We start from the raw sequence: 112,758 nt of genomic DNA, 5'->3' as shown, positions 1-112,758 counted from the left end.
GAGCCAGTTCTTCTCGTCTCCGTCGCGACCCCCGGTGCGGATGAGCGCGAACCGGCGCGGTGCGCCGCCGAGGCCGCCGTCGGACTGCCCGTGCAGTGTCACGATCACCTCGTCGTCGCGCCACTTCTCGAGCTCGTACTCGCCGTGGTCCCAGATGTCGACGTGCCCGGCGCCGTACTCGCCGTGCGGGATGTCGCCCTCGAATGTGCCGTACTCGAGCGGGTGGTCCTCGACGTGGACCGCCAGGTGGTTCTGCTTCGGATCGACCGGCGGCCCTTTCGGCAGCGCCCAGCTGACCAGCACCCCGTCGTGCTGGAGCCGGAAGTCCCAGTGCAGTCGCCGCGCGTGGTGCTCCTGGATGACGAACGAGCGACCGTCGACCGCGTCCGGGCTCACCTGCGGGACCGGCTCGGGGGTCTTGGCGGCATCGCGCTTCGCGCGGTAGGTGGTGAGCCGGTCCCCGGCGGTCTCGGCGAGCTGCTCGGCGTCGGCGTGCCCGGCCGCGGCCGTGCCGCCGGTGGACAGGGCCGCGAGCGGGTCGCCGTGCTTCCGCACGCGTGCGAGCACCTCCTCGTACTCCAGCTGGCGCAGCTCCTTCGCGGCGAGTTCGCGCCAGGTGCGCGGTGCCGCGACCGTCGGACGCAGGCGTCCGCGCAGCGAGTAGGGGGCGATCGTGGTCTTGGCGCCGTTGTTCTGGCTCCAGTCCACGAGCACCTTGCCCGCCCGCAGCGCCTTCTTCATGTCGCTGACGACGAGGTCGGGGTGGTCGGCCTCCAGCGCGCGCGCCAGCTCGTGCGCCACCGCGGAGATCTGATCGCTCGTCTGCGACCCGTCCAGCGGGGTGTAGAGGTGGATGCCCTTCGAGCCGCTGGTCACCGGCAGCGGCTCCAACCCCATCCCGTTCAGGATGTCCCGTGCCAGCCGGGCGACCTCCGCGCAATCGTGCAGGGTGACGCCGTCGCCGGGGTCGAGGTCGAGCACCATCCGGTCCGGGTTGCGCCGGGCGTCGCCGCGACCGACGCGCCACTGCGGCACGTGGATCTCGAGGGCGGCGATCTGCGCGAGCCAGACCAGTGTGGCCCGGTCGTTCACCAGCGGATACGTGTTCTCGCTGGTCTTGTGCGTGATGGTGCGCTGCGCGATCCAGCTCGGGGTGGAGGCGGGATCCAGGTTCTTCTGGAAGAACACCTCGCCGGGATGCTCCGCCGTGCCGACGCCGTGCACCCAGCGTTTGCGGGTGGCGATGCGGTCGCGGGTGTGCGGGACCATCGCCTCGGCGATCGCATGGTAGTAGCCGATCACGTCCGCCTTGGTCGTCCCGGTCTCCGGATACATCACCTTGTCGAGGTTCGTGAGCTTCAGCCGGTGACCGTCGATCGAGACGGTCTCGGTGTCGTCCGCTGCCATGCGCCCACCGTACGCCGTCGCCCATCCTTCGATCACTGGTTGATATCGGGGCGACTCGCGGACACGATAGAGGCCATGAGGGCCATATGGACGGGCGCGATCACCTTCGGGCTGGTCAACGTGCCGGTGAAGGTCTACAGCGCGACGGAGGACCACGACGTCGCGCTGCACCAGGTGCACGACGCCGACGGCGGCCGCATCCGGTACCAGCGCCGCTGCGAGATCGACGGCAAGGTCATCCCCTACGAGCACATCGCCAAGGCATACGACGACGGGGAGCGGACGGTGATCCTCACGCCCGACGACCTCGCGTCGCTGCCGGCCGAGCGCAGCCGCGAGATCGACGTCGTCGAGTTCGTGCCCAACGAGCAGATCGACCCGATGATGCTCGACCGCAGCTACTACCTGGAGCCCGACTCCAAATCCCTCAAGGCGTACGCGCTGCTGCGGAAGACGCTGGAGGACGAGGACCGCACCGCCATCGTCAACTTCGCCCTGCGCCAGAAGACACGCCTCGGCGCTCTGCGCGTGCGTGGCAACGTGCTGGTGCTGCAGACGATGCTCTGGCACGACGAGATCCGCGAGGCCGACTTCCCGGCGCTCGACTCCTCGCCGCGCATCACCGAGCGGGAGCTGAAGCTGTCGGCCGCGCTGATGGAGAGTTTCGCCGGCGACTTCGAGCCGGAGAAGTTCACCGACGAGTACCAGGAGGAGCTGCGCCGGCTCATCGACGCCAAGCTCGAGCAGGGCGAGAGCATGGACACCGCCGAGACCTTCGGTGAGGAGCCGGAGAAGGCGAAGGGCGGCGGCGAGGTCATCGACCTCATGGAGGCGCTGCAGCGCAGCGTCGAACGCAGCCGGTCCGGCAAGGACGCGGACACCGCGACAGCGAAGAAGTCGTCCGGCGGCACGACCACGAAGGCCCCCGCGAAGAAGACCAAGAAGCCCGCGTGACGCGCCTGCGCCGTTCCGACCCGTCGGGCCCCGGCTATCACCGCCGTGCGAGCAGGAACGGCCCCGTCTACGAGGACGAGGCGGGAAACCCCGTCGTCGATGAGCGCGAGCTGGAGCGCATCCGCTCGCTCGTCATTCCCCCGGCGTGGGAGGACGTGTGGATCTCGCCCGACGCACGCGGGCACATCCAGGCCGTCGGCACCGACCAGGCCGGCCGACGTCAGTACCGGTACCACGACTCCTGGCGCCTCCATCAGGACCGGGTGAAGTTCGAGCGCGCCGCCCAGCTGGCGGAGACGTTGCCGTCGGCGCGCCGCAAGGTGACGATGGACCTCCGCGAGGAGGGATTCGGCCGGGACCGGGTGCTCGCGGCCGCCTTCCGCATCATCGATCTCGGGAGCGTGCGGATCGGCAGCGAGGAGTACCTGCACGCCAACGGCAGCCGCGGGTTGACCACCCTGCTCTGCCGGCACGCCCGCATCGACGGCGACGAGATCACCCTGACCTTCCCGGCGAAGTCGGCTCAGAAGTGGACCAGCACGATCGTCGACGCCGACCTCGCCGAGCTCCTGACGCAGATCCAGGCGCTGCGGGGGCAGCGGTCGCGGCTGCTCTCGTGGAAGGAGGGCACCTGGCACACCCTCCGGCCCGCCTCCCTCAACGAGTACATCCGGCGTCAGACCGGCGGAGAGTTCACCGCCAAGGACTTCCGCACCCTGCACGGCACCATCGTCGCCGCGGAGGCGCTCGCCGCACTCGGGACCAGCCGGACGGAGTCGCGCCGGAAGAAGCGCGTGACCGCTGCCGTCAACGAGGCCGCCGCAGCGCTCGGCAACACGCCGACGATCGCGCGCAACAGCTACATCGACCCTCGCGTCTTCGACCGCTATCGCCAGGGCGAGGTCATCGACACCTCGGGCGGCCGGGTCCCCGAGCCCGCCCTGCTGGAGCTACTCGCGGGCTGACTGCGCCGGCGTCTGCGCCGACAGCGGCTGGGCGATGTCCTCCAGCGACCGCCCCTCCGCGTTCACACCGAGGAACAGCTCGACCAGACCGGCGGCGATCATCAGTCCGGCGCCGATGTAGTAGCCGATGACCACCGAGTGGATGCCGCCCTCGATCAGCTGACCGAACAGGATCGGGCCGATGATGCCGCCGAGCCCGGTGCCGACGGCGTAGAAGAACGCGATCGACATCGCGCGCGTCTCCATCGGGAAGATCTCGCTGACCGTGAGGTAGGCGCTGCTCGCGCCGGCCGAGGCCAGGAAGAACACGATCATCCAGCACGCCGTCAGCCAGAACGCGTCCAGCGCGCCGGCGTCGAAAAGCAGCGCGGTGCCGACGAGCAGGATGCCGCTTCCGACGTAGGAGAGGGTGATCATGAACCGGCGTCCGATGCTGTCGAAGAGATGCCCGAGCAGCATCGGACCGAGGAAGTTGCCGATCGCGATCGGCACGAGCGCCCAGGGCGCGACATCGTCCGGGACGTGCAGGAGCTTGGTGAGCACGAGCGAGTACGTGAAGAAGACCGCGTTGTAGAGGAAGGCCTGACCGATGAAGAGCGAGAGCCCGAGCACGAACCGCTTCGGGTAGCGGGTGACGGCGGTGCGCACGATCTCGCCGAACCCGGTGGACCGGCGCTGCTTGATCTCGATGCCCTTGTCGTCGTCCACCGTCGGAAGGGCCTCCCCGCTCTCCTTCTCGATGTCGTGCTCGATCCCGTCGACCAGCTTCTCGGCCTCCTCGTCGCGGCCGTGGATGAAGAGCCAGCGCGGCGACTCCGGGACGTTGCGGCGCACCAGGAGGATCACGAGCCCGAGCACGGCGCCCAGGCCGAACGCGATGCGCCAGCCGATGTCGGCGGCGAACAGCTGCTCGTTCAGCAGGAAGACGGTGAGCACCGCCCCGAACGCCGTGCCGAGCCAGTACGAGCCGTTGATCGCCAGGTCCACCATGCCGCGCCGCCGCGCGGGGATCAGCTCGTCGATCGCCGAGTTGATGGCCGCGTACTCGCCGCCGATGCCCGCGCCGGTGAAGAACCGGAAGACGAAGAACATCCACGGGGCGAACGAGAAGGCCGTGAGCACGGTCGCGACCAGGTACAGGCCGAGGGTCAGGATGAACAGCTTCTTGCGTCCGAACCGGTCGGTCAGGTAGCCGAAGACCAGCGAGCCGACGCACGCGCCGGCCACGTAGATGGCGGCGGCCAGGCCGACCTCGGCGGTGGTGAGCCCGAGACCGCTGTCCGGCTCGGTCAGCCGGCTGCCGATCGCGCCGACGATCGTGACCTCCAGCCCGTCGAGGATCCACACGGTGCCGAGCCCCAGCACGACCAGCCAGTGGAAGCGCGACCAGGGCAACCGGTCCATCCGCGCCGGGATCAGCGTGCGGATGGTGGAGAGGGTCGGCGGCTGGGAATCGCGTGTACGTGTGCTCACGATGGCCACGGTAGAAGCTGCGCGAATCCCTCGTCAGCCCTTGACAGGACGGGCTGGGAGGGGGAGAGGTCCGTTCGGCTAGCGCAGCGGAGAGGGCGGTGTCAACCCCTTGTTGGGGGCCATACCCGCCTGCCTACCCTGAATCTGCGCCGACCGGACGAACCCCGGCCGCGCACGCCGAGACACCGAGGCGACGCACGACAGTACGAGCTGATGGGATGACACGATGACTGTGCTCGAAGTGACCAGCGACCCGGTACGCGATTACCTGAACTCGATCGGACGGACGCGCCTGCTGACCGCCGACGAGGAAGTGACGCTCGCCAAGCGCATCGAGGTGGGGGTCCTCGCCGGAGAGCGCCTGGCGACCCGAGCGGGGCTGACCCCCCGCGAGAAGCGCGAACTGCACTACCTCGCCGACGACGGGAAGCGCGCGTTCGAGCGCTTCATCGAGGCGAACCTCCGCCTGGTGGTGAGCATCGCCAAGCGGTACTCCGGCCGCGGACTGCCCGTCATGGACCTGATCCAGGAGGGCAACCTCGGCCTCGTCCGCGCGGTCGAGAAGTTCGACTACCGGACCGGCAACAAGTTCTCCACCTACGCCACCTGGTGGATCCGCCAGTCGATCCTGCGCGGCATCGCCGACACCGCGCGGATGATCCGCATCCCGGTGCACACTGTGGAGAAGATCGACAAGCTCGACCGCATCCGCCGCGACCTGGGCGGCGAGCTCGGACGCACGCCCACGCTGGAGGAGATGGCGGAGGCGGCCAATCTGACCGAGGCCGAGGTGCACAAGCTGCAGATGAGCGACTCCGAGACGGTCTCGCTGGCCGTGCCGGTCGGCGAGAACGAGGGCGCGGAGCTGGGCGACCTGATCGAGGACGACGACTTCCCGGGCCCGCCGGAGGCGGTGGAGGTCGTCTTCCGCCACCGCGACCTGGAGGAGCGCCTGCGCGACCTGCCGCCGCGCGACGCCAAGGTTGTCCGCATGCGTTTCGGCCTGGACGGTCACAAGCCGATGACCCTCGACGAGGTCGGCGAGGTCTACGGGATCACCCGGGAGCGCGTCCGCCAGCTGGAGACGCGCAGCCTCAAGCGCCTGCGCTGCCCCGAACTGCTCGAGTACCTGCGCTGAGCGCGCCGCCCACGTGGACGGGGACCCCGCGCTCAGCCGAGCGCGGGGTTCTCGTGTTCCGCGGCGGCCTGCTCGAAGGGGATGTCGCCGGGCTGCTCACCGGTTCCGCTGCTCTCGGTGGCCTGGTCCGCCTCGGCCGGCGCCGCGGCGGGCTGCCCGGCCGCGCCCGGCGCGCTGCTCACACTGTCGGACGCCCCGGGGTCCTGGCCCGCGGTGGGATCCTCGTCGGTCATGGCGTCGCCTCCTCTCGGTGGCTGGATACGACGTATCCGTTGCTGGATGCGACGGACCTCACGATAGGCGCGGCTCCGTCCGCGATCAAGGCTTCGGGCCGGTCAGCGTCCGGGGCGCGAGTCGGCGTCGACCTCGTCGGCACCGAGCGCGCCGATCTCCTCCGTCAGCTGGAGGCCGGCCGCGCTGTTCGACGAGATCGTCAGCTGTTCGAGCCAGGTCTTGTTGATCTTCGGCGGACGCCCTCCGCTGTAGCGGAAGAGCAGCGGGATGGCGGGGTCGACCCAGATCGCGCTGCGGCCGTCTCCCACCGCCTGCTCGTCGCGCCAGGAGAAGAAGAACCCCTCCTTGCGTCGCAGCTTCAGACCGATCACGATCTGCAGGTGTGCGAGGACCCGGTCCTCGAAGCCGATCTCCGTCGTCCCGGCGTATACGAGCTTGCCCATGCGAGAACCGTACAGGACGAAGCCGACGCAGCGGTGGCGGTTGCGGGCCGCGTGCCGCGGCGTATGGTCGGCGCATGACTCGGCAGCGCGTGCTCGTGACCGGAGCGACCGGGTACGTCGGGGGCCGCCTCGTGCCGCGACTGCTCGCCCGCGGCCACACCGTGCGGGTGCTGGCGCGCTCGCCGCAGAAGCTGGCCGACGTCCCGTGGGCGGACGAGGTGGAGGTCGTCCGCGGCGACCTCGGCGACCCGGATTCGGTGGCGCGGTCGATGGAGGACATCGACGTCGTCTACTACCTGGTGCACTCCATGCGTGCCCGGGGCGACTTCGAGGACGAGGAATCCGCCGCCGCGCGCACGGTCGCGACTGCGGCCCGGGAGGCCGGGGTCCGCCGGATCGTCTACCTCGGCGCCCTGCACCCCGACGGCCCGCTCTCGCGGCACCTGCGCTCTCGGGTCGCCGTGGGGCGCATCCTGCTCGAGTCCGGTGTCCCGACGGTCGTGCTCCAGGCGGGGGTCGTGATCGGGTCGGGGTCGGCGTCGTTCGAGATGATCCGGCACCTCACCGAGGTGCTGCCGTACATGCCCGCGCCGCGCTGGGTCCGCAACCGCATCCAGCCGATCGCCGTCCGCGACGTGCTGCACTATCTCGTCGAGGCCGCCGAGCTCCCCCCGGAGGTGTCGCGCGCGTTCGATGTGGGCGGCCCCGACATCCTGCGCTACGGCCAGATGATGAACGGCTTCGCGGTCGAGGCCGGGCTGCCGCAGCGGCCGATCGCGGCGCTTCCGGTGTTCACGCCGTGGCTCGCCTCGCAGTGGGTCAACCTGGTCACCCCGATCCCGCGCAGCCTCGCGGTGCCGATCATCGAATCGCTGCAGTACGACTGCGTGATGCGGGAGCACGACATCGACGGCGTCATCGCGCCGCCGCCCGGCGGCCTCACCGGCTACCGGACGGCCGTGCGGCTCGCCCTGGCCCGCATGCGCGACGGGGATGTCGAGACCAGCTGGCGCAACTCCTCGGTCGCGGGCGCGCCCAGCGACCCGCTGCCGAGCGATCCGGAGTGGGCGGGTCACACGGTCTACACCGACGTGCGCGAACGCACGTCCGATGCCGAGCCCGCCGAGCTCTGGCGGGTCGTGGAGGGCATCGGCGGCGAACGGGGGTGGTACTCCTTCCCGCTGGCGTGGGCCCTGCGCGGCTGGGCGGACAAGCTGGTCGGCGGCGTCGGGCTGCGGCGGGGCCGCCGGGACGCGGACCGGCTGTCGACCGGCGACGTGCTCGACTGGTGGCGGGTCGAGCGGATCTCCCGCAGCGCGGACGGCGGTGATCTGCGCCTGCGCGCCGAGATGCGGGTGCCCGGCCGGGCCTGGCTGGAGCTGGAGGTGACCCCGGGGGACGGGGGAGGCTCGCGATACCGGCAGCGCGCCGTGTTCTTCCCGCGCGGGCTGGCGGGCCGGCTCTACTGGTATTCGATCCTGCCGTTCCACGGCATCATCTTCAACGGGATGGCGAACCGTATCGTCACCGAGCCGGACCGGCTCCGCTCGGTGGTCAGTCCGCGACCGGCGGAGCGATGACCAGGGTGGTCGCGCTGAGGTCCGTCAGGAACCGCGTGACCACGGCGCGCTCGTCGGAGGTGAGGGCCCGGGCGACCTGGAAACGCCGGGCGTGCTGCAGCCCCATGGTGCGGCGCACCTCGCGGTGCGTCTCCGGGGTGATCTCGACGGTCACGGCGCGGCGGTCGGTGGGGTGCGGCCGGCGAACGACGTGGCCGGACGCCTCCAGCCGATCGAGCAGCTTGGTCGTGGAGGCGGTGGAGATGTGGAGGTGCTCCGCGAGCGCTCCGGCCGTGACGGCGACGCCGGCGTTCATGGAGGCGATGATGTACCGCAGAGCCTTCATGTCGGTCTCGTTGAGGCGGAGCTGGGACCGCGACTCGAAGCTCAGCCGCTGCTCGGCCTCCCGCCAGTCGCGGATCGACGTCAGCAGGCCGACGATCTCGGCGAGCTCACGCTCGGATAGGTCGTCGTGCCGCACCAGTTCCTGTCCGGGGTCGATGACGCGCGGGTCGACCATCGACCCGGAGATGCGGCGCGCATCGTCCCTGGAGCTCATGCGGACATCCTATGCGACGAGTAAGAAGCGTGCTAAGTTATTTTCTATCTTGGCTAGGTATTCTGGTCGTTCGCACACGAGGAGGTTCGGATGACCCGCTTCGATTCCCGCACCGACCGCCCCGAGACGGCACCCGTCCGAACTGCGGACGTGGCGGAGGGGCTCGCGGCCGTCGACGGCAGGCTGGCTGCGTTCTTCGCCGAACGGATCGCGGCATCGGCCGGCTACGGCGAGGACTATCAGCAGCTCTGGGCCGGCGCCCGTGCGGCCGCCGACGGGGGCAAGCGGATGCGGCCCCGATTCGTGCTCTCCACCACGGCATCGCTCGGCGCCGGGATCGACGCGGCGGCGATCGATACCGCGACCGCCTTCGAGCTGCTGCACACGGCCTTCCTCCTCCACGACGACGTCATCGACGGCGACACCGTGCGCCGCGGGAGGCCGAACCTCTCCGGCGAGTTCGCCGGGGACGCCGCGGCCGCGGGCGCCACACCCGCCCAGGCCCGGCTCTGGGGGGAGGCGGCGTCCATCCTCGCCGGCGACCTGCTGCTGCACGCCGCGACCGCACTCGTCGGCCGGCTCGACGTTCCGGCGCCGGCGCGGGAGCGGCTGCTCGACGTGCTGGACCACTCGCTGGTGGTGACCGCGGCGGGCGAACTGGCCGACGTCGCCCTCGCGGTCGGCCTGACACCGCCTTCGCTGCCGGCCGTGCTCGGCATGACCGAGCGCAAGACCGCGGAGTACTCGGTCGCAGGCCCGATCATGGCGGGGGCCATCCTCGCCGGAGCCGACGACGGCCTGCTGTCCGTGCTCGCGGAGTACGGACGGCTCGTCGGGGTGGCGTTCCAGCTCGGCGACGACCTCCTCGGCGTCTACGGAGACCAACGGGCGACGGGCAAGAGCGTGCTGAGCGATCTGCGCGAAGGCAAGAAGACCACGCTGATCGCCTTCGCGCGCACCACCGAGGCGTGGCCGGAGATCGCCGACGGCCTCGGCCGCGACGATCTCACCCCCGCCGGTGCCGCACGGCTTGCGGCGCTGCTGGAGGCCTGCGGGGCCCGGCGGTTCGCCGAGCGGCTCCTCGCCGAGCACGTCGAGCAGGCGATCGCCGCCCTCGACGTGCCGCAGGTCCCGTCGGTCCTCGCGGCCGAGCTCACGGCGATCGCGCGCGGCTGCATCGGGAGGGCCGGATGACCCGGGCGCCGGTCGCCGGCACCGCCCCCGCCGGAGCGCATCCCACCGACCTCGCCCTCTACACCCGTGCGGCGCACGCCGGGGCCGCGACGATCATCCGGGAGTACTCGACCTCCTTCGGGATGGCGACCCGCCTTCTCGGCGCCGAGGTCCGCCCCCGGGTGGAGGACGTGTACTCGCTGGTGCGGGTGGCCGACGAGATCGTCGACGGAGCGGCTGCCGAGGCGGGGCTGACCGTGGCAGACCAGCGCGAGCTGCTCGATGCGCTGGAGGCGGACACCGAACGTGCGATGCGCACCGGGTACAGCGCGAACGTCGTCGTCCACTCGTTCGCGGCGACCGCCCGCAGCGCCGGTTTCGGCACCGAGCTCACCCGCCCGTTCTTCGCGTCGATGCGCCGCGACCTGAGCCCGGTCGATTTCAGCGCGGACGAGCTGCGCGAGTACATCTACGGCTCCGCCGAAGTGATCGGCCTGATGTGCCTCGCCGCGTTCCTCAGCGGCCGCTCGGTGCCCGTGGAGACCCGCCGTCGCCTGGAGGACGGCGCACGCCGGCTCGGCGCGGCCTTCCAGAAGATCAACTTCCTGCGCGACCTCGCCGTCGACTACACCGAGCTCGGCCGCAGCTATTTCCCGGGCATCGACCCGGCCCGGCTCACCGAACGGCAGAAGCTCGCGCTGGTCGTCGACATCGACTGCGACCTCGGTGCGGCCGCCGACGTCATCCCCGAGCTGCCGGACGGCTGCCGACGGGCCGTGCTCGCCGCGCACGGGCTGTTCGCCGAGCTGAGCGACCGCATCCGCTCCACTCCGGCGACCGACCTGCTGCAGCGCCGGGTGAGCGTGCCGACCCGCACCAAGCTCGCCATCCTCGTCCGGGTCGGCGCCGGGTCGCGCCGATGACCGGGCGGCGCCGGGTCGTCGTCGTGGGCGGCGGCATCGCCGGGCTGGCCTCCGCGGCGCTCCTCGCACGCGACGGCCACGAGGTCACCCTGCTGGAGCAGTCCCCGGTGGTCGGCGGCCGGGCCGGCAGCTGGTCGCACGACGGGTTCCGCTTCGACACCGGGCCCTCCTGGTACCTGATGCCGGAGGTGTTCGACCACTTCTTCGGACTGCTGGGCACCAGCACCGCCGAGCAGCTGGACCTCGTCACCCTCGACCCCGGCTACCGGGTGTTCTCGGAGGACGGCCGCGAGCCGCTCGAGGTGCGCGCCGACGGCGCCGCCAACCGCGCCCTGTTCGAGAGTGTCGAGCCCGGGGCCGGCGCCGCGCTCGACCGCTACCTCGCCCGCGCCGGCGAGACGTACCGGATGGCCGTCTCGACCTTCCTCTACGGCACGTTCGCGTCCCTGCGTCCGTTGCTCTCCCGAGCGGTCCTGCGGCGGACGGGCCGACTCCTCCGGCTGCTGCTGGAGCCCCTGGACCGCTATGCCGCCGGGTTCGTGCGCGACGTGCGGCTGCGGCAGATCCTGGGCTATCCCGCAGTCTTCCTCGGCACCTCGCCCGACCGCGCCCCGAGCATGTACAGCCTGATGAGCCACCTCGATCTCGACGACGGCGTGCGCTACCCGCTGGGCGGTTTCGCCGCGCTGATCGACCGGGTCGCGGCGCTCGCCGCCGACGCCGGGGTGCGGATCGTCACCGGCGCCCGGGTCACGGCGATCCGCACCGCGGGAGGACGCTCCCGCGCCCGCGCCACCGGCGTCTCGTACGTCGGCGCCACCGGTGACCTGCAGGAGCTCGGCGCGGACGTGGTCGTCTCGGCCGCCGACCTGCACCACACCGAGACGCGGCTCCTGCCGCCCGAGCTGCGCACCCATCCCGAGCGCGTCTGGGAGAAGCGCGACCCCGGGCCCGGCGCGGTGCTCGTCCTGCTGGGCGTGCGCGGGAGGCTGCCGCAGCTCACCCACCACAACCTGTTCTTCACCACCGACTGGGCCGCCAACTTCGAGCGCATCTACGGTGCGGAGCCCGGCATCCCGGACCCCGCGTCCCTCTACGTGTGCAAACCGAGCGAGACCGATCCGGCGGTCGCGCCGGACGGCTACGAGAACCTGTTCGTGCTCGTCCCTGTTCCGGCGGACGTGTCCATCGGCTCCGGCGGTGTCGACGGCGACGGGGACCGGCTCGTCGAGCGCACCGCCGATGCCGCCATCGCGCAGGTGGCGGCCTGGGCGGGCATCGACGACCTCGCCGACCGCGTCGTGCTGCGCCGGACGATCGGGCCGGAGGACTTCGCGCGCGACGTCAACGCCTGGAGCGGGGGAGCCCTGGGGCCGGCGCACACGCTCCGGCAGAGCGCCTTCTTCCGGCCCGGCAACGCGTCCGAGCGGGTCGACGGCCTCTACTACGCGGGCTGCTCGACCATCCCCGGCATCGGTCTGCCGATGTGCCTGATCAGTGCCGAACTCGTCGTCAAGCGTCTGCGCGGCGACACCACGGCGACGCCGATGCCCGAACCGCTCATGCCGGAGCCGAGCGCCCGTGCGCCGCAGCGGGAGCGTGTGCGGTGAACCTGGTCTACCTGCTCGCCCTGCTGGTCTCGCTGGGCGCGATGGTGCTCCTCGACCGCCGGTTCGGCCTGGTCTTCTGGCGGGATGCGCGGCGCGCCGCCGTCACGCTGGCGGTCGGCCTCGTGTTCTTCCTCGCCTGGGACGCCTTCGGCATCGCGCTGGGCATCTTCGCGCGCGGCGGATCGCGCTTCATGACCGGCATCGAGGTCGCGCCCGAGCTGCCGCTGGAGGAGCTGTTCTTCCTGCTCTTCCTCTGCTACCTGACCCTGGTGCTGATCTTCGGCGCCCGGGCGGTCCTCGACCGGTGGAAGGCGGGCCGCCCATGACCTACCTGTGGCTCAGCCTCGTCTTCCTCGTCGTCGCGGCCGCCGTCCTGGCCGTCGCACTGGTGCGTGCTCCCGATCGCCGGCCGCTGCTGCGCCGCTGGGCCCTCCCGGTGCTCGCGGCCGGAGTGCTGATCGGCGTGCTCACCGCGGTCTTCGACAACCTGATGATCGGCGCCGGGCTGATGACCTACGGCGACGCGCATCTCACCGGCCTCCGTCTCGGCCTGGTGCCGGTGGAGGACTTCGCGTATCCGATCGCCGGGCTCCTGCTGCTCCCGGCCGTGTGGCTGCTGCTGCGCCGGCGGCCGCGCCGCGCCGCGCCGGCGCGCGGACGGGAGGGACGGTGACCACGACGACCGCCCCCGCTCCCTGGCGCCAGCTGCTGATCGCCTCCCGGCCGCTCAGCTGGATCAACACGGCCTTCCCGTTCGCGGCGGCCTTCCTGCTCGTCACCGGACGCGTCGACGTCACGTTCGTCGTGGGCACGCTGTACTTCCTCGTCCCGTACAACCTCACCATGTACGGCGTGAACGACGTCTTCGACTACGAGTCGGATCTGCGCAACCCCCGCAAGGGCGGCGCGGAGGGGGCCCTGCTCGACCGGGGGATGCACCGGCGCACGCTGATCGCCTCGGCGGCGACGAGCCTCCCGTTCCTGATCTACCTGGTCGTCGTCGGCTCTCCGCTGTCGTGGCTCGTGCTCGCCGCCAGCGTGTTCGCCGTGCTCGCGTACTCGGTGCGCGGGCTGCGGTTCAAGGAGATCCCGTTCCTGGACTCTGCGACCTCCAGCTTCCACTTCGTCAGCCCGGGGCTGTACGGCCTCGTGCTCGCCGGAGCCGTCTTCACCCCGCAGCTGTGGCTGCTGCTGCTGGCCTTCTTCCTCTGGGGGATCGGCAGCCACGCCTTCGGGGCCGTGCAGGACGTCGTCCCCGACCGTGAGGGCGGCATCGCCTCCATCGCCACCGTGCTCGGCGCGGCACGGACCACCCGCGTCGCGATCGGGTCCTGGGCACTGGCCGGACTCTGCATGCTCGGCACCGCATGGCCGGGACCGCTGGCGGCGCTCCTCGCGGTGCCGTACATCCTGGCGGCCGCCCCCTACTGGTCGATCCCCGACGCGCAGGCGAGCGCCGCCAACCGGGGCTGGCGGCGCTTCCTCTGGATCAACTACGCCTGCGGCTTCGTCGTCACGATGCTGCTGATCGGCTACGCTCTCGGCTGAGCCGGGCGGCAGGGATCGGCCGGGATCGGCGTGGTCCGGCTACGACCGCTGCGGGAGCTCCTGCAGCGACCACGCGTTGCCGTCCGGGTCGGTGAACGTCACGAAGCGGCCCCAGGCGAGGTCGGCGACGCCCTGCGCCTCGACGCCGTTCTCCTGCAGGTGGGCGAGCGCCGCATCGGCGTCCGGAATCACGATCTGCAGTCCCTGCATGGTGCCCGGCTCCATCTCGGTGAGGCTCTCGCCGAAGGCGATCGAGCAGGCGGATCCGGGCGGCGTCACCTGCACGAAACGCAGCGTGGGGGAGACGCGCTGGTCGTGGTCGGCGTTCCAGCCGAGCTTCTTCACGTAGAACTCCTTCGCCCGGTCGACGTCGGTGACGGGGAGGATGATGAGCTCGATGCGCCAGTCGCTGATGGCCATGGTCGGTGCCTTTCTGTCCGTGTCTTCCGTTGTCCTCCCAGCGTAGGGAGGCAAGCGGTCAGTTATCGTCCGCAATCCGAATTTCGCCCTCGTCGAAATCGAGCAAACGCCCGGACGGGCGCGCTATCGTCGGAATCCGACCCTCCCGCCGACCGAAGGATCACCCGACGCATGAGCGACAGCCCCGCCGCACCCACCCCGTACGAGGTGCTCGGCGTCCGCTCCACGGCGACCCAGGAGGAGCTGCGCCGCGCCTACCGTCGCCTCGCCCGGCAGACCCATCCCGACACCGGCGGCACGGCCGCGGCGTTCCAGGCGGTGCAGGAGGCGTGGGAGCTGATCGGCGAACCGGACGACCGTGCCCGCTACGACCGCGGCGAGACCGTCGTGGTCGACGCCGTGGCCGGCGGGTACGACGGCGACGGCGGAGGCTTCAGCGCGACCTTCCACTCCACCCGGTCGGGCCGCGGCGCCACGGTCAAGGCGCGCAGCTACGGCCACCCGGGGGGACGGGCCCGGGAGCGCTACCTCATCCTGCTGCGCGAGTGGGTCGGCCGCGGCACCGAGCTCGACGACCCTTACGACCCGGCGCTGGTGCGCTCCGCGCCCCGAGAGATCCGCGGGCTCCTCGCGGAGGCGCTCGCCGAGGAGGCGACCGCGCGCGCCGTCTCCGGCCTCGGGATCGGCTTCACCATCTGGAACGACGTCGCCGTCCACCCCTCCTCCGACGCCAAGCTCGACCACATCGTGCTCGGCCCTGCCGGGCTCTTCGCCCTGCGCTCGGCCGATTGGGGAGCCGAGGTCAAGCTGGCCAAGGGCGAGCTGGTCGGCCCCGGCATCGCACCGGGCGAGGAGCCGTTCCACGACCTGCACCGCGCGGCGAAGAGCTTCGGCCGGCAGGCGGGCGTGCGGTTCACGACCCTGATCGTCGTGGTGCCCGACGACGCCCTCGCCGTGCCGGTCGACGTGGTGCAGCGCGGCCGGCTCGCCGGTTCGCTGGTCGTGCGCCGCTCGCTGCTGCCGACCATCCTCCGCGACGGCGCGAACGCCGCCGCCCGCGAGAGCGTCGACCGCGCCTTCGAGCTGCGCACCCGGCTGCAGGAGGCCGTCCGCTTCGTCTAGACGCGGAAGGCCGGGAGGGGCAGAGTGGGCCGCATGGTCACACCACTCGACATCTTCAGCGGTTTCAGCGTCGACGACATCGACGCGGCACGCACGTTCTACCGCGACACCCTTGGACTCGACGTCACCGACGGCCCGATGGGCAACCTCGACATCGCCCTCCCGACCGGCTCCCACGTCTTCGTCTACCCGAAGCCCGACCACCAGCCGGCGACCTTCACCATCCTCAATCTGGTCGTGGCGGACATCGACGCCGCCGTCGACGACCTCAACGCCCGCGGCGTGGCCACGGCGATCTACGACGACGAGAACCTCCCGACCGACGAGAAGGGCGTCCTGCGCGGGCGCAGCCAGAATCGCGGGCCCGACATCGCCTGGTTCCGCGACCCCGCGGGAAACGTGCTCTCGGTCCTCCAGGACTGACCGCCCGCTCCCGGCCCGCGCCGCTCTCGCTTCGCCCGGCCGGCGACCGCTGCGGTTCGGGACGAGCGCGCCGCCGCGCCGCGCCGCGTTCGTCCCGAACCGCAGCGGTCGCGGCCGCTACGCCGGGCGGGAGAGCCGCTCGCGCAGGGCCATCGCGTCGTACGGCGCCCGCACCTTCACGTCGTTGTCGAAGTAGGCGTAGACGTCGAGGCCGTCGCCGAGCCAGGCGTGCACATCGGCGGCCCAGCGGTCGAGCGCCTCGTCCGTGTAGCCGCTCGTGTAGAGCTCCTCGTCGCCGTGCAGCCGCACGTAGACGAAGTCGGCCGTGACCTCGCGCAGCAACGGATAGCGTCCGGCGGTGTCGGCCACCACCACGGCCGCGCCGTGCTCACGGGCGATCCGGGCGAACGCCGGGTCGGCGAAGGACGGGTGCCGGGCCTCCACCGCGTGCCGCAGCGGAAAGTCGGCCGGCACCGTCGCGTCCCTTCTGTCCTCGTCGAGGGTGCTCTCGCCCGCCAGCTCCGCGGCGGCGCGCGCGGTCGTCGGCAGCGAACCGAGGAAGGCATCGAGCGCGTCGGGGTCGAAGGGCAGGTTCGGCGGCAGCTGCCACAGCAGCGGGCCGAGCTTCGGGCCGAGCGTGAGCATGCCGGAGGCGAAGAAGTTCGCCAGCGCCTCCCGCGTGTTCTTCAGGCGCAGGATGTGGGTGATGTACCGGCCGCCCTTCACCGAGAAAACGAAGTCCTCCGGGGTCGCCGCCGCCCAGGTCCGCCAGCTGCTGGGGCGTTGCAGCGCGTAGAAGCTGCCGTTGAGCTCGATCGAGTCGAGCCGCTCGGCCGCGTAGGCCAATTCGGCGCGGTGGGGGAGCCCCGTCGGGTAGAACGCCCCGCGCCAGGGCGCATACGTCCACCCGGCGATCCCGACCCGGGAGGTGCCGACCGCCGGCGACGCCATCAATGCCCCCGCAGCTGCTCGATCAAGCGGCGGTCGCGCTTCGTCGGCCGGCCGGCGCCGCGCTCGCGCGTCACATCGGTCGGCCGCTCGGTCTTCGGAGGCGGGGGAGGGGTGCGGTCCTCGATGCACTCCTCCGCGACCGCGGCGCCCACGCGCTTCACGATGAGGCGCCGGGCGATGTAGATCTTCTCCGAACCGGCCACGAACGCGCGGACTTCGTCGCCGACCTTCACCGGCTGCGAGGGCTTGGCGCGCTCGCCGTTGACCTTCAGGTGCCCGGCCTTGGCCGCGTCGGATGCGGCCGAGCGCGTCTTGAACAGCCGCACGGCCCAGGCCCACGAATCGACGCGGACGCTCGACGGATCGGGCACGGTCAGACCGAGACGGGAGCAGCCTCGGCGGCGGCCTCTTCGGCCAGCTGCGCCTTCCACTTCACCAGGCTGCGGACCGTGCGGCTGCGATCGCCGGCGAGTTTCTCCATCACGTCGGCCGGCACGAAGTAGTTCACGGCCACCCAGCCGCGCACCGTCTCGGAGCGGTCGTCGGCCAGCTCCCGCAGGATGTCGCACGGGGTCGCCTCGTTCTTGGCGACGCAGCCGCGGACGCCCTCGTCGGGATCGGTCGCGAGCGCCTGGAACAGGTCGACGGGGGTGTTGTAGCTGCTCGCGACGGCCTCCCGGATCTTCGGATTGGCGTCGCGGGCGAGCAGGCGCAGCCGGCGGATCTTGCTCTCCGTCACCTCGGGCGCGGGATGCAGTGCCGCCGCCTCCTCCGCCGTGAGCATCGCCGGGCTGTGCTCACGCATCGCCTGACGCTGAGCGGGGGTGTTGAACCGGATGCAGGACATGCCTCCACGGTACGCGCTCCGGCCCTCGAGCGCCCGGATCACCCGCCGGGATCCATGCGGGAGGTACCGTGTTGGCATGGAACATCTGCTGACGCGGCTCGACCGCCTCGCGGGAGGCCGCCACGCCGGATACACGATCTCGGCCGAGGGACGGGACCACCCGCGCACCCGCCGGGCGTTCGTCGTCATCTACTGGCTGCTCCTCGCCGAGCTGGTCATCGGGCTCGCCGCGGTCGTGGTCGCCGTCGTGCTGACGGTCGGCGGGACGACGCTGCCGTTCGCCGTGTGGATGCGGGCGCTCATCGTGCTGGCGATGACCGTCACGCTCTTCTACTTCGCCTGGCGCGCGCAGAAGGGCTACTACTGGGCGTACTCCCGCCTGCGGCTGTTCTCGAAGATCTTCCCCGTGGTGACGCTGGTCCTGGCCGCCGTCCCCGGGCTGTACCCGCTCTGGATGGTGAGCGAGCAGATCCTGTTCAGCCTGCTGCTGATCGGCGTGGCCGACTACCTCGACTCCGACCACATGCGCGCGGTGTTCCCGAAGCCTGGACGACCCGCGCCCGTCGCCCCCTGACTCAGCGCGTCGCCGCGGCGGTCTGGTCGCTACGCCGCCGCGGGAACCACGGCACGATCGGGGAGGTGCGGCGCTGGTACTCGGCGTACTCCGGGTAACGCGACCGCGAGATGCTCTCGGTGAAGACGGTCGACCCGATGAAGAGGCCCGTGAGGAGCACGGGCCCGATCACGGTCCACTGCAGGATCGACCCCGCCGCCGCGCAGCCGAGGAAGAAGAACACCCACCACTGGGCCTGCTCGAAGAAGAAGTTCGGGTGCCGGGAGACCCGGAACAGCCCGGTCTGCAGGAATCGCGGCGACGGGGTGCGCCCGGCGGCCGTCTCCGCCTTCTTCCAGCGGTGGAAGTCCCACTGCTGCTGGTCGGCGACGGTCTCCCCGACCAGGAAGGCCAGGAAGACGACCGCCAGCACGATGTCCAGCGGTCCGAGCGGTGTCCGGTTCTCGAACGCCGTCCAGACGGGCAGCGAGATCAGCAGCAGGAGCACGTTCTGGTAGATCACGATGAAGAACAGGTTGAACAGGGCGAACGCGCCGGCGCCCATCCGGCCGCGCAGCACCTCCCAGCGGTAATCCTCGCCGCCGGGCGCGTAGCCGCCCTTGCGGGCGAAGTTGAACGTGAGCCGCGCGCCCCACAGGCTCACCAGCGCCGCCATCAGGTTCAGCCGCGGGTCCTGGAGGCCCGCGAACCCGGCGAACGTCCACACATAGGCCAACGGCACCAGCGACCAGATGCGGTCGACCCACGAATGCTCGCCGGTGATGAGCGAGAGCACCCAGGTCACGACGCACACACCGGCCAGGATCCAGAGACAGACGATGAAGGGCTCCACGTCGTCATCCTAGGCCGTGGGCCATCGGTCAGTAGAGTGGAGTGGTGGATGGAGTCGGCGCACGCGAGGTGAGTTCCCGTGTCTGGACGATCCCGAACATCCTGAGCTTCGTCCGGCTTGCGCTGGTGCCGGTGTTCCTGGCGTTCGTGATCGCCGGACTCGACGCGCTCGCGCTGCTCGTCCTGGTGGTCTCGAGCATCACCGACTTCCTCGACGGCTATCTCGCGCGACGGCTGAACCAGGTGTCCCGGCTCGGCCAGCTGCTCGACCCCGCCGCCGACCGGCTCTACATCTTCGCGGCCCTGATCGGGCTCGCCTGGCGCGAGGTCATCCCCTGGTGGCTGGTCGCCGTCATCGTCGCCCGCGACGTCATGCTCGCGGTGCTGGGCGTCATCCTCGCGAACCACGGCTTCGGCCCACTGCCGGTGCACCACCTCGGCAAAGTCGCCACGTTCTGCCTGTTCTGGGCGCTCCCGCTGCTCATGCTGGGGGAGGCCTTCACGGCCCTCGCGCCCTTCTCCCTGCCGCTCGGCTGGGCCTTCGCCCTGTGGGGCGCCTTCCTCTACTGGTGGGCCGGAATCGTCTACATCAGCGAAACCGCCCGGGTAATACGACTTCCGGCCGATGACGTGAGCGCGCGATCGGATACGCTGGATCACGAGGAGGTTGACGGTGCCTGACGAGAACGACCTGAACAGACCGGCCGACGACGCCGCGAACAACCCCCTGCGTGATGCCGCGGCAGGGAATGAGGACACCACGGCTCGCTTCGGCGAGGACTTCGTGTCGAAGATGTACCCGCTCGACGGGGAGATCTCCCCGGAGGAGCAGGAGGCGATCAGCGCCCTGCCCTCGGGCTCCGCGCTGCTCGTGGTGCGACGCGGACCGAACGCCGGTGCGCGGTTCCTGCTCGACGCGGATGTGACCACGGCCGGGCGGCATCCGAACGCGGAGATCTTCCTCGACGACGTCACCGTCTCGCGCCGCCACGCGGAGTTCACCCGGCGCGGCACGGCGTTCGAGGTGCGCGATCTGGGATCGCTCAACGGCACCTACTACGACGGTGTCCGCATCGAGAGCGCGCTGCTCTCCGACTCCGCCGAGGTCCAGATCGGCAAGTTCCGCCTGACGTTCTACGCTTCGCGCCAAGACCTCGCCGCCGCGGCGAACGGCTAGTGGCCCGGCAAGCGGCGCGGGCGCCGGACGCCTCCCGCGCCCTGCTGAGCATCGGTCAGGTGCTCGACCGGCTCACGCCCGAGTTCCCCGACCTGTCCTCGTCGAAGCTGCGCTTCCTCGAGGAGCGGGGGCTGGTGTCGCCGGCCCGCACCGCGTCCGGCTACCGCAAGTTCTCCCCGGCCGACGTGGAGCGTCTGCGCATCGTGCTCGGGATGCAGCGCGACCACTACCTGCCGCTGAAGGTCATCAAGGCCTATCTCGCCGATCTGGATGCGGGCCTCGAGCCCGTGCTGCCCGGCGGAGCGCCGGTGCCGTCGATCCTCGTCGACGAGCCGCGGTACCAGCGCGATGAGCTGCTGAGGCGCACGGGCGCGGGCCCGGAGCTGCTGCAGCAAGCGATCAGCGCCTCCCTCATCGCTCCGGCCGACGTCTACGGCGACGACGCGCTGGCCGTGCTCGGCGCGCTCGTCGAGCTGGAGCGCACCGGGATCGAGCCCCGCCACCTGCGCGGCTTCCGGGCGGCGGCGGAGCGCGAGATCGGGCTGATCGAGACGGCTCTGGTGCCGATCGCGCGCCGCAACGACGTCTCCAGCAAGGCCCGCACGGCCGAACTCGCCCGCGAGATCGCCGGTCAGCTCGATGTGGTCCGCGGCAGCATCATCCGTTCGTCGCTGTCCCGGATCCGTCCGTGACTGACGGATCCGCTCGACACGCCGACAGTGAATGGCCGGATGTCGTTGCCCGGGACCTCCGGCATGGGTACCGTGGATGAAGCGCCCCCACCGTCGGCGCACGATCCGAGAACGGGCGAGAGGCGAACATCATGAGCGAAGCGAGTCGTGACGACGGCGCCGCCCGGTACGACCTGGGTCTGCTGTTCACCGACGGCCTCCCCGACATGGACGACGCCAACGGCTACCGCGGTGCGGTCGCCGCACGCGCGGCCGGCATCTCCTACCGGCAGCTCGACTACTGGGCCCGCACGGGCCTGGTCGAGCCGACCGTGCGCGGCGCGGCGGGCTCCGGCTCGCAGCGGCTCTACGGCTTCCGCGACATCCTCGTCCTGAAGCTCGTCAAGCGCCTCCTCGACACCGGCATCTCGTTGCAGCAGATCCGGACGGCGGTCAACCAGCTCCGGGAGTCGGGCGTGAGCGATCTCGCCCAGACCACGCTGATGAGCGACGGCGCCAGTGTCTACCTGTGCACCTCGAACGACGAGGTCATCGACCTCGTGAGCCGGGGACAGGGCGTCTTCGGCATCGCAGTCGGCAAGGTGCTGCGCGAGGTGGAGTCCAGCCTGGTCGAGCTCGACACCCAGGCCGACGCACTCGACGAGCTCGCTCAGCGTCGCGCCTCGAAGTCCCGGGCGTCCTGACGCCCGTCACCGACTGATCGGACGGTCCGCCGACGCGGGCCGTCCTTTTTCGTGCGGGCGAGGCGATGCTTTCGTGCGGGCGAGGCGATGCCGGTCAGGAACCGGCGGTCGCGTACTCGCCGATGCGCGCGGTGCGCAGCACCCGCTCCAGGAGCAGGTCGAAGTTGTGCGCCATCTCCTGTGCGCTCTCGCCCGGCCAGACGTGCAACGGTTTGGCCGCGCCCTGCGCCTGCTGCAGCGAGGTGCGCTCGGGCAGCTGCGGCGCGAGCACGAGCGGGCCGAACATGTCACGCAGCTCCTTGATCCGGAACTGGTGCTCCAGCGACTGCACGCGGGCACGATTGACGATGATGCCCAGCGGCTGGAGTCGCGGCGAGAGCCCGCGGCGGATCTCCTCGATCGCGCGCAGTGCACGATCGGCCGCGGCGACGGAGAACAGGCCGGGCTCGGTCACGACCGCGACGCGGTCGCTCGCCGCCCACGCGGTGCGGGTGAGTGCGTTGAGGGACGGCGCGCAGTCGATCAGCACGAGCTCGTAGTCGTGCTCGACGTTCGCCAGCGCTTCCTCGAGCTTCCAGATGTCGCGGATGCTCGGGTGCGGCCCGTCGAAGTTGATGGCGGACGGGCTGCCGATCATGACGTCGATCTTGCCCGCGCGGCCCTTTGTCCAGCCGGAGGGCGCGATCGCGGCGCGCACGATCTTCTCCTTCGGGGAGGCGAGCACGTCGGCCACGTTGAGGTGACCCGCGACCTGGATGTCCATGCCGGTCGAGACGTCGGACTGCGGATCGAGGTCGACGACCAGCGTCCGCAGACCTTTCGCGAACGCTGCCGAGGCCAACCCGAGCGTCACCGTGGTCTTTCCGACACCGCCCTTGAGGGAACTAACGCTGAGTACGTGCACGAGAGCCACGTTACCTTCACTAGTCTTAGAGAACCTAACCGTTTGCTGTGTGGTGTCGACCCCTGCTCGAAAGGTTCCCATGTTCAGAAAGATCCTCGTCGCCAATCGCGGAGAAATCGCCATCCGTGCGTTCCGCGCCGCCTATGAGCTGGGGGCCGAGACCGTCGCCGTCTTCCCGTACGAAGACCGCAACTCGATGCACCGTCTCAAGGCCGACGAGGCGTACCAGATCGGGGAGCCTGGGCACCCGGTGCGCGCCTACCTCGACGTGAGCGAGATCATCCGCGTCGCCAAGGAGTCCGGCGCCGATGCGATCTATCCGGGATACGGCTTCCTCTCCGAGAACCCCGAGCTCGCCGACGCCGCCCGTGCGGCGGGCATCACCTTCATCGGCCCGCGCGCCGAAGTGCTCGAGATGGCGGGCAACAAGGTCACGGCGAAGGAGCACGCCCTCGCGGCGGGTGTCCCGGTGCTGAAGTCCACCCCGCCGTCGCGCGACATCGACGAGCTGCTGGCGGGCGCGGACGCGATCGGCTTCCCGATCTTCGCCAAGGCGGTCGCGGGAGGCGGCGGACGCGGGATGCGCCGCGTCAACACCAAGGGCGAGCTGCGCGGCGCGCTCGAGGAGGCCATGCGCGAGGCCGACAGCGCCTTCGGCGACCCCACAATGTTCCTGGAGCAGGCCGTGCTGCGCCCGCGCCACATCGAGGTGCAGATCCTGGCCGACGGGTCCGGAGACACCATGCACCTGTTCGAGCGCGACTGCTCGGTGCAGCGCCGCCACCAGAAGGTCGTCGAGATCGCGCCGGCCCCCAACCTCTCCGACGACATCCGCCAGGCGCTCTACCGCGACGCCGTGGCCTTCGCGAAGTCGATCGGCTACGAGAACGCCGGAACGGTCGAGTTCCTGCTCGACACCGCGGGCGAGCGCGCCGGCGAGCACGTCTTCATCGAGATGAACCCGCGCATCCAGGTCGAGCACACGGTCACCGAGGAGATCACCGACGTCGACCTCGTGCAGGCGCAGATGCGCATCGCGGCGGGGGAGACCCTCGCCGAGCTCGGCCTGAGCCAGGACACGGTCCACATCCGTGGCGCAGCCCTGCAGTGCCGCATCACCACAGAGGACCCGACGGCCGGCTTCCGCCCGGACACCGGCAAGATCACCACCTACCGTTCGCCGGGCGGCGGCGGCATCCGCCTCGACGGCGGGACGATCAGCCCCGGCTCGCAGATCAGCCCGCACTTCGACTCGATGCTGGCCAAGCTCATCTGCCGCGGCCGCGACTTCCCGGCGGCCGTGTCGCGCGCCCGCCGCGCCCTGGCGGAGTTCCGCGTGCGCGGCGTCGCCACGAACATCCCGTTCCTCCAGGCCGTCCTCGAAGACCCCGACTTCATGGCCGGCGACGTCTCCACCGCCTTCATCGAGGAGCGTCCCGAGCTGTTCAAGGGCCGGGTGTCGAAGGACCGCGGCACGAAGGTGCTCAACTGGCTCGCCGACGTCACCGTCAACCAGCCGAACGGCCCGCGTCCGGAGACGGCCGAGCCCACGGACAAGCTGCCCCGCATCGACCTGAGCGCCCCGGCTCCCGCCGGATCGCGCCAGCGTCTGCTGGAGCTCGGCCCGAAGGGGTTCGCCGAGGCCCTGCGCGCACAGACGGCGCTGGCCGTCACCGAGACGACCTTCCGCGACGCCCACCAGTCCCTGTTGGCGACCCGCGTCCGCACCAAGGACCTCGTGGCCGTCGCGCCCTACGTCGCCCGGATGACGCCGGAGCTGCTCTCGGTCGAGGCCTGGGGCGGCGCGACCTACGACGTCGCACTCCGGTTCCTCGCCGAGGACCCGTGGGAGCGGCTGGCGACCCTCCGCGAAGCACTGCCGAACATCAACATCCAGATGCTGCTGCGCGGCCGCAACACGGTCGGCTACACGCCGTACCCGACCCAGGTCACCGACGCGTTCGTGCGCGAGGCCGCCGCGACCGGCGTCGACATCTTCCGCATCTTCGACGCCCTGAACGACGTCTCGCAGATGCGTCCCGCGATCGAGTCGGTGCTCGCCACCGGCACCTCCGTCGCCGAGGTAGCCGTCTGCTACACCGGAGACCTGCTCGACCCGGCCGAGGACCTGTACACCCTCGACTACTACCTGAAGCTCGCCGAGCAGATCGTGGAGTCGGGCGCGCACATCCTCGCCATCAAGGACATGGCCGGACTGCTGCGCCCGTCCGCGGCCGAGAAGCTGGTCGCCGCGTTCCGCGAGCGGTTCGACCTCCCGGTGCACGTCCACACGCACGACACCCCGGGCGGCCAGCTCGCGACGCTGCTCGCCGCTGCGCGCGCCGGAGCGGACGCGGTCGACGTGGCCAGCGCGCCGATGGCCGGCACCACCAGCCAGCCGAGCGCCTCCGCCCTCGTCGCCGCACTCGCCCACACCGAGCGCGACACCGGCATCTCGTTGACCGCCGTCGAGGACCTCGAGCCGTACTGGGAGGCCGTGCGTCACGTGTACGCGCCGTTCGAGTCCGGTCTGCCCGGCCCGACCGGACGCGTCTACAAGCACGAGATCCCCGGCGGCCAGCTCTCCAACCTGCGCCAGCAGGCGAAGGCGCTCGGCCTCGCGGAGGACTTCGAGCTCGTCGAGGACATGTACGCCGCCGCAAACAAGATCCTCGGCCGCATCCCCAAGGTGACCCCGTCCTCCAAGGTCGTCGGCGACCTGGCGCTGCACCTCGCGGCCGTCAACGCCGATCCGGCCGACTTCGCCGAGAACCCGCAGAACTACGACATCCCGGACTCGGTCGTCGGCTTCATGGCGGGCGAGCTGGGCGAGCTGCCCGGCGGCTGGCCGGAGCCCTTCCGCACGAAGGTGCTCGCCGGCAAGACCGTGAAGGTCGGCGTGGAGGACGTCCCCGCGGAGGACGCGGCCGCGCTCGAGGGATCGAGCGACGAGCGTCGTGCGGCTCTGAACCGTCTCCTCTTCCCCGCACCCACCCGCATTTACGAGCAGATGCGCGAGCTTTTCGGCGACCTGTCGGTCGTCGACTCGCTCGACTACCTCTACGGCCTCAAGCAGGGCTCGGAGCACGTCATCGAGTTCAGCAAGGGCGTGCGCCTGTACCTCGGGCTGGAGGCCATCGGCGAGGCCGACGAGAAGGGCATGCGCACCGTCATGACCACGCTCAACGGCCAGCTGCGCCCGGTCTTCGTGCGCGACCGCAGCATCGAGGTCGAGACCAAGGCGGCCGAGAAGGCCGACACGGCCAAGCCGGGACAGGTCGCGGCGCCGTTCTCGGGCGTCGTCACACTGCACGCGGCCGTGGGCGACCGGGTCGAGGCGGGTCAGGCCGTCGCATCGATCGAGGCCATGAAGATGGAGGCGGCCATCACCGCGCCCATCGCCGGCACGATCGAGCGCCTCGCCATCCCGAAGACCCAGCAGGTGGACGCCGGCGACCTGCTCGTCGTGATCACCCCCGCCTAGCGCCGTACAATGACGCAGTCGCCTCCGTGAGGAGGCAGAAGGAGACCGAAGAACCGTGGCACAGAAGCCGGAGGAGCCGGAACGCCGCGATCTCATCCCCGTCGACGACGAGCTCACGCTCACGCCGTCCGAGACGCTGAGCATCGCCGTCGACCTTCCGCCGACCCCTCCGCGAGAGGTCCCGGACGACGAGGCCGCCGTCGCGATCGACGACATCCCGGTGGACCCGGGCTTCGTCGCGTCGCCGACCGAGCCGAACACCACGTCGGTCGCCATCGTGGCCTCCCGCCTGGCGACGGGCCCGACCGAGACCGCCGCGGCGGAGCCGGTGGTTCCGCTGCCGGGCGGCGACGCCGCCCACCACGAGCCCTTCGGGCAGTCGCGGCGCGACCGGATGCGTGGCGAGCACTCGCTCCAGCCGGAGCCGGCGGCCATGCTCACCGCGGACCGGCTGCTCGAGGTCAACCGCAAGACGCGTCCCGGTCCGGAGGGCCCGTGGCAACGCTTCGTCTACAACGCGACCTTCCGGACGGTGAACCTGGGCGACTCCGCCAAGGTGCGCGCCCGCAAGGAGCTCGACCACCGCATCCAGAAGCAGTTCGAGGGCGGCACGCGCTTCGTGCCGGTGCTCACCCGCAAGGGCGGTGTCGGCAAGACCACCGTCACCACGCTGCTCGGGATGGCGCTGGCCGACGCCCGCGAAGACCGCATCGTCGCCATCGACGCCAACCCGGATCGCGGCACCCTCTCGGAGCGCGTGCCCAAGCAGACCCGGGCGACCGTGCGCGACGTGGTCCACAAGGCCGCCAGCATCAACGGCTTCACGGACTTCTCCGCCCTCGTCTCGCGCGACGAGACGCGACTCGACATCCTCGCGTCGGACACAGACCCGCTGCTGTCGGAGGCGTTCGACGAGAACGACTACAACGTGGTCGCCGACCTCACCGCGCGGTTCTACTCGATCGTGCTCACCGACTGCGGCACCGGCATCGTCCATTCGGTCATGCGTGCGACGCTGCAGCGTGCCGACTCGCTCGTCATCGTCTCCGGCGGCAGCGTCGACGAGGCGCGCCTCGCCTCCGAGACGCTCACCTGGCTCGAGGCGAACGGCTACGGCGACCTGGTGCGCAATGCGATCGTCGCCCTCAACACCGCGACGCAGGGCACGAACCTGGTCAAGCTCGAGGAGATCGAGGCGCACTTCCGCTCGCGCGTCCGCGAGATCGTCCGCGTCCCGTACGACCCGCAGCTCGCCGCCGGATCGGTGGTGCAGTGGAAGGCGCTCAAGCCGTTGACCAAGCTCTCCGCCCGCACCCTCGCCGCGCTCGTGGTCGAGGGCCTGCCGACCGAGCGCGACTGAGCCCGACCGCCGCCATCGAGCAGCCGCACCATCGAGGAGTACCTGTGACCGAGCGTCAGATCCGCATCTTCGGCGACCCCGTCCTGAAGACCCCGTCCCTGCCCGTCGGTGAGATCGACGAGGGGGTGCGCGGCCTCGTCGAGGACCTGGTCGACAGCGTCCTCCCGCCCGGGCGGGCCGGGGTCGCGGCGCCGCAGATCGGCGTCAATCTGCGCGCGTTCAGCTACAACGTGGACGGCGAGGTCGGCTACGTCATCAACCCGGAGCTGGTGGAGGTGTCCGGCGAGCCCGAGCTCGTCGACGAGGGCTGCCTGTCGGTGCCCGGCCTCTGGTTCAAGACCCTCCGTTATCCCTTCGCCCGCGTGCGCGGGCTCGACGTCGACGGCAACGAGATCGAGGTCTCCGGCACCGGCGTCATGGCGCAGGCGCTCCAGCACGAGACCGACCACCTCGACGGAAAGCTGTACCTCGACCGTCTCGACAAGGAGACCCGGCGCGAGGCCATGAAGCAGGTGCGCGAGAGCGACTGGTTCTGACCCGGGGCGCCCCTCCCGCCTCCTAGACTGACCTCATGCGCATCGCGGTCACCGGAGGATCAGGCAAGCTCGGACGCACCGTCGTCCGCGAACTGCGGGCGGGCGGCGACGACGTCGTCAGCCTCGACGCGGCGGGGGAGCGCGGGCCCGGCTTCGTGCGGGTCGACCTCACCGACTACGGTCAGACCCTCGACGCCATCCTCGGCGTCGACGACCAGCACACCGGCTTCGACGCGATCGTGCACCTGGCCGCCATCCCCGCGCCGGGCATCCTGAGCGACGCGGCGACCTTCCACAACAACATCCGGGTGACCTACAACGTCTTCCAGGCGGCGCGCCGCGCGGGCATCCGGAACATCGTGTACGCGTCGAGCGAGACCGTGCTCGGCCTGCCCTTCGACGTGCCGCCGCCGTACATCCCCGTCGACGAGGACTACCCGGCGCGGCCCGAGTCGACCTACTCGCTGGTCAAGCACCTCGAGGAGCAGATGGCGATCGAGCTCGTGCGCTGGGATCCCTCCCTCAAGATCGTCGCGCTGCGGTTCTCCAACGTCATGGATCCGGCCGACTACGCCGACTTCCCGTCGTACGACGCCGACGCGCGGGCCCGCAAGTGGAACCTGTGGGGCTACATCGACGCCCGCGACGGCGCTCAGGCGATCAAGCGCGCCCTCGACTGGGAGGCCACCGGCTTCGACCGCTTCATCATCGCCGCCGCCGACACCGTGATGACCCGTCCCAACGCCGAGCTCGTCGCCGAGGTCTTCCCCGGCGTCCCCCTGAAGGGCGACCTCGGCGTCAACGACACCCTCCTCTCCATCGCGAAGGCCCGCCGCCTCCTCGGCTACGCCCCCACCCACTCCTGGCGCGACCCCGCCTGACGACATTCGTGCCGAATGTCGCCTTTGCGCGCGGCATTCGCTTCATTCGTGACGAATGTTCCTCCCCAGGCCGTGGAGCGGCGAGGGGTTTTCCACAGAACGGGCAACGCGCAGGACAGCGGCGCGCGGCGCAGCCACGATGAAGGCATGCGAACGCCGGAACCACTGCCCTCCGCTCTGGGGGGAACCTCGTTCACCTCGGAGGACGCCCGCCTCGCCGGGGTGAGCGCATCGCGGTTGCGCGCTCGGGACCTCTCCCATCCGTTCCACGGCGTCCACACCTTCGCGCCGTCGGACGAGGTGGTGGCGCTCTGCCGCGCCTACGTAGGGGTCATGCCCGACGGTGCCTTCTTCAGCCATCAGACGGCCGCTGCGCTGCTCGGCATTCCGCTCCCGCCGGGCGTGGCGCAGAACCCGGTCCGGGTGGCCGTCGCCTTTCCGCGCACGCCGCCACGGCGACGGGGCGTCATCGGTCACAGCCTGGGGAGCGTGGAAGGGACGTTCGTGGACGGCCTGCCCGTCTCGGCTCCAGCGCACGTGTGGTGTCAGCTCTCGGGAATGCTCGATCGCGAGGATCTGGTCGCCGCCGGTGACTTCCTCGTCGGAGCCCGCCTGCGGGCTCCCGTCATCACGTTGGACGACCTCGCGGCGCTTTCGGACGAGTTGCAGCGGACCAAGGGGGCACGGTCGCGCGCCTGGGCGCTGCGGCGGATCCGATTCGGGGCGGACTCCCGACCGGAAACACTGCTGCGGCTGTTCCTCGAGGAGCGCGGGATCGCGGAGGTTCAGGTGAACGCGCCCGTGACGGTCGACGGCGGCGGCCTCGTCCTGCACGCCGATCTCAGCGTCCCCCGGCTCCGACTGGCCTTCGAGTACGAGGGCGACGGGCATCGGGTCGATCAGCGGCAGTGGCATCTCGACATCCACCGGCGTGAGTTGCTGGAGGCCGAGGGATGGCGCGTGGTGCGTGTGACCGCGCGCGACCTCTTCCACGACCGTCCGACGTTCCTCTCCCGCCTCCAACGATTCGTGCCGAATGTCGACTTAGCGCGAGCGTAAGTCGACATTCGGCACGAATGCGACGGGGTCAGTAGGCGAGGGAGATGCCCTGCGTCTTGGGGTTGCCGCTGTAGATGCCGTCGATGACGTCGGCGAAGTCGGCGAGGATGATGTTGCGCTTGATGCTGAGCTTGGGCGTGAGGTGCCCGCTCGCCTCCGTCAGCTCGGTGGCCAGCACGACGAACTTGCGCACGCTCTCGGCCCGGGAGACGCCTGCGTTGGCGGCGTCGATCGCGCGCTGGATCTCGGCGTTGACGGCCGGGTTCACGGACGCCTCGGCCAGCGACATGTCCTTGTCCTCGCCGTTGTTGGCGAGCCAGGTGGGGAGCATCTCGGTGTCGAGGGTGATCAGGGCCGAGATGAACGGCTTCTGGTCGCCGACGACGACGACCTGGCCGACCAGAGGGTTCGATCGGATCGGGTCCTCGAGGGCGGCGGGGGAGACGTTCTTGCCGCCGGCGGTGACGATGATTTCCTTCTTGCGGCCGGTGATCGAGAGGAAGCCGTCCTCGTCGAACGAGCCCAGGTCGCCGGTGCGGAACCAGCCGTCGTCGAACGCGGCCGCGGTCGCCTCGGGGTTCTGCCAGTACTCCTTGAAGACGTTGATGCCCTTGACCTGGATCTCGCCGTCGTCCGCCAAGCGCACGCCGATGCCCGGGAGCACCGGTCCCACCGTGCCGATCTTGAACGTGTCCGGCCGGTTGACCGTCGCCGGCGCGGTCGTCTCGGTCAGGCCGTAGCCTTCCAGGATCTTGATGCCCAGGCTGTGGAAGAAGTGGCCGAGGTGCGCGCCGAGCGGGGCGGATCCCGAGACGGCGTACTTCACCCGTCCGCCCATGGCGGCGCGCAGCTTGCTGAACACCAGCCGGTCGTAGAGCGCGAACTTGAGCTTCAGCCCGAACGGCACGCTGCCGGCCTCGACGGCCTTCGAGTGCTCGACCGCCACGGCGGCGGCCGCGCGGAAGATCTTGCCGCGGCCACCGGCCTCGGCCTTCTGCTCCGCCGAGTTGTAGACCTTCTCGAACACGCGTGGGACGGCCAGGAGGAACGTCGGCTTGAAGCTCGCGAGTGCGGGGAGGAGCTGCTTGGTGTCGGCCTGGTGCCCGACCTTCACGCCGCCGGTGACGCAGAGGACGGCGATGAACCGGGCGAACACGTGCGCCGTGGTGATGAAGAGCAGGGTGGAGGCGCCGCCCGGTTGGCGGATGAGCTCGGAGAGGGCCTCGGCCGAGTTGCGGGACAGTTCGACGAAGTTGGAGTGGGTGAGCACGCAGCCCTTCGGACGGCCGGTGGATCCCGAGGTGTAGATGAGCGTCGCGATGTCCTCGCCGCGGGCGAGATTGCGGCGGCGCTCGATCTCCTCGTCCGGGACGTCCGTGCCGGCGGCGGCCAGCTTGTCGAGGTCGCCGAGGTGCAGCTGCCAGACGTTGCCGATGAGCGGCAGGTCGGCGTGGACCTCGTCGAACCGGGAGTGCATCTCGGCGTTCTCGAGGATCACCGCGATCGCACCGGAGTCGGACATGTTCCACTGCACCTGGGCGGGGGACGACGTCTCGTAGATCGGCACCAGCACGGCGCCCGCGAACCAAGTCGCGAAGTCGATCAGGCTCCACTCGTAGCGGGTCTTGCACATCAGGCCGATCTTGTCGCCGGGCTGGATGCCGGCGGCGACGAGCCCCTTGGCCAGGGCGATCACCTGGCGGTGGAACTCGGCGGTGGAGATGTCCCGCCAGCCATCGCCGTCGGGGACGCTGAAGAGCGGGGCGTCCGGGGTCGCGGCGACACGCTGGACCAGCAGATCGGTCGAGTTGGCCTCGGGGTCGGCAGGGACGACGGCGGGTGATTCGAAACTGATCACGGCAGCTCCTTCGATACCGGTGGACACGGGCCGGCCGAATGGCTTCGGCCGAACTGGTTAACTACACTCTAGATGGTGCGGCTGGAGTCGCCCTGGGCGCCCGGTCTCCACCTCTCCCCACCCGTCACCTCCTGGAAGGTTTCTGCCTGTGCATGCGATCGGGATCGACATCGGAGGCACGAAGATCGCGGGGGCCGTCGTCGACGAGCTCGGCGTCATCGTCCGTGAGGACCGCGTCCCGACCGACGCCTCCCGTCCCGAGGAGATCGAGAACGCCGTCGTCGCCATGATCCAGCGACTCTCCGACGGCCCGGAGGAGATCGCGGGCGCGGGAGTGGCCGCAGCAGGCTTCATCGACGCCGCGCAGTCGACCGTCTACTACGCGCCGAACATCAACTGGCGGCACGAACCCTTCCGGGAGAAGCTCGAGAAGCGCATCGACCTCCCCGTGCTGATCGAGAACGACGCCAACGCGGCGGGCTGGGCCGAGTTCCGTTTCGGGGCCGGCCGGCTCGTGAGCGACATGGTCATCCTCACCATCGGCACGGGCGTCGGCGGCGCGATCGTCAGCAACGACCGGCTGTTCCGCGGCGGCTTCGGCGCGGGAGCCGAGGTCGGGCACATGCGCGTCGTGCCCGACGGCCTGCCCTGCGGATGCGGAGCCCACGGCTGCATCGAGCAGTACGGCTCGGGCCGCGCCCTGCAGCGGATGGCGAACGCGCTGGCCGACGCCGGCGGCATCGGCCAGGCCCTCGCCGACGTGCGCGCGCGCACCGGCACGCTGACGGGCACCGACATCTCCGCCCTCATCATGTCCGGCGACCCCGGCGCCCTCGCGGCGCTGCGCGAGCTCGGCGACTGGCTCGGTCAGGCGTGCGCCAGCCTCGGCGCCGTGCTCGACCCGCAGCTCTTCGTCTTCGGCGGCGGCGTCGCCCAGGCGGGGGAGCTGCTGCTGGAGCCGATCCGTCTCGCCTATCTCGAGAACCTCCCCGCGCGCGGCTACCACCCGGAGCCGGAGTTCAAGATCGCCGAGCTCGTGAACGACGCGGGTGTGGTCGGCGCCGCCGACCTGGCCCGCGTGCACGCCTCCCTCTGAGGCGCGCGGGGGGTTAGGCTTCAGAGCGATGTTCTACTGGCTGATGAAGTACGTGGTCGTGGGCCCGATCCTGCGCGGGATCTTCCGGCCGTGGGTGGTCGGCGTGGAGAACGTGCCCGCCGAGGGCGCGGTCATCCTCGCCAGCAACCACCTGTCGTTCATCGACTCGATCTTCCTGCCGCTCATCGTCGACCGGCACGTGTCCTTCCTGGCCAAGAGCGACTACTTCACCCGCAAAGGCCTGAAGGGTTGGGCGACCAAGACCTTCATGAAGGCCACCGGCCAGCTGCCGATCGACCGCTCCGGGGGCAAGGCGTCGGAGGCGTCACTCAACACGGGCCTTGCCGTCCTGGCCCGCGGTGAGATCCTCGGCATCTACCCGGAGGGCACGCGCAGCCCGGACGGCAAGCTGTACCGGGGCCGCACCGGCGTCGCCCGGATGATCCTGGAGGCGGGCGTACCGGTCGTGCCGGTCGCGATGGTGGACACCGCGGAGATCATGCCCATCGGCAAGAGGCTGCCCAAGATCGGCCGCATCGGGATCGTCATCGGCGAGCCGCTCGACTTCTCCCGGTTCGACGGGATGGAGGGCGACCGGTTCATCCTGCGCTCGGTCACCGACGAGATCATGTACGAGCTGCACGCGCTGGGCGCCCAGGAGTACATGGACGTCTACGCCAGCACGGTCAAGGAGAAGCGGGCCTCGCTCGCCCGGTGAGCGTCACATCCGGTTGCCCGGTCACGCGGGGTCGGCGCAGCACGGTAGGCTCGGTATCCACCAATCCCACCGGCGCGGCCGAGTGCCGGCGCGCCCCCTGAATGAGCGGAAGACCAGTGCTACAGACCACAGATCCCGTCGTGCGACCAGACGAGTCCGTGATCGAGGGCCTGGACTATTGGCGCACCCTCGAGATCAAGCAGCAGCCGACATGGCCGGACCCGGAGGCCGCGGCCGCCGCCTCCGCCGAGATCGCCACCCTGCCGCCCCTCGTCTTCGCGGGCGAGGTGGACCAGCTGCGCACGCGTCTGGCGCGCGCCGCCGAGGGCAAGGCCTTCCTGCTGCAGGGCGGTGACTGCGCGGAGACGTTCGCCGGGGCCACCGCGGATCAGATCCGCAACCGGGTGAAGACCATCCTGCAGATGGCGGTCGTGCTGACCTACGGCGCGTCCGTGCCGGTCATCAAGATGGGCAGGATGGCGGGCCAGTTCGCCAAGCCGCGCTCCAGCGACACCGAGACGCGCGGCGACGTGACGCTGCCGGCGTACCGCGGGGACATCGTCAACGGCTACGACTTCACGCCGGAGTCGCGCCAGGCCGACCCGCGTCGGCTGGTGCAGGGCTACCACACGGCCGCCTCCACGCTGAACCTCATCCGCGCCTTCACGCAGGGTGGTTTCGCCGACCTGCGCGAGGTGCACAGCTGGAACCGCGGCTTCGCCGCCAACCCGGCCAACCAGCGCTACGAGGGCCTGGCCCGCGACATCGACAAGGCCATCAAGTTCATGGAGGCGGCGGGAGCCGACTTCGACGAGCTCAAGCGGGTGGAGTTCTACGCCAGCCACGAGGGTCTGCTGATGGACTACGAGCGGCCGATGACGCGCATCGACTCGCGCACCGGGACGCCGTACAACACCTCGGCGCACTTCATCTGGATCGGCGAGCGCACGCGCAATCTCGACGGCGCCCACGTCGACTTCCTGTCGCGGGTCCGCAACCCGATCGGCGTGAAGCTCGGCCCGACCACGACGCCGGACACCATGCTGCGCCTGATCGACAAGCTGGACCCGGAGCGCGAGCCCGGCCGGCTGACCTTCATCACGCGCATGGGTGCGGGGAAGATCCGGGACGCCCTGCCGCCTCTGCTGGAGGCGATCAAGGGCGCGGACGCGTTGCCGCTGTGGGTGACCGATCCGATGCACGGCAACGGCCTGACCACCCCGAATGGCTACAAGACCCGTCGTTTCGACGACGTGGTCGACGAGGTCAAGGGCTTCTTCGAGGCGCACCGCGCGGTGGGGACCAACCCCGGCGGCATCCACGTGGAGCTCACCGGCGACGACGTGACGGAGTGCCTGGGCGGCTCCGAGCACATCGACGAGGAGACCCTGGCGACCCGCTACGAGTCGCTGTGCGACCCGCGCCTGAACCACATGCAGTCGCTCGAGCTGGCCTTCCTGGTCGCCGAGGAGCTCGGCAACGACTGAGCACTGATCAACGCGAAGAGCCCCGCCGTCCTCGGACGACGGGGCTCTTCGCGTTCATGCGCAGCCCGGAGTCGGGTCAGAAGCCGGAGAAGTTCACCGTGATGGTCGAGCCCTTGGGGGCCTGCTCGCCGCCCGCGGGGGAGATCTTCGACACGACGAACGCCGGCGGCGCCACATCGGCGATCGGACTGTACTTGAGCTGGAAGCCGGCGGCCTGGAGGGCCTTCTTGGCGACATCCCAGGTCTTGCCGACGACGTCGGGGATCTGCACGGGCTCCGGCCCCTTGGAGGTCTCGAGCAGGAGGGTGTCGTTCGGGTGGACCACGTCGCTCTGCGGGTGCGCGGCGATCACGTCGCCTTTCTCCACGGTGTCGCTGTAGCTCTCGGGCCCCTGTCCCACCTTCAGGTTCACCTTGGCCAGGATCGCCGTCGCGTCGCCCACGGATTTGCCGGCGACGTCCGGGATGGCGCCGACGGACACGACCAGGTCGACCGTCGCCGACTCGAAGTATCCGCCGCCCTGGGAGAGGTCGCGGCCGTCGAGGGCGCCGGAGGCGGAGATGACGGTGCCTGCCGGGACCTGGCCGTCGAACTGCTCGACCGTGTTGCCGACGGTCGCCTTCTTGCCCGTGATCTCGGCCTTCGCCTCGTCGAGGGTCTTGCCGGCGAGGGCGCCGAGGGTGATCGGCGCCGGGCCTTGAGAGATCCGTATCGTCACCAGGCTGCCCCGCGCCGCGGATGCGCCCTCTCCCGGGGCGGTGCTGGAGACGAGGCCCTTGTTCACCGTCGTGCTGTACTCGGGCGCCTCCTTGGTCTGGAAGCCGAGCTCCTTGAGCTGCGCGGCGGCCGCGTCCGGCGCGACGTTCACCAGCTTCGGGATCTGGACGAGCGAGCCGGGGCCGGAGCCGAAGTACCAGCCGGTCCCGCCGGCGACGCCGGCGAGCAGGATGATCAGCGCGAACAGCCACCAGCCCTTGCCGCGACGGCGCTTGGCCGCTGCGGTCAGCGCGTCGGCGGTGCTGGGGGTGTTGGCGGCCACCTGCTGGCGGATCGCCGGGTTGATGATCTGGGTATCGCCCTCGTCGACGCTGTACGCCGGGGGCAGCACCATCGTCGGCTGCAGGACTGCCTCGCCGCGGATGGACTTCTCGGCCTCGATGAGGCGGTCGAGCATCTCGCGTGCGTCTTTCGGGCGCCGGTCCGGATCCTTCTCGGTCGCCCAGAGCACGAGTTCGTCGAGCTCCGGGGGCACGCCTGGGTTCTTGCTGCTGGGGGCCGGCACGGCGTCGTTCGCGTGCTGATAGGCGATCTGCATCGGCTGCTCGCCTTGGAAGGGCTGCTCTCCGGTCAGCATCTCGAACATCATGATGCCGAGCGCGTAGATGTCGCTGCGCGCGTCCGCCACGCCTCGGGTGACCAGCTCGGGGGACAGGTAGGCGATGGTTCCGAGCAGTGCCTGCCCGGTGGCGGTGTTGGCGCTGGCGGCGCGCGCGAGCCCGAAGTCGCCGATCTTGATCCGGCCGTCGTCCGCGAGGAGCACGTTCTCGGGCTTGAGGTCGCGGTGCACGATGCCGGCCTTGTGTGCGGCGGCCAGGCCGCCGAGGACGGCTTCCATGATGTCGATGGTCTGCTCGGGCGTCAGCTTGCCGTAGTCCTTGAGCAGGTCGCGCAGGGTGATGCCGGGGAGGTACTCCATGACCAGGTAGGCCATGTCGGAGTCCTGGCCCTGGTCGAAGACGTTGACGACGTTGGGGTGGGCCAGCCGTGCTGCCGAGCGTGCCTCCTGGACGAACCGGCTCTTGAAAGTGCTGTCGTCGGCCAGGTGCCCGTGCATGACCTTGATGGCGACCCGGCGTTCGAGCCGCAGATCGGTGGCGAGGTAGACCGTCGCCATGCCGCCTCGGGCGATCCGCGAGCGCACCTGGTAGCGGCCGTCGATAAGACGGCCGATCAAGGGGTCGGTCTGGCTCGTGGTCACGAGTCGAGTCTAGGGAACGCCGGGTGCGTGGACCCTGCAAAACACCGGTGTGCGCGAGGGCTGTGATCCGGCTGTGACCTTCTGCGGCCCACTCGGGTCAGCCGAGCTGGGTGAGCCAGGCGCGCGCCGAGGTCTCCCACTTGGCGTAGGCATCCGGGTAGGCGGAGATCTGCACGGCCTGGGCTGCCTGGGTGACGGTCATCGACGTCCAGCCCGGGATGTCGAGGAGGCCGCGCGTGCGTCCGGGGTTGGGATTGCCCGACCCGCCGAAGAAGGCGCGGGTGGCGCGCTCCGGGTCCAGCACCTGGGCGGCCGTTCCCCAGCCGGTGCTGGGCCGCTGCTGGAACAGGCCGAGCGAGTCACGGTCGCCGTAGCGGACGTTGCGCAGCCCGGACTCCTGGGCGGCGGCGGCCAGGGCGACGACGATGCCCTGGTCGCTGACGCCCTCCTGGTGGCCGACCCGCACGATCAGGGCGGCGTTGCCGCGCATCTCGTCGGTCAGAGCGACCACCTGGCCGGCGGTCGCGGAGGGGAGGGGTGCCGGAGCGGCGACGGACGGCGGTGCGGGCGCGGCGGCCGGCCGGGGGGTGACGACGGCGGCCGTCGTCATGCCCGGGATCGTGATCTGCTGTCCGGGGAAGATGAGGCTCGAGCTGCTGAGCCCGTTCGCGCTCAGCACGGCGGACGTCGGCACGCCGAAGCGACCCGCGATGCGGCTGATGGTGTCGCCGGCGACGACGGCGTACTTGGTGACGGCGAGCGCGGGTGTCGGTGTCGGGGCCGGTGCCGGTGCCGGTGCGGAACCTCCGCCGAGGGCCAGGACCTGGCCGGGGAAGATCAGGCTCTTCCAGCTGAGTCCGTTCCGGGCGAGCAGGCTGGCGGTCGAGACCCCGAAGCGTGCGGCGATGCCGCTGACGGTGTCTCCGGAGGCGACCGTGTAGCTGGTGGGTGTGCCGGCGACGGTGGTCAGCGGAGCCGAGGTCGTCGCGTCGGCGGCCTGATCGGGCGCCATGCGGGTCGATCCCGTCGGCGGGGCGTCGTCGCGCGGCAGCTCCGCGGTCTGCGGCGGCATGGCCTGTGCCGGTGTCATCAGGTTGAGCGTCACTGCGATGGAGCTCGCCACGGCGATCGGGACCGACCCGAGCACCGACGCCGTCCAGGGGCGGCCGCGCCTCGGTGCGGTCGTCGGTTCCGCAGTGGCATCGTCGTCTCGTACGGACATGGGACCCCCCTTTCGAGTGACACGCCGGACCCCACGGTGACACAGAATGGAGAGGGAGTCAATCAGAGTGACTGGTGTGACAGCAGTTTACCTGATCGTAACAATCGGGCTCGCGCGCGACCCGGCCCGGGACGTGGCACGCTTGATGACGTGAACGAGCGAGTCCAGGCCACCGAGTGGCTCACCATCCCCGACCTCGTCGACCAGCTGGGACTCGGCGTCAGCCGGGTCCGCCGTCTGATCGAGGACCGCCATCTCGGCGCCAAGCGCGTCGACGGCGTCATCAAGGTCCCGGCGTCCTTCCTCCGCGACGGAGAGCCGCTGCCCGAACTGCGGGGCACGCTGGTCGTGCTCGCCGACGCCGGCTTCGGCGACGAGGAGGCGGTCGACTGGATGGTCGACGTCGAGGAGTCGCTCGGCACCTCCCCGATCGAGGCGCTGCGCAACGGGCGCAAGGCCGAGGTGCGTCGCGTCGCGCAGGCGCTCGCCTGACCGATCGGCGTCCCCGCGCCGGCCGGCTCAGGCGGTCCGGCGCGTGACCGTGATCGCGAGATCGCGCAGTTGCGCCTTGGCCTGCTCCCCGATGGGAGCGGCGTCCAGGGCGTCGATGGCACGCCGCACGTTGTCGGCGATCATCCGCTCGACCGTGTCCACCGCGCCCGACTCGCGGATGGTCGACTGCAGCATGGAGACCTGCTGCGCACTGAGGTCCGGATCCCCGAGCAGCTCGTCCAGCGTGGCGCGCACGCCCGTGGGGACCGCTTCGCGCGTGAGGGCGACGAGCACCGTGCGCTTGCCCTCGCGCAGATCGTCGCCGCTCGGCTTGCCGGTCACGTCGGCGTCGCCGAAGACCCCGAGCAGGTCGTCGCGGAGCTGGTAGGCGATTCCGAGCGGGAGCCCGAAGGAGCGCAGGGCGTCCAGCTGGCCGACGGTCGCTCCCGCGAGACTGGCCCCGATGAGCAGCGGTGATTCGATGCTGTACTTCGCGGACTTGTAGACGATGACGCGCTCGGCGCGCGCGAGCTGATCCGCGTCCGGACGACCGGCCCAGCCGATCTCCTCGAAGATGTCGAGGTATTGGCCCGCGGTGACGTCGATCCGCATCCGGTTGAATTCCCGGCGTGCGGCTCGGCGCGCCGACGGGCTGACCGCCTGGGTGAGTCCTTCGTCGAAGAGCTCGTCGCTCAGGATGAGCAAGAGGTCGCCCAGGAGCGTCGCCGCGCCGTGGCCGAAGGTCTCGCCCGAGCCCTTCCATCCCTCCTGGCCGTGAAGGCTCTCGAACCGCCGATGGGCGGACGGAGCGCCCCGGCGGGTGTCGGAGTTGTCGATCAGGTCGTCATGGACCAGGGCCGCGGCGTGGAACAGCTCGAGCGCGCTCGCCACCGAGACGACGGCGTCCAGCGGGCCGCCCGTGGTGACCGGCGCGTCGTCGTCGCCGGCCGCCGTGCGCACGGCCTGCCAGCCCCAGAAGCAGAAGAGAGCACGGAACCGTTTACCGCCGCTGAGAAAATCCCTTGAGAAAGCCGCTATCGGAGAGAGCTCGTCCGCGATGGAGACGAGAATAGAGGCACGGACATCGAAGAATCCATCGATTCTTGACTGGATCAGGTCGACGAATCGGATGCTTTCAGACACATGCCTAGCCTAGTCAGAGACGCACGGCTACAATCAGCCACACAGGCTTGAACCCACGAGAAAGAGGGGGAAACGGATGCCGCTTTCGGAGCACGAGCAGCGCCTCCTCGAAGAGATGGAGCGCAGCCTCTATCAGAACGACGCCGATTTCGTCGCCAAGGTCGGCGGCAAGCGGGTGCGACCCGCGTACCGGTCGATCGTCCTCGGTGTGCTGATCGCGGTGGTCGGCATCGGTGTGCTGATCACTGGAGTCTTCGTCCAGCAGCCGGTCGTCGGCATCCTGGGCTTCGTCGTTATGTTCGGCGGGGTGCTCCTCGCCATCGCTCCGGGCAAGCGGGTCGCGATCGACCCCGACGCGCCTGCGGCGCCGACGAGCGCCAAGGCCGGCCGCGCCGGGCAGAGCGGCTTCATGGACAAGCTCAACGACCGCTGGGACAAGCGGCAGGACGGGCAGGGCTGACCCCCTCCCCGTCGCACCACCCCGCTGCCTGAGTGGCAGCACCGGGCCGATCCTCTGGATCGGCCTTTTTTCATGCCCGGTTTCCTCCCTTTGAGTGCATTTTCGCTCCACTTTCCTCCACCACCGAAATCGTTGATTTTCCGCGGGCCAAACACCCCCTTTTGGGCCAATATTCCCAATGTGCGTGATTTTGTGGATGGAAGTGGAGTAAAGTGGAGGTGCACCACGACCTTGGGCCGGAAGAGTGGGGAGGCGTCCGATGTTCCTCGGTACTCACGCCCCCAAACTGGACGAGAAGGGGCGCATCATCCTGCCCGCCAAGTTCCGCGATGAGCTCGAGTCCGGCCTCGTCCTGACCCGCGGCCAGGAGCACTGCGTCTACGTCTTCAGCCAGCGCGAGTTCGAGGCGCTGCACGAGAAGATTCGCCAGGCGCCGGTGACGAGCAAGCAGGCCCGCGACTATCTGCGCGTCTTCCTCTCCGGGGCGAGCGCGGAGATCCCCGACAAGCAGAACCGGGTGACCATCCCGCAGACGCTGCGCTCATACGCGGGACTCGATCGCGACCTGGTCGTGATCGGTGCGGGCAGCCGCGCCGAGATCTGGGACGCCCAGGCGTGGGAGACCTACCTGGCCGAGCAGGAATCCACATTCGCAGAGACCGACGAGGAGGTGATCCCGGGGCTGTTCTAGCGCCTGACGCCGGACTCCCAGCCATACGCCCTGACGCCACTTCCCCGGCGGCAGGTCGGAATGGATGGGGATCCGGAACCAGGGGCACGGACCTCAGAGACCATGGGCGAATCCACGAATCACGACGACATCCACACTCCGGTACTCCTGGAGCGGTGCATCGAGCTGCTCGCGCCGGCCCTCGAGCGCCCCGGCGCGATCTTCGTCGACGCCACGCTCGGCATGGGCGGCCACTCCGCGGGCGTGCTCGAGCGCTTCCCCGAGGCCGTTCTGGTCGGGCTCGACCGCGACCCCGAGGCCCTGGCCATCGCGGGGGAGCGGCTGGAGCGTTTCGGCGACCGCGTGCACCTCGTGCACACGGTGTACGACGGGATCCGCGAGGCGCTGGACGGTCTCGGCATCGGCGAGGCCGACGGCATCCTCTTCGACCTCGGCGTCTCGTCGCTGCAGCTCGACCGTGTCGAGCGCGGCTTCTCGTACTCCAAGGATGCGCCGCTGGACATGCGCATGGACGGCACGAGCGAGCTCACCGCCGAGGTGATCGTGCGGGAGTACTCCGAGGCCGACCTGCGCCGGATCTTCCGCGAATACGGCGAGGAGAAGCTCGCGGCCCGCTACGCGCAGAAGATCGTCGAGGCGCGTTCGCGCGAGCCGCTGGTCCGCTCGGGGCAGCTGGTCGACGTGATCACCAAGGCGACACCGGTCGCGGTGCAGCGGCAGGGCCACCCCGCCAAGCGCGTGTTCCAGGCGCTGCGCATCGAGGTCAACCAGGAGCTCTCGGTGCTCGAGCACGCCATCCCGGCGGCCATCGACGCCCTGCGCGTCGGCGGCCGCATCGTCGTGGAGGCGTACCAGTCGCTCGAGGACCGCATCGTGAAGCGCGAGCTGCAGACCCGATCGGTCTCCAGCGCGCCTCCCGGCCTCCCCGTGGAGCTGCCGGAGCACCGGCCGGAACTGAAACTGCTGATCCGCGGCGCCGAGCTCGCGGACGACGACGAGAAGGCCGCGAACCCGCGGGCGACTCCGGTGCGCCTGCGGGCCGCCGAACGGGTGAGGAGGGCCTCGTGAGCACGAGTCTGGCCGAATCGACCGCGCGACGCCGTCCCGCGGCGGGATGGATCGGGGGCATCCTCCCGGAGTCGACCGAACAGGAGCGCCGAGGACACCTCGAGGTCGTCTCCACCCGGTCCCAGCGACGGGCGCGTCCGCGTGCGCTCTACGCGGTCATCGCCGTCGGGTCGCTGCTCGTCATCGTCGTGGCCCAGCTGCTCCTAAGCATCGCGATCTCACAGGGCGCGTACACCCTGAACGGCCTCCAGACCCAGCAGACGAGCCTCCAACGCTCCCTGCAGGCGGCGTCGGAGGACCTGACCAGGGTCTCCTCGCCGCAGAACCTCGCGGCGAACGCGAATGCGCTCGGCATGGTCAGCAACAGCAACCCGGCCTATCTGCGGCTCTCCGACGGAGCGGTGCTGGGCGCCCCCATCGCCGCGACGGGCGCGGCGGGGACGGTGACGGGGGGACAGGGCAACCTGGTGCCGAACGCACTGCTCTCCGGCGTCGGCCTGGTTAACGCGCAGCAGCCGGCCGCGCCTCCGGCGACGCAAGCTGGGAATTCCGCAAGCACGGGTGCGGCGACCCCGCCCGCAGGCACCCCGACCGTACCGTTGCAGGGAGCGTTGCCCACGCCGGTGACGCACTGACGACGGGACGGACGCACGCATGACCAGCAAGAAGATGTTGCGGCGGCGCACGGCCGTCACGGTGGCGGCCGTCGCGGTCACCGTCGGCATCCTCGGTGCGAAGCTCGTGGACATCCAGGTGGTGCGCGCCGACGCCCTGCAGGCCCAGTCGGTCGACGCCAAGGAGCAGTCGACGACCCTGTACGGCAACCGCGGCGACATCGTCTCCTCCGACGGCACCGTGCTGGCCACGACGATCTACAAGTACTCCGCCCAGGCCTCGCCGGTCGACGCCGTCGCAGGCACCGACGGTCACAAGAAGATGGAGGAGGCCGCGGCCAAGATCGGGGCGATCACCGGACAGGGCGCCGACGCGGTCGTGAAGCTCTTCGACGACGCGCTGGCGGCGAATCCCAAGTCGCAGTACGTGCTGATCAAGTCGGGGATGGACGTCGGCATGTTCGACAAGCTGAACGCGCTGCCCTACCCGTGGCTCGCCTTCACCAAGGTCCAGACCCGCAGCTACCCGAACGGCGCCGTCGCTGGAAACCTGCTCGGCTATGTGACCGACTCGGGCAAGGGCGGCCTCGAGGAGAGCGAGAACGGCTGCCTCGCCGGTCGCAACGGCAAGGAGACCTACCAGCAGGGCGCGGACGGCGTGGCGATCCCCGGCAGCACCGTCGTGCAGACACCCGCCAAGGACGGCGGGACGGTCAAGCTGACGATCGACAGCGACCTCGAGTGGTTCGCCACCCAGACGCTGGCCCAGCAGGTGCAGGCGACCGGATCGAAGTTCGGCTTCGTGACGGTGGCCGAGGCGAAGACGGGCAAGATCAAGGCCGTCGCGCAGTGGCCGGCGGCCGATCCGAACAACCTGGACGCCACGGATCCGTCGTACTGGCGTCTGCTGCCCCTGACCGACCCGTACGAGCCGGGGTCGACGTTCAAGGCGCTCACGGCAGCCATGCTGATCGACCAGGGCAAGGCCAACCCCGGCTCCCAGGTGCTCGCGCCCTACGAGTGGAAGTCCGGCAACGGCGCCGACCTGCACGACTCCGGGTACCACTCCCCGCTCCGGTTGACGCTGACCGGGGTGCTCATGATGTCGTCGAACACCGGGATGTCACAGCTGGGCCGTGCGCTCACCGACGACACCCGCTACGACTACCTGAAGAAGTTCGGCATCGGCGACAGCAGCGGGTTGCCCTACCCCGGCCAGTCGAACGGCGAGTTGCACCCCGTCTCCGAGTGGGACGACCAGACCAAGTACGCGACCATGTTCGGTCAGGGGGTCTCGGCGACGCAGCTGCAGATGGTCGACGCCTACCAGGCGCTGGCGAACGGCGGCACCCGGATCCCGCTGTCGCTGGTCGAGGGCTGCACGGACTCGGACGGCAAGGTGACCGAGGTGCCGTCCCCGAAGGCGACCCAGGTCGTCTCGCCGGAGGCGGCCAGCACCACGCTCGGGATGATGGAGTCGGTGGTCACCAAGGGCGAGCTGGCGAAGCAGCTCCAGATCCCGGGATACCGCGTCGCAGCGAAGACCGGTACGGCCCAGCAGCCGGACGGAAAGGGCGGCTACCTGCCCTCCTACTACGTCTCGGTCATGGGGGTCGCTCCGGTCGACGATCCCCAGTACGTCGTTTCGGTCAACCTCGGATACCCGACTACCATTACTTCGTCGGCAGCCGCCGCTCCGCTGTTCCACACGATCACGAGCCAGGTGCTGAAGACCTACCGGGTGAAGCCCTCGACGTCGAACCCGGCCGACTACCCTCCGTACTACTGAAAGTGAGCCCCGTGACAGGACCGGCGCCCTCCTCCCTGCGCCCCGAGCATCCCGTCGCCCGCCCGCTCGCCCAGCTGGTCGCGGAGTTCGGGTTGGACTGCCGAGGCGATCTCGACGCCGTCGAGGTGACCGGTGCGGCTCTCGCGAGCTCCGCCGTCGAGCCCGGCGACCTCTACGTCGGCGTTCCCGGCAAGAACGTGCACGGCGCGAGCTACGCGACCGCCGCCGCAGAGGCCGGTGCGGTCGCGGTGCTCACCGACGAGGCCGGCGCCGACCTCGCCGCCGCCTCGGGGCTCCCGGTGATCGTCACGCAGGACCCGCGCGCCGCCCTCGGCGCCGTCGCCGGCTGGATCTACCGCACGGACGAGAACCAGGCCACTCTGTTCGGCGTCACCGGGACCAATGGCAAGACCAGCGTGGTCTACCTGCTCTACGCGATCCTGGGTCAGCTCGGCGTCGTCGCCGGGCTCAGCTCGACCGCGGAGCGCCGCATCGGCGAGCAGGCGATCACGAGCAAGCTGACGACCCCGGAGGCCAGCGAGCTGCACGCACTGCTCGCCCGGATGCGCGAGGAGGGCGTCCGAGCTGTCGCCCTCGAGGTCTCCGCTCAGGCGCTCAGTCGGCACCGTGTCGACGGGATCGAGTTCGACGTCGTCGGCTTCACCAACCTCAGCCACGACCACCTCGACGACTACACGGCGATGGACGACTACTTCGAGGCGAAGCTCGAGCTGTTCCAGCCGGACCGCGCCCGCCGCGGGGTCGTCACGGTCGACTCGGAGTGGGGGCGTGCGCTCGTCCAGCAGTCGCGCATCCCGGTCACCACCCTCTCCAGCTCGCCGGGCATCGACGCCGACTGGAGACTGACGGTGCTCGCCGAGACCCTCGCCGACACCGCCTTCGCACTCGAAGGCCCGGAGGGCCGCCGCCTGGAGTCGTCGGTGCCCTTGGTCGGTGCCTACAACGCCGCCAACGCGGCGCTCGCGATCGTCATGCTCGTCGAGTCGGGCTATGACCTCGACGCGATCGGTGCGGCGCTCGAGCGCGACGGCGGCATCGACGCCTACGTGCCCGGCCGGACCGAACGGCTCTCGGGCGACCGCGGTCCCGTCGTCTTCATCGACTACGGGCACACCCCCGACGCGTTCCTGTCCACCCTGACCGCGCTGCGTCGCGTCACGGACGGACGGATCGTGATGGTCTTCGGCGCCGACGGCGACCGCGACACGACCAAGCGGGCCGACATGGGCGCGATCGCCGCCCGGGGCGCCGACGCCGTCGTCATCACCGACTTCCACCCGCGCTGGGAGGACCCGGCGGCGATCCGTGCCGCCCTGCTCGACGGCGCCCGCGCGGCCGTCCCGGACGGCGAGCTCTACGAGGTCCCCGACCCGCGCTCGGCCTTCCGCGCCGCACTCGCCCTCGCCGGCGAGGGCGATGTCGTGCTGTACGCCGGTCCGGGCCACGAGGACTACCAGGAGGTCGCAGGCGAGCGGCTGGCCTACTCCGCCCGCGACGACGCCCGCCTCGCCCTGCGAGAGGCCGGGTGGCTCTGATGATCGCGCTCACCCTCGCCGAGGTCGCCGCGGCGACCCGCGGCACCCTCCTGCTCGACGGCGCCCTGATCGACGGGGCACCCGCGACGCCCGAGACGGTCGTGACCGGGCTGTCGACCACCGACTCGCGGGAGGTCGTGCCCGGCACCCTGTTCTTCGCCAAGCCCGGCGAGTTCACGGACGGGCACCTGTTCGCCCCGCAGGCCGTCGAGGCGGGGGCCGCGCTCGTCGTGGTCGACCACGCGCTCGATCTGCCGGTCCCGCAGCTGCTCGTCGCGGACACCGTGGTCGCCCTCGGCGACCTCGCCACGGAGGTCATCGCGCGCGTGCGCGCGCTCGGTCGGCTGCGGATCGTCGGCGTCACCGGCTCGAACGGCAAGACAACGACCAAGAACCTCCTGCGGGAGATCCTGGAGGGGGTCGGCCCGACGATCGCGCCGCGCGCCTCCTTCAACAACGAGGTCGGCGCGCCGGTCACCATGCTCGAGGTCACCGAGGAGACGCAGTTCCTCGTCGCCGAGATGGGCGCCAGCGGGATCGGCGAGATCGCCCGGCTCGTGCGCATGGCACGCCCCGACATCGGCATCGTCCTCAAGGTCGGCCTCGCCCACGCGGGGGAGTTCGGCGGGATCGAGCAGACCCTCGCGGCGAAGACCGAGATGGTCGCCGACCTGCTCGAGTCCGATGTGGCCGTCCTGAACCTCGACGACCCGCGGGTCGCCTCGATGGCGGACAAGACCGTCGCGCGCGTGCTCTGGTTCGGCCTCGACGACCGCGCCGCCGTGCGTGCGACCGACGTCGTCTCCAGCGCGCGCGGCACGTCGTTCACGCTGCACCTGCCCGACGGCGCCTCGCGCGAGGTGCGGTTCCGCGTGCTCGGCGAGCACCACGTCATGAACGCCCTCGCGGCCGCCGCGGCGGCGCACACCCTCGGCGTCGACATCGACGGCATCGTCGCCGGACTGCAGGCCGTCCAGCGCGCGGAGCGGTGGCGCATGGAGGTCCTGGGCGGTGCCCGCGGCGTCACCGTGATCAACGACGCCTACAACGCGAGCCCCGACTCGATGGCCGCCGCCATCAAGACCCTCGCCCAGATCGCGGAGCCGGGCACGCGCACCGTCGCTGTACTGGGCGAGATGAGCGAGCTCGGGGAGTTCTCGGGGGAGGAGCACGACCGCATCGGCCTGCTCGCCGTCCGGCTCGGCATCGGCCAGCTCGTCGTGGTCGGCCCCGCGGCCCGGCGGATGCACATCACCGCCATCAACGAGGGTTCGTGGGACGGCGAGTCCCTCTACTTCGAGACCCAGGACGCCGCGTACGAGCACCTGGCGGGTGCGCTCCGCGAGGGCGACACCGTGCTCGTGAAGTCCTCGAACTCCGCGGGGCTGCGCTTCCTCGGCGACCGACTGGGAGAATTGTTCTCGTGAGAGCCCTGCTGACCTCCGGTGCGCTGTCGATGGCGTTCTCGCTGTTCCTGACACCCCTGTTCATCCGGCTGTTCCGCCGGCTGCAGTGGGGGCAGTTCATCCGGGACGACGGACCGCAGAGCCACCACGCCAAGCGCGGCACCGCCACCATGGGCGGCATCATCGTCATCCTCGGCACGCTCTTCGGCTACTTCACCGCCCTGCTGCTGACCGGCGACGAGACCAGCGCGTCCGCGCTGCTGGTGCTGCTGCTGATGGTCGGCCTCGGCGTCGTCGGCTTCATCGACGACTTCCTGAAGACGCGGAACGAGCGCAGCCTGGGTCTGACCGGCTGGGCGAAGGTCGGCGGGCAGGTCATCGTCGCGACGGTCTGGGCCTTCCTGGCGATCTCGTTCCCGAACGGCAACGGGGACACCCCGGCGTCGATGAACGTCTCGTTCATCCGCGACCTGCCGATCGACTTCGGGCACCTCACCCAGTTCGGTGCGATCGGCCTGGTGGTGGGCTACGGCCTCTACCTGATCTGGATCAACTTCATCGTCGCCGCCACCTCCAACGGCGTGAACGTCACGGACGGTCTGGACGGTCTGGCGTCGGGAGCCTCGATCCTCGCGATCGGCGCCTACATCATCATCGGTTTCTGGCAGAGCATCCAGTCCTGCACCAACTCCAGCCTGAACCCGGCGAACGTCCCGAAGTGCTACGAGGTCCGAGACCCGTTCGACCTCGCCATCGTGGCGACCGCGATCGTGGGAGCCGTCGTCGGCTTCCTCTGGTGGAACACGTCGCCCGCCCAGATCTTCCTCGGCGACACCGGCTCCCTCGCCCTCGGCGGCGCGGTCGCCGCGCTGGCGATCCTCAGCCACACCGAGCTGCTGCTCGTCCTCATCGGCGGCCTGTTCGTGATCGAGGCGGGCTCGGTGATCGTCCAGCGGGCCTACTTCAAGCTCACCCACGGCAGGCGCATCTTCCTGATGAGCCCGATCCATCATCACTTCGAGCTCAAAGGCTGGGCGGAGGTGACGGTCGTCGTGCGGTTCTGGATCATCGGCGGTCTGCTCGTCGCCGCCGGCGTCGGCTCGTTCTACCTCGAATGGCTCGCCACGTGAGTGCGGGGGAGCGTAGTGCAGGGGAGCGTCTGGCCGGCCTGACCAGTTGGCACGACGATTGGCGAGGACTGCGGGTCGCGGTCTACGGCCTGGGTGTCACCGGCTTCTCCGTGGCCGACACCCTCGCCGAACTGGGTGCGGAGGTGCTCGTCGTCACGGCGTCCGCCGACGCCGAGCGGGCCATGCTGCTCGAGGTGATCGGCGCAGAGCTGCTGGAGCAGACCGACCTGTCGGCACCGCCCGACCGCCTGAGCGCGTTCGATCCCGAGCTCGTCGTCGTGTCGCCGGGATTCCACTGGGATCACCCGCTGCTGGTCTGGGCCGAGGAGCGCGGGACCGCGGTGTGGGGCGACATCGAGCTCGCCTGGCGGTTGCGCGACAAGGTCGCCGGGCCCGGAACCGGGAACACCCCGGCCGACTGGATCTGCGTCACCGGCACGAACGGCAAGACCACGACCGTCCAGCTGACCGCGACGATGCTCCTCGCCGGCGGCAGCCGGGTGGCGCCGTGCGGCAACATCGGCGTGCCCGTGCTCGACGCCATCCGCGACCCCGAGGGCTTCGACGTGCTCGTGGTCGAGCTCTCCAGCTACCAGCTGCACTGGATCAACCGCAACGCCGGCGGCGAGTTGTACCCATATTCTTCCGCCTGCCTCAACATCGCCGACGACCATCTCGACTGGCACGGCTCGCTCGAGGCGTACATCGCCGCCAAAGCGAAGGTCTACGACAACACCCAGGTCGCCTGCGTCTACAACCGCGCCGACGCGACCACGCTCCGGATGGTCGAGGAGGCGGAGGTCGTCGACGGCGCCCGCGCGATCGGCTTCGGACTGGACGTCCCCGGCCCGAGCGGTTTCGGCGTCGTGGACGGCATCCTGTGCGACCGCGCGTTCCTCGAGGACCGGATGACGACCGCGCTCGAGCTCACCACCCTCGACGAGCTGCGGGAGGCCGGACTCGCCGCGCCCCACGTCGTCGCCAACATCCTCGCCGCCAGCGCTCTGGCCCGCTCCTACGGTGTCGAGCCGCAGACCATCCGCGACGTGCTGACCGCGTTCCGGCTCGACGCCCACCGCATCGAGCTGGTGCGCGTGGAGGCGGGGGTGAGCTGGGTCGACGACTCCAAGGCCACGAACCCGCACGCCGCGGACGCGTCCCTGCGCGCGTACCCGTCGGTGGTCTGGGTCATCGGCGGCCTGCTGAAGGGCGTGGACGTCGACGAACTGGTCCGTATGCACGCCTCGCGACTGCGGGGCGCCGTGTTGATCGGCGTCGATCGCGCGCCGTTGCGCGACGCATTCCGGCGACACGCGCCATCGCTTCCGGTGGTGGAGGTCGACGCCGACGAGACTGAACGGGTCATGCCGATGGCAGTCCGTTCGGCCGGCGGTCTCGCCCGTGAGGGCGACACCGTTCTGCTGGCGCCGGCCGCGGCGTCGATGGACCAGTTCGCCGATTATGCGGAACGGGGGCGCCTGTTCCAGGCGGCCGTCAACGAGTACCTGGGAGGTGAGGCGGATGACTTCTCCGCCTCGCGTCCAGAGCAGGACTGACCGGCAGCGGACCGCTCCCCGCGACGACACCGCAGCGGGCGGCTCGCGCCTGAGCGGGCTGACCGCCCGCATCTCGCTCGGCAAGAACGTGACGGCGGAGTCGGCCAACTACTTCCTCCTGCTCGGCGTCACCTTGTTCATGGTGGCCTTCGGGCTCGTGATGGTGCTCTCATCGTCCGCCGTCGAGTCGCACAGCGACAGCGACAACTTCTTCGCGCGGTTCTGGTCGCAGGGCGCGTTCGCGCTGATCGGACTGCCGCTGATGTTCCTGGTCTCCCGGCTGCCGTCGCGGTTCTGGAAGAAGTCGATCTGGTTCCTGCTGGCGGCGGCCTGCTTCCTGCAGGTGCTCGTGCTCCTCACCCCGCTCGGGGTCGAGATCGGCGGCAACCGCAACTGGCTGCGCATCGGGTCGTTCACCGGGCAGCCGTCGGAGGCGATCAAGGTCGCGCTCGTCGTCTGGCTCGGGGTGGTGCTGGCGCGCAAGAAGGATGTGCTGGACCAGTGGAAGCACGTCGCGGTGCCGGTCGTCCCGGTCGCCGGAGGCGCCATCGCGCTGGTGCTGCTCGGCGGCGATCTCGGCACCACCGTCGTGATGGCGGCGATCGTGCTCGGCGCCCTCTTCTACGCCGGGGTGCGGATGCGCTACCTCGTGATCGGCACCGTCGGCATGGGGGCGATCGCGATCGCCGTCGCCCTGTCGAGCGCCAGCCGCGTCGGCCGCATCGCCGCGTACTTCGGCGGCACGAGCGCGGCGAACCCGGACGTCGACTGGCAGATCAAGAACGGCTTCTACGCGCTCGCCTCCGGCGGCGTCTTCGGCGTGGGCCTCGGCAACTCGCACTCGAAATGGTCGTGGCTGCCGGCGGCGGACACCGACTTCATCTTCGCGATCATCGGCGAGGAGCTGGGCCTCATCGGCGCGATCGTCGTGCTCCTGCTCTTCGTGATGCTCGCCGTCGTCTTCCTGCGCATCATCCACGCCTCCACCGATCCGTTCGCGCGCGTGACGACGGCGGCGATCATGGTCTGGCTGATCGGCCAGGCGTTCGTCAACATCGCGGTCGTGCTCGGGGTGATCCCGGTGCTGGGGGTGCCGCTCCCACTGATCTCTGCGGGAGGGACTGCCATGATCAGTTCCATGGTCGCCATCGGAATCGTCCTCTCGTTCGCGCGGGAGTCGAGCAAGGAATCGCACTCGAACACCACCACCGCACGCTCGGCCGGTCCGCGCGCATGACGCGCTACCTGCTGGCCGGCGGAGGGACCGCCGGCCACGTGAACCCGTTGCTCGCCGTCGCCGACCGGCTCCGCCGCGACGACCCCTCGGCAGAGGTGCTGGTGCTCGGGACCAAGGAAGGGCTGGAGGCGCGGCTCGTCCCCGCCCGCGGCTACGAGCTGGCGACCATCCCGAAGCTGCCGTTCCCGCGTCGCCCGAACGCCGCCGCGCTGCGCTTCCCCGGCGAGTACCGCCGCGCCATCCGCACGGTCGGCGGTCTGATCCGCGACCGCGGCATCGACGTGGTGGTCGGCTTCGGCGGGTACGCCGCCGCTCCCGCGTACTCGGCCGCCCGCAAGGCCGGCGTCCCGCTCGTGCTGCACGAGGCGAATGCCCGTCCGGGCCTGGCGAACCGGTTGGGCGCCCGCTACACGCCGTGGGTCGGCGTCGCGTTCGAGGGCACACCGCTGCCGCACGCGACGTTCGTCGGGATGCCGCTGCGCGTGGAGATCGAGGAGCTGGACCGTGCCGCGGCGCGCCCGGCGGCCCTCGCCGAGTTCGGCCTCGTCGACGACCGTCCCACCCTCCTGGTGACCGGCGGCTCGCTGGGCGCCCGCCGCCTCAACGGGACCGTGTCGGCGCGCGCGCGCGAGCTGACCGCGGCGGGCTGGCAGGTGCTGCACATCCAGGGCGGCCGCGGCGAGTTGACCGACCCCGGCGTCGAGCACTATCGCCTGCTCGACTACTGCGACCGGATGGACCTCGCGTTCGCGCTGACCGACGTCGCCGTGGCACGGGCGGGAGCCGCCACGGTGTGCGAGTTCGCCGCTCTCGGCATCCCGGCGGTGTACGTGCCGTTCCCCATCGGCAACGGCGAGCAGCGCTTCAACGCGGCCGGCGTCGTGGACGCCGGGGGAGGAGTGCTGGTGGACGACGCGGCGTTCCTGCCCGCCTGGGTGGACACCGACCTCCTGCCGCTCCTGGCCGACCGCGACCGCGTGGCCCGGATGTCCGCCGCCGCCGCCGCGGCCGGCGTCCGAGACGGCTCCGACCGGATGGCCGCGCTCGTCCGGCGCTCCCTCGAGCGCGACTAGGCCCGTGAGAAGATGGAGGAAGCCGTGATGGAGACCCTCCTCGTGAACCGAAAGCAGTGCGCGTGATCAAGCCCGACCTCACCATGACCATCCCCGACGACCTCGGAGCCCTGCACTTCGTGGGCATCGGCGGGTCCGGGATGAGCGGCATCGCCCGGCTCTTCCTGGAGGCCGGTTACACGGTGACCGGCTCCGACGTGCGCCACTCGGCGAACATCGACACCCTGCGCGCGCTCGGCGCGACGATCGCCGTCGGCCACGACGCCGCGAACGTGGGCGACGCCGACACCCTGGTCGTCACGGGAGCGCTCTGGCAGGACAACCCCGAGTACCAGCTCGCCCTGGAGAAGGGGCTGCCGGTGCTGCACCGGTCGCAGGCGCTCGCCTGGCTGATCAACCGCAAGCGGCTCGTCGCCGTCGCCGGCGCGCACGGCAAGACCACCTCCACCGGCATGATCATCACCGGCCTGCTCGGCCTCGGCGAGGACCCGAGCTTCGTCAACGGAGGCGTGATCGCCTCTCTCGGCAAGAGCTCGCAGTCGGGCAGCGGCGACCTGTTCGTCGTCGAGGCCGACGAGTCGGACGGCACCTTCCTGCTCTACGACACGGCGGTCGCCCTGATCACCAACGTCGACCCCGACCACCTCGATCACTACGGCTCGCTGGAGGCGTTCGAGGAGGCCTTCGTGACGTTCGCTCGCGAGGCGAGCGAGCTCGTGGTGGTGTCGTCGGACGACGCCGGTGCGACGCACGTGACCGGCCGTCTGCGCGCCTCCGCTCCCGACAAGCGCGTGGTGACCTTCGGTCAGGCGGCCGACGCCGACGTGCGCGTGCACTCGATCGTCACCGACGGTCCCGTCTCCTTCCGACTGACTTACGCCGGCCAGGAGTACGCGGCGCAGCTGCGCGTCCCGGGCACGCACAACGCGATCAACGCCGCCGGCGCGTTCGCGGTGCTCACCGGCCTCGGGTTCGACCCCGCCGCCTCCCTCGCCGCGATCGCCGAGTTCGGCGGGACGGAGCGGCGCTTCGAGCTGCACGGCACCGTCGGCGGTGTGAGCGTGTACGACGACTACGCGCACCACCCCACCGAGGTCGCCGCCGCACTGTCGGCCGCGCGGACCGTCGTCGGCTCGGGGCGGATCATCGCGGTGCACCAGCCCCACCTTTACAGCCGCACCCGGCTGTTCGCGAAGGAGTTCGCGGAGACCCTCGAGACCTACGCCGACGAGACCGTCGTGCTCGACGTCTACGGCGCCCGGGAGGACCCGGAGCCGGGCGTCACCGGAGCGCTCGTCGCCGATCGCTTCGACCATCCCGAGCACGTCGCGTTCATCGCCGACTGGCAGGCCGCGGCCGACCATACGGCCGAGATCGCCCGGGAAGGCGACTTCGTCATCACCCTCGGGTGCGGTGACGTCTACCGCATCGTCCCCCAGCTGCTGGACTCGCTCCGCCGCGTCCGCGAGTAGCCGCCCGTGAAGCGTCCCCAGGGGTACGACCGGCATTCCGCGCCGGAGCAGGCGTCGCCGCCCGCGGCGCGGCCGGGGCCGCGTGCGCCGGAGCCCGAGCGCGACGCGCCGCGGATGCGGGCGGACACCGAGCCCATCCCGATCGTGCCGGCGGTGCCGGATCCGCCGTCGACGCGCGCCGCGCAGCCGTCCGCACCGCAGCCGTCCGCACCGCAGCCGGCCGCGACCGCCGAGACGGCGACGGCCGCCTCCCGCACTCCCGCCGCGTCGCCGTACGACCAGCTGCCCTCGAACCGTGAGATCAGCAAGGCCCTGCGTGCCGCGCGCAAGGAGCGCAAGCGGGTGGAGCGGGGCGAGGTGCGCCGGTTCACCAAGCGGTCGCGCCGTCGCCGCCAGGCCTGGATCGGCGCGGGAGGGGTGCTGGTCGCGCTGGTCCTCGGCGTGACCCTGCTCGCGTTCTCGCCCGTCCTCGCCCTGAAGCACATCGAGGTGGTCGGCGCGTCCCGCCTGGACCCGAAGGCGATCGAGGCGAAGCTCGGCGACCAGCTCGGCACGCCGCTGCCGATGCTCGATCAGGCGGGCATCTCGCACGATCTCGCCGCGTTCCCGCTGATCCGCAGCTATTCGGTGGAGAGCCACCCACCCGACACGATCGTGATCCGCGTGGTCGAGCGGCAGCCGATCGGCGCGGTGCAGAAGGGATCCGCCTTCACACTGGTGGACGCGGCCAAGGTCCCGATCTCGTCGACCGCCGCGCGTCCGGACGGCGTGCCGCTCATCACGGCGGCCGGTGGCTCGGCCGAGAAGGACGCGGACTCGGCGTTCGCGGCCGTCGCCAGCGTCCTCAGCGCGCTGCCCGCCGCCACGCTCGCCCAGGTGGACACGATCACCGCGACCACCAAGGACGACGTCTCGTTCACCCTGCGCGGCAGCGGTGCGACGGTCGTGTGGGGGAGTGCGGAAGACTCCGAGCTGAAGGCCGCCGACCTGGCGGCGCTGCTCGTCGGCGCCGCGGGCGCGAACCACTACGACGTCTCCTCCCCGCACAGCGTGACGACGGGGTGAGGGCGCGATGAGGACGGGTTCGCGGCGCACTTTCCCGACACGCCTGGCCGGTTCCCCCGGGGATGGCCGCGCGCACCTAACGTCGAATTCAGAATTGCATACTCAGCATAACTTTAAGCCTCGACTTGAGGTTGAAGGTTCCCGTGGAGGCCGGACGTGACAGCAAATCAGAACTACCTCGCCGTGATCAAGGTCGTCGGCATCGGCGGAGGCGGCGTCAACGCCGTGAACCGCATGATCGAGCTCGGCCTCCGCGGCGTCGAGTTCATCGCCATCAACACGGACGCGCAGGCGCTGCTCATGAGCGACGCGGACGTCAAACTCGACGTCGGCCGTGAGATCACCCGCGGCCTCGGCGCCGGCGCGGACCCCGAGGTCGGCCGTCGCGCCGCCGAGGATCACGCGGAGGAGATCGAGGAGGCCCTCGCCGGGGCCGACATGGTCTTCGTGACCGCGGGCGAGGGAGGCGGCACCGGCACCGGCGGCGCCCCCGTGGTCGCGCGCATCGCCAAGTCGATCGGCGCGCTCACCATCGGTGTCGTCACCAAGCCGTTCTCGTTCGAGGGCAAGCGCCGCCAGGGGCAGGCCGAGTCCGGCGTGCAGCGGCTCAAGGAAGAGGTCGACACCCTCATCGTCGTCCCCAACGACCGCCTGCTGGAGATCAGCGACCGCGGCATCAGCATGCTGGAGGCGTTCTCCACCGCCGACCAGGTGCTCCTCGCGGGCGTCCAGGGCATCACCGACCTCATCACCACCCCCGGCCTCATCAACCTCGACTTCGCCGACGTGAAGTCGGTCATGCAGGGCGCGGGCAGCGCTCTCATGGGCATCGGCTCCTCCCGGGGTGCGGACCGGGCGATCAAGGCGGCCGAACTGGCCGTGGCATCGCCCCTCCTCGAGGCGAGCATCGACGGCGCCCACGGCGTCCTGCTCTCGATCCAGGGCGGATCGAACCTCGGCATCTTCGAGATCAACGACGCCGCCCGCCTGGTGCAGGAGGCCGTCCACCCCGAGGCGAACATCATCTTCGGTGCGGTCATCGACGACACCCTCGGCGACGAGGTGCGCGTCACGGTCATCGCCGCGGGCTTCGACGGCGGCGAGCCCGGCTCCAAGCCCGTGGTCGACTCCCGTCGCTCGACGTTCGTCGAGGCGGGCTCGGAGGACGCCGCTGCATCCTCCGCCGTGACCGAGGCCGGAGAGGTCGAGGCGCCCGTCGCCGAGACCTGGACCGGTGAGACCCCGGTGACCGAGACCGCCCCCAAAGACCCGGCTTTCGACGACGAGAATGACGACCTCGACATCCCCGACTTCCTCAAGTAGCCCGCTCGCCGAGCGCCTCGCGGCCGTCCGGGCCGGCATCGACGATGCCGCCCGCGCCGTGGGGCGCTCGCCGGCGGAGCTCACCACGATCGTGGTGACGAAGTTCCACCCGGCCTCCCTCGTCCGCGAGCTCGCAGCGCTCGGGGTGCGGGACGTGGGGGAGAACCGTCACCAGGAGGCGCAGGAGAAGTCGGCGGAGCTGACCGACCTTGAGCTGACGTGGCACTTCGTCGGGCAGCTGCAGAGCAAGAAGGCCCGCCAGGCCCGCCGGTACGCATCGGTCATCCACTCGATCGACCGGTTCTCGCTGGTCGATGCCCTGCGGTCCGACGAATCGGACGTCGACGCGTTCGTGCAGCTCAACCTGACCGACGATCCGGCGCGGGGCGGCGTCGCCGACCGCGACCTGGAGCCGCTGGTCGAGCACGTGCTCGACACCCCCGGCCTGCGACTGCTCGGCGTGATGGCGGTCGCCCCGCTGGACGAGGAGCCCGCCCGCGCGTTCGAACGGGTCCGCGCCTCCAGCGACCGCGTCCGCGCGCTCGCCCCAGAGGCCGCGGCCATCTCGGCGGGGATGTCGCAGGACTATCGCGAGGCCATCGCCGCCGGCGCGACACACCTTCGGATCGGGACCGCCATTACCGGGAATCGGCCGGGCGTTGGTTAATCTCGAAGGAGAAGAAGGTTCGCAACACGTGCGTGCGAGGCGTCGACGCACAGTTCTACACGGAGGAAGCGCATGGCCAACCCGCTGAAGAAGACGATGGTCTACCTCGGCCTCGCCGACGAGGAGCTGGAGTTCGACGACCAGCCCGAGCAGGCGCAGCACCAGCCGCGCCGCGAGGCACCCGCCCCCGCGCCCGTCCAGGCCGTCCCGCACCCCGCGCCGGTCGCACCCGTGGCCGGCCGCGCTCCGGTCACGCCGCTGCGCAAATCGTCCACCGCACGGAATGCATCGGTACAGGAAATGAACGAGATCCTCACGGTCCACCCCCGCCAGTACCGCGACGCCCAGGCGATCGCCGAGTCGTTCCGGGAGGGCATCCCGGTCATCATCAACCTCTCTCAGATGAGCGAGGGCGACGCGCGACGCCTCATCGACTTCGCCAGCGGCCTGTCGCAGGGCCTCTACGGGAAGATCGAGCGCGTGACCCCGAAGGTCTTCCTGCTCTCCCCGTCGCACGTGGTCGTCTCCGGCGAGCACGGCGGTGTGGACTCCGAGGTCGACGCCTCCTTCTTCGCCCAGAACTGAATCGGTGGCCTCGCGGCCGCCGACACGACGTGAGCGCACGCCCCCTCGTCAGGGAGGGCGTGCGCTCTCCGTCATACTGGGAGAGTGCTTGCCGTCTCGATAGTCGCGACCATCGCGTACTACCTCCTCCTGATCTACTTCTTCGTCATGTGGGCGCGCTTCGTGCTCGACCTGGTGCGGACCTTCGCCCGGCAGTGGCGGCCGAAGGGCTTCGGTCTGCTGCTGGCCGAGGCGACCTACGCGATCACCGATCCGCCGATCAAGTTCTTCCGGCGCATCATCCCCCCGCTGTCGATGGGGCCCGTCGCGCTCGACTTCGGGTGGAGCCTGACGATGCTCGTCGTGATCATCGGTTTGTACGTGACCCTGGGATTCAGCTGAGCGTCGATCCCTGACGCGGCGCATGCCCCGTTGTAGGGTGGTCGAGCCGACGTGAGCGAGCGCGGCGAAGTGCGCACACCAGGCCCACTTTGCTAGCGTTGGCTGGAAGCAATATCTGTTCGTCTCTTTCAAGATCTAAGGTGGCTTGCCATGGCGCTGACTCCGGAAGATGTAGTCAACAAGCGGTTCCAACCGACGAAGTTCCGCGAGGGCTACGACCAGGACGAGGTCGACGACTTCCTCGATGAGGTCGTGGTCGAGCTCCGTCGCCTGGGCCAGGAGAACGAGGAGCTGAAGCAGCGCCTCGTCGCCGCCGACTCGCGCATCGCCGAGCTGCAGCGCAGCTCCGGCTCGCCCGCGGCGACGCCGGCTCCGGTCGCGGCCGCCCCGGCCGCCGACAACGGCGAGCTGGTCCGCCTCCAGCAGGAGAACGAGGACCTCAAGCAGCGCCTCGCGACCGCGCAGCAGACCGCCGCGGCCGCTGCCGCCGCACCGGTCGCCGTCGCTGCCGCCGCTCCGGCGTTCGCCGCCGACAGCGCGAACGACCCCAACGCGACCAACAACCTCCTGCAGCTCGCGCGTCGCCTCCACGAGGAGCACGTGCGCGAGGGCGTGGAGAAGCGCGACTCGCTCATCGCCGAGGGTCACGCCACCGCCGCCCGCATCGTCGCAGAGGCCGAGTCGAAGCAGCGCGCGCAGATCAGCGCCCTCGACCAGGAGCGCACCCAGCTCGAGCGCCGCATCGACGAGCTCCGCACCTTCGAGCGCGACTACCGCCAGGGCCTCAAGGGCTACATCGAGGGCCAGCTCCGCGACCTCGACGCGCAGCCCGCCGCCGGTGGCGCCGGCTTCGGGCAGAACCGTTCCGCCGCGCCCGTGGGCGCTGGTGTGTCGGCTCCCGTCGCCGCGGACGCCGGCTCGTCGGACCAGGGCAACCAGCCCCCGGTCTTCCCCGGCTTTGGAGGCTAGTCCCTCCCGGCCCTCGGTCAGCGTCCGGGCCTTGGTGATCCTCGGGGTGGTCGCGCTCTGCGTGTACCTCCTCGACCAGATCGCCAAGGTCCTGGTCGTCGCCAACCTCTACGAGGGTCAGCGGGTCGAGGTGCTCGGCCAGCTGCTGCAGTTCAACTTCGTCAAGAACGCCGGCGCCGCCTTCTCGATCGGGAGCGGGTCCACCTGGATCTTCTCGATCGTCGGTGTCGGCGTTCTCGGTTTCGTCATCTGGTACGCGCCCCGCATCAAGTCGGCGGCGTGGGCCATCCTCTTCGGCCTGCTCCTGGGCGGCCTGCTCGGCAACCTGACCGACCGGCTGTTCCGGGAGCCGGGCTTCGGCGTCGGCCACGTGGTCGACTTCCTGCAGATCCCGCTCCTGCCGGCGATCTTCAACCTCGCGGACGTCGCGATCGTGTCGAGCATGGCGCTCTTCCTGATCCTCACCATCCGCGGCGTCGGCCTGGACGGCCGGCGGGCGAGCGAGGACGAGGACGGCGAGGACCAGGACGGCAAGGACGAGGACATCGACGCGGACGTCGGCATCGACGCGCACGCCGAGCGCCAGGACGCCGAGGCGGTGGAGGAGGGCCGGGCGCAGGCGGGCACTGTCGACGCGTCGGCCTCCGCTGCACCGACCGACACCCCGACCGGCGACCACCGCGACGCACCCGTGGACGCCGACCAGCCCGAGAATCCGCAGTCCTAGATGGAGTCGCGCAGCTTCCCCATCCCCGACGGGCTCGAGGGGTCGCGGGTGGACGCGGGGCTCGCCAAGCTCCTCGGCTTCTCGCGCAGCTTCGCCGCCGAGATCGCCGAGGCCGGCGGCGTGACGGTCGACGGCCGGGACGTCGACAAGTCCGACCGGTTGACCGCGGGCTCCTGGCTCGAGGTCTCCTGGCAGCCGCGTGAAGAGGTCAGGATCGTCCCGATCGCCGTCCCGGAGCTCACCATCGTGCACGACGACGACGACATCGTGGTCATCGACAAACCCGTCGGCGTCGCGGCGCACCCTTCGGTCGGCTGGGAGGGGCCTACCGTCCTCGGCGCCCTCGCCGCGGCCGGCTTCCGCATCTCCACCTCGGGCGCCGCCGAGCGTGCCGGCATCGTGCACCGGCTGGACGCCGGGACGAGCGGGCTGATGGTGGTCGCCAAGTCGGAGCGTGCGTACACCGCGCTCAAGCGCGCGTTCCACGACCGCACGGTGGAGAAGATCTATCACGCCGTGGTGCAGGGCCACCCGGATCCGCTCACCGGAACGATCGACGCGCCGATCGGGCGGCACCCGAAGTCCGATTGGAAGTTCGCGGTCGTCGCGGACGGCAAACCGTCGGTCACCCACTACGAGACGATCGAGGCGTTCCCGGCGGCCAGCCTGCTGGAGATCCACCTCGAGACGGGGCGGACGCACCAGATCCGCGTCCACATGTCCGCGCAGCGCCACCCCTGCGTCGGCGACGCGATGTACGGAGCCGACCCGACCCTGTCGGCACGGCTCGGCCTCACCCGGCAGTGGCTGCACGCCGTGCAGCTCGCGTTCGAGCACCCCGGGACGGGGGAGTGGGTCACGTTCGCGACCGGCTACCCGGCCGACCTGCAGCACGCCCTGGACGTCCTCCGCGCCTCCTGACGGCGTCGGAGCGAACGGAGGAGTTCCAGGGCGACTGCCCGCCGATCGCCTCCGTCGCCCGCACGCTGTCGGCGTGTCGTCCGGCATCTCCTCCGTTCGCCGCGCGCGTCCCTCCGGAGGTCCCTGGCACGACGTAGGCTTGTCCCCGACATGAGCGATTCCTTCGTCCACCTCCACGTCCACAGCGAGTACTCGATGCTCGATGGAGCGGCACGCGTCAAGCCGCTGATCGACGCGGCCGTCGAGCAGGGGATGCCCGCCGTCGCCGTCACCGACCATGGCAACATGTTCGGCTCGTTCGACTTCTGGCGCACCGCGACCGATGCCGGCATCAAACCGATCATCGGCACCGAGGCGTACCTCACCCCGCGCACGCACCGCACCGACAAGACCCGCGTCCGCTGGGGCGACGGCGGCGGGGACGACGTGTCGGGCTCGGGCGCGTACACGCACATGACGATGCTCGCGGCGACGACGGAGGGCATGCACAACCTCTTCCGGATGTCGTCGAAGGCGTCGATCGAGGGCTACTACTTCAAGCCGCGCATGGACCGCGAGCTGCTCAGCGAGTACGGCAAGGGGATCATCGCGACCACCGGCTGCCCGTCGGGCGAGGTGCAGACGCGTCTGCGGCTCGGACAGTACGACGAAGCCGTCAAGGCCGCCGCGGAGTTCCGCGACATCTTCGGCAAGGAGAACTTCTACGCCGAGATCATGGACCACGGGCTCGGCATCGAGCGCCGGATCATGAGCGACCTCATCCGGCTGGCGAAGGACCTGGGCATCCCGCTGGTCGCCACGAACGACCTGCACTACACGCACGCCGAGGACGCGAAGAGCCACGCGGCACTGCTGTGCGTGCAGTCCGGCTCCACCCTCGACGACCCCAATCGGTTCAAGTTCGACGCCGACGAGTTCTACCTCAAGTCGGCGGAGCAGATGCGCCAGCTCTTCCGCGACCACCCCGAGGCGTGCGACAACACCCTCGCGATCGCCGAGCGGGTCGACGTGCAGTTCGACACCTCGGCGAACTACATGCCGCGGTTCCCGGTCCCCGACGAGGAGACCGAGCAGACCTGGTTCGTCAAGGAGGTCGAGAAGGGGCTCAACGAGCGCTACCCGGACGGCATCACGCCGGAGGTGCGCAAGCAGGCCGACTACGAGATCGGCGTGATCTCGCAGATGGGCTTCCCCGGCTACTTCCTCGTCGTCGCCGACTTCATCAACTGGTCGAAGCGCAACGGCATCCGCGTCGGACCCGGCCGTGGTTCCGGCGCCGGCTCGATGGCCGCATACGCGATGCGCATCACCGACCTCGATCCGCTGCAGCACGGACTCATCTTCGAGCGGTTCCTCAACCCCGACCGCGTCTCCATGCCCGACTTCGACGTCGACTTCGACGACCGTCGCCGCGGCGAGGTCATCAAGTACGTGACCGAGAAGTACGGCGAGGCGCGCGTCGCCCAGATCGTGACCTACGGCACGATCAAGGCGAAGCAGGCGCTCAAGGACTCCGGCCGTGTGCTGGGCTTCCCGTTCTCGATGGGCGAGAAGCTGACGAAGGCGATGCCGCCGCCCGTCATGGGCAAGGACATCCCGCTCACCGGGATCTTCGACAAGAACCACCCGCGCTACAAGGAGGCGGTGGACATCCGCTCGGTCGTCGAGAGCGACCCGGAGGCCAAGACCGTCTTCGACACCGCGCTCGGGCTGGAGAACCTCAAGCGCCAGTGGGGCGTGCACGCGGCCGGCGTCATCATGTCGTCCGACCCGCTGATCGACGTCATCCCGATCATGAAGCGGGAGCAGGACGGCCAGATCGTCACGCAGTTCGACTACCCGGCGTGCGAGTCGCTCGGGTTGATCAAGATGGACTTCCTGGGTCTGCGCAACCTGACGATCATCAACGACGCGCTCGACAACATCAAGGCCAACCGCGGCGAGGACCTCGTCCTGGAGGACCTGGAGCTCGATGACCGGCCGGCGTACGAGCTGCTCTCGCGCGGCGACACGCTCGGCGTGTTCCAGCTCGACGGCGGGCCGATGCGCTCCCTGCTGCGACTGATGCGCCCCGACAACTTCGAGGACATCTCGGCGCTCATCGCCCTGTACCGGCCGGGCCCGATGGGTGCGAACTCGCACACGAACTACGCGTTGCGCAAGAACGGCCAGCAGGAGATCACCCCGATCCACCCGGAGCTGGCCGAGCCGCTTGCCGACATCCTGTCCACCAGTTACGGCCTCATCATCTATCAGGAGCAGGTGATGGCGATCGCGCAGAAGGTCGCCGGCTTCTCCCTCGGACAGGCGGACATCCTCCGTCGCGCGATGGGCAAGAAGAAGAAGTCCGAGCTGGACAAGCAGTTCGCCGGCTTCGCCCAGGGCATGAACGACAACGGCTACTCGATGGACGCGGTCAACAAGCTGTGGGAGATCCTGCTGCCGTTCTCCGACTACGCGTTCAACAAAGCGCACTCCGCTGCCTACGGCGTCATCTCGTACTGGACCGCGTACCTCAAGGCGCACTACCCGGCCGAGTACATGGCCGCGCTGCTCACCAGCGTCGGCGACTCCAAGGACAAGATGGCGCTCTACCTGAACGAGTGCCGCCGCATGGGCATCAAGGTGCTGCCGCCGGACGTGAACGAGTCCAGCCTGTACTTCGCCGCCGTCGGCGAGGACATCCGCTTCGGGATGGGCGCGGTGCGCAACGTGGGCGCGAACGTCGTCGAGGGCGTGCGCGAGGCGCGCGAGAGCAAGGGACGCTTCGACTCGTTCCACGACTTCCTCTCCAAGGTGCCGATCCACGCCGCGAACAAGCGGACGGTGGAGTCGCTCATCAAGGCGGGCGCGTTCGACTCGCTGGGCCACACCCGGCGGGCTCTGGTCGAGGTGCACGAGGACGCCGTGGAGTCCGCGGTCAAGATCAAGCGCAACGAGGCCAACGGCGATGTCGGGTTCGACTTCGACAGCCTCTGGGGCGACGACGAGCCGGGGCAGGCGCAGCACAACATCCCGGACCGGCCGGAGTGGGGCAAACGCGACAAGCTGGCCTTCGAGCGCGACATGCTGGGCCTGTACGTCTCCGATCACCCGCTCGCGGGCCTCGAGCTGCAGCTGGCGAAGATGGCGAGCACGTCGATCGCGGATCTGGTCGGCTCCGACTCCATCCAGGACGGCGAGACGGTGACGATCGCCGGTCTGGTCACGAGCGTGCAGCACCGCGTCGCCAAGGCGTCGGGCAACCAGTACGGCATGATCACCGTCGAGGACTTCGGCGGCGAGATGACCGTCATGTTCATGGGCAAGGCGTATCAGGAGTTCTCGCCGATGCTCACGGGCGACTCGATCGTCGTCGTGCGCGGCCGGGTCAGTCTGCGCGACGACGGCATGAACCTGCACGCCTTCAGCCTGATGAACCCGGATCTGGGTCCGATCGAGGACAGCAGTCCGCTCCAGATCACCATCCAGGACCGGCGCGCGACACCGGACGTGGTCAGCCGGCTGGGGGAGACGTTCTCCCGGCATCCGGGGGAGAACGAAGTGCGCATCCACCTGGTCACGGGTGGGCGCGTCCGCGTGCTCGGCGTGCCCAGTCACGTCAAGGTCAGCCCGGACCTCTACGGCGAGCTGAAGGGCCTGCTGGGGCCGAACTGCCTGGTCTGAGGTGTGCGGGCTCGCGCCCGGTCCCGTGCTGACGGCCTGGCCCGACCCGGAGGTCCTGGTCTAGCGTTGGGCGCATGAGCGACGGCGTCCGCAACCTGCACGAGGCACTCTCCGGGATCGGCGAGCACTGGCAGCCCCACCGGCTGACCAGTGTCAACGACTACGACGTGAAGGTCGTGAAGCTGCTCGGCGAGTTCGTCTGGCACCAGCACCCGGACACCGACGAGCTCTTCCTCGTGCTGAGCGGCGAGCTCACCATCCGGACCCGTGGGGCGGACGGCGATGTCGTGCTCCGTCCGGGCGATGTGTACGTCGTGCCCCGCGGCGTCGAGCACTGCCCGACGGCCGACGCCGAGGTGGAGGCCGTGCTGTTCGAGCCGAAGGGGACCATCAACACCGGCACGGCCGGAGGCGACCGGACCGCGGAGCTGCGCGAACTGCACTGAACCGCCGAGTCGGTCGGGCCGCCGATTCGGTCGAGCCGCCGGGTCGGTCGCGCCGACGGGCCACCGAGGTCAGTCGAGCTCGGTGGGGCGGTGGTAGCGGCGCTCGTGGTAGAGCAGCGGGGCGTCGTCCTCTCCGAGCTCGCCCTGCTCGATCTGGACGACGACGAGGGCGCTGTTGTGCACGGTGAACCGCTCGATGATGCGGCCCACCACCCACGCCGTGGTGTCCTTGATGATCGGCAGACCGTGCGGGCCGCGGTACCAGTGCTCGCCGTCGAAGCGGCTCGCGTTGTCGCCGGCCAGCTTCTGGGCGGCCCCCTTGTTGCGCACGCCGAGCGTGTGGATGACCACGCGGTCCGTCTCCGCGATGGCGGGCCAGCTGGAGGCCGAGAGCGCCATGTTGAACGTCGCGAGCGGCGGGACGGCCGCGAGGGACGCCAAGGACGTCGCGGTGAAGCCGACGGGGCTGCCGTCCGCGCGCTGTGCGGTGATGATCGCGACACCCGCCGCGTGACGACGGAACGTCTGGCGGAACGCCGCCAGGTCCGGGGTCGCGTCGGAGACGGTGCCGTCGGTGGGGTCGGGGGATGCGCTGTTCATACGTCTACTGCAAGCACCAATCGGCGTCGGGAATTCCTTGTGCGAGAACGGGCACGAGGGAGCGGATAGGCTTGTCGCGCCATGATGCAGACCATCGATCTCCGCGGAGTCCAGCCTACTCGCGCCGCCTTCGAGCGCCTCGTCCCCCGTCCCGTCGTGGACGTCGGGGTGGCGATGCATGTGGCGACCGAGCTGATCGACGATGTGCGCGCGCGCGGCGCCGCGGCCCTGCGCGAGCAGGCGGAGCGGTTCGACGGCGGGACGCCTCCGGCGATCCGCGTCCCGGCCGCCGAGATCGCCGCCGCCGTGGCCGCGCTTCCGTCCGCGGTGCGCGGCGCGCTGGAGGAGGCGATCGCCCGGGTGCGGGAGGCGACCGCGGCGCAGGTCCCGCCGCCGGCGGAGACCCGCATCGGCCAGGGCGCCGTGATCGTGCAGCGTTGGCAGCCGGTCGAGCGCGCCGGCCTCTATGTCCCCGGCGGCAAGGCCGTCTACCCCTCGAGCGTCGTGATGAACGCCGTCCCCGCCCAGGTGGCCGGCGTCTCGTCCATCGCACTGGCGAGCCCGCCGCAGCGCGGGTTCGGCGGGCGGGTGCACCCGACCATCCTCGGCGCGGCCGGGCTGCTGGGCATCGACGAGGTCTACGCGATGGGCGGCGCCGGCGCGATCGGTGCGCTCGCCTGGGGCGTGGAGGACATCGGTCTCGACCCGGTGCAGGTCATCACCGGTCCCGGCAACATCTACGTCGCCGCCGCCAAGCGCGTCGTGCGCGGCCAGACCGGCATCGACTCCGAGGCCGGCACCACCGAGATCCTCGTGATCGCCGACGACAGCGCGAACCCGCGGTACGTCGCCGCCGACCTGGTGAGCCAGGCCGAGCACGACGAGGCTGCCGCCTCCCTGCTGGTGACCGACAGCCCGGAGTTCGCGGAGCGGGTCGCCGCCGAGCTGGAGCGGCTGGCCGGTGCGACCCGGCACAGCGAGCGTGTCCGCACGGCGCTCGCCGGCCCGCAGTCGGGGGTCGTCCTGGTGGACGACCTCGCGGCGGCGGCCGCGTTCAGCAACGCCTACGGCCCGGAGCACCTCGAGATCCAGACGGCCGACGACGACGCCGTGCTCGCCGGCATCCAGAACGCCGGAGCGATCTTCCTCGGCCCGAGCGCACCCGTGAGCCTCGGCGACTACCTCGCCGGCTCCAACCACGTGCTGCCGACCGGGGGACAGGCGCGGTTCTCGCCCGGACTCGGCGCGTACTCCTTCCTGCGGCCGCAGCAGGTCATCCGATACGACCGGGATGCCCTGCGCGACGTCGCCGACCGCATCGTCGCGCTCTCGGGCGCCGAGGACCTGCCCGCGCACGGCGAGGCGGTCACCGCACGCTTCACCGGCTGAGGGCGGGGAGACCGGTAGAATCGGGGCATGTTCTGCCCCTTCTGCCGCCACCCGGACTCCCGCGTCATCGATTCCCGGACAAGCGACGACGGTCTCTCGATCCGCCGCCGCCGGCAGTGCCCCGAGTGCGGGCGCCGGTTCTCGACCACCGAGACGGCCAGCCTCAGCGTGATCAAGCGCAGCGGCGTGGCCGAGCCGTTCAGCCGGGAGAAGATCATGCTCGGCGTGCGCAAGGCGTGCCAGGGGCGGCCGGTGACCGACTCCGACCTCGCCGTGCTCGCGCAGAAGGTCGAGGAGACCATCCGCTCGACCGGCGCCTCCCAGATCGAGGCGAACGAGGTCGGCCTCGCGATCCTGCCCGAGCTGCGGGAGCTGGACGAGGTCGCCTACCTGCGCTTCGCCAGCGTCTACCAGGGCTTCGACTCCCTCGACGACTTCGAGGAGGCGATCCGCCAGCTGCGGGTCGCGCACCACGGCGAACCCGCGGACGTGCAAGCCTGAGCCGGGCGCGCCCGGCCCGTCCGGGGAACCGGGCTGAGGCCACTCGCGCCGCCTGAGTTCGGCGCACGGTATTCTCGTACCGGCATGTATCGCACACTCTTCTCCCTCGTCCTCTCCAAGCTCGACCCCGAGCGCGCCCACCACCTGGCGTTCGTGGTCATCCGGGCGCTGCCGGTGGTCGGGCTCGGCGGCCTGGCCCGCCGGTTCACCGCGGCCGACCCGTCGCTCGCGGTCGACGCGCTCGGACTCCGCTTCGAGTCGCCCTTCGGCGTCGCCGCCGGTTTCGACAAGGACGGCGAGGCGGTCCTCGGACTGGGCGCACTCGGCTTCGGGCACGTCGAGGTCGGCACGATCACGGCGATCGCCCAGCCCGGCAACGACAAGCCGCGGTTGTTCCGGCTCATCCCGGACCGCGCCGTGATCAACCGTATGGGCTTCAACAATCGCGGGGCAGGCGTCGCCGCCGACCGCCTGTTGCGGGTCCGCCGCGCGCGTCGCCGGCCGGTGCTCGGCGTGAACATCGGCAAGAGCCGCGTCGTCGCCGTCGAGGATGCCACGGCGGACTACCTCACCAGCGCCCGTGCGCTCGCCCCCGTCGCCGACTATCTCGTCGTCAACGTGAGCTCCCCGAACACGCCGGGGCTGCGCGGCCTGCAGGAGCTCGACCTCCTCGCCCCGCTGCTGACCGCCGTCCAGGAGGTCGCGGGACGGAAACCGCTGCTGGTGAAGATCGCCCCCGACCTCACCGACGAGCAGGTCCAGCGGATCGCCGAGCTGGTCGTGCGTCTCGGCCTGGCCGGCATCATCGCGACCAACACCACGATCGCACGCGACGGCCTGCGCACCGACCCCGCGGTCGTCGCGGCGGCGGGAGCCGGCGGACTCTCGGGCGCGCCGCTGGCCGACCGCTCGCTCGAGGTGCTCAGACTCATCCGCGCGACCGTTCCGGCCGAGCTCTGCGTCATCTCGGTCGGCGGGGTCGAGACGGCGGAGGACGTGCAGGAGCGCCTGGACGCCGGGGCCACCCTGGTGCAGGGCTACACCGCGTTCCTCTACAGCGGCCCGCTCTGGGCCCGGCAGATCAACCGCGGGCTGCTACGCCTCCGGCGTGCCCTGGTGGAAGCGTAGGCGCCAGCGGTCGCCGCTGCGCTGCCAGAGCGAGCTGCGCAACGTCGCACCGCGGGCGTCCGTCGTCCGCGCGGTGAGCAGCACGACGCCGTCGGCGATCGTCTCGATCGCCAGCACGTCGAGCCCGACGGCCTCGGACTCCTCGCCGGACAGCGCCTGGACGGTGTCGTCCCGGCCCCAGAGCCGGCCGGAGCGGCCGATCTCGGCGAACGCGGGATGCAGCAGACCGGCGACCCGCGACGCATCGGAGCGCACGGCGGGGTCGAGGAGCTCGCGCTCCAGGCGCACCACGACCTCCTCGTCGGTCTCCGCCACGGCGAGGTCGCCGAAGATGTCGAGCTCGAGCGCGTCGTCCGCCTCGACGGCGGGCCCGGGCGAAACGGCGCCGGACGTCGATGCAGGGTCGGGAACAGGGGCGGGAGCAGGAGCGGCGGTCGGCTCCGGCGGAGCCTCGCCCGCATCAGTGCGCGCCGCGTTCGGCCAGCCCGGCCCGATGGGGATGGCGTCGCCCTTCTGGTACGCCGTCGCGACCGCGCGGGCACGGACGTCCGCGGCCTCATTGAGGTCGTGGCCGGCGTGGCCCTTCACCCACTCGAAGGTGTAGCGACGGCCCTGGAGGGCACGGTCCAGCCGCTCCAGCAGTTCGCGGTTGAGGACGGGAGCGCCGTCCGCCTTCCGCCAGCCCTTGCGCTTCCAGCCCGCCATCCATTTCGTCACCGCATTGATGACGTACTGGCTGTCGCAGAGGATGCGCAGGTCGTCGTCGAGGTGGGCCGTCGACTCCAGCAGATCGATGACGGCCATCAGCTCGCCCTGGTTGTTGGTGCCGTGCGGCCAGCCGCCGGCGGACCAGCGGTCGTCATCCACGTACCAGGCCCAGCCGGCCGGACCGGGATTGCCGAGGGCGGAGCCGTCGGCGGCAACGACGATCGTCACGTCAGGCGGGGTACTGGCCGCGCTTGACCTGCGGCTTCGGGAGCCGCATCACACGCAGCTGCAGCGCGCGCATGGCCGCGTACCAGCGCAGGCCGCGCTCGAGCTTGTCGGCGCCGTACTTCGCCGCGATGCGCTTGCGCACCAGGAAGCCGAGCACGATGCAGTCGAGCACCGAGATGAGGAAGAAGGCCCAGAGCGCGAACAGCGCCCATACCTGCAGGAACTGCCACGGCAGGAAGCTCAGGACGATGATGACCAGCATCACCGGGATGAGGAACTCGCCGATGCTGAATCGGGCGTCGACGTAGTCGCGGACGTAGCGCCGCTGCGGTCCCCGGTCGCGCTGGGTGAGGTAGCGCTCGTCGCCGTTGGCCATGCCGATGCGCGCCTTCTCACGCGCCTCCGCCTGCTTGGTGCGCGCATTGCGTGCCGCCTCTTTGCGGTCGCCGGGCACCAGGGGGCGCTTGCGGGCGGCCTCCTGCTCGCGCCGGGAGGGCGTCGGCGCGCCCTTGCCCTGCGTCAGTCGCTCTGCCGTCTCTTCGGGGGTCTCGACGATCGGCGTCTCCGCCTCGGTCGCCGGGTGGTCTCGTTTCGCCAACGCTCAGCCTTCGGTTGTGGGTCACTTAAGATTACCCGCATGACAGACTCCCAGACGTCTTCCGACCAGTATTCGACGCCCGCGGACGATCCTGCGGGCGAGGAGCGGGTCCGCACGGCGGTCGAGACGGGGCTGCCGTCCACGGTGGCCGACCTCTCCCGCCTCGTCCGCATCCCGTCCGTGTCGTGGTCCGCGTTCGACCCGGCCCACGTCCGCGCCAGCGCCGACGCCGTCGCCGCGCTGCTGCGCGACACCGCTGTCTTCGAGAGCGTGGAGGTGAAGCAGGCGCCGATCGAGGGCGACCAGCTCGGTCAGCCCGCCGTGCTGGCGACCCGCGCGGCGCGCAACGGCCGGCCGACCGTGCTGCTGTACGCGCACCACGACGTGCAGCCGCCCGGATCGGATGACGACTGGGACACCCCGCCGTTCGAGCCGACCGTGCGCGGCGACCGCCTCTTCGGTCGCGGTGCCGCGGACGACAAGGCCGGCGTCATGGCGCACGTCGCGAGCATCCGCGCGCTGGTCGAGGCGCTCGGACCGGACTTCGACCTCGGGCTCGCCGTCTTCATCGAGGGTGAGGAGGAGTTCGGCTCCCGCTCCTTCGCGAACTTCCTGCACGAGAACGCCGCCGCCCTCGCCGCCGATGTGATCGTCGTCGCGGACTCCGACAACGTCGATGTGAACACGCCTGCCCTCACCGTCTCGCTGCGCGGCAACGTGACCTTCCGTCTGGCCGTCTCGACGCTCGAGCACGCGTCGCACTCCGGCATGTACGGGGGAGCGGCGCCGGACGCCATGCTCGCACTCGTGAAGCTGCTGGCGACCCTGCACGACGACAACGGAGAGGTCGCCGTCGACGGCGTCCTCTCCTACGACGGCGCCGCGGAGCCGCCGCACCTCAGCGACGAGCAGTTCCACGAGGAGGCCGCCCTGCTGCCGGGCGTCACCCCGGTGGGCACCGGGCCCATCCTGTCGCGCTTGTGGTCCAAGCCGACGATCACCATCACGGGGATCGACGCGCCGAGCGTGGCCAACGCCTCCAACACCCTGCTGCCGAGCGTGGCCGTCCGCGTGAGCGCCCGCGTCGCGCCCGGGCAGCCCGCGGCCGACGCGTACGCGGCGCTGGAGCGGCACCTGCGCGCCCACGCGCCGTTCGGCGCTCACATCGACATCAGCGATGTGGACACCGGCGAGGCGTTCCTCGTCGACACCGCCGGCTGGGCGGCGACCGAGGCCAAGCGCGCGATGGCCGATGCGTGGGGCGCCCCGGCCGCGGAGACCGGCGTCGGAGGCTCGATCCCGTTCATCGCCGACCTCGTGCGCGAGTTCCCGGCGGCGCAGATCCTCGTCACGGGCGTGGAGGACCCCGACTCGCGGGCGCACAGCCCGAACGAGTCGCTCCACCTCGGCGTCTTCGCGCGCGCGATCCTGTCCGAGGCGCTCCTGCTGGCGCGGCTGGACCGCCGCGCCGACTGAGCGCCGTCTGAACGTCTGGACAGCCTCCCGGCTTTCCGACGTACAATCGACGCAGATTTCGCAATCAGAAGTCCCCTTTTCGTGTGAGGAGTTCCATGACCGACACAACGCTGACCGTCCCCAAGGCGCACGGCGTCGGCCTGACCGAGGCCGCAGCAGGCAAGGTCAAGAGCCTGCTCGAGCAGGAGGGCCGCGACGACCTGCGTCTGCGCGTCGCCGTCCAGCCCGGCGGCTGCTCGGGTCTGATCTACCAGCTGTACTTCGACGAGCGCATGCTCGACGGCGACGCGACGGTGGACTTCGACGGCGTCGAGGTCATCGTCGACAAGATGAGCGTGCCCTACCTGGACGGCGCCGCCATCGACTTCGAGGACACCATCCAGAAGCAGGGGTTCACGATCGACAACCCCAACGCGACCGGATCCTGCGCGTGCGGAGACTCGTTCCACTGAGCCGTCCATAGCACAGAAACACATCTCGGGCCGCCCCTTGTGGGCGGCCCGTCGTGTTCGGATCGGGGTGCCAGTCGGAGTAGGGTGGGTAGAGCCACATACAGTTGCATGTGAATCGTACAGTTGCATGTGAATCGTCCAAGAGTCACTCGAAAGGTCACCGGTGCGTCACAATCGCCGTCTCCGATGGGCTGCCATCCCGATCGCCGCGACGCTCGTCGTCGTCCTCGCGGGATGCACGCAGGCACAGCTGAACGGATTCCTCCCGGGATTCGTCGAGGGCGAGCAGCCCGTCACCAACCACACGGAGCGCATCAGCGGCCTGTGGGTGACGAGCTGGATCGTGCTCCTGATCGTGGGTGTCATCGTCTGGGGCCTCATCGTCTGGGCGGTCATCGTGTACCGCCGCCGCAAGGGCCAGACCGGACTGCCGGTCCAGCTGCGGTACAACATGCCGATCGAGATCTTCTACACGATCGTCCCGCTGATCCTGGTGCTCGGCTTCTTCGCCTTCACCGCCCGTGACCAGAACGCGATCGAGAAGCCCTACGCGCACCCCGACCTCACCATCCAGGTCTACGCCAAGCAGTGGGCGTGGGACTTCAACTACGTCGACGACAACGTCTACGACCCGGGCATCCAGGTGCAGCCGGACGACTCCAACGCCACGCCCGGCTCGGTGCAGGAGGGGTCCATCCCGACCCTGTACCTCCCCGAGAACAAGAAGATCACGATCCAGCTGGACTCCCGCGACGTGATCCACTCCTTCTGGGTGCCGGCGATGCTGTACAAGAAGGACGTCATCCCGGGCAAGACCAACTACATGTACTTCGAGACGACGGGCCGCACCGGCACCTTCGTCGGCAAGTGCGCCGAGCTCTGCGGCGAGTACCACTCCGCGATGCTCTTCAACGTGAAGATCGTCCCGCAGGACGTGTACGACGCTCACATCCAGAGCCTGCGCGACCAGGGGTACGAGGGCCAGCTCGGTTCCGAGTACGACCGCAACCAGAACCTGCCCGGAACGGGCGCACCCAAGGGCAACGAGTAGGACACACCGATGACGACGACAGCACCGGCGCCTGGGGCGACCACCGCTCCCGCGCCGAAGCCCACAATGCTCACCGCCAATGGCATCGAGCGCAAGGGCAACATCCTCGTGAACTACATCACGTCGACGGACCACAAGACGATCGGGTACATGTACCTGATCTCGTCCTTCGTGTACTTCCTCATCGGCGGCGTGATGGCGCTCATCATCCGTGCCCAGCTCTTCGAGCCGGGCCTGCAGGTGGTGGCCACCAAGGAGCAGTACAACCAGCTCTTCACCATGCACGGCACGATCATGCTGCTGATGTTCGCGACGCCGCTCTTCGCCGGCTTCGCCAACGTGCTCATGCCGCTGCAGATCGGCGCCCCCGACGTGGCGTTCCCGCGTCTGAACGCGCTGGCCTACTGGTTCTACTCGTTCGGCTCGCTGATCGCGGTCGCCGGATTCCTCACCCCGCAGGGTGCGGCCTCGTTCGGCTGGTTCGCGTATGCGCCCTTGTCGAGCACGACCTTCTCACCGGGGATCGGCGGCAACCTCTGGGTGCTCGGCCTCGGTCTCTCGGGCTTCGGCACCATCCTCGGCGCGGTGAACTTCATCACCACGATCATCACCATGCGCGCCCCGGGCATGACCATGTTCCGCATGCCGATCTTCACCTGGAACACCCTGGTGACCTCGATCCTCGTGCTGATGGCCTTCCCGGTGCTCGCCGCGGCGATGTTCGCCCTCGCGGCCGACCGCGTCTTCGACGCCCACATCTACGATGCGGCCAACGGCGGAGCCCTGCTCTGGCAGCACCTGTTCTGGTTCTTCGGCCATCCCGAGGTGTACATCATCGCGCTGCCGTTCTTCGGCATCGTCTCGGAGATCTTCCCGGTGTTCAGCCGCAAGCCGATCTTCGGGTACAAGACCCTCATCTACGCGACGATCGCGATCGCGGCCCTCTCCGTCACGGTGTGGGCGCACCACATGTACGTGACCGGCTCGGTGCTGCTGCCCTGGTTCTCGCTGATGACGATGCTCATCGCGGTACCGACCGGTGTGAAGATCTTCAACTGGATCGGCACCATGTGGCGCGGGTCGCTGACCTTCGAGTCGCCCATGCTGTGGTCGATCGGCTTCCTGATCACCTTCACCTTCGGTGGTCTGACCGGTGTCATCCTCGCGTCGCCGCCGCTGGACTTCCACGTCTCCGACACGTACTTCGTCGTGGCGCACTTCCACTACGTCGTCTTCGGAACCGTCGTGTTCGCGATGTTCGCCGGCTTCTACTTCTGGTGGCCGAAGTGGACGGGCAAGATGCTCAACGACCGACTGGGCAAGTGGCACTTCTGGCTGCTGTTCATCGGCTTCCACACGACCTTCCTCGTGCAGCACTGGCTCGGCGTCGTGGGCATGCCCCGTCGCTATGCGACCTACCTGCCGTCGGACGGCTTCACCTGGATGAACCAGCTGTCCTCGATCGGTGCCGGCATCCTGGCGATCTCGATGATCCCGTTCTTCGTGAACGTGTACCTGACCGCGCGCAACGCGCCCAAGGTCACGGTCAACGACCCCTGGGGCTACAGCCGCTCGCTCGAATGGGCGACCAGCTGCCCGCCGCCGCGCCACAACTTCACGTCGATCCCGCGCATCCGTTCGGAGTCGCCGGCGTTCGACCTGAACCACCCGGAGGCCGGCATCCCGATCGGTGTCGGCGGCGCCAAGGACGCCCCGGACGCCCCCGTGCTCGACGTCGCGAACAACGAGGTGAAGTAGCCCATGAGAGCCAATGCCATCCTCTTCTGGATCCTCTCGATCTTCTTCATCCTCTCCGCGGTGGTCTACACCGTGTGGAGCCTCCTCGACCCGATGCACCAGAAGGTCGAGTGGGTCGGAACCGTCGCGCTCGTCCTGAGCGCGATCCTGGCGGCGTTCATCGCCTTCTTCATCGGCCGTACGCACGCCTCGCAGGGCGGTGAGCTGCCGGAGGACCGTCTCGACGCCAACATCGACGACGGCGACCCCGAACTCGGGCACTTCAGCCCGTGGAGCTGGTGGCCGATCGCCCTCGCCACCGGGGCCGCTCTGGTGATCCTCGGTCTGGCCGTCGGATTCTGGATCTGCTTCATCGGCGTCGCGTTCAGCCTCATCTGCATCGTCGGCTGGGTGTTCGAGTACTACCGCGGCTACTTCGCCCGCTGAGCCTCGCGCACGCGCTGTACGACAGGGCCGTCTCCTTCGGGAGGCGGCCCTTTCGCGATCCCCGGGGCTGCGCGGTGGTCAGTCCGATGGCGTGTCGAGCTGCTCTATAGTCACACCACGTGAGTATCATGGATACATGACCATAGAACTGCGGGAACCGTCGTTCCTCCTTCTGACGGCCCTGGCGGACGGGCCCAAGCACGGCTACGCGCTCCTGTCGGAGGTGGCCGAGCTCTCGGGCGGCCGGCTTCGTCTGAAGGTCGGCTCGCTGTACGCGATGATCGAGCGCACCGAGGCGGCCGGTCTGGTCGTCCATGTGCGCGACGAGGTCGTCGCAGGCCGCCTGCGACGCTATTTCGACCTCTCCGACGCGGGACGGGAGCGTTTGCAGTCCGAGGCCGCACGGCTCGCGGAGAACGCGCGGCTGGCGACGGAACGCCTCCGGCGAGGACCGCGGCTCGCGATCGTGGGAGCGGGCGAATGAGCCGCGAACTCGAGACGACGTACCGGCGCGCGCTCCGCTGGTACCCCGCGACGTGGCGGGCGCGGAACGCGGACGCGCTTCTGAGCATGCTGCTCGACCGGGCCGAGGGCGAGGGGCGCTCGGCACCTGCCCCCGGGGAGCTGTTCGATCTCGCCGTGCACGGCATGGGAGCCCGCCTGGAAGCGGTCCTGCCGCGGAACGTGCGCTCGGGTGCTGCGACTCTCGCGCTCGGTTACGGGGCGGTGTTCTCGGTCTTCCAGCTCTGGACGAGTTGGTGGGCGCCGCTCTCGCCGGGCACGGCCTGGCTGCGATCGCAGGCGCCGGACGTCAACACGTTCGGACCGTTCCTGAGCCCGGGGGTCGTACTCACCGCGCTCTGGGTGCTGGCGCTTGCACTGGCGTTGACGGGCGCCACGCGGAGCGCCCGCGTGTTGCTGCTCGTCAGTGCGGCGTGCGCTGCGCTGCTGCCGACGATCAACGCAGTGGTCCCGGGCTGGGATGGCCCGAGTACCACGAACCTGCTGTTCTTCGGGCTGTCCGCGCTCATCGCCGCCTCTGCACCGTCGCGCCGCGGGATGCTCGTCATCGGCCTGCCGGCCTGGATCTTGCTCTTCGTCGGTCTCGCGGCGGCGAACCGGATGCTGATCCCCGACTACCCGTACGACCGGCAGTTCTGGATCATCTTCGCCGCGCGCATCCCACCGTCCGTGCTGGTGGCCTCGCTGGCGCTGATCGTCGTACTCCTGCTGCTGGCCCGCAAGCCGGCCGCGGTGCCGGTCTTCGCCATCGCCGTCACGCCGTGGGTGGGCTGCTGGTACGCGGCGACGCTCTCGGACAACCCGTCCGGGGCGCTCTCGTGGGGTATCGCGGGCGCCTTCGCCCTGGTCGTGCTCGTCCTCGTCGCGCTCGGGCTCCGCCGTGCGGGCCTCCGCGTCTCCATCGAGCGCCGGAGCGTGAACGGACGGGCCACCCGCGGCTGAGCCGCGGCCTCCATCCGGCGAGACGCGCCGTCGGGGCGGGTGCGCCGGCGGCGTGTCTCGCCCAGTGGATCGTGGGCGGTGGCCCAGGGTCAGCGGGCGGTGAAGTGCAGGACGTCGACGTCGAGTCGGGTCTCGGTGGGGAGGGGCCGATCGGTGTCGGTCGTGTCGGTGCCGACGTGGTGGGCCGACGGCCCCATGCCGATCAGAGCGTACCGAACGGCGTCATCGACCGGGAGGGGCTGCGAGACGTGTTCGCGCGTCAGGAGGGCGTACAGCGCCTCTGCGGCGGTGATCACATCGTCCGCCTTGTCGGCGGGCACGTCCAGCATGGAGGTCGCGGCGCGCAATGAGCTGAGGTGCCCGGCGCGGGGCACCACGACGATCAGCGTTCCGCCGGGGCGCAGCACGCGCGCGAACTCGGGCAGATTGCGCGGTGCGAAGACATCGAGCACGGCGTCGCACACCCCGTCACGCACCGGGAGAGGGCGCCAGGTGTCCGCGACGAGGCCGTCGATGCGGTCGGAGCTTCGGCTCGCCCGTCCCACAGCAGCGGGGGAGAGGTCCATGGCGAGGCCGACGGAGTCCGGGTGCGTGGCGAGGACGGCGCGCAGGTAGTGGCCGGTACCCGCTCCGGCGTCCAGGACGCGCGGGGCGGCCGCGGGGACCGCGTCGGCGACGGCGCGTGCAATCGGTGCGTAGAGCCCGCTCTCCAGCACGGCGTCGCGAGCATCGAGCATGGCGGCGCTGTCGCCGACGTGCTTGGAGCCGCCGAGCAGGCTGATGTAGCCGCGCTTGTTGACGTCGTGGCGATGCCCCGACGTGCAGCCGAGCACCAGCCGGTCGACGGGGGAGAGGGGGGCGCCGCAGACCGGGCAGCGCAGCCACGACGCGAGGCGTTCGAGATCGGTCATGCCATCCTCCGCGGGGTGACGGGACAGGGGCTGGGGACGCGAAAGCGCCGGCGCGTGAGACGCGCCGGCGCTTTCGTGACGGGAGGTCGGATCAGTGGTGGTCGTGACCCGACTCGAGCTCGCCCTTGGTGGGCGGCACGATGCGGTCCTCGAAGAACCAGCGCGAGAGACCCGCGCGCATCCGGTTGCCCATGGTGATCTTGCCCTGCTTGTTCGGGCGGATCATCAGCGGCTCGTAGGCCTCGAAGCTCACCAGACGCCAGCGCTCGTAGTCGCTCAGCTGCTCGTGCACCTCGATGAACTCGCCGCCGGGCAGCTTCACGATGCGGCCGGTCTCGTAGCCGTGCAGCGCGATCGAGCGGTCCTTCTTCTGGAGCGCGATGCAGACGCGCTTGGTGAGGAAGTAGGCGATGATCGGGCCCAGGATGAGCAGCGCCTGCAGGGAGTGGATCACACCCTCCATCGTCAGCTTGAAGTGCGTCGCGATGAGGTCCGAGCTCGCTGCGGCCCAGAACACGGCGTAGAACGTGACGCCGGCGGCGCCGATCGCCGTGCGGGTGGCCGCGTTGCGCGGGCGGTCCAGGATGTGGTGCTCGCGCTTGTCGCCCGTGACCCACGCCTCGATGAAGGGGTAGATCAGGACGGTCACGATGAACAGACCCAGGATGGCGACCGGCACGATGATGTTGAACGACCAGGTGCGGTCCAGCCAGACGAACTCCCAGCCCGGCGGGACCAGACGCAGGGCGCCGTCCGCGAAGCCGATGTACCAGTCCGGCTGGGTACCCGCCGAGACCGGTGAGGGGTCGTACGGGCCGTAGTTCCAGATCGGGTTGATGGTGAAGAACGACGCCATGGCCGCGACGACACCGAACACGATGAAGAAGAATCCGCCGGCCTTGGCCGCGTACACCGGGAGGACGGGGTAGCCGACCACATTGCCCTGCGTACGGCCGGGGGCCGCGTACTGGGTGTGCTTGTGGATCACCACGAACATCAGGTGCAACGCGATGAAGGCGAGCACCATCGCGGGAAGCAGCAGGATGTGCAACGTGTACAGGCGTCCGACGATCGCGGTGCCCGGGAACTCCCCGCCGAAGAGCAGGAACGAGATCCAGGTGCCGACCACCGGCAGACCCTTGATCAGGCCGTCGATGATGCGGAGGCCGTTGCCCGAGAGCAGGTCGTCCGGGAGGGAGTAGCCGGTGAAGCCCTCGGCCATCGCGAGGATGAACAGGACGAAACCGATGACCCAGTTGAGCTCGCGCGGCTTGCGGAACGCACCCGTGAAGAAGATGCGGAGCATGTGCAGGCCGATGGCCGCCACGAACAGCAGCGCCGCCCAGTGGTGGATCTGACGGACGAGCAGGCCGCCGCGCACCTCGAACGAGATGTTGAGCGTCGACTCCATCGCCGCGGACATGTGGATGCCCTTCAGCGGGACGTACGAGCCGTGGTACACGACCTCGGCCATGGACGCCTGGAAGAAGAACGTCAGGAACGTGCCGGAGAGGAGGATGACGATGAAGCTGTAGAGCGCGACCTCACCGAGCAGGAACGACCAGTGGTCGGGGAAGATCTTGCGCCCGAACTCCTTGACGGCGCCGGAGATGCTGGTGCGGTCCTCGATGTAGTTCGCGGCTGCCGCCGTGAACCCACCGCTCTTGACCGGCGTAGGTGCCGCGGGTGCGGCGGTCGTGGTGCTCAATGGCGCTCCCAGAAGCTCGGGCCGACGGGCTCGTGGAAGTCGCTGCGGGCGACCAGGTAGCCATCGGCGTCAACGGTGATCGGAAGCTGCGGAAGCGGGCGCTTGGCGGGTCCGAAGATGACCTCGGCCTCGTGCGTGATGTCGAACTGCGACTGGTGGCACGGGCAGAGCAGGTGGTGGGTCTGCTGCTCGTAGAGCGCCACCGGGCACCCGACGTGCGTGCAGATCTTCGAGTAGGCGACGATGCCGTCGTAGTTCCAGGTCTCGCGACCCTTCGAGACGTGCAGGTCCTCCGGCTTGAGGCGCATGAGGAGCACGGCGGCCTTGGCCTTCTGCTCGAGCATGTCCTCGGCCTCGTTGAGGCCCTCCGGGATCACGTGGAACGCGCTGCCCAGGGTGACGTCGGCGGCCTTGATCGGCGTGCCGGAGGGGTCGCGGGTGAGGCGGACGCCCTTGGCCCACATGGTCTGCGAGAGCAGCTCGACCGGGTCCTGGTCCTGCGGAGCGAGACCGCGGAACAGCACGACGGCGGGGAGCGGGAAGGCGATGAGCGCGCCGATGAGGCTGTTGCGGACGAGCGTGCGCCGGTTGAAGCCGGACTCCTCGTCGGCCTGGCGGAAGATCTCCACGGCCCGCTCGGTGGTGCCCTCGCTGCCGCGCACGGGGTGGCGGAGGTCGACGCCCTCCTTCTCGTGCATGAGCGCCTTGCCCCAGTGGACGGCCCCGATGCCGATCGCCAACAGGGCGAGCGTGATGCCGACGCCGATGAACAGGTTGTTCAGTCGGACCGAGCTCGGGTCGCTGTCGTGGATCGGGAAGGCCATGTAGGCCGCGACCGCCCAGATGCTGCCGGCGATCGACAGGTAGAAGAGCGTGTAGACGGTGCGCTCCGCGCGCCGCTCCTTCTTGGGGTCGAGGTCGGTGACGCGCGGCCGGTGCGGCGGGAAGCCCGGGTTCTCGGGCGCGTCGCGGACGACGATGGCCGTCCCCGCGTCGCCCGTGCGGTGCACGTCGACATCTGACGAACTGGCTGGCGTCAGCTCGTGACCGCCGTTCTCGTCCTGTGCCATGGTTCTCCTTCTTACGCTTTCTCTACGCTCAGTACCGGCTAGTTGGACTTCGCCGTGATCCAGACGGTCAGTGCGACGATCGCGCCGAGACCGAAGATCCACAGGAACAGACCCTCGGCCACCGGGCCGAGCGAGCCGAGCTCGAAGCCGCCGGGGGACGGGTGCTCCTGGATGTACATGAGGTACGTGATGATGTCGGCCTTGCCCTGCGGGTCGATGTTCAGGTCGTTGAACACCGGCATGTTCTGCGGGCCGGTGACCATGGCCTCGTAGATGTGCTTGGCGCTCACTCCGGTCAGCGGCGGGGCGTACTTGCCCTCGGTGAGCGCGCCACCGGCGCCGGCGACGTTGTGGCACATCGCGCAGTTGATGCGGAAGAGTTCGGCGCCCTTGGCGGCGTCGCCGTTGCCGTCGAGGTACTTCTGCTCGGGGATCGAGGGGCCGGGAGCGAGGGAGGCCACGTAGTCCGCGAGGGCCGAGACCTGCTCGTCGGTGAACTGGACCGGCTTCTCCTGCGCCTGCGGGCCCTGCATCTGCATGGGCATACGGCCGGTGCCGACCTGGAAGTCGACGGCGGCCGAGCCGACGCCGATCAGGCTGGGGGCCTCGGAGGTGCCCTGCGCCTCCATGCCGTGGCACGTGGCGCAGTTGGCCTGGAAGAGCTTCTTGCCCTCGTCGACCGTGGCCTGGGAGGCGACGGCGGGGGCGGTCTCCGCCGAGGCGGTCGTGGTGGTGAAGGCAGCATAGGCGCCGCCGGTGAGGCCGAGTCCGATCGCGAGGAGCGCGACGGTGGCCAGGGGGTGACGGCGACCGCTCTTGCGGACGGGCTTCGCCTTGCTGCGGTTCTGTGGACGCATGGGGTGTGGTCAGCTCCTGATTTCTACTAACGAATGATGTAGATGACCGCGAACAGTCCGATCCACACGACGTCGACGAAGTGCCAGTAGTACGAGACGACGATGGCGCTCGTCGCCTCCTTGTGGCCGAAGTGCTTGACCGCGAACGCGCGGCCGATGACGAGGAGGAAGGCGATGAGGCCGCCGGTCACGTGGAGTCCGTGGAAGCCGGTGGTCAGGTAGAACGCCGAGCCGTAGGCGTTCGAGTGGATGGAGATGCCTTCGCTGACGAGCGTGGCGTACTCGAGGATCTGGCCGGCGACGAAGACGGCACCGAGCGCGTAGGAGAGGAAGAACCACTCGACGAGGCCCCAGCGCTTCAGGTTGAAGAGACCGCCCGTGCGATGCGCCTGCAGGCGCTCCGCTGCGAACACCCCGAACTGGCACGTGACCGAGCTGAGCACGAGGATGGTCGTGTTCGTCAGCGCGTACGGGATGTTCAGGTGGGCCGTCTCGGCGGCCCAGAGGTCCGGCGAGGTCGACTTGAGGGTGAAGTAGATCGCGAACAGTCCCGCGAAGAACATCACCTCCGAGCCGAGCCAGACGATGGTGCCGACGGCCACGACGTTGGGCCGGTTGATCGCCGGCGCGCTCGTTGCAGGGGAGATTGAGGTGCTCGTCACGTAACCCATTATGGCTGAAAAGAACCCGTGGTTTTCTCACCTGATTGATCTGAATTCGCGTCGTCGCTGGTTAGGCTGCCCTTAGTTCGTGCCCGGGAAGCCTGGCTCCCCGTGGCCCACCGCGTCGCAATAGGATCGTTTCATGACGGAATCACAGTCCTGGTCGTCCGTGCTCACCTCCCTGCTCGCCGGGGAGGACCTCAGCGTGGCGGACGCGGCCTGGGCCATGGACCAGGTGATGACCGGGCGATCGACGGACGCCCAACTCGCCGGATTCCTCATCGCCCTGCGGGTCAAGGGGGAGACGGTCGACGAGATCGTCGGCTTCCGCGACGCGATCCTGGACCACGCCGTTCCCCTGCCGGTGGACCCGATGGCCCTCGACATCGTCGGGACGGGCGGCGACCGGTTCGGCACGGTGAACGTGTCGACGACGGCCTCCATCGTGGCCGCCTCCGCCGGCGTGCCGGTCATCAAACACGGCAACAAGGCGGCCAGCTCGTCCTCCGGATCGTCCGACGTCCTGGCCGCTCTGGGCATCGATCTCGCCCTGCCGGCCGCGCGTGTCGCCGAGGTGTTGCAGAAGACCGGCATCACGTTCGCCTATGCCAGCGCGTTCCACCCGGGATTCGCCAACGCCGGTCCCGTGCGATCGCAGCTGGGCGTCCCCACGGTGTTCAACTACCTCGGCCCGCTGTGCAATCCGGCGCGTCCCGAGGCATCGGCGGTCGGCGTCGCGACGCTCGACCGCATCCCGCTCATCGTCGGCGTGTTCCAGACCCGCGGCGCGACCGCGCTGGTCTTCCGCGGCGACGACGGACTGGACGAGCTGTCGACCACCGGTCACAGTCACGTCTGGGAGGTCTCGCGGGGCCTCGTCACCGAGCACGACATCGATCCGCGCGATCTGGGCATCCCGCGCGCGAAGATCGACGATCTGCTCGGAAAGGATGCCGCGTACAACGCGGCAGTTGTGCGTGCCGTGCTCGCGGGCGAAGAAGGCCCCGTGCGCGACATCGTGTTGCTCAACGCGGCGGCCGGACTCGTGTCCTACGAGCTCGCATCCGACCCGTCGAGGGGCCAGGACTCCATCCTGGATCGGTTCCGTACGCACATGGCGGTCGCCGCCGAAGCCATCGACTCCGGGGCCGCGGCCGCGAAGCTCGACGAGTGGGTGGCGGCGACGCACTGATGTAGTGCGACCGGCAGCTGTGGAAGGAAGGGTATTCAATGAAGAAGCTCATCAACGGCGTACCCGACGTCGTGGCCGAGTCCCTGGCGGGGTTCGGCCGAGCTCACGCCGACATCGTCACGGTGTCGGACGATCCTCGCTTCGTGTCGCGGGCCGACGGCCCCGTCCAGGGCAAGGTCGGCCTGGTCAGCGGCGGCGGCAGCGGCCATGAGCCCCTCCACGCCGGCTTCGTCGGCAAGGGGATGCTCGACGCCGCGGTGCCGGGCGAGGTCTTCACCTCGCCGACGCCGATGCCGATCGTGGAGGCGACGAAGGCCGCCGACGGCGGCGCCGGTGTGCTGCACATCGTGAAGAACTACACCGGCGACGTGCTGAACTTCGAGACGGCCGCCGACCTGGTGGGCGCGGAGGGCATCGCGGTCCGCGCCGTCGTCACCAACGACGACGTCGCGGTCCAGGACTCGCTCTACACGGCCGGACGGCGCGGTGTCGCCGGCACCGTGCTGGTCGAGAAGATCGCGGGTGCCGCCGCCGACCGGGGCGACGACCTCGACGGCGTGACCGCCATCGCGGAGCGGGTCAACGCCAACGTGCGCTCGATCGGCCTCGCCCTGACCGACGGCACCGTGCCGCACGCGGGCCAGCCCGGTTTCGTGCTGCCCGAGGACGAGATCGAGTTCGGCGTGGGCATCCACGGCGAGCCCGGCCGCGAGCGGATCAAGATCGAGCCCGCCGACCGTCTGGTGGACCGGATGATGGACGCGATCCTCACCGATCTGCCGTTCTCGTCGGGCGACCAGGTGCTGCTGTTCGTCAACGGGATGGGCGGCACACCGCTCTCGGAGCTCTACATCCTGTTCCGCCGCGCGGCCGAGATCCTCGACGAGAAGGGGATCACGCTCTCCCGCTCGCTGGTCGGCAGCTACGTCACCTCGCTGGAGATGCAGGGCGCCTCGATCTCGGTGCTGAAGCTGGACGACGAGCTCACCGCCCTCTGGGACGCGCCGGTGCACACCGCCGCACTCCGCTGGGGTCTCTAGCCACCACGAGAACACGACAGAGGAGGAGGCGCTGATGGCGCTGGACACGAACTGGGTCTCGGCCTGGCTGACGGCCGGAGCCGCGGCCATCGGGGAGCACAAGCAGGAACTGAACACCCTCGACCGCGAGATCGGCGACGGCGACCACGGCGAGAACATGGACCGCGGACTCCGTGCGTCCGTGGAGGCGCTGGGGAAGCTGCCGGACGACGCGACGCCGAATGCGGCGCTCCGCTCGGTGGCGATGACGCTCATCTCGACCGTGGGAGGTGCGTCGGGACCGCTGTACGGGACCGCGTTCCTCAAGGCGGCCGAGCCGGTCGGCGACGCGACGGAGATCGACGGGGCCACTCTGGTCGCCCTGCTCGCCGGCGCACGCGACGGCATCGTGTCCCGCGGCAAGGCGGAGCCGGGCGACAAGACGATGGTCGACGCGTGGACTCCGGCGGTCGACGCGGCGTCCGCCGCCCAGGCCGCCGGCGCCGACCCCGCGCAGATCCTGTCCGCGGCGGCGGACGCGGCCGAGCAGGGGGCGGCGGCCACGGAGCCGCTCGTCGCCCGCAAGGGCCGGGCGAGCTACCTCGGCGAACGGTCGGCGGGTCACCGCGACCCCGGCGCCCAGTCGACGGCGCTGCTGCTGCGCGCCGCTGCGGAGGCTGCGGGATGACGGAGCGCGTCGGCATCGTCTTCGTGTCCCACAGCGTCCAACTCGCCGACGGTGCCGTCGCCCTCGCCGGGCAGATGGCGCCGTCGGTGCGGCTGGTCGCGGCCGGCGGCACGGAGGACGACGGGATCGGGACCAGCTTCGCCAAGGTGATGGCGGGTGTCGGCGAGGCGGATGCGGGAGCGGGCGTCGTGGTCATCAGCGACCTCGGTTCGGCGCTGCTCACGGCCGAGACCGTGCTCGACATGCTGCCCGACGACCAGCGCGCCCGCGTGCGCGTCGTCGATGTGCCCTACGTCGAGGGCGGCATCGCGGCCTCGGTCGCGGCCGAGACCGGGGCCGATCTGTCCGCGGTCGTCGCCGCCGCCGAGAGCGCCCGCACGTCGTGGGCGGAGGGGGAGGCCGCCTCCGAAGCGCCGGATCCGGCCGCGGCGCCGGCGCCGGCGGACGGTCCCTACGAGCGCGACGTGCTCGTGCGCAACCCCCAGGGGCTGCACGCCCGCCCGGCGGCCGACTTCGTCAAACTGGCCAGCACCTTCCCGGCGAAGGTGACGGTGAACGGCAAGGACGCGAAGAGCCTGCTCGGGGTGATGTCGCTCGGCCTCACGGCCGGGTCCACCGCCCGGATCGCCTCGGACGACCCGGCCGGGACCGAGGCGGTCGATGCGCTGGTCGCGCTCGTCGAGACGGGGTTCGGCGAGGTCTGACCAGGAGACCGACCACGAGGAGGAGGGCCGTCCGCACGCGTGAGGGCGGCCCTCCTCCCGTGCGTCAGGCTCCCGTGCGTCGGCCTTCCGTACGTCAGCGGGGGAGCCGTACGTCAGAGGGGGAGCGCCATCTCCCGCTCCAGAGTGCTGCGGTCCAGCGGGTACGGCTGCGTGCGCCCCGTGAACACGAAGCCGCGGCGCTCGTACGCGCGGATGGCCGCGGGATTGTTCTCGTGCACGTCCAGCAGCAGCCGCTCGCCCCGGCCCTGCGCCCAGTCGATCACGGCGTCGAGGAGCGCGTCCGTCATCCCGACCGCGCGCCCTCGATACTCGGGCGTGACGTAGGCCCCGACGAGGTAGGGGTCGTGCGTGCCGGGAGCCTGGTGGCCGCCCATGCTGCCCAGCCACCGGCCGTCGGCGGCGACCGCGGCGAACAGTCGCGTGGAGGTCGAGGTGCCGGCGGTGCGCCGGCGCCAGTGCTCCTCCGGATGCGTGCGCGCGGTCGCGAGCGTCTCCAGGAACGCCAGCGGGGAGTCCTCCAGCATCTCCAGCCGGAGGGCGCGATACGCGGGCCAGTCGTCCTCGACGCTCGGGCGGACGGTCCAGTCCGACCGGGCGTCGCCGGAGGCGAGCGCGGCGCTCACCGTCGGCTCAGCCCCGCTCGGCCAGCAGTGCCTCGACCTCGGCCAGCAGGATGGCCGTGCACAGGCCGTCGAGGGCGATGCGCAGCTCGTCGACCGGCGGGAAGGTGGGCGCGATGCGGATGTTCGCGTCGCGCGGGTCCTCACCGTACGGGAAGGTCGCTCCGGCGGGGGTGACCGCGATGCCGGCCTCCTTCGCCAGCTGGACGGCGCGTGCGGCGGTGCCGTCGAGCACGTCGAGGCTGACGAAGTAGCCGCCCTTCGGCGCGTTCCAGCTGCCGCCGCCCCAGGGGGCGAGCCGTGCGCGGAAGGTCTCGTCGACGGCCGCGAACTTGGGCGCGATGATCGCGCGGTGCTTCTCCATGTGCGCGGCGAGGCCCTCGGCGTCGCCGAGCAGCTTCACGTGCCGCAGCTGGTTGAGCTTGTCGGGACCGATGCTCTGCGCGCCGAGGTTGCGCTGCAGCCAGCCGATGTTGGTCTCGGAGGCGCCGACGAAGGCGACGCCTGCGCCCGGGAAGGTGACCTTGGAGGTCGAGGCGAACACGAGCGGGCGGTCGGGGTTGCCGGCCTCGGCGGCGAGGGCGAGCACGTCGATCGGTGCCGGGCGCTCGTCGGTCAGGTGGTGGACGGCGTACGCGTTGTCCCAGATCAGGCGGAAGTCGGGCGCGGCGGGCAGCGAGACCAGGGCGCGCACGACCTCCTCGCTGTACACGGCGCCGGTCGGGTTGGCGTACACCGGGACGCACCACATGCCCTTGATGCTGTCGTCCGTCGCCAGCAGGGAGGCCACCGTCTCGATGTCGGGGCCGTCCTCGTTCATCGGGACGGGGATGAGGCGGATGCCGAACCGCTCGCAGATGGTGAAGTGCCGGTCGTAGCCGGGCACCGGCGCGAGGAAGCTGATCGACTGCCCCGCCCAGGGCCGCTCGCCGCCGGGCACGCCGTAGAGCATCGCCTCCACGATGACGTCGTGCATGAGGGTCAGGCTCGCGTTGCCGAGGGCGAGGAGCTGGGGGACCGGGACCTTCAGCGCGTCGGAGAAGATCGCTCGCAGCTCGGGGAGGCCGTTCGGGCCGCCGTAGTTGCGCAGGTCGGTGCCCGCGGCGTCCCGGTACTCGCCGTCGGGCAGGTGCAGCAGGTCGTTCGAGAGGTCGAGCTGCTCCGCCGACGGCTTGCCGCGGGTGATGTCGAGGGAGAGGCCGGCGGCCTTCAGCTCGTCGTACGCACGCGAGAACTCGGCGTGCGCGGCGCGCAGCGCCTCGGTGTCCAGGTCGGTGAGGGGAGTCGCGGGGGAGGTCACGTTCCGATCGTACCGGCGCGGGCGGGGCGGCGGTGCGGACGGCGTGTGCGAACATCCTGAGTGTGACCGACGAAGTGCAGAAGGGCCGCGCGCTGTCGCGTCCGAGGATGTTCGTAGCCCTCGGAGCGGGCGTGCTGGTCGGTGTCGTGGTCGGGCTGCTCGACGCCTGGCACTACGCCGTGATCGCTGGCTGGGCGGGCGCCTGCATCGTCTACATCGTCTGGGTGTGGGCGAAGGTGTGGCGGCTGGACGGGAAGCAGACCCAGGACCATGCCACCCTCGAAGATCCAGGGCGGCGCGTCAGCGATGTGATCCTGCTCGCGGCCTCCGTGGCCTCTGTCGTGGCGGTGGTGTACATCGTGGTGGACGCTCGCCAGCTGAAGGGGGCCCCGCAGCTCGTGGTGGCACTGCTCGCCGTGCTGAGCGTCGCCCTCTCCTGGGCGCTCGTCCACACCGTCTACACGCTGCGCTACGCGCGCATGTACTACCGCAAGGACGGCGGCATCGACTTCAACCAGAAGGAGAGGCCGCGCTACAGCGACTTCGCCTACCTGGCGTTCACGCTCGGGATGACGTTCCAGGTGTCCGACACGAACATCAGCAGCTCATACATCCGCCGCGCGATCCTGCGGCACACCCTGCTGTCCTATCTGTTCGGCTCGGTGATCCTCGCCACGACGGTGAACCTCATCGCAGGGCTCACCTGAGGGAGGTCGCGAACCGGTAGCGCAGGCCGGAGGACGACTCCTGCCATTCGCCCCGCGCGGTGCGCCATCCCTCGCCCAGCGCGGGGGCCCGGGTGTCGCCGGGGACGTCCAGGTCGACCTCGGTGACCTCCACCCGGTCGGCGAGCGGCAGCGCCGCGGCGTAGAGCTGCGCCCCTCCCATCACCCAGACGGTCTCGGCGCCGGCGGCCAGCGCGAGCGCCTCCTCGACGTCGTGCGCGACCTCCGCGCCGGGTGCGGACCACGCGGCCTGCCGGGTGACGACGATGTTCGTGCGCCCGGGGAGCGGCCGGAACCGTTCGGGCAGCGAGTCCCAGGTGCGCCGGCCCATCACGACCGGCGACCCCGATGTCAGCTCGCGGAAGTGCCGCATGTCCTCGGGAAGGTGCCAGGGGATGCCGCCGTCGGCGCCGATCACGCGGTCGTGGGCCTCGGCCCAGATGAGAGCGAGCGACACGCCGGCCTCAGACCGCCACGGCGGCGCGGATGGCCGGGTGGTGCTGGTATCCCTCGACCACGAAGTCCTCGAACCGATAATCGAAGATGCTGTCGGGTGTGCGTGCGAAGCGCAGCGCGGGCGCGGGGTAGGGGGAGCGGGAGAGCTGCTCCTCCACCTGCTCGACATGGTTGTCGTAGATGTGGACGTCGCCGCCGGTCCAGACGAACTCGCCCGGCTCGAGACCGACCTGCTGGGCGACCATCAGGGTCAGCAGCGCGTAGCTCGCGATGTTGAACGGGACGCCGAGGAACATGTCCGCGCTGCGCTGGTAGAGCTGACAGGACAGCCGGCCGTCGGCGACGTAGAACTGGAAGAAGGCGTGGCACGGGGCGAGCGCCATGTTCGGGATGTCGGCGACGTTCCAGGCCGAGACGATGATCCGGCGGGAGTCGGGGTCGTGGCGCAGCTGCTCGATCACCTGGGCGATCTGATCGATGTGCGAGCCGTCGGGCGCGGGCCAGGAGCGCCACTGCACGCCGTAGACCGGGCCGAGCTCGCCGCGATCGTCGGCCCACTCGTCCCAGATCGTAACGCCGTTCTCGCGCAGCCAGCCGACGTTGCTCTCGCCGCGGAGGAACCACAGCAGCTCGTAGGCGATGGACTTGAAGTGCACGCGTTTTGTGGTGATGAGGGGGAAGCCCTCGGCGAGGTCGAAGCGCAGCTGGCGGCCGAACACGCTGCGCGTGCCGGTCCCGGTGCGGTCCGACTTGCGGCTGCCGTTCGCGAGGACGTCGCGGAGCAGGTCTTCGTACGGGGTCGGGATCGTCTCGCTCATCGAGTCGATGGTACTTCGCTTCGCTCACCCCTGACCCCCGCCGGGCGCGAGTCGTAGTCTTTCGACATGGAGACCGGCTCGGGTGCCGACCGTCACAGCGACGACGAGCTCGCCCGCGCGCTCGAAGCGGAGGTGGCGCGCATCACCACGGCCATCCCGATCGTGCCGCCTCCACCGGCGGAGGACATGGCCGAGCCCGAGATCGCGCCGAGGGAGCCGGAGGTCGCGTCGCGCGAGCCCGAGGTCGCAACCGAGCCCGAAGGTGGCGACGACGAGGTCCACGGCGAGGATGCGGACGACGACTGGGTCGGTCCGCCCACGCAGGCCATCAGCTTCGACGACCTGCCCGTGCGCCGCCGCGTGGAGGGTCCGCAGCCGACCTACAGTGCGTGGGTCGGGGCGGCGGCGCCGACGCCGGCGTCGGAGCCCGCGGCCACGACCGCGCCGGCCGAGCCCTCTGCGCCTCCCGTTCCCGAGCCGACCGCGTCGACCCGGGCCGAGCCGCTGTCGTACGTGCCTCCCGAGCTCGCCCCGCGCGACTCCCAGCCGGTGCCGCTGGTGGCGGAGGAGCCGTCTGCGGCAGCCGGCCCGAGCCCCGATCCCGACCTCGAGCCTGCGCCGCCGATCGTCCCGCTGATCGCGATGGCCCCGGTGCTTCCTCCGCTGACGGGGACGGGGACGGGGACGGGGACGGGGACGGGGACGGGGACCGCCACCGTGACCGGCCCGGTGGTGTCGCACCGGCTGGGGACGCTCGACGGGACGCACGAGCACATCGACACGGACCTCCACGACGACGCGGACGATGTGCACGGGACCGCGCCGACACCGCTCGCCTCACCGCGCGTCGCGGACGACGAGACGGTGCTGCACGGCGCCGAGCCGGTGCCCGCGCCGCTGTTCGAGCCCGAGGAGGCCGATCTGGAGCCGTCCCCGCTCGACCGGCGGGTCGGCCGGGCCGCCCGGATGTTCTGGCTCTGGTTCGCCGGCACCTCGTCGCTGATCTCGATCGGCGTCGGAGCCACACTGTTCACGCTCGGCCTCAGCCTCCGGCAGCTGCTCGTCGCGACGCTCGTGGGCGTGGCCCTGTCCTTCCTGCCCCTGGGGCTCGGGACGCTCGCGGGCAAGTGGAGCGGGCAGCCGACGATGGTGGTCTCCCGGGCGACGTTCGGCGTGCGCGGCAACGCGATCCCCGCCGTGCTGGCCCTGGTCACCAAGCTGTTCTGGGGCGCGGTGCTGCTCTGGCTGGCGGGCTCGGCCGCCGGCTCCCTCGCCGTGTCGGGAGGGTGGGCCCGGGACCGCGCGACGCCCACCGCGGTCGCTCTGCTGGTGGCGATCCTGGTGGCCGGAGCGGTGGCCTTCTTCGGGTACTCGCTGGTCGCGCGCGTGCAGCTGCTGCTGACGATCGCCTCCGCCGTGCTCATCGCCGTGATGGTCGCGGCGACCTGGCGACAGGTCGACCTGTCTCGTGCGCTGGCGGTGCCGGACGCGCTCTGGACCCACGTGGTCACCGGGGCCGTCCTGGTGTTCAGCTACCTCGGGCTGGCCTGGGCGATGAGCAGCGCGGAGGTCGCCCGCTACCAGCGCCCGACGTCGTCGGGCGCGGCGGCGATGCTCTGGGCGACCTTCGGGGCGGCCGTCCCGCCGTTCGTCCTCGTCTCGTACGGCGGCCTCCTCGCCGCCTCCCACCCCGGTCTCGCCTCCGAACTCGCCAGCGACCCCGTGGCGGGGTTCGTCCGGCTGGGCCTTCCGTGGTGGTACCCGCTGCCCTTGCTGCTCGCGGTCGGCCTCAGCCTCATCTCGGCGCTGGTGCTGACGATGTACTCGGCGGGGTTCACCCTCGACGCCCTCGGCGTGCGGCTCGGCCGGCGGTGGAGCACCGTCGTCGCCGGAGGCCCGATCGCCCTCGCCGGGATCGTGCTGGCCCTGACCGTGACCGACCTCGACAGTGTGGTGCGAGGCGTGCCGACCGCCCTGTCCGTACCGGTCGCGGCATGGACGGGCCTCTTCGCGGCGGAGACGATGCTGCGCGAACGCCGCTTCCACCAGCCCTCCCTGCTCGCCTCCGGCGGCGTCTACCCGGACTGGCGCTGGGGCAATCTCGGCATGCTGGTCGCGGCCTCCGTCATCGGACTGGGACTCGTCAGCTCCGACCTGCCCTGGCTGGGCTGGGAGGGATACCTGTTCCGGCTGCTCGGCATCGACTCGCAGACCGGGATCGGCACGAGCAACATCGGCGTCATCGTCGCGCTCGCGCTCGGCCTCCTCACCCCGATCGTCGCGGGGTCGCGGGCCGTCCGTCGCCAGGAGCAGCGCGCCGCCTGATCCCGTAGGCTCTATCCCGTGCAGCACACCCTCCGTTCCGTCCGCGAGACCGTCGAGGGGCTCTGGCCGCTCTCCGGCGCCGAGGGCTGGGACGCCCCCGGTCTGCTGTCGGGCGATCCGGCGGCTCCGGTCGAGCGCATCCTGCTGGCCGTGGACGTCGTCGCCGCCACCGTCGACGAGGCGGTCGACTCCCGCGCCGACCTGCTGCTGGCGCACCACCCGCTGCTGCTGCGCGGGGTCACGACCGTCGCCGAGGACCGGTACAAGGGCGCGCTGCTGGCCCGGCTGATCCGCGGCCGCTGCGCGCTCATCGCCGCCCACACCAACGCCGACGTCGTCGAGGACGGCACGAGCGCCGTGCTCGCCGCCCGGCTCGGGCTCACGGACACGACCCCGATCGCACCGGCCGCCGACGGCGTCACCGGCATCGGACGGGTCGGCGTGCTGCCGCAGCCCACCACGCTCGGGGTGCTCGCCCGGGCGCTCGCCGACCTCCTGCCGCCGACGGCCGGAGGAGTGCGCGCTGCCGGCGACTACCACCAGCCCGTCTCGCGCGTCGCCGTGTGCGGGGGCGCGGGCGACTCCCTGCTGGGCGCGGACGCCGTCCGCGAGGCCGATGTCTACATCACCGCCGATCTGCGCCACCATCCCGCGTCGGAAGCGCGGGAGCAGGCGATCCTCGGCGGTGGTCCCGCGCTCCTCGACGTCTCGCACTGGGCGAGCGAGTGGCTCTGGCTCGACACCGCGGCCGGTCAGCTGCGCGCCGCCCTTCCCGGAGTGGAGGTCGTGGTCAGCGAACTGCGCACCGACCCCTGGGACTTCGCCATCCTCCAGTAGCCCTGGAGACACTGTCCGCCACCGAGATGGAGCACCCCACGTGAAAGCCAGCCCCGCCGACCAGAACGAACTGCTGCGCCTGCAGTCCGCCGACACCCGCCTCGCCCAGCTCGACCACGCGGTCAACACGCTGCCGCAGACGAAGGAGCTGGCCGCGCTGCAGCCCGAGGTCGACGCCCTCCGCGCGCGCTGGATCGCCGCGACCGGCGAGCTCGAGGACGCCCGCACCGAGCTGAAGCGGACCGAGTCCGACGTGGAGGTCGTCGAGGCGCGCATCCGGCGCGACAACGACCGGGTGCAGCAGACCGCTTCGGTCAAAGACGTGCAGGCGCTGGAGGCGGAGCTCGCCTCCCTCGCCAAGCGCCGGAACGACCTCGAGGAGATCGAGCTCACCGTGATGGAGCGGGTCGAGGGCCTCGAGTCGGCGCTCGCCGCAGTGGACGCCGAGCGCTCCGAACTCGGCACGCGCGTGGAGGCGTTGGAGGCCGCGCGCGGCGCCGAGGTGGAGAAGCTCGCCGCCCAGCGCGGCGCGCTCGCCGCCGATCGCGCCACCATCGCCGCGGCCATCCCCGACGACCTGGTCGCCCTGTACGAGCGCCAGCGCGCCCGCTACGGGCTCGGTGCCGCTCTGCTGCAGCGCGGCGTGTCGCTGGGATCCAACGTGAAGCTGACCGAGTCCGACCTCGCCGAGATCCGCCGGGCCGCCCCCGACGACGTCGTGCTGTGCCCCGACAGCAGCGCCATCCTGATCCGCAACGAGGAGTCCGGGCTCTGAACCGGCTCTGACCCCGTTCCGAGCGAGTGCCGACCGGACTCGGATCCGGCGCACAGACGCGCTGCGCTATCGTTGACCGCGGAATGGGTCGGCAAGACGGTCGCGTCGGTCCGCGTGAGCGGGCCGCCGAGGAACGTCCGGGCTCCGCAGAGCAGGGTGGTGGGTAACACCCACCCGGGGCAACCCGCGAGACAGTGCAACAGAAAGCAGACCGCCACCGGCTCCGGCCGGTGGTCAGGGTGAAACGGTGGTGTAAGAGACCACCAGCGGCCGGGGTGACCCGGTCGGCTCGGTAAACCTCACCCGGAGCAAGGTCAGACAGGGGACGATGAGGCTGCTCGCCTCGTCCCCGGGTAGACCGCTGGAGGGCGGCGGCGACGTCGCCCCGAGAGAGATGGCCGTCCGCGACACTCCGGTGTCGCGACAGAACCCGGCGTACTAGCCGGCCCATTCCCTGCACGCGGCCCGGTCCTGCGCCGGGCCGGACACGTCGAGGGGAGCACCGCATGGAGGAGCGTTCGGCCCGGCTCCTCCCGCGCGCGGGAGCGCTCGCGGTCGGCGTGTTCGTCCTCGTCGCGATCGGCTACCTGTCGTGCCTGGCCATCCTGCTGGTGTGCCCGTCGATCGTGCCGGAACCCATCTACTGGTCGCTCGACCACACGGTGTTCGCGAGCACGGTCGACGACGTCTTCCGGGTCTCGACCGTCTCGCTCGGGTACTGGATGGTCGCCACCGCCGTCGCCATCGGGCTCGCGCTGGTCATCACGCTCCTCGCCGGCCGGGCGCTCCGTGCGCTGGGCGCGCTGGCCGCGCTGGCCGCGCTCGGCGGGTCGCCTCAGCCGGCCGTCCCGGCCTCGTCCTCGTCCGGCGAGAACCGGTAGCCCATCCCGGGCTCGGTGAGCAGATAGCGCGGACGCGAGGGCTCGGGCTCCAGCTTCTTGCGCAGCTGGGCGAGGTACAGGCGCAGGTAGCCGGTGTCGCTGGTGTACTGCGGTCCCCACACCTGGGTGAGCAGGGCCTGCCGCGTGACCAGACGGCGCGGGTTGCGCAGCAGCAGCTCGAGGATCGCCCACTCCGTCGGGGTGAGACGCACATGCTCCGCTCCGGCCGCGGTCGAGCGCGTCACCTGGTGGGCGGCGAGATCCACGCTCACGCCACCGAAGGTCACGACCGGTTCGTCGGTCGCACCGGTCTGCCGCCGGGTGAGCGCGCGGATCCGCGCCAGCAGCTCGTCGGCGGCGAAAGGCTTGGTCACGTAGTCGTCGGCCCCGGCGTCGAGCGCGTCCACCTTGTCGGCGGATCCGGTACGGCCCGAGACGACCAGGATCGGCACCGTCGACCAGCCGCGCAGCCCCTCGATCACCTCGATCCCGTTCAGCTCGGGCATCCCGAGGTCGAGCATGACGAGATCCGGGTGGTGCTCCACCGCCTCGGACAGCGCCTCGGCCCCGGTGCTCGCCGTCAGCACCTCGTAGCCGCGGGCGGTCAGCAGGATGCGCAGAGCGCGCAGGATCTGCCGGTCGTCGTCGGCGATCAGGATCTTCACGCGCTCGTCCCTTCCGTCGCCGCGGGCAGCGACACCACCATCGTCAGACCGCCGCCCGGGGTGTCCTCCGCGTCGAGCGTGCCGCCCATCCCCTCCACGAAGCCCTTCGAGAGGGCGAGTCCGAGGCCGATCCCCGTGTCGTTGTCCGTGTCGCCGAGACGCTGGAACGGCAGGAAGACGGCATCGCGGCGCTCGCTCGGGATGCCCGGTCCGCGGTCGATGACGCGCACCTGCACCGTGCCGCCGAACTCGCTCGCCGCGAGCACCGGACGCTGACCGGCCGGACTGTAGCGCAGCGCGTTGCCCAGCAGGTTCACCACGACGCGCTGCAAGAGGACGCCGTCCGCCGCGAGCAGGGGCAGCTCGGGTGCGATGTCGAGCTCGACGTCCGCGGGCCCGACGCCCAGCTCGTCCAGCGCGGGCGAGATCACGTCGTCCAGCTCCGTCGGCGCGATCGAGACCCCCAGGACGCCGGCCTCGACGCGACTCACGTCGAGGAGGTTGGTCACCAGGGCGGCGAGACCGCCCAGGCTATCCTCCGCCGTCTCCAGCAGGTCCTCCCGGTCGGTCTCGCTGAGGGCGAGGTCGGTCTGGCGCAGCGTGGTGACGGCCGCGGTCGCGGCGGCCAGGGGGCGGCGCAGGTCGTGGCCGACGGCGGCGAGCAGGGCGCTGCGCACCCGGTCGGCCTCGGCGAGCGGTCCCAGTTCCGACGCCGTCGCGGACAGGTCGCGGTGCTCGAGGGCCGCGTCGAGCTGGGCGACGATCGCGCCGAGCAGCCGGCGGTCGCTCGCCTCCAGATCGCGACCGGAGAGCTCGAGGGTCCCGCGCGTTCCGACGGCGAGCCGCTGGGTGTGCTCGGCGTCGGCGGGCTCGCCGTCGGTGGAGACCACCTCGCCGCCGTCCAGGAGTCGTACGCCCGCTAGCCCGAAGGCCTCCCGGGTGCGGGTCACCAGCGCCTGCAGCGCGTCCTGACCGCGGATGACACCGCCCGCGATCGTCGCCAGCAGTTCCGCCTCCGCCGCGGCGCGCTGCGCCGAGCGGGTGCGCCGCGCGGCCTGGTCGACGACCAGGCTCACCAGGGCGGCGATGATCACGTAGAGGACGAGGGCCAGCAGGTGCAGCGGCTCGTTGATGGTGATCGTGTAGAGCGGCGCGACGAAGAAGTAGTCGAGCGTGATGCCCGAGAGCAGCGCCGCGAACAGCGCGGGCCAGATCCCTCCCACGAGGGAGACGATCACCACCAGCAGCTGGTAGCTCAGCACGTCCGCGGTCATCGAGTCGCCCGAGCGCACGCTCGTGAGCAGCAGGGTCAGCAGCGGTCCGCCGACGAGCGCCAGGGCGAAACCGATGACCCGCCGGCGCAGCGTGAGGCCGCCCGTCGGGCGGGGGAGGGAGAATCGTCCGCCGGCCCGGGAGTGCGACACGATGTGCACGTCGATGTCGCCGGACTCGCGGATGACGGTGGAACCGATCCCCGGCCCGGTGAGCAGCGCGGCCAGCCGGCTGCGTCGCGAGACGCCGATCACGAGCTGGGTCGCGTTCTCGCCGCGCGCGAACTGGACCAGGGCGCGCGGGATGTCGGCTCCGACGACCTGGTGGTAGCTGCCGCCCAGCTGCTCGACCAGCGCTCGCTGTGCGGCCAGCGTTCCCGGTGCTCCCGTGCGCAGGCCGTCTTCGCTGGTCACGTGCACCGCGAGCAGCTCGCCGCCGGCGGAGCGCGCGGCGATCCGGGCGCCGCGTCGCAGCAGGGTCTCGCCCTCCGGCCCGCCGGTGAGGGCGACCACGACCCGCTCCCTGGCCTCCCACTTTCCGGCGATGCCGTGCTCGGCGCGGTACTTCAGCAGGGCGTTGTCGACCTCGTCGGCCAGCCAGAGCAGCGCGAGCTCGCGCAGCGCGGTCAGATTGCCGAGGCGGAAGTAGTTCGAGAGCGCGGCGTCGATGCGGGAGGCGGGGTAGACGTCGCCCTCCGCGAGCCGGTCCCGCAGCGCCTGCGGGGCGAGGTCGACCACCTCGATCACGTCCGCCCGGCGCAGCACGGCGTCCGGGATGGTCTCCCGCTGCTGCACGCCGGTGATCTGCTCGACCACGTCGTTGAGGGATTCGATGTGCTGGATGTTCACCGTCGACATCACGTCGATGCCCGCGTCGAGCATGGCGTCGACGTCCTCCCAGCGCTTCGCGTGCTCGGTGCCGGGGGCATCGGTGTGCGCGAGCTCGTCCACCAGGGCGAGCTGCGGCGCGCGCGCCAGCACGGCCGCCAGATCCAGCTCGGTCAGCTCCACGCCGCGATGCTCGACCACCCGCCGGGGGACGACCTCCAGCCCGTCGAGCATCGCGGCGGTGGCGGCGCGGCCGTGGGTCTCCACGACCGCGACCACCACGTCCTTGCCCAGGGCCTGCAGGCGCTTGCCCTCCTCGAGCATCGCGTAGGTCTTGCCGACGCCCGGTGCTGCGCCGAGCATCACCCGCAGGCGGCCACGTGGCATGTCTACTTGTCCATCTCCGAAAGGGCCAGGTTGAGCTGGAGCACGTTCACGGTCGGATCCCCGAGGTAGCCGAGGTCCCGTCCCTGAATCCTAGACTCGACCAGCGCCCGCACGCGGTCGGCGGAGAGGCCGCGCGCCGCGGCGACGCGGTCGACCTGCAGCAGCGCGTAGGCGGGGGAGATGTGCGGATCGAGACCCGAGCCGGAGGCCGTGACGGCATCGTTCGGGATGCTGCCCGCGCTCACGCCGTCGGAGGTCTCGATCGCCGCGGTGCGCTCCTTCACCGCCTTCTGCTGCACCGGGTTGGAGGCCGCGAGGTTGCTCCCGGAGGAGGCCGTGCCGTCGTAGCCGTCTCCGGCCGCGGACGGTCGGGACTGGAACCACTGCGGCAGCGCCGCTCCGTGCTTGTCGGTGAAGCTCTGGCCGATGAGGGAGGAGCCGATGGGCTTCCCGCCGACCGAGACGATCGATCCGTTCGCCTGAGCCGGGAGGGCGAGCTGCCCGATCCCGGTGACGACGAAGGTGTAGCCGATGCCGAGTGCGACCGTCAGGACGATCATCGCGCGCAGGGCGACCCAGTACTGGCGCCAAGCGCCGCGGAGCCGGTTCATCTGTCCAGCGTCCTTTCCGTGAGTGTCAGAATCCGGGGATCAGCGCGACCAGGAGGTCGATCAGCTTGATCCCGATGAAGGGGGCGATGATCCCGCCGAGGCCGTAGATCAGCAGGTTGCGGCCGAGCAGGGAGGAAGCGGCGGCCGGCCGGTAGCGCACCCCGCGCAAGGCGAGGGGGATGAGCGCCACGATCACGATCGCGTTGAAGATCACGGCGGAGAGGATCGCCGAGGCGGGGGAGTGCAGCCCCATCACGTTGAGCGCGGCCAGGCCGGGGAAGGAGGCCACGAACATCGCCGGGATGATCGCGAAGTACTTCGCGACGTCGTTGGCGATCGAGAACGTGGTGAGCGCTCCGCGGGTGATCAGCAGCTGCTTGCCGATCCGGACGATGTCGATCAGCTTGGTCGGGTCGGAATCCAGGTCGACCATGTTGCCGGCCTCCTTCGCCGCCGACGTGCCCGTGTTCATCGCCACGCCGACATCCGCCTGGGCGAGCGCCGGAGCGTCGTTCGTGCCGTCGCCGGTCATCGCGACCAGGGCGCCGCCCTCCTGCTCCCGCCGGATCAGGGCCAGCTTGTCCTCCGGCTTGGCCTCGGCCAGGAAGTCGTCGACCCCCGCCTCGGCGGCGATGGCCTTCGCCGTCAGCGGGTTGTCGCCGGTGACCATGACGGTGCGGATGCCCATCCGGCGAAGGTCCGCGAACCGCTCGGCCAGGCCCTCCTTTACGATGTCCTTGAGGTAGATCGCTCCGAGCAGGGTGGCCGCACCGTCCGCGCTCCGCGTCGCGACGGCGAGCGGGGTGCCGCCGACCTGGGAGATGCGCTCGACCTCGGCATCCAGCTCGCGGAGGGCGCTCGCCGACGGCGGCTCGGTGCCCGCCTCGGCGGCGCGTTCGCGCACCCAGGTGACCACGGCGCTCGCGGCGCCCTTGCGCACCTGCGATCCGTCGGGCAGATCGAGCCCGCTCATCCGGGTCTGCGCGGTGAACGGTACGATCTCGCCGTTCGCCGTCGTCGGGCGCTCGTATCCGAGCGTCTCGGCGAGTTCGACGACCGAGACGCCCTCGGGCGTGGGATCGCTGAGCGAGGAGAGGGCGGCCGCCCGGACCAGCGCGTCGCGGTCGGCGCCGCCCACCGCGGCGAACTCGCTCGCCCGCCGGTTGCCGTACGTGATGGTTCCGGTCTTGTCGAGGAGCAGCGTGGTGACGTCGCCGGCGGCCTCCACCGCGCGTCCGGACATCGCGAGCACGTTGTGCTGCACGAGGCGGTCCATCCCGGCGATGCCGATGGCCGAGATCAGGGCGCCGATGGTGGTCGGGATGAGGCAGACCAGGAGCGCGATCAGTACGGGGACGGTCGGTGCCGCGTCGGAGTAGCCCGCCACGGGCTGCAGCACGAGGACCACGATCACGAAGATGATCGAGAGGCTCGCGAGCAGGATGTTCAGCGCGATCTCATTCGGGGTCTTCTGCCGGGACGCGCCCTCGACGAGTGCGATCATCCGGTCGACGAAGGTCTCGCCGGGCTTCGAGGTGATGCGCACGACGATGCGGTCGGAGAGCACGCGGGTTCCGCCGGTGACCGCGCTGCGGTCTCCGCCGGACTCGCGCACCACCGGTGCGGACTCGCCCGTGATGGCCGACTCGTCCACGGTCGCGATGCCGTGGATCACGTCGCCGTCGCCCGGGACGAGCTCCCCGGCGGCGACGACCACCACATCGCCCAGCGCGAGCTCGCTCGAGGCGACCTGGGCCGTCTCGGCGCGGCTCGCCGCCGAGTCGGCTCCCTCGTCGTAGCCGAGGACGCGGGTGGCGAGGGTGGTGGAGCGCGTGGTGCGCAGCGTGGCCGCCTGCGCCTTGCCCCGGCCCTCGGCGACCGATTCCGCCAGGTTGGCGAAGATCACGGTGAGCCAGAGCCAGACGGCGATGCTCCAGGTGAAGGTCAGCGTGGCCGGGCCGGTCCCGCCCGCACCGAGGAACGGCTGGGCCACGGCGACGACGGTCGTCAGCGCGGCGCCCGCCTCGACGATGAACATGACCGGGTTGCGCCACATCTGGCGCGGGTCGAGCTTGCGCAGCGCGCCGGGGAGTGCGGCGACGAGCTGGGCGCCGCTGAAGGCGCCTGCGGTGGTGGCGCGCTGTTTCGGAGCGCGGACGCCGGAGTGAGGGGTGAGCGTTGTCATGGTGTTACTGCAGCCCTTCCGCCAGGGGACCCAGCGCGAGAACGGGGAAGTAGGTGAGTGCGGAGACCAGCACGACGGTGCCGATCATCAGGCCGACGAATTGCGGCCGGTGGGTGGGCAGGGTGCCTGCCGTCGCCGGGATGCGGCCCTGCTGGGCGAGCGAGCCGGCCAGCGCCAGCACGAAGACGATCGGCAGGAAGCGGCCGAGGAACATCGCCACGCCGAGCGCGGTGTTGAGCCAGGGCGTCGCGGCGGTGAGTCCGCCGAAGGCCGACCCGTTGTTGTTCGCGGCGGAGGTGAATGCGTAGAGCACCTCGCTGAAGCCGTGCAGACCCGGGTTCAGGATCGACGTCTTCTCGATGTCGGCGCGCACCGCCGGGATGGCGAAGCTCAGGCCGGTGCCGATGAGCACGAGTGTCGGCGTGGTCAGGATGTAGAGACTGGCCAGCTTGATCTCGCGCGGGCCGAGCTTCTTTCCCAGGTACTCCGGGGTGCGGCCGACCATGAGCCCGGCGACGAACACCGCGATCACCGCGATGACCAGGATCCCGTAGAGGCCGGAGCCGACGCCGCCCGGCACGATCTCGCCGAGCATCATGTTGATCATCGCCATCATGCCGCCGAGCGGGCTGTAGCTGTCGAGCATCGAGTTGACGGCGCCGGTCGACGTCGCGGTGCTCGTCGTGTCGAACAGCGTCGAGCCGAGCACCCCGAACGCGGTCTCCTTGCCCTCCATCGACCCGCTCGACGCCTCGAACAGTGTCATCGCGACGAGCGAGACGGCGAACAGCGTCGCCATCGTGCCGAGGATCGCGTAGCCCTGGCGCTTGTCCCCGACCATCGTGCCGAAGGTGCGCGGCAGCGAGAACGGGATGATGAGCATGAGCAGCACCTCGACGAGGTTCGTCCACGCGGTGGGGTTCTCGAACGGATGCGCCGAGTTCGCGTTGAAGAAGCCGCCGCCGTTGGTGCCGAGCAGCTTGATGGCCTCCTGCGAGGCGACCGGTCCGCCGGGGAGGGACTGCGCGGCTCCCGTGAGGGTGGTGATGTGGTCGAACCCGTTGAGGTTCTGCACCGCGCCTCCGGCGATCAGCACGATCGCGGCGACGAGGGAGAGCGGCAGCAGGATGCGCACCGTCCCGCGCAGCATGTCCACCCAGAAGTTGCCGATCGTCCCGGTGGAGCGCGAGGCGAACCCGCGTACCAGGGCGACCGCGACCGCCATGCCGACCGCGGCGGAGACGAAGTTCTGCACGGCGAGGCCGGCGAACTGCACGGTGTAGCCGAGGGTGGCGTCGGGGGAGTACGACTGCCAGTTCGTGTTGGTGACGAACGAGATCGCGGTGTTGAACGCGGTCCCCTCTGGCACGGCGGGCATGCCCAGCGAGTACGGCAGGAACTGCTGCAGGCGCTGCAGGCCGTAGACGATCAGGATGCCGACCACCGAGAAGGCCAGCACTCCGCGCAGGTAGGCGGGCCAGGTCTGGCCGGCGCGGGCGTCCACGCCGATCAGGCGGTAGACGCCGCGCTCGACGGCGAGGTCGCGGTCGGAGGTGTACACGCGCGCCATGAAGTCCCCGAGGGGCCGATAGGCGACGGCGAGCAGCAGCACGAGCGTCGCCAGCTGGGCGACGAACAGCCAGGTGCCCGTCACGGAGTCCGCGCCCATCTCAGAACCGCTCCGGCTTCACGAGGGCGACGACCAGGTAGGCGATCGCGGCGACCGCGAGCAGGGCCGCGATCGCGTCGATGACGATCACAGCTTCTCGACCCCCCGGCCGGCCACGCCCACGATCACCGCGAGCAGGACGACACCGAGGAGGTAGACGACGTCTAGCAAGACTCTCTCCATCCGTGAGGATGCCGCGGCCAGTCGGCCGCGGCAGGAGAGAGTCCACACCCGCGGTGGGCGCCGGGAGCCGGTCCTAACGCATCCCTAACGCCGCGCCGGACGATCCTCGCGGGACGCTAACGCGACGAGGCGGAGCGGCGACGACCGGCGCGCGCGGCGAAATCGTCGAGGGCGGACAGGATCGGTTGGGCGTACCAGATGCGGTTGCGGTGCTGCGAGGTGGCGCTGGCGAGCAGACCCCGCTCGACGAGGGCGCCGATCGCGTTGTAAGCCCCCTGGGGAGAGACCCCCAGTCCGGACGAGACGAACGGTTGGTTCACCACGGGCTGCGAGAACAACAGATCGGCGAGGCGTCGCGCGCCGGCGTCGGCCCGGATGCCCATGAGGGCGTCCTCCCATCCCGCGCGAACCTCCGCGAGGTCGGCTACGAGTGCGCGACCGTTCCGCACGGCATAGCCGGCCGCTTCGGAGAAGACTCCGACGATGCGGTCGGCGTCGCCCTTCCGGTAGGCGTCGAGTGCACCGTAGTAGCGGTCCACGTCGTGAAGCAGGCCGGCGGAGACGGGGACGGCGACGCTGGTCGTCACGCGCGAGGCCCGGAGCATCGCCTGCACCAAGGCGCGGCCCGTGCGGCCGTTGCCGTCGGGGAATGGGTGGACGGTCTCGAAGTGGGCGTGCGCGAGCGCGGCGTGCGCCAGGGCCGGGACGTCCGTGCGGTGGATGAAGGCGACCAGATCATTCATCGCGCCCGCGACTCGATTGTGGTGTGGTGGCACGAAGTCGGCGCCGTGCGGGCTGACGCCTCCTCCTCCGATCCAGACCTGTTCCGTCCGGTACTCGCCGACGAGCTGTGGGGCGTGGTGCTCGAGAAGGGCCGCCTGCATCGCGACGATGCTCGCCTCGTCGATATGATCGGCCAGCTGGATCGCAGCCGTCATCGCCTCGACGTTGCGGACGACCAGTCCGGCGTTCCCCCGGTCGCGTTCACCGAGGACGGTCTCGGCTATCGCGCGCGCACCGCTCGTCAGGTTCTCGATCTCCGAGGACGACGCGGATTCCGAGCGCAACAGCACATCAGAGAACGGGAGCAGTTGGGCCCCGACTTCTGCGTCGAAACGTGCGAGGAGTGTGCTCGCCTCGGTCGCCTCGGCCACGCTCTCGCTGGACAGCGCCACCCGTGCGCCTGCGATCCGGGGAGGGATGGCCGCGCGGTACGGTGCACGGCTGTTCTCCCATTGGCGGCGACTCAGTGCGTCTCGCGGGAATCGCGAGATCCAGGGCAGCTCCTCGTAGGCCACGGCCGGCCATGGGTCTCGTTCGTTCATGGCAATGTCCCCCTCTTATTCAAGGTTAGGCGATATCCTTGAATAAGAGGGGTGGTCTTTCGAGGATCAGCCCTTCACGGCCAGTGCGGCCGCGCCCAGGATGCCCGCGTTGTTGCGGTGGACGGCGGGCACGATCTCCGTCTTCAGCTCGAGCAGCGGCAGGAACTCCTTGTAGTTCTTGGAGACGCCGCCGCCGACGATGAAGAGGTCGGGGGTGAAGAGGAACTCGAGGGTCGAGTAATACTTCTGCAGACGCTTGGCCCACTTCTCCCAGCTCAGGTCGTCGCGCTCCTTGGCCGAGTAGGCCGCCTTCGACTCGGCGTCGTGACCGTCGACCTCGAGGTGGCCGAGCTCGGCGTTCGGGATGAGGACGCCGTCGTAGATCAGGGCGGAGCCGATGCCGGTGCCGAGCGTGGTCATGATGACCAGGCCGTCCTTGTCCTTCGCGGCGCCGAAGCGCGTCTCCGCGTAGCCGGCGGCGTCTGCGTCGTTGACGAAGTGGATGTCACGGCCCAGCGCCTTCTCGAACAGGTCCTCCGCGCGGAGATCGATCCACTTCTTGGAGACGTTCGCGGCCGAGAGGGTGACGCCGTGGCTGACGATGGCGGGGAAGCAGACGCCGACGGGGGCGTCGGGCTCCTCCTTCGCCAGCTGGTCGACGATCTCCTTGGTGACCTCGACGATGCCGTCGGGCTCGCCTCCCTCGGGGGTGGGCAGCTTGATCCGGTCGCTCAGGAGCTCGCCGCTCTCGAGATCGACCAGCCCTCCCTTGATGCCCGTTCCGCCGATGTCGATGCCGATTGCGTGCTTCTGACCGCTCATGCCCACGAATCTACCGCGCGTCGCCTCCCGCGGGGGTGCGCGTGGCCGTGGCGAGCGGCAGGAACAGGTCGTCGACGATCGAGACCAGCGTCGCCTCGTCGGGGGCATGCAGGGTCATCAGCATCTCGTGGCGGAGGGCCATCGTCGGCAGGTTCGCGACGATGTCCGGCATCCGGCCGCGGTCGATCTCGCCGCGGGCGTCCGCACGCTCCAGGATCGTGTCGAGCCAGGAGGGGCCGGGGGAGAGCAGGCGCTCGCGCAGGCCGGCCATGCCGCCGTCGGCCTCACTGAGGATGCCCCCGAAGCGCAGCATGATCAGCACGACCATCCCGCTGCGGCGGTCGCCGAACTGGCGCAGGAGGTCGAGCACGTCCTCGCGCAGGCTTCCGTGATCGGGCACCTCGATGGGGTCGCCGTCGTAGCGGTGGCGGATGGCGGCGAGGGCGAGGTCGCTGCGGCTCGGCCAGCGGCGGGCGAGGACCGGGCGGCTCGTCCCGGCCCGGGCGGCGACGGCCTCCATCGTCAGCCCGGCGTAGCCGTTGGCGTCGAGCTCCTCCCACGCCGCGTCGAGCAGCGCGTCCTCGAGCTCGGTGCCTCGGCGGCGTCGTGCGGGCGGGGATTTAGAGTCCATTTGCGCATCTTATCCGATCGGCGTATCGTCAGCCTTTAGATACGGCAAGGCATCTTAAGGAGTGGGTCGATGGCTGCAGAGAAACTCGACAAGGCTGTGGTGCGCACGGCGACGGCGCTGGTCATCGGCGCGCTCGCCGTGGTCTTCGACACCACCATCCTCAGCATCGCCCTGCACTCGCTGGCCACCGACCTCCACACGGACGTCGCGCACATCCAGTGGGTCACCACGGGCTACCTGCTCGCCCTCGCCGCGACCGTGCCGCTGTCGGCCTGGTGCCTCGCCCGGTTCGGGGGCAAGCGGGTGTGGATGGTCGCGCTCGCGATCTTCCTCGTCGGATCCGTGCTCTCGGGGCTCGCCTGGAACGCCGACAGCCTCATCGCGTTCCGGGTGCTCCAGGGCGTCGGAGGCGGCCTCATGCTCCCGGTGATGACCACGATGGTGATGGAGGTCGCCGGCGGCAAGCAGCTGGGCCGCGTCTCGGCCGTGGTCGGCCTCCCCGCGATGGCGGGTCCCGTGCTGGGGCCGGTGCTCGGCGGGCTGATCCTCGCCTTCGGAGACTGGCGCTGGGTGTTCTGGGTGAACATCCCGTTCTGCGTCGCCGGACTGATCCTGGCCTGGCGGATGCTGCCCTCCGACCGTGGGCGCGACCCGCGCCGCCGCCTCGACCTCGTCGGCGTGCTGCTCCTCGTCCCCGGCCTCGTCGGCCTGCTGCTCGGCCTCTCCGACTCCGTCCTCGACGGCGGGTTCGCCCGCCTCGACGCGTGGATCCCGCTGGTCGCCGGGGTCGTGCTGATCGCAGCGTTCGGGTTCTGGGCCGTCCACCGCCGTGGCGAGGCGTTGGTGGACGTGCGGCTGCTGCGGGTGCGCTCGGTCTGGTCGGCGTCGTCCCTGCTCTTCCTCTCCGGCGTCGCCCTCTACGGCGCGATGCTGCTGCTGCCGCTGTTCTTCCAGCAGGTGCGCGGCACGGACGCGCTCGGTGCCGGTCTGCTGCTCGTGCCGCAGGGGCTCGGGACGCTCGCCTGCCGTCCCCTCGCCGGTCGGCTGATCGATCGCATCGGGGCGCGCTGGATCGCGGTCGTCGGCTTCGCGATCGTCGCCATCGCGACGGTGCCGTTCGCGTTCGGCCTGCCGTCCTCCGCCGACCCGCTTCTCCTCGTGGCGCTGTTCGTGCGCGGCTTCGGCCTCGGCGCGGTGACGATGCCGCTGATGGTGGCCTCCTACCAGGGGCTGAGCGGCGAGCAGATCGCGCACTCCAGCATCCTCACCCGCACGGCCCAGCAGCTCGGCGGGTCGTTCGGCACGGCGATCTTCGCGGTGCTGCTGCAGGCCGCGGTGCTGGGAGGCGCCACGCTCGGAGGCGCGTTCGATGTCGCGTTCTGGGTGGCCGTCGGCGTCACCGTGCTCGGCGTGGCGATCTCGTTCGTGCTGCCCGGTGGACCGAAGCGATCGGCGTCGGCGCGCGAGACGGCCCCGATCCCGGAACCCGTCGCCGAGCCGGTGGGCGGAGCGGCCGAGGTCGGCCAGGCGGGGGTCAGGGGAGCGTGAGCACCTCGGCGCCGCGCTCCGTGACGACCAGGGTGTGCTCGAACTGCGCCGTGATGCTGCGGTCGCGCGTCACCACCGTCCAGTCGTCCTCCCACATGTCCCACTCGTGCGTGCCGAGGGTGAGCATCGGCTCGATGGTGAACACCATCCCGACCTCCATCACGTCGTCGTAGGTCGGCGCGGAGTCGTAGTGCGGGATGATCAGCCCGGAATGGAACGAGGAACCGACCCCGTGGCCGGTGAAGTCGCGGACCACTCCGTAGCCGAACCGCTTGGCGTAGGACTCGATGGCGCGGCCGATCACGTTGACCTGACGGCCCGGCGCGACCGCCTTGATGCCGCGGTTCAGCGCCTCGCGGGTCCGCTCGACGAGGAGCGTGATCTCCTCGCTCGCGGTGCCGGCGATGAACGTCTGGTTGCTGTCGCCGTGGAAGCCGTCCTTGTACGCCGTGATGTCGATGTTGACGATGTCCCCATCGTCGATCACCGTGTCGTCGGGGATGCCGTGGCAGACGACCTCGTTCACCGAGCTGCAGATCGACTTCGGGTAGCCGCGGTAGCCGAGGGTGGAGGGGTAGGCGTCGTGCGCGATCAGGAACTCGTGGCCGATCGCATCCAGCTCCTCCGTCGTCACGCCCGGGCGCACCGCTTCGCCCACCAGCGCGATCGCCTGCGCCGCGATCCGGCCGGACTCGCGGATCAGTGCGATCTCGTCCGACGTGTAGACGTCGCCGCGGGTGTTCGGCGCCGGCGACGGCCTGCCGACGTACTCCGGCCGCGGGATGCGGGTGGGCACGGGGCGCATCGCGGTGACACGTCCGGGGATCAGGTGACCGGCGGAATCCTTGGGCATAGGATCAAGCTTATGACCGGTGAGAACGAGTACGGCATCGCGCAGGACGCTGAGCACAAGTACTGGTACAACATGAAGACCGGCGCGGTGGAGCAGGGCTTCCTGTCGCCCGCGCCCGATCGCGTCGGCCCGTTCGACACCCGCGACGAGGCCGAGCACGCACTCGAGAAGCTGCGCGAGAACAGCGCCAAGTGGGCCGAGGACGACGCGGCGGAGAACCGCTAGAAGCTGTGGTCCGGGCCCGGGAACGAGCCCGACTGCACATCCGCCCTGTAGGCCGCCGCCGCATCCGCGAGCACCGTCTTCAGGTCGGCGTATTGCTTGACGAAACTCGGGACGCGGCCCGTCGTGAAGCCGGCCCAGTCCGTCCAGACCAGCAGCTGGCCGTCCACGTGCGGGCCCGCGCCGACACCGATCGTGGGGATGCGCAGCTCCTGGGTGACCCGCTGGGCCACGTCGGCCGGGACCATCTCGAGCACGACCGCGAATGCGCCGGCGTCCTCGACCGCGTGCGCGTCGGCCAGGAGCCGCTCCGCACCGTCGCCGCGGCCCTGGATCAGGTGCCCGCCGAGCCCGTGCTCGCTCTGCGGGGTGAAGCCGATGTGCGCCATGACCGGGATGCCCGCGTCGACGATGCGACGGATCTGGTCGGCGCTGCGCACGCCGCCCTCCAGCTTCACCGCGTGCGCACCGGTCTCCTTCATGAACCGCACCGCGGTGTGCAGCGCTTCCAGCGCGCCCGTCTCGTAGGAGCCGAACGGCATGTCCGCCACGACGAACGCTCGCTTGACGGCCTTCGCCACCGCGCGGGTGAGCGGGATGAGCTCGTCGACGGTCACGGGCAGCGTGGTGTCGTAGCCGAGCACGTTGTTGCCGGCCGAGTCTCCGACGAGCAGGAAGTCGATCCCGGCCTCGTCGAAGATCTGAGCGGTCAGCATGTCGTAGCTGGTGAGGCCGGTGAAGGTCGAGCCTTCGTCCTTCGACGCCTGGAAGTGCCGCGTCCTGACCCGCTTCAGGGACTGCATCGAACTGGTGGCGGGGTGGACGCTCGGAACGGGTGACTGGTCGGTCATGCGCCTCAGTCTAGTGACGCGTTCCGAGCCCGCTGGGAGGCCGGGAACCACTAGTCTGGAGGGGCTGACGAAAGGGGCAGGATGGACAAGCAGCGCGACTTCGTTCTTCGGACGATCGAGGAACGTGGCATCAAGTTCGTGAGGCTGTGGTTCACCGATGTCGTCGGCACTCTGAAGTCGGTCGCGATCGCGCCGGCGGAGGTCGAGGGCGCGTTCAGCGAGGGCCTCGGGTTCGACGGCTCCGCGATCGAGGGCCTCACCCGCGCCTACGAGTCCGACCTGCTGGCCCATCCCGACCCCACCACGTTCCAGATCCTGCCGTGGCGCGGCGAGATCGACCCGACTGCGCGCATGTTCTGCGACATCACGACGCCCGACGGCCAGCCGTCCGTGTCCGACCCGCGCAACGTGCTCAAGCGGACGCTCGAGAAGGCGGCCGACCGCGGCTTCACCTTCTACACGCACCCCGAGATCGAGTTCTACCTGCTCAAGTCGTCGTCGTTCGGCGACGGCGGCCCCGAGCCCGTCGACTCGGCCGGCTACTTCGACAACGTCCCCGGCGGCACCGCGCACGACTTCCGCCGCCGCTCCGTGCGGATGCTCGAGGACCTCGGCATCTCCGTCGAGTTCAGCCACCACGAGGCGGGTCCCGGCCAGAACGAGATCGACCTGCGCTACGCGGATGCGCTGACCACGGCCGACAACATCATGACCTTCCGCACCGTGATCAAAGAGGTCGCCATCGAGCAGGGTGTCTACGCGACGTTCATGCCCAAGCCGATGTCGGGTCACCCGGGCAGCGGGATGCACACTCACATGTCGCTCTTCGAGGGCGACACCAACGCCTTCTACGAGGCGGGTGCGCAGTACCAGCTGTCGAAGGTGGGCCGTCAGTTCATCGCGGGCCTGCTCAAGCACGCTCCCGAGATCACGGCGGTGACGAACCAGTTCGTCAACTCCTACAAGCGCCTGTGGGGCGGCGACGAGGCGCCCAGCTTCGTGTGCTGGGGCCACAACAACCGCTCGGCGCTCGTGCGCGTGCCGCTCTACAAGCCCAACAAGGGGCAGAGCTCCCGCGTCGAGTACCGGGCGATCGACTCCGCCGCGAACCCGTACCTCGCGTTCTCGCTCATGCTGGCCGCCGGCCTGAAGGGCATCGAGGGCCAGTACGAGCTGCCGCCGGAGGCCGAGGACAACGTGTGGGCGCTGAGCGACACCGAGCGCCGCGCGCTCGGCTACAGCCAGCTGCCGGCCAGCCTCGACCACGCCATCTCGCTGATGGAGGACTCCGAGCTGGTCGCCGAGACGCTGGGGGAGCAGGTCTTCAACTACGTGCTCCTCAACAAGCGCAAGGAGTGGGCGGAGTACCGCGCGCAGGTCACCCCGTACGAGCTGCGCTCCAACCTCGAGATCCTCTGACCGGGACGTGACGCGCGAGCAGCTCTCCCTGACGGTGCTGGCGCGCGCCGGCTTCGTCGGGCTGAGCTCCGTGCGCGCCCAGCTCGACGAGCTAGCGGAGCTCACCGGCTTCCCCGTGGACGACCTGCTGCCCGCGCTGGGCGCCGCCGCGGATCCGGACAACGCGCTGACGCTCGCCCTGCGCCTGCTCCAGCACGCGCCGGTGCAGGCCGCGCGCTACGTGCCGTCGCGCAACGACGCCCGGCGGGTTCTGCGAGTGATCGGCGCATCCGAGGGCGCCGCCGAGTTCTTCCTGCGGCAACCGGCGGAGCTGGGCGCCCTCGACTACCCGATAACGGCCCTCCCGACCGCCGACGAGTTGCGCGCCGACCTGCTCGACGCGGTGGGCGCAGTGGACGGGTTCGCCGCCATCGTCGAGGAGGAGGCCTGGACGGCGCTGCGCGTGCGCTATCGCCGCCGGCTCGTCCAGCTCGCCAGCTTCGACCTGGAGCAGGACGACCCGGTCGCGGGGTTCGACGCCGTCGCGGCTGCGCTCTCCGACCTCGCCGCCGCCGCCTTGGAGGCCTCCCTCGCCGTCGCGCGCCGCCAGACCAGCGGTACGGGGCCCGGGCGGTTCCCCGAGGCCGAGGTGCGGGCCACCCCGCTGGCGATCATCGGGATGGGCAAGGCCGGCGCCCGCGAACTCAACTACGTCAGTGACGTCGACGTGATCTTCGTGACCGAAGGGGACGAGGAGGCCGGACTCGCGTCCGGTCGGGCGGTCGACATCGCCACCCGGCTCGCGATGCTGACCATGCGCGGCATCCACGAACCCGCGATCGAGCCCGGGCTCTGGGAGGTCGACCCCAACCTGCGACCCGAGGGCAAGGACGGCGCTCTCGTCCGCACGCTGGAGTCGCACATCGCCTACTACGACCGCTGGGCGAAGGGCTGGGAGTTCCAGGCGCTGCTCAAGGCCCGGCCGCTCGCCGGCGACCGGGAGCTGGGCGACCGGTACACGGCCGCGCTCGCCCCCAAGGTGTGGAGCAGCGCATCGCGGGAGAACTTCGTCGAGTCGGTGCAGCGGATGCGCGAGCGCGTCACCGACCACATCCCGGACGACGAGGTGCACTACCAGCTGAAGCTCGGGCCGGGCGGCCTCCGTGACGTCGAGTTCACCGTGCAGCTGCTGCAGCTCGTTCATGGGCAGACCGACGACCAGGTGCGGCAGCGCGACACGCTCTCGGCCCTGGCCGCCCTCGCGGCGCAGGGCTACATCGGCCGGGAGGAGGCCGCGGCCTTCTCGCAGGACTACCGCACCCTCCGCCTGATGGAGCACCGCATCCAGCTGCGCCACTTGAGCCGCACGCACCTGATGCCGCGCGACGAGGGCGACCAGCGCATCCTGGCGCGGGCGACCGGCCTCGCGCCGAGCGCGCAGCAGCTGTTCACCCGCTGGAACGAGATCAAGCACCGGGTGCGCGGCCTGCACGAGCGCCTGTTCTACCGGCCGCTGCTGAGCGCCGTCGCCGCCATGCCGAGCGAGGACTTCGCGCTCACCAGCGCCCAGGCCGAGGCCCGGCTCGCGGCGATCGGCTTCCGCGACCCGCGTGGCGCGCTCGCCCACATCGGCGCCCTCACCTCCGGTGTCTCGCGCCGGGCCACGATCCAGCGGCACCTGCTGCCGGTGATGCTGCAGTGGTTCGCCGACGGCGCCGACCCCGACTACGGCCTGCTGACCTTCCGCCGCCTCAGCGAGGACCTCGGCTCCACCCATTGGTATCTGCGGATGCTGCGCGACTCCACCGGCGCCGCCGAGCGCCTGACCCGGGTGCTGTCCGGGTCGCGGTTCGCCGGCGAACTGCTCGGACGCATCCCGGAATCGGTCGCGTGGCTGGAATCGGAGGACGAGCTGCGGCCGCGGTCGGCCGAGCTGCTGCGGGAGGAGACGGCGGCGATCCTCGCGCGGCACGAGTCCGCCGACACCGCCGCGGCCGCCCTGCGCGCGGTGCGCCGGCGCGAGGTGCTGCGGCTCGCGTTCTCGGGCATCCTCGGCTTCGCGACGATCGAAGAGCTGGCGCACGGATTGAGCGCCGTCGCCGAGAACGTGATCGGCGGCGTGCTCGCCGCCATCCGGTCGGCCCGTGGCGACGCGGGGGCGTTCGAGTTCGCCGTGATCGGCATGGGACGCTTCGGCGGCCGCGAGCTGGGCTTCGGCTCCGACGCCGACGTCATGTACGTCTTCCGTCCGCTCGCCGCCGATCAGGACGACGCGCACCGGGCCGCCCTCGCGATCGTGTCCGAGCTGTCACGGCTCACCGAGGACAACATCCTCCCGCTCGACCTCGACATCGGGCTGCGACCCGAGGGCAAGAACGGCACGCCGGTGCGCTCCCTCGACTCGTACCGCGCCTACTACCAGCGCTGGTCGCTCACGTGGGAGGCGCAGGCGCTGCTGCGGGCGCGCGGCGTCGCGGGGGACGCGGCCCTGCTGGACGACTTCTCGGCCCTCGCGGACGAGGTCCGCTACCCGGCCGAGATCGGCGAGCGCGAGATCCGCGAGGTCAAACGCATCAAGGCACGCGTCGAGAACGAGCGGCTGCCGCAGGGCGCCGACCCGTCCCGCCACCTGAAGTTCGGCCGCGGCTCCCTGAGCGACGTCGAGTGGTTCGTCCAGCTCATCCAGCTGGAGCACGGGGCCGCGATCCCCGCCTTGCGCACCCCGAGCACCCTCGACGCCCTGGCCGTCGCCGCTGAGCACGGCTTCGTCACCGAGAAGGACGCCGCCAAGCTGCACGAGGCGTGGGTCTTCGCCTCCCGCGCCCGCTCGGCGATGACCCTGTGGACGAACAAGACCGCCGACGTCCTCCCCTCCGACCGCGTCGCCCTCGACGGCGTCGCGCGCCTGATGGAGTACCCGCCCGGCTCGGCGTCGCGGCTGGAGGAGGACTACCTCGCGGTCACCCGCCGCGCCCGCGCCGTCTTCGAGCGCGCCTTCTACGGAATCCCGGACCGCCCCGCGCCCACCGGCTGAGCCTTCGCCCGCCACCTCATTGTCACGACACGCCGCCAGGGCGTGCGCCGTGACGGCGTGTCGCGACAACTGGATGCGGCGGCGACGCGGAAGGGCCGCATCCCGAGTGGGATGCGGCCCTTCCGTGCGGAGCGGGGAGCGTCAGACGCCGAAGTACAGCTCGTACTCGAACGGGTGCGGACGCTGCGCGAGGGGCTTGAT

109 protein-coding genes and 1 other RNA gene (1 of these 110 only partly in view) are annotated in these 112,758 nt (G+C 70.5%); 72 read left to right on the top strand and 38 right to left on the bottom strand.

Features of this window, described 5'->3' with window-relative positions; all coding sequences use genetic code 11:
• Positions 1-1,407: the 5' portion of an ATP-dependent DNA ligase gene (locus U870_RS0112270; RefSeq protein ID WP_025157684.1), read on the bottom strand. It extends 1,029 nt beyond the left edge of the window; the window shows 1,407 of its 2,436 coding nt (coding positions 1-1,407); its start codon is at positions 1,405-1,407; its stop codon lies off the left edge, out of view.
• A 75-nt stretch (positions 1,408-1,482) separates the two neighbouring features.
• On the opposite strand from U870_RS0112270, the gene U870_RS0112265 reads away from it, so the two are divergent.
• Together U870_RS0112265 and U870_RS0112260 are read left to right on the top strand one after the other, a co-directional pair.
• Positions 1,483-2,361 (top strand): Ku protein, encoded by an 879-nt coding sequence (locus U870_RS0112265; protein WP_025157683.1) that lies wholly within the window; start codon positions 1,483-1,485, stop codon positions 2,359-2,361.
• Complete coding sequence (locus U870_RS0112260) at positions 2,358-3,326, top strand: DNA topoisomerase IB (RefSeq protein WP_025157682.1); 969 nt, start codon at positions 2,358-2,360, stop codon at positions 3,324-3,326. Before U870_RS0112265 ends, U870_RS0112260 begins: the two co-directional genes overlap by 4 nt.
• Here U870_RS0112260 and U870_RS0112255 read toward each other — a convergent pair.
• Complete coding sequence (locus tag U870_RS0112255) at positions 3,312-4,730, bottom strand: MFS transporter (RefSeq protein ID WP_043710037.1); 1,419 nt, start codon at positions 4,728-4,730, stop codon at positions 3,312-3,314. The two genes, U870_RS0112260 and U870_RS0112255, sit on opposite strands and share 15 nt — an antisense overlap.
• A gap of 295 nt (positions 4,731-5,025) precedes the next feature.
• Here U870_RS0112255 and U870_RS0112250 point away from each other — a divergent pair, with 295 nt between their 5' ends.
• Positions 5,026-5,937, top strand: a complete 912-nt coding sequence (locus U870_RS0112250) for a sigma-70 family RNA polymerase sigma factor (RefSeq protein WP_025157680.1) — start codon at positions 5,026-5,028, stop codon at positions 5,935-5,937.
• 32 nt (positions 5,938-5,969) lie between these two features.
• On the opposite strand, the gene U870_RS0112245 is transcribed toward U870_RS0112250, so the two are convergent.
• Positions 5,970-6,170, bottom strand: coding sequence for a hypothetical protein (locus U870_RS0112245; protein ID WP_025157679.1), 201 nt, complete (start codon positions 6,168-6,170; stop codon positions 5,970-5,972).
• A 102-nt stretch (positions 6,171-6,272) separates the two neighbouring features.
• On the bottom strand, positions 6,273-6,614 hold the full coding sequence (locus U870_RS0112240; protein ID WP_025157678.1) for an ATP-dependent DNA ligase: 342 nt from the start codon (positions 6,612-6,614) through the stop codon (positions 6,273-6,275).
• 74 nt (positions 6,615-6,688) lie between these two features.
• On the opposite strand from U870_RS0112240, the gene U870_RS0112235 reads away from it, so the two are divergent.
• On the top strand, positions 6,689-8,194 hold the full coding sequence (locus U870_RS0112235; protein ID WP_025157677.1) for an SDR family oxidoreductase: 1,506 nt from the start codon (positions 6,689-6,691) through the stop codon (positions 8,192-8,194).
• Here the strand turns inward: U870_RS0112235 and U870_RS0112230 are convergent.
• Positions 8,169-8,732 (bottom strand): MarR family winged helix-turn-helix transcriptional regulator, encoded by a 564-nt coding sequence (locus U870_RS0112230; RefSeq protein WP_025157676.1) that lies wholly within the window; start codon positions 8,730-8,732, stop codon positions 8,169-8,171. The two genes, U870_RS0112235 and U870_RS0112230, sit on opposite strands and share 26 nt — an antisense overlap.
• A gap of 90 nt (positions 8,733-8,822) precedes the next feature.
• On the opposite strand from U870_RS0112230, the gene U870_RS0112225 reads away from it, so the two are divergent.
• The 6 genes from U870_RS0112225 to U870_RS0112200 are packed head-to-tail and all read left to right on the top strand — an operon-like array spanning position 8,823 to position 13,986.
• Positions 8,823-9,926, top strand: a complete 1,104-nt coding sequence (locus tag U870_RS0112225; RefSeq protein WP_025157675.1) for a polyprenyl synthetase family protein — start codon at positions 8,823-8,825, stop codon at positions 9,924-9,926.
• Entirely contained in the window at positions 9,923-10,828 is a 906-nt protein-coding gene (locus U870_RS0112220; RefSeq protein WP_025157674.1) for a phytoene/squalene synthase family protein, read from the top strand. Before U870_RS0112225 ends, U870_RS0112220 begins: the two co-directional genes overlap by 4 nt.
• The gene (crtI, locus tag U870_RS0112215; RefSeq protein WP_025157673.1) at positions 10,825-12,438 is read left to right on the top strand and encodes a phytoene desaturase family protein; all 1,614 of its coding nucleotides are present in this window, start codon (positions 10,825-10,827) and stop codon (positions 12,436-12,438) included. Before U870_RS0112220 ends, crtI begins: the two co-directional genes overlap by 4 nt.
• Complete coding sequence (locus tag U870_RS0112210; RefSeq protein ID WP_025157672.1) at positions 12,435-12,764, top strand: lycopene cyclase domain-containing protein; 330 nt, start codon at positions 12,435-12,437, stop codon at positions 12,762-12,764. The genes crtI and U870_RS0112210 overlap by 4 nt, the downstream gene beginning before the upstream one ends.
• Positions 12,761-13,111, top strand: a complete 351-nt coding sequence (locus U870_RS0112205; protein WP_025157671.1) for a lycopene cyclase domain-containing protein — start codon at positions 12,761-12,763, stop codon at positions 13,109-13,111. The genes U870_RS0112210 and U870_RS0112205 overlap by 4 nt, the downstream gene beginning before the upstream one ends.
• On the top strand, positions 13,108-13,986 hold the full coding sequence (locus tag U870_RS0112200; protein ID WP_025157670.1) for a prenyltransferase: 879 nt from the start codon (positions 13,108-13,110) through the stop codon (positions 13,984-13,986). Before U870_RS0112205 ends, U870_RS0112200 begins: the two co-directional genes overlap by 4 nt.
• A 39-nt stretch (positions 13,987-14,025) precedes the next feature.
• Here U870_RS0112200 and U870_RS0112195 read toward each other — a convergent pair whose 3' ends face one another.
• Complete coding sequence (locus U870_RS0112195) at positions 14,026-14,406, bottom strand: VOC family protein (RefSeq protein WP_025157669.1); 381 nt, start codon at positions 14,404-14,406, stop codon at positions 14,026-14,028.
• Between the two features lie 171 nt (positions 14,407-14,577).
• Here U870_RS0112195 and U870_RS0112190 point away from each other — a divergent pair, with 171 nt between their 5' ends.
• Both U870_RS0112190 and U870_RS0112185 read left to right on the top strand, forming a co-directional pair.
• Positions 14,578-15,528, top strand: coding sequence for a J domain-containing protein (locus U870_RS0112190; protein ID WP_025157668.1), 951 nt, complete (start codon positions 14,578-14,580; stop codon positions 15,526-15,528).
• A gap of 33 nt (positions 15,529-15,561) precedes the next feature.
• The gene (locus U870_RS0112185; protein WP_025157667.1) at positions 15,562-15,951 is read left to right on the top strand and encodes a VOC family protein; all 390 of its coding nucleotides are present in this window, start codon (positions 15,562-15,564) and stop codon (positions 15,949-15,951) included.
• 117 nt (positions 15,952-16,068) lie between these two features.
• Here the strand turns inward: U870_RS0112185 and U870_RS0112180 are convergent, their stop codons facing one another.
• From U870_RS0112180 to U870_RS0112170, 3 genes are read right to left on the bottom strand one after another with little or no spacing between them, the layout of a single operon-like run.
• Positions 16,069-16,902, bottom strand: coding sequence for a DUF72 domain-containing protein (locus U870_RS0112180; protein ID WP_025157666.1), 834 nt, complete (start codon positions 16,900-16,902; stop codon positions 16,069-16,071).
• The gene (locus U870_RS0112175) at positions 16,902-17,273 is read right to left on the bottom strand and encodes an RNA-binding S4 domain-containing protein (RefSeq protein ID WP_025157665.1); all 372 of its coding nucleotides are present in this window, start codon (positions 17,271-17,273) and stop codon (positions 16,902-16,904) included. The genes U870_RS0112180 and U870_RS0112175 overlap by 1 nt, the downstream gene beginning before the upstream one ends.
• A gap of 2 nt (positions 17,274-17,275) precedes the next feature.
• Positions 17,276-17,749, bottom strand: a complete 474-nt coding sequence (locus U870_RS0112170; protein ID WP_025157664.1) for a HEAT repeat domain-containing protein — start codon at positions 17,747-17,749, stop codon at positions 17,276-17,278.
• 76 nt (positions 17,750-17,825) lie between these two features.
• Between U870_RS0112170 and U870_RS0112165 the strand changes: the two genes are divergently transcribed.
• The gene (locus U870_RS0112165; protein ID WP_025157663.1) at positions 17,826-18,323 is read left to right on the top strand and encodes a hypothetical protein; all 498 of its coding nucleotides are present in this window, start codon (positions 17,826-17,828) and stop codon (positions 18,321-18,323) included.
• 1 nt (position 18,324) lies between these two features.
• On the opposite strand, the gene U870_RS0112160 is transcribed toward U870_RS0112165, so the two are convergent.
• Positions 18,325-19,155, bottom strand: a complete 831-nt coding sequence (locus U870_RS0112160; RefSeq protein ID WP_025157662.1) for a DUF1295 domain-containing protein — start codon at positions 19,153-19,155, stop codon at positions 18,325-18,327.
• A 44-nt stretch (positions 19,156-19,199) separates the two neighbouring features.
• Here U870_RS0112160 and U870_RS0112155 point away from each other — a divergent pair, with 44 nt between their 5' ends.
• From U870_RS0112155 to U870_RS0112140, 4 genes are all read left to right on the top strand, one after another.
• A complete protein-coding gene (locus U870_RS0112155) occupies positions 19,200-19,835 on the top strand; it encodes a CDP-alcohol phosphatidyltransferase family protein (RefSeq protein ID WP_025157661.1) in 636 nt (211 codons plus the stop codon).
• Positions 19,822-20,331 (top strand): FHA domain-containing protein, encoded by a 510-nt coding sequence (locus tag U870_RS0112150; protein ID WP_430623524.1) that lies wholly within the window; start codon positions 19,822-19,824, stop codon positions 20,329-20,331. Before U870_RS0112155 ends, U870_RS0112150 begins: the two co-directional genes overlap by 14 nt.
• Entirely contained in the window at positions 20,331-21,023 is a 693-nt protein-coding gene (locus tag U870_RS0112145) for a MerR family transcriptional regulator (protein WP_025157659.1), read from the top strand. Before U870_RS0112150 ends, U870_RS0112145 begins: the two co-directional genes overlap by 1 nt.
• A gap of 131 nt (positions 21,024-21,154) precedes the next feature.
• Positions 21,155-21,706, top strand: coding sequence for a MerR family transcriptional regulator (locus tag U870_RS0112140; protein ID WP_025157658.1), 552 nt, complete (start codon positions 21,155-21,157; stop codon positions 21,704-21,706).
• Between the two features lie 94 nt (positions 21,707-21,800).
• Here the strand turns inward: U870_RS0112140 and U870_RS0112135 are convergent, their stop codons facing one another.
• Positions 21,801-22,610: a ParA family protein gene (locus U870_RS0112135; protein WP_025157657.1), complete on the bottom strand. Its 810-nt coding sequence runs from the start codon at positions 22,608-22,610 to the stop codon at positions 21,801-21,803.
• A gap of 79 nt (positions 22,611-22,689) precedes the next feature.
• Between U870_RS0112135 and U870_RS0112130 the strand changes: the two genes are divergently transcribed.
• From U870_RS0112130 to U870_RS23165, 5 genes are all read left to right on the top strand, one after another.
• A complete protein-coding gene (locus U870_RS0112130) occupies positions 22,690-26,094 on the top strand; it encodes a pyruvate carboxylase (RefSeq protein WP_025157656.1) in 3,405 nt (1,134 codons plus the stop codon).
• 55 nt (positions 26,095-26,149) lie between these two features.
• Positions 26,150-27,454, top strand: coding sequence for a MinD/ParA family ATP-binding protein (locus U870_RS0112125; protein WP_025157655.1), 1,305 nt, complete (start codon positions 26,150-26,152; stop codon positions 27,452-27,454).
• Positions 27,455-27,498: 44 nt separating this feature from the next.
• Positions 27,499-27,990, top strand: a complete 492-nt coding sequence (def, locus tag U870_RS0112120; RefSeq protein ID WP_025157654.1) for a peptide deformylase — start codon at positions 27,499-27,501, stop codon at positions 27,988-27,990.
• A 35-nt stretch (positions 27,991-28,025) separates the two neighbouring features.
• On the top strand, positions 28,026-28,871 hold the full coding sequence (locus U870_RS0112115; protein ID WP_025157653.1) for an NAD-dependent epimerase/dehydratase family protein: 846 nt from the start codon (positions 28,026-28,028) through the stop codon (positions 28,869-28,871).
• A gap of 147 nt (positions 28,872-29,018) precedes the next feature.
• Complete coding sequence (locus U870_RS23165) at positions 29,019-29,930, top strand: endonuclease domain-containing protein (protein WP_025157652.1); 912 nt, start codon at positions 29,019-29,021, stop codon at positions 29,928-29,930.
• A gap of 28 nt (positions 29,931-29,958) precedes the next feature.
• On the opposite strand, the gene U870_RS0112105 is transcribed toward U870_RS23165, so the two are convergent.
• Complete coding sequence (locus tag U870_RS0112105) at positions 29,959-31,788, bottom strand: AMP-dependent synthetase/ligase (RefSeq protein ID WP_025157651.1); 1,830 nt, start codon at positions 31,786-31,788, stop codon at positions 29,959-29,961.
• Positions 31,789-31,936: 148 nt separating this feature from the next.
• Between U870_RS0112105 and U870_RS0112100 the strand changes: the two genes are divergently transcribed.
• From U870_RS0112100 to U870_RS0112090, 3 genes are all read left to right on the top strand, one after another.
• Positions 31,937-32,884: an ROK family glucokinase gene (locus tag U870_RS0112100; protein ID WP_025157650.1), complete on the top strand. Its 948-nt coding sequence runs from the start codon at positions 31,937-31,939 to the stop codon at positions 32,882-32,884.
• A gap of 28 nt (positions 32,885-32,912) precedes the next feature.
• Positions 32,913-33,602 (top strand): lysophospholipid acyltransferase family protein, encoded by a 690-nt coding sequence (locus U870_RS0112095; RefSeq protein ID WP_029947517.1) that lies wholly within the window; start codon positions 32,913-32,915, stop codon positions 33,600-33,602.
• A gap of 101 nt (positions 33,603-33,703) precedes the next feature.
• Positions 33,704-35,089, top strand: coding sequence for a class II 3-deoxy-7-phosphoheptulonate synthase (locus U870_RS0112090; RefSeq protein ID WP_240183689.1), 1,386 nt, complete (start codon positions 33,704-33,706; stop codon positions 35,087-35,089).
• A gap of 76 nt (positions 35,090-35,165) precedes the next feature.
• On the opposite strand, the gene pknB is transcribed toward U870_RS0112090, so the two are convergent.
• Both pknB and U870_RS0112080 read right to left on the bottom strand, forming a co-directional pair.
• The gene (gene pknB, locus U870_RS0112085) at positions 35,166-37,067 is read right to left on the bottom strand and encodes a Stk1 family PASTA domain-containing Ser/Thr kinase (RefSeq protein ID WP_025157648.1); all 1,902 of its coding nucleotides are present in this window, start codon (positions 37,065-37,067) and stop codon (positions 35,166-35,168) included.
• A gap of 97 nt (positions 37,068-37,164) precedes the next feature.
• The gene (locus U870_RS0112080; protein ID WP_430623525.1) at positions 37,165-38,157 is read right to left on the bottom strand and encodes a LysM peptidoglycan-binding domain-containing protein; all 993 of its coding nucleotides are present in this window, start codon (positions 38,155-38,157) and stop codon (positions 37,165-37,167) included.
• Between the two features lie 282 nt (positions 38,158-38,439).
• Between U870_RS0112080 and U870_RS0112075 the strand changes: the two genes are divergently transcribed.
• Positions 38,440-38,781, top strand: coding sequence for an Rv2175c family DNA-binding protein (locus U870_RS0112075; protein ID WP_025157646.1), 342 nt, complete (start codon positions 38,440-38,442; stop codon positions 38,779-38,781).
• A 27-nt stretch (positions 38,782-38,808) separates the two neighbouring features.
• On the opposite strand, the gene U870_RS0112070 is transcribed toward U870_RS0112075, so the two are convergent.
• Entirely contained in the window at positions 38,809-39,924 is a 1,116-nt protein-coding gene (locus U870_RS0112070; protein WP_025157645.1) for a polyprenyl synthetase family protein, read from the bottom strand.
• Between the two features lie 76 nt (positions 39,925-40,000).
• Between U870_RS0112070 and U870_RS0112065 the strand changes: the two genes are divergently transcribed.
• The 22 genes from U870_RS0112065 (at position 40,001) to U870_RS0111960 (ending at position 64,726) form a co-directional block, all read left to right on the top strand.
• Entirely contained in the window at positions 40,001-40,384 is a 384-nt protein-coding gene (locus U870_RS0112065) for a DUF3040 domain-containing protein (protein WP_025157644.1), read from the top strand.
• Positions 40,385-40,643: 259 nt separating this feature from the next.
• The gene (mraZ, locus tag U870_RS0112060) at positions 40,644-41,075 is read left to right on the top strand and encodes a division/cell wall cluster transcriptional repressor MraZ (RefSeq protein WP_025157643.1); all 432 of its coding nucleotides are present in this window, start codon (positions 40,644-40,646) and stop codon (positions 41,073-41,075) included.
• Between the two features lie 102 nt (positions 41,076-41,177).
• Positions 41,178-42,143, top strand: coding sequence for a 16S rRNA (cytosine(1402)-N(4))-methyltransferase RsmH (gene rsmH / locus U870_RS0112055; RefSeq protein ID WP_025157642.1), 966 nt, complete (start codon positions 41,178-41,180; stop codon positions 42,141-42,143).
• A complete protein-coding gene (locus U870_RS0112050; RefSeq protein ID WP_025157641.1) occupies positions 42,140-42,778 on the top strand; it encodes a hypothetical protein in 639 nt (212 codons plus the stop codon). The genes rsmH and U870_RS0112050 overlap by 4 nt, the downstream gene beginning before the upstream one ends.
• Before the next feature lie 19 nt (positions 42,779-42,797).
• Positions 42,798-44,546 (top strand): peptidoglycan D,D-transpeptidase FtsI family protein, encoded by a 1,749-nt coding sequence (locus tag U870_RS0112045; RefSeq protein WP_025157640.1) that lies wholly within the window; start codon positions 42,798-42,800, stop codon positions 44,544-44,546.
• A gap of 11 nt (positions 44,547-44,557) precedes the next feature.
• Positions 44,558-46,102 carry a Mur ligase family protein gene (locus tag U870_RS0112040; RefSeq protein WP_025157639.1) on the top strand — a complete coding sequence of 515 codons (1,545 nt, stop codon included), beginning with the start codon at positions 44,558-44,560 and terminating at the stop codon, positions 46,100-46,102.
• On the top strand, positions 46,102-47,529 hold the full coding sequence (locus U870_RS0112035; RefSeq protein ID WP_025157638.1) for a UDP-N-acetylmuramoyl-tripeptide--D-alanyl-D-alanine ligase: 1,428 nt from the start codon (positions 46,102-46,104) through the stop codon (positions 47,527-47,529). Before U870_RS0112040 ends, U870_RS0112035 begins: the two co-directional genes overlap by 1 nt.
• Positions 47,526-48,638 carry a phospho-N-acetylmuramoyl-pentapeptide-transferase gene (gene mraY, locus U870_RS0112030; protein ID WP_025157637.1) on the top strand — a complete coding sequence of 371 codons (1,113 nt, stop codon included), beginning with the start codon at positions 47,526-47,528 and terminating at the stop codon, positions 48,636-48,638. Before U870_RS0112035 ends, mraY begins: the two co-directional genes overlap by 4 nt.
• On the top strand, positions 48,623-50,194 hold the full coding sequence (gene murD, locus U870_RS0112025; RefSeq protein WP_029947516.1) for a UDP-N-acetylmuramoyl-L-alanine--D-glutamate ligase: 1,572 nt from the start codon (positions 48,623-48,625) through the stop codon (positions 50,192-50,194). Before mraY ends, murD begins: the two co-directional genes overlap by 16 nt.
• A complete protein-coding gene (gene ftsW, locus U870_RS0112020; RefSeq protein WP_025157635.1) occupies positions 50,160-51,431 on the top strand; it encodes a putative lipid II flippase FtsW in 1,272 nt (423 codons plus the stop codon). The genes murD and ftsW overlap by 35 nt, the downstream gene beginning before the upstream one ends.
• A complete protein-coding gene (locus U870_RS0112015) occupies positions 51,428-52,504 on the top strand; it encodes a UDP-N-acetylglucosamine--N-acetylmuramyl-(pentapeptide) pyrophosphoryl-undecaprenol N-acetylglucosamine transferase (protein ID WP_025157634.1) in 1,077 nt (358 codons plus the stop codon). The genes ftsW and U870_RS0112015 overlap by 4 nt, the downstream gene beginning before the upstream one ends.
• 62 nt (positions 52,505-52,566) lie before the next feature.
• Positions 52,567-53,976 (top strand): UDP-N-acetylmuramate--L-alanine ligase, encoded by a 1,410-nt coding sequence (murC, locus tag U870_RS0112010; RefSeq protein ID WP_025157633.1) that lies wholly within the window; start codon positions 52,567-52,569, stop codon positions 53,974-53,976.
• A 6-nt stretch (positions 53,977-53,982) separates the two neighbouring features.
• On the top strand, positions 53,983-55,041 hold the full coding sequence (locus U870_RS0112005; RefSeq protein ID WP_029947514.1) for an FtsQ-type POTRA domain-containing protein: 1,059 nt from the start codon (positions 53,983-53,985) through the stop codon (positions 55,039-55,041).
• Positions 55,042-55,197: 156 nt separating this feature from the next.
• A complete protein-coding gene (ftsZ, locus tag U870_RS0112000; protein WP_025157630.1) occupies positions 55,198-56,364 on the top strand; it encodes a cell division protein FtsZ in 1,167 nt (388 codons plus the stop codon).
• Positions 56,330-57,031 carry a YggS family pyridoxal phosphate-dependent enzyme gene (locus U870_RS0111995; RefSeq protein WP_025157629.1) on the top strand — a complete coding sequence of 234 codons (702 nt, stop codon included), beginning with the start codon at positions 56,330-56,332 and terminating at the stop codon, positions 57,029-57,031. The genes ftsZ and U870_RS0111995 overlap by 35 nt, the downstream gene beginning before the upstream one ends.
• Before the next feature lie 72 nt (positions 57,032-57,103).
• Positions 57,104-57,616, top strand: a complete 513-nt coding sequence (locus U870_RS0111990; RefSeq protein ID WP_025157628.1) for a cell division protein SepF — start codon at positions 57,104-57,106, stop codon at positions 57,614-57,616.
• An 84-nt stretch (positions 57,617-57,700) separates the two neighbouring features.
• The gene (locus U870_RS0111985; protein ID WP_025157627.1) at positions 57,701-57,997 is read left to right on the top strand and encodes a YggT family protein; all 297 of its coding nucleotides are present in this window, start codon (positions 57,701-57,703) and stop codon (positions 57,995-57,997) included.
• Positions 57,998-58,147: 150 nt separating this feature from the next.
• Positions 58,148-58,966, top strand: coding sequence for a DivIVA domain-containing protein (locus tag U870_RS0111980; protein WP_025157626.1), 819 nt, complete (start codon positions 58,148-58,150; stop codon positions 58,964-58,966).
• A gap of 34 nt (positions 58,967-59,000) precedes the next feature.
• Positions 59,001-59,693, top strand: a complete 693-nt coding sequence (lspA, locus tag U870_RS0111975; protein WP_240183692.1) for a signal peptidase II — start codon at positions 59,001-59,003, stop codon at positions 59,691-59,693.
• Positions 59,694-60,614, top strand: a complete 921-nt coding sequence (locus U870_RS0111970) for an RluA family pseudouridine synthase (protein ID WP_025157624.1) — start codon at positions 59,694-59,696, stop codon at positions 60,612-60,614.
• 150 nt (positions 60,615-60,764) lie between these two features.
• On the top strand, positions 60,765-64,280 hold the full coding sequence (dnaE, locus tag U870_RS0111965) for a DNA polymerase III subunit alpha (protein WP_025157623.1): 3,516 nt from the start codon (positions 60,765-60,767) through the stop codon (positions 64,278-64,280).
• Between the two features lie 74 nt (positions 64,281-64,354).
• Positions 64,355-64,726: a cupin domain-containing protein gene (locus U870_RS0111960; RefSeq protein WP_025157622.1), complete on the top strand. Its 372-nt coding sequence runs from the start codon at positions 64,355-64,357 to the stop codon at positions 64,724-64,726.
• 69 nt (positions 64,727-64,795) lie between these two features.
• Here the strand turns inward: U870_RS0111960 and U870_RS0111955 are convergent, their stop codons facing one another.
• Entirely contained in the window at positions 64,796-65,326 is a 531-nt protein-coding gene (locus U870_RS0111955; protein ID WP_025157621.1) for a flavin reductase family protein, read from the bottom strand.
• A gap of 81 nt (positions 65,327-65,407) precedes the next feature.
• On the opposite strand from U870_RS0111955, the gene hisD reads away from it, so the two are divergent.
• The 3 genes from hisD (at position 65,408) to U870_RS0111940 (ending at position 68,344) form a co-directional block, all read left to right on the top strand.
• Positions 65,408-66,715, top strand: a complete 1,308-nt coding sequence (hisD, locus tag U870_RS0111950; RefSeq protein ID WP_043710016.1) for a histidinol dehydrogenase — start codon at positions 65,408-65,410, stop codon at positions 66,713-66,715.
• Positions 66,716-66,742: 27 nt separating this feature from the next.
• A complete protein-coding gene (gene nrdR / locus U870_RS0111945) occupies positions 66,743-67,216 on the top strand; it encodes a transcriptional regulator NrdR (protein WP_025157619.1) in 474 nt (157 codons plus the stop codon).
• A gap of 84 nt (positions 67,217-67,300) precedes the next feature.
• Entirely contained in the window at positions 67,301-68,344 is a 1,044-nt protein-coding gene (locus tag U870_RS0111940; RefSeq protein ID WP_025157618.1) for a quinone-dependent dihydroorotate dehydrogenase, read from the top strand.
• Here U870_RS0111940 and U870_RS0111935 read toward each other — a convergent pair.
• Together U870_RS0111935 and U870_RS0111930 are read right to left on the bottom strand one after the other, a co-directional pair.
• A complete protein-coding gene (locus U870_RS0111935; protein ID WP_025157617.1) occupies positions 68,312-69,280 on the bottom strand; it encodes a ribonuclease HI family protein in 969 nt (322 codons plus the stop codon). The genes U870_RS0111940 and U870_RS0111935 overlap by 33 nt on opposite strands.
• Before the next feature lies 1 nt (position 69,281).
• On the bottom strand, positions 69,282-69,878 hold the full coding sequence (locus tag U870_RS0111930; RefSeq protein ID WP_025157616.1) for a DUF3043 domain-containing protein: 597 nt from the start codon (positions 69,876-69,878) through the stop codon (positions 69,282-69,284).
• Between the two features lie 39 nt (positions 69,879-69,917).
• Between U870_RS0111930 and U870_RS0111925 the strand changes: the two genes are divergently transcribed.
• From U870_RS0111925 to U870_RS23160, 7 genes are all read left to right on the top strand, one after another.
• On the top strand, positions 69,918-71,354 hold the full coding sequence (locus U870_RS0111925) for a dipeptidase (protein ID WP_025157615.1): 1,437 nt from the start codon (positions 69,918-69,920) through the stop codon (positions 71,352-71,354).
• A gap of 95 nt (positions 71,355-71,449) precedes the next feature.
• A complete protein-coding gene (erpA, locus tag U870_RS0111920; protein ID WP_025157614.1) occupies positions 71,450-71,806 on the top strand; it encodes an iron-sulfur cluster insertion protein ErpA in 357 nt (118 codons plus the stop codon).
• A gap of 163 nt (positions 71,807-71,969) precedes the next feature.
• Positions 71,970-72,857 (top strand): aa3-type cytochrome oxidase subunit II, encoded by an 888-nt coding sequence (ctaC, locus tag U870_RS0111915; protein ID WP_025157613.1) that lies wholly within the window; start codon positions 71,970-71,972, stop codon positions 72,855-72,857.
• A gap of 9 nt (positions 72,858-72,866) precedes the next feature.
• Positions 72,867-74,615 (top strand): aa3-type cytochrome oxidase subunit I, encoded by a 1,749-nt coding sequence (gene ctaD, locus U870_RS0111910; protein WP_025157612.1) that lies wholly within the window; start codon positions 72,867-72,869, stop codon positions 74,613-74,615.
• A 3-nt stretch (positions 74,616-74,618) separates the two neighbouring features.
• Complete coding sequence (locus U870_RS0111905) at positions 74,619-75,041, top strand: cytochrome c oxidase subunit 4 (protein WP_025157611.1); 423 nt, start codon at positions 74,619-74,621, stop codon at positions 75,039-75,041.
• A gap of 136 nt (positions 75,042-75,177) precedes the next feature.
• Complete coding sequence (locus tag U870_RS0111900; RefSeq protein ID WP_025157610.1) at positions 75,178-75,525, top strand: PadR family transcriptional regulator; 348 nt, start codon at positions 75,178-75,180, stop codon at positions 75,523-75,525.
• Positions 75,522-76,505, top strand: coding sequence for a hypothetical protein (locus U870_RS23160; protein WP_025157609.1), 984 nt, complete (start codon positions 75,522-75,524; stop codon positions 76,503-76,505). The genes U870_RS0111900 and U870_RS23160 overlap by 4 nt, the downstream gene beginning before the upstream one ends.
• Positions 76,506-76,594: 89 nt before the next feature.
• Here the strand turns inward: U870_RS23160 and U870_RS22570 are convergent, their stop codons facing one another.
• The 5 genes from U870_RS22570 to ctaE all read right to left on the bottom strand — a co-directional run bounded on the left by U870_RS22570 (position 76,595) and on the right by ctaE (position 81,722).
• Positions 76,595-77,416 carry a methyltransferase domain-containing protein gene (locus tag U870_RS22570; protein ID WP_025157608.1) on the bottom strand — a complete coding sequence of 274 codons (822 nt, stop codon included), beginning with the start codon at positions 77,414-77,416 and terminating at the stop codon, positions 76,595-76,597.
• A gap of 91 nt (positions 77,417-77,507) precedes the next feature.
• Positions 77,508-79,124, bottom strand: coding sequence for a cytochrome bc1 complex cytochrome b subunit (qcrB, locus tag U870_RS0111885; RefSeq protein ID WP_025157607.1), 1,617 nt, complete (start codon positions 79,122-79,124; stop codon positions 77,508-77,510).
• The gene (gene qcrA / locus U870_RS0111880; protein ID WP_025157606.1) at positions 79,121-80,194 is read right to left on the bottom strand and encodes a cytochrome bc1 complex Rieske iron-sulfur subunit; all 1,074 of its coding nucleotides are present in this window, start codon (positions 80,192-80,194) and stop codon (positions 79,121-79,123) included. Before qcrA ends, qcrB begins: the two co-directional genes overlap by 4 nt.
• Before the next feature lie 38 nt (positions 80,195-80,232).
• Entirely contained in the window at positions 80,233-81,051 is an 819-nt protein-coding gene (gene qcrC, locus U870_RS0111875; RefSeq protein WP_025157605.1) for a cytochrome bc1 complex diheme cytochrome c subunit, read from the bottom strand.
• A 26-nt stretch (positions 81,052-81,077) separates the two neighbouring features.
• Positions 81,078-81,722 (bottom strand): aa3-type cytochrome oxidase subunit III, encoded by a 645-nt coding sequence (gene ctaE / locus U870_RS0111870; protein ID WP_205288762.1) that lies wholly within the window; start codon positions 81,720-81,722, stop codon positions 81,078-81,080.
• A 133-nt stretch (positions 81,723-81,855) separates the two neighbouring features.
• Between ctaE and trpD the strand changes: the two genes are divergently transcribed.
• The 4 genes from trpD to dhaM are packed head-to-tail and all read left to right on the top strand — an operon-like array spanning position 81,856 to position 85,316.
• Positions 81,856-82,905 (top strand): anthranilate phosphoribosyltransferase, encoded by a 1,050-nt coding sequence (gene trpD, locus U870_RS0111860; RefSeq protein WP_025157603.1) that lies wholly within the window; start codon positions 81,856-81,858, stop codon positions 82,903-82,905.
• Between the two features lie 38 nt (positions 82,906-82,943).
• A complete protein-coding gene (dhaK, locus tag U870_RS0111855; RefSeq protein WP_025157602.1) occupies positions 82,944-83,945 on the top strand; it encodes a dihydroxyacetone kinase subunit DhaK in 1,002 nt (333 codons plus the stop codon).
• A 34-nt stretch (positions 83,946-83,979) separates the two neighbouring features.
• Positions 83,980-84,612 (top strand): dihydroxyacetone kinase subunit DhaL, encoded by a 633-nt coding sequence (gene dhaL, locus U870_RS0111850; protein ID WP_025157601.1) that lies wholly within the window; start codon positions 83,980-83,982, stop codon positions 84,610-84,612.
• A complete protein-coding gene (gene dhaM / locus U870_RS0111845; protein WP_025157600.1) occupies positions 84,609-85,316 on the top strand; it encodes a dihydroxyacetone kinase phosphoryl donor subunit DhaM in 708 nt (235 codons plus the stop codon). Before dhaL ends, dhaM begins: the two co-directional genes overlap by 4 nt.
• Positions 85,317-85,429: 113 nt before the next feature.
• Here dhaM and U870_RS0111840 read toward each other — a convergent pair whose 3' ends face one another.
• Complete coding sequence (locus tag U870_RS0111840) at positions 85,430-85,960, bottom strand: GNAT family N-acetyltransferase (protein WP_025157599.1); 531 nt, start codon at positions 85,958-85,960, stop codon at positions 85,430-85,432.
• A gap of 7 nt (positions 85,961-85,967) precedes the next feature.
• Positions 85,968-87,257: an aminotransferase class I/II-fold pyridoxal phosphate-dependent enzyme gene (locus U870_RS0111835; RefSeq protein ID WP_025157598.1), complete on the bottom strand. Its 1,290-nt coding sequence runs from the start codon at positions 87,255-87,257 to the stop codon at positions 85,968-85,970.
• A 62-nt stretch (positions 87,258-87,319) separates the two neighbouring features.
• On the opposite strand from U870_RS0111835, the gene U870_RS0111830 reads away from it, so the two are divergent.
• A complete protein-coding gene (locus tag U870_RS0111830; protein WP_025157597.1) occupies positions 87,320-87,964 on the top strand; it encodes a DUF1345 domain-containing protein in 645 nt (214 codons plus the stop codon).
• Here the strand turns inward: U870_RS0111830 and U870_RS0111825 are convergent.
• Together U870_RS0111825 and U870_RS0111820 are read right to left on the bottom strand one after the other, a co-directional pair.
• The gene (locus U870_RS0111825; RefSeq protein ID WP_025157596.1) at positions 87,957-88,439 is read right to left on the bottom strand and encodes a dihydrofolate reductase; all 483 of its coding nucleotides are present in this window, start codon (positions 88,437-88,439) and stop codon (positions 87,957-87,959) included. The two genes, U870_RS0111830 and U870_RS0111825, sit on opposite strands and share 8 nt — an antisense overlap.
• Before the next feature lie 7 nt (positions 88,440-88,446).
• Positions 88,447-89,256 carry a thymidylate synthase gene (locus U870_RS0111820; protein WP_025157595.1) on the bottom strand — a complete coding sequence of 270 codons (810 nt, stop codon included), beginning with the start codon at positions 89,254-89,256 and terminating at the stop codon, positions 88,447-88,449.
• Between the two features lie 66 nt (positions 89,257-89,322).
• Here U870_RS0111820 and U870_RS0111815 point away from each other — a divergent pair, with 66 nt between their 5' ends.
• From U870_RS0111815 to U870_RS0111800, 5 genes are all read left to right on the top strand, one after another.
• Positions 89,323-91,581 (top strand): purine-cytosine permease family protein, encoded by a 2,259-nt coding sequence (locus U870_RS0111815; protein WP_025157594.1) that lies wholly within the window; start codon positions 89,323-89,325, stop codon positions 91,579-91,581.
• Between the two features lie 18 nt (positions 91,582-91,599).
• Positions 91,600-92,418, top strand: coding sequence for a Nif3-like dinuclear metal center hexameric protein (locus tag U870_RS0111810; RefSeq protein ID WP_025157593.1), 819 nt, complete (start codon positions 91,600-91,602; stop codon positions 92,416-92,418).
• A gap of 40 nt (positions 92,419-92,458) precedes the next feature.
• Entirely contained in the window at positions 92,459-93,193 is a 735-nt protein-coding gene (locus U870_RS0111805; protein ID WP_025157592.1) for a zinc ribbon domain-containing protein, read from the top strand.
• A gap of 84 nt (positions 93,194-93,277) precedes the next feature.
• An RNA gene (rnpB, locus tag U870_RS23170) (RNase P RNA component class A) lies at positions 93,278-93,647 on the top strand.
• A gap of 52 nt (positions 93,648-93,699) precedes the next feature.
• Entirely contained in the window at positions 93,700-94,074 is a 375-nt protein-coding gene (locus U870_RS0111800) for a hypothetical protein (RefSeq protein ID WP_025157591.1), read from the top strand.
• On the opposite strand, the gene U870_RS0111795 is transcribed toward U870_RS0111800, so the two are convergent.
• The 9 genes from U870_RS0111795 to U870_RS0111750 form a co-directional block, all read right to left on the bottom strand.
• Positions 94,029-94,739: a response regulator gene (locus tag U870_RS0111795; protein WP_025157590.1), complete on the bottom strand. Its 711-nt coding sequence runs from the start codon at positions 94,737-94,739 to the stop codon at positions 94,029-94,031. The genes U870_RS0111800 and U870_RS0111795 overlap by 46 nt on opposite strands.
• Entirely contained in the window at positions 94,736-97,225 is a 2,490-nt protein-coding gene (locus U870_RS0111790; protein WP_025157589.1) for a DUF4118 domain-containing protein, read from the bottom strand. Before U870_RS0111790 ends, U870_RS0111795 begins: the two co-directional genes overlap by 4 nt.
• A 2-nt stretch (positions 97,226-97,227) precedes the next feature.
• Positions 97,228-97,836 carry a potassium-transporting ATPase subunit KdpC gene (kdpC, locus tag U870_RS0111785; protein WP_025157588.1) on the bottom strand — a complete coding sequence of 203 codons (609 nt, stop codon included), beginning with the start codon at positions 97,834-97,836 and terminating at the stop codon, positions 97,228-97,230.
• Between the two features lie 25 nt (positions 97,837-97,861).
• On the bottom strand, positions 97,862-100,021 hold the full coding sequence (kdpB, locus tag U870_RS0111780; protein ID WP_025157587.1) for a potassium-transporting ATPase subunit KdpB: 2,160 nt from the start codon (positions 100,019-100,021) through the stop codon (positions 97,862-97,864).
• A gap of 4 nt (positions 100,022-100,025) precedes the next feature.
• Complete coding sequence (gene kdpA / locus U870_RS0111775) at positions 100,026-101,690, bottom strand: potassium-transporting ATPase subunit KdpA (RefSeq protein WP_029947508.1); 1,665 nt, start codon at positions 101,688-101,690, stop codon at positions 100,026-100,028.
• 1 nt (position 101,691) lies between these two features.
• The gene (locus tag U870_RS24025; RefSeq protein ID WP_115644436.1) at positions 101,692-101,781 is read right to left on the bottom strand and encodes a potassium-transporting ATPase subunit F; all 90 of its coding nucleotides are present in this window, start codon (positions 101,779-101,781) and stop codon (positions 101,692-101,694) included.
• Between the two features lie 208 nt (positions 101,782-101,989).
• Entirely contained in the window at positions 101,990-103,198 is a 1,209-nt protein-coding gene (locus tag U870_RS0111760; protein ID WP_029947507.1) for a Fic family protein, read from the bottom strand.
• A 66-nt stretch (positions 103,199-103,264) separates the two neighbouring features.
• Positions 103,265-104,020, bottom strand: a complete 756-nt coding sequence (ppgK, locus tag U870_RS0111755; RefSeq protein WP_025157584.1) for a polyphosphate--glucose phosphotransferase — start codon at positions 104,018-104,020, stop codon at positions 103,265-103,267.
• Positions 104,021-104,030: 10 nt separating this feature from the next.
• Positions 104,031-104,651 (bottom strand): TetR/AcrR family transcriptional regulator, encoded by a 621-nt coding sequence (locus U870_RS0111750; RefSeq protein ID WP_025157583.1) that lies wholly within the window; start codon positions 104,649-104,651, stop codon positions 104,031-104,033.
• Between the two features lie 69 nt (positions 104,652-104,720).
• Between U870_RS0111750 and U870_RS0111745 the strand changes: the two genes are divergently transcribed.
• Positions 104,721-106,199: an MDR family MFS transporter gene (locus U870_RS0111745; RefSeq protein ID WP_025157582.1), complete on the top strand. Its 1,479-nt coding sequence runs from the start codon at positions 104,721-104,723 to the stop codon at positions 106,197-106,199.
• On the opposite strand, the gene map is transcribed toward U870_RS0111745, so the two are convergent.
• A complete protein-coding gene (gene map / locus U870_RS0111740; protein WP_025157581.1) occupies positions 106,186-107,052 on the bottom strand; it encodes a type I methionyl aminopeptidase in 867 nt (288 codons plus the stop codon). The two genes, U870_RS0111745 and map, sit on opposite strands and share 14 nt — an antisense overlap.
• Before the next feature lie 12 nt (positions 107,053-107,064).
• Between map and U870_RS0111735 the strand changes: the two genes are divergently transcribed.
• The gene (locus U870_RS0111735; protein WP_025157580.1) at positions 107,065-107,277 is read left to right on the top strand and encodes an SPOR domain-containing protein; all 213 of its coding nucleotides are present in this window, start codon (positions 107,065-107,067) and stop codon (positions 107,275-107,277) included.
• Here U870_RS0111735 and panB read toward each other — a convergent pair.
• Positions 107,274-108,125: a 3-methyl-2-oxobutanoate hydroxymethyltransferase gene (gene panB / locus U870_RS0111730; RefSeq protein ID WP_025157579.1), complete on the bottom strand. Its 852-nt coding sequence runs from the start codon at positions 108,123-108,125 to the stop codon at positions 107,274-107,276. The two genes, U870_RS0111735 and panB, sit on opposite strands and share 4 nt — an antisense overlap.
• A gap of 81 nt (positions 108,126-108,206) precedes the next feature.
• On the opposite strand from panB, the gene glnA reads away from it, so the two are divergent.
• Both glnA and U870_RS0111720 read left to right on the top strand, forming a co-directional pair.
• On the top strand, positions 108,207-109,544 hold the full coding sequence (glnA, locus tag U870_RS0111725; protein WP_025157578.1) for a type I glutamate--ammonia ligase: 1,338 nt from the start codon (positions 108,207-108,209) through the stop codon (positions 109,542-109,544).
• Between the two features lie 7 nt (positions 109,545-109,551).
• Positions 109,552-112,557 (top strand): bifunctional [glutamine synthetase] adenylyltransferase/[glutamine synthetase]-adenylyl-L-tyrosine phosphorylase, encoded by a 3,006-nt coding sequence (locus tag U870_RS0111720; protein WP_025157577.1) that lies wholly within the window; start codon positions 109,552-109,554, stop codon positions 112,555-112,557.
• Positions 112,558-112,758 lie beyond the last annotated feature (201 nt).

This window comes from Leifsonia aquatica H1aii, assembly GCF_000633535.1.
Classification (GTDB): domain Bacteria; phylum Actinomycetota; class Actinomycetes; order Actinomycetales; family Microbacteriaceae; genus Leifsonia; species Leifsonia aquatica_A.
The sequence above is the reverse complement of the archived record's forward strand: the minus strand, read 5'-3'. Positions and strand labels throughout refer to the sequence as shown.

Bases quoted from the DNA above. Each gene is read 5' to 3' on its own strand.
- U870_RS0112265 (WP_025157683.1), top strand. From the start codon at position 1,483: ATGAGGGCCATATGGACGGGCGCGATCACCTTCGGGCTGGTCAACGTG.
- U870_RS0112255 (WP_043710037.1), bottom strand. From the start codon at position 4,730: ATGGACCGGTTGCCCTGGTCGCGCTTCCACTGGCTGGTCGTGCTGGGG.
- U870_RS0112250 (WP_025157680.1), top strand. From the start codon at position 5,026: ATGACTGTGCTCGAAGTGACCAGCGACCCGGTACGCGATTACCTGAAC.
- U870_RS0112245 (WP_025157679.1), bottom strand. From the start codon at position 6,170: ATGACCGACGAGGATCCCACCGCGGGCCAGGACCCCGGGGCGTCCGAC.
- U870_RS0112240 (WP_025157678.1), bottom strand. From the start codon at position 6,614: ATGGGCAAGCTCGTATACGCCGGGACGACGGAGATCGGCTTCGAGGAC.
- U870_RS0112235 (WP_025157677.1), top strand. From the start codon at position 6,689: ATGACTCGGCAGCGCGTGCTCGTGACCGGAGCGACCGGGTACGTCGGG.
- U870_RS0112230 (WP_025157676.1), bottom strand. From the start codon at position 8,732: ATGAGCTCCAGGGACGATGCGCGCCGCATCTCCGGGTCGATGGTCGAC.
- U870_RS0112225 (WP_025157675.1), top strand. From the start codon at position 8,823: ATGACCCGCTTCGATTCCCGCACCGACCGCCCCGAGACGGCACCCGTC.
- U870_RS0112220 (WP_025157674.1), top strand. From the start codon at position 9,923: ATGACCCGGGCGCCGGTCGCCGGCACCGCCCCCGCCGGAGCGCATCCC.
- crtI (WP_025157673.1), top strand. From the start codon at position 10,825: ATGACCGGGCGGCGCCGGGTCGTCGTCGTGGGCGGCGGCATCGCCGGG.
- U870_RS0112205 (WP_025157671.1), top strand. From the start codon at position 12,761: ATGACCTACCTGTGGCTCAGCCTCGTCTTCCTCGTCGTCGCGGCCGCC.
- U870_RS0112195 (WP_025157669.1), bottom strand. From the start codon at position 14,406: ATGGCCATCAGCGACTGGCGCATCGAGCTCATCATCCTCCCCGTCACC.
- U870_RS0112190 (WP_025157668.1), top strand. From the start codon at position 14,578: ATGAGCGACAGCCCCGCCGCACCCACCCCGTACGAGGTGCTCGGCGTC.
- U870_RS0112185 (WP_025157667.1), top strand. From the start codon at position 15,562: ATGGTCACACCACTCGACATCTTCAGCGGTTTCAGCGTCGACGACATC.
- U870_RS0112180 (WP_025157666.1), bottom strand. From the start codon at position 16,902: ATGGCGTCGCCGGCGGTCGGCACCTCCCGGGTCGGGATCGCCGGGTGG.
- U870_RS0112170 (WP_025157664.1), bottom strand. From the start codon at position 17,749: ATGTCCTGCATCCGGTTCAACACCCCCGCTCAGCGTCAGGCGATGCGT.
- U870_RS0112165 (WP_025157663.1), top strand. From the start codon at position 17,826: ATGGAACATCTGCTGACGCGGCTCGACCGCCTCGCGGGAGGCCGCCAC.
- U870_RS0112140 (WP_025157658.1), top strand. From the start codon at position 21,155: ATGAGCGAAGCGAGTCGTGACGACGGCGCCGCCCGGTACGACCTGGGT.
- U870_RS0112130 (WP_025157656.1), top strand. From the start codon at position 22,690: ATGTTCAGAAAGATCCTCGTCGCCAATCGCGGAGAAATCGCCATCCGT.
- U870_RS0112115 (WP_025157653.1), top strand. From the start codon at position 28,026: ATGCGCATCGCGGTCACCGGAGGATCAGGCAAGCTCGGACGCACCGTC.
- U870_RS23165 (WP_025157652.1), top strand. From the start codon at position 29,019: ATGCGAACGCCGGAACCACTGCCCTCCGCTCTGGGGGGAACCTCGTTC.
- U870_RS0112095 (WP_029947517.1), top strand. From the start codon at position 32,913: ATGTTCTACTGGCTGATGAAGTACGTGGTCGTGGGCCCGATCCTGCGC.
- U870_RS0112090 (WP_240183689.1), top strand. From the start codon at position 33,704: ATGAGCGGAAGACCAGTGCTACAGACCACAGATCCCGTCGTGCGACCA.
- U870_RS0112080 (WP_430623525.1), bottom strand. From the start codon at position 38,157: ATGACACCGGCACAGGCCATGCCGCCGCAGACCGCGGAGCTGCCGCGC.
- U870_RS0112065 (WP_025157644.1), top strand. From the start codon at position 40,001: ATGCCGCTTTCGGAGCACGAGCAGCGCCTCCTCGAAGAGATGGAGCGC.
- mraZ (WP_025157643.1), top strand. From the start codon at position 40,644: ATGTTCCTCGGTACTCACGCCCCCAAACTGGACGAGAAGGGGCGCATC.
- rsmH (WP_025157642.1), top strand. From the start codon at position 41,178: ATGGGCGAATCCACGAATCACGACGACATCCACACTCCGGTACTCCTG.
- U870_RS0112045 (WP_025157640.1), top strand. From the start codon at position 42,798: ATGACCAGCAAGAAGATGTTGCGGCGGCGCACGGCCGTCACGGTGGCG.
- U870_RS0112035 (WP_025157638.1), top strand. From the start codon at position 46,102: ATGATCGCGCTCACCCTCGCCGAGGTCGCCGCGGCGACCCGCGGCACC.
- murD (WP_029947516.1), top strand. From the start codon at position 48,623: ATGGCTCGCCACGTGAGTGCGGGGGAGCGTAGTGCAGGGGAGCGTCTG.
- ftsW (WP_025157635.1), top strand. From the start codon at position 50,160: ATGACTTCTCCGCCTCGCGTCCAGAGCAGGACTGACCGGCAGCGGACC.
- U870_RS0112015 (WP_025157634.1), top strand. From the start codon at position 51,428: ATGACGCGCTACCTGCTGGCCGGCGGAGGGACCGCCGGCCACGTGAAC.
- U870_RS0111995 (WP_025157629.1), top strand. From the start codon at position 56,330: ATGACGACCTCGACATCCCCGACTTCCTCAAGTAGCCCGCTCGCCGAG.
- U870_RS0111990 (WP_025157628.1), top strand. From the start codon at position 57,104: ATGGCCAACCCGCTGAAGAAGACGATGGTCTACCTCGGCCTCGCCGAC.
- U870_RS0111980 (WP_025157626.1), top strand. From the start codon at position 58,148: ATGGCGCTGACTCCGGAAGATGTAGTCAACAAGCGGTTCCAACCGACG.
- U870_RS0111970 (WP_025157624.1), top strand. From the start codon at position 59,694: ATGGAGTCGCGCAGCTTCCCCATCCCCGACGGGCTCGAGGGGTCGCGG.
- dnaE (WP_025157623.1), top strand. From the start codon at position 60,765: ATGAGCGATTCCTTCGTCCACCTCCACGTCCACAGCGAGTACTCGATG.
- U870_RS0111960 (WP_025157622.1), top strand. From the start codon at position 64,355: ATGAGCGACGGCGTCCGCAACCTGCACGAGGCACTCTCCGGGATCGGC.
- U870_RS0111955 (WP_025157621.1), bottom strand. From the start codon at position 65,326: ATGAACAGCGCATCCCCCGACCCCACCGACGGCACCGTCTCCGACGCG.
- hisD (WP_043710016.1), top strand. From the start codon at position 65,408: ATGATGCAGACCATCGATCTCCGCGGAGTCCAGCCTACTCGCGCCGCC.
- nrdR (WP_025157619.1), top strand. From the start codon at position 66,743: ATGTTCTGCCCCTTCTGCCGCCACCCGGACTCCCGCGTCATCGATTCC.
- U870_RS0111940 (WP_025157618.1), top strand. From the start codon at position 67,301: ATGTATCGCACACTCTTCTCCCTCGTCCTCTCCAAGCTCGACCCCGAG.
- U870_RS0111925 (WP_025157615.1), top strand. From the start codon at position 69,918: ATGACAGACTCCCAGACGTCTTCCGACCAGTATTCGACGCCCGCGGAC.
- erpA (WP_025157614.1), top strand. From the start codon at position 71,450: ATGACCGACACAACGCTGACCGTCCCCAAGGCGCACGGCGTCGGCCTG.
- ctaD (WP_025157612.1), top strand. From the start codon at position 72,867: ATGACGACGACAGCACCGGCGCCTGGGGCGACCACCGCTCCCGCGCCG.
- U870_RS0111905 (WP_025157611.1), top strand. From the start codon at position 74,619: ATGAGAGCCAATGCCATCCTCTTCTGGATCCTCTCGATCTTCTTCATC.
- U870_RS0111900 (WP_025157610.1), top strand. From the start codon at position 75,178: ATGACCATAGAACTGCGGGAACCGTCGTTCCTCCTTCTGACGGCCCTG.
- U870_RS23160 (WP_025157609.1), top strand. From the start codon at position 75,522: ATGAGCCGCGAACTCGAGACGACGTACCGGCGCGCGCTCCGCTGGTAC.
- U870_RS22570 (WP_025157608.1), bottom strand. From the start codon at position 77,416: ATGACCGATCTCGAACGCCTCGCGTCGTGGCTGCGCTGCCCGGTCTGC.
- qcrA (WP_025157606.1), bottom strand. From the start codon at position 80,194: ATGGCACAGGACGAGAACGGCGGTCACGAGCTGACGCCAGCCAGTTCG.
- qcrC (WP_025157605.1), bottom strand. From the start codon at position 81,051: ATGCGTCCACAGAACCGCAGCAAGGCGAAGCCCGTCCGCAAGAGCGGT.
- ctaE (WP_205288762.1), bottom strand. From the start codon at position 81,722: ATGGGTTACGTGACGAGCACCTCAATCTCCCCTGCAACGAGCGCGCCG.
- trpD (WP_025157603.1), top strand. From the start codon at position 81,856: ATGACGGAATCACAGTCCTGGTCGTCCGTGCTCACCTCCCTGCTCGCC.
- dhaK (WP_025157602.1), top strand. From the start codon at position 82,944: ATGAAGAAGCTCATCAACGGCGTACCCGACGTCGTGGCCGAGTCCCTG.
- dhaL (WP_025157601.1), top strand. From the start codon at position 83,980: ATGGCGCTGGACACGAACTGGGTCTCGGCCTGGCTGACGGCCGGAGCC.
- dhaM (WP_025157600.1), top strand. From the start codon at position 84,609: ATGACGGAGCGCGTCGGCATCGTCTTCGTGTCCCACAGCGTCCAACTC.
- U870_RS0111820 (WP_025157595.1), bottom strand. From the start codon at position 89,256: ATGAGCGAGACGATCCCGACCCCGTACGAAGACCTGCTCCGCGACGTC.
- U870_RS0111815 (WP_025157594.1), top strand. From the start codon at position 89,323: ATGGAGACCGGCTCGGGTGCCGACCGTCACAGCGACGACGAGCTCGCC.
- U870_RS0111800 (WP_025157591.1), top strand. From the start codon at position 93,700: ATGGAGGAGCGTTCGGCCCGGCTCCTCCCGCGCGCGGGAGCGCTCGCG.
- U870_RS0111790 (WP_025157589.1), bottom strand. From the start codon at position 97,225: ATGCCACGTGGCCGCCTGCGGGTGATGCTCGGCGCAGCACCGGGCGTC.
- kdpC (WP_025157588.1), bottom strand. From the start codon at position 97,836: ATGAACCGGCTCCGCGGCGCTTGGCGCCAGTACTGGGTCGCCCTGCGC.
- kdpB (WP_025157587.1), bottom strand. From the start codon at position 100,021: ATGACAACGCTCACCCCTCACTCCGGCGTCCGCGCTCCGAAACAGCGC.
- kdpA (WP_029947508.1), bottom strand. From the start codon at position 101,690: ATGGGCGCGGACTCCGTGACGGGCACCTGGCTGTTCGTCGCCCAGCTG.
- U870_RS0111760 (WP_029947507.1), bottom strand. From the start codon at position 103,198: ATGAACGAACGAGACCCATGGCCGGCCGTGGCCTACGAGGAGCTGCCC.
- ppgK (WP_025157584.1), bottom strand. From the start codon at position 104,020: ATGAGCGGTCAGAAGCACGCAATCGGCATCGACATCGGCGGAACGGGC.
- U870_RS0111750 (WP_025157583.1), bottom strand. From the start codon at position 104,651: ATGGACTCTAAATCCCCGCCCGCACGACGCCGCCGAGGCACCGAGCTC.
- U870_RS0111745 (WP_025157582.1), top strand. From the start codon at position 104,721: ATGGCTGCAGAGAAACTCGACAAGGCTGTGGTGCGCACGGCGACGGCG.
- map (WP_025157581.1), bottom strand. From the start codon at position 107,052: ATGCCCAAGGATTCCGCCGGTCACCTGATCCCCGGACGTGTCACCGCG.
- U870_RS0111735 (WP_025157580.1), top strand. From the start codon at position 107,065: ATGACCGGTGAGAACGAGTACGGCATCGCGCAGGACGCTGAGCACAAG.
- panB (WP_025157579.1), bottom strand. From the start codon at position 108,125: ATGACCGACCAGTCACCCGTTCCGAGCGTCCACCCCGCCACCAGTTCG.
- glnA (WP_025157578.1), top strand. From the start codon at position 108,207: ATGGACAAGCAGCGCGACTTCGTTCTTCGGACGATCGAGGAACGTGGC.